Source organism: Streptomyces sp. WAC 06738, assembly GCF_003945505.1.
Lineage (GTDB): Bacteria > Actinomycetota > Actinomycetes > Streptomycetales > Streptomycetaceae > Streptomyces.
The window spans coordinates 8151103-8263452 of sequence record NZ_CP029618.1 but is presented as its reverse complement, the minus strand read 5'-3'; the positions used below and the strand labels follow the sequence as shown (position 1 = coordinate 8263452).

Below are 112350 nucleotides of genomic sequence, written 5' to 3'. Positions count from 1 at the left end.
GCTGCCGGCTGCCGCCGACGAGGCGGAAGGCTCGGCTCAGCTCAGGTCGACGTCGAGGTGGTCGATGTCGGTGACCGTCACCTCCAGGCCCGCCGCTCGGCGGCCGCGGTCCTGGAAGTACGCGTGCCCCAGGCCCGCACCGAGGAGGTCGCGCAGTTCGGCCTCGTCGGCGCCCGCGGCGTGCTGGGCGAGGAGCCGCGCGGTGATGTCCGGGGGGAGCAGCTCGGTGATGCGCCGCATGCGGGGATCGTCGGTGGAGCCGGGGGCGGCGGTGAAGCCGAACCGGGCGCGGGTCTCCACGATGGCGCCGCGCTGGGCGGCCTGCCGGATCGCGCGGGCCCGTACGCGGGGCTGCCAGCTCTTGCGGACCTCACGCTCCAGCGCCGCGGCCAGGCGCGGGGTGGGGCGCTTGGCCTGCCCGGCGAGGTAGCGCTCGACCTGGCGCCGGGAGCAGCCGAGGCGCTGCGCGGCGCGGCGGGTGGAGCCCCGCTCGGCGCGTACCAGGAACCGCATCCGGGCCTGCGGGCTCACCGGGATGGGGCGGGTCGCGGTGGCCTGAAGCGCCGCTTCGAGGGACTCGCCGATCGTCGCCACCGCTCACTCCTCCCCGTCGCGGGTGGGGTCGTCCTTGATGTGCCGGGCCGGGTTGTAGTGCTCTTCGATGACCTCGGCGGCCCACCACAGGTCCCGTACGCCTTCGAGCTTGGTCATGCCGGGGCTGACGCCCAGGCGGAAGACGCCGGGGGCCGGCCTGCCGTCGGGGGTACGGGGCAGCAGGTCCAGCGGCGACGGGGTGGGGGCGGGGTAGACGACGCAGTCGGAGAGGACCGCGACCGGGTAGCGGCCGTGGGCGGCCATCTTGAGCATCTTGCGGTGCATGTTGACCCGGGCGGTGGCGATGACCGCGGCCCGGATGTCCGGCCGCCAGGTCGGCCGTTCCAGGGCGGGCCACCGCTGGTTCGTACGGAACCTCGCCTTGCCCTGGGCGCGTTCGCGGAGCTTGCCGATGCCGCCCTTGACGGTCGCCTTGATCGCGGACAGGACCGCGGCGGCGGCCGGGTCGACGCTCTTGTGGCCGGCCATCGCGGCCAGGTAGGCGGCTTCGGTGAGGTCCTTGGTCACGCCGAGGTCGGCCATCGTGGCCAGGTACGCGTCGCGCAGCCGCTCGTACCACGGGTCCAGGTACGCGCCCGCCTCCGGGCGCAGCCACGCCTCCAGCGGCGCGACGTCGTGGCCGAGTTCGACGGCGTAGGCGACGGTGGGCGTGGCGTACCAGGCGGGGCCGGAGGGCCGGTCGCCGCCGGGGGAGAACGGCGACGGCAGGCGGGGGTCCAGCTCGACGTGGGAGAGGTCGACGTACCAGGCCCCGGGGACCTTCTTGTCGAAGCGGGGCCCGTCGGTGTGGACCGGGGCGCCCAGGCCAACCGTCAGCCGGTTCGCCGCCGCGGCGAACGCCATGTTGACGTCCAGGCCGAGCACGTACGGCAGCGCGCACTCGGCGTCGGTGAACCCGCCGGGGCGTACCCAGTCGTACGCCTCCTCGTCCAGCTCCTGCCCCGCGGGGCGGCCTTCGGCGACCGGATGCTCCTCCGGGGCCTCCGGCGGGGCGGGATCGACCGGGGCGGTGAGCGATCCTGGTACGGGTCCCGAGGTCCAGGCGGCACCGTCGCGGACGGGGCGGGTCGGCGGGCGCAGCGCGGTCATCAGCTCCAGACCGGTGACCGCGGTGGAGCCGCGGGGCGTGAGCACCCGGGCCGCGTACGTGCCGAGCATCCGCGCCAGCTCGCCGGGGGGCACCTGGCCTGCGCCGGGCCAGGCGCGGTCCTCCAGCGCGTCCCAGCCGAGGACGGCGAGTTGCACGCAGCGGCGGCGGCCGTGCTCGGCGGAGCGGTAGATCCGCGGCCAGGGGCCGAACCCGCGGCGGGTCAGCTTCCAGCCGGCGGCCAGGATCTCGCGCACCACCGGGTGGTCCTCCGCGAGGCGCATCCCGTCGTCGAAGGCGCGGTTCTCCAGCCGGGGCGGCAACCCGAGCCGCTCGGCGGCGGCTTCGGTGAGCACGACCAGGGGGTCGGCGTCCTGCCCGTGCCGGTGCAGGCGCTCGGCGCCGAGCCCGGCCCGCAGAGCCCAGTCGACCAGTTCCGCGACCGAGCCGGCGGGGCAGGGTGCCGTGCGGCCGTCGGCGAGGTGGGCGAGGCCGGCGCCGTCGAGCACCGCCAGCGGGCCGGCCGGGTAGCGCCCCTCCCCCGCCGGCGCGGCGCTGGGCGCGGGCTTCCGTACGGACGGCCGCGTCCGCGGCGCCGCAGCCGCGGAGTCCGCGGGCCGGGGAGGCGCCGGGACGGTCCGGCGTGCCGGGGGCGCGGCGGGAGACTCGGGTGCGGCCGGCACGTCGGGAGCGGGTGGCGGCGGGTACAGCTCGGTGAGCCGGTCCAGGAGCCGGGCGTAGGCGTCGCGTTCGGGCGGGCGCGGTTCCGTACGGCGGCCGGGATCATCGCTCTCCCAGGCGCCCACCGTCGCCCGCCGTACGCCCAGCGCGTCGGCGACCTCCTGCTGCGTCAGACCGTGCGCCATCCGCAGCCGGCGCCGCTCCCCCGGCGGTGGCAGCACCCGCGACCGCGCCACCAGCGCGTCCACCGCGTCGAAGCGGGCCTTGTCTCCCTCACTCACGCCCGGCAGCGTACGCCACATGTGCGGTTCGGCGAACGAACGCCGTCCCCCCGGCGGCCGATGCGGCGGACACCGGTGCGGCGCCCGTCAGGGGCGGCAGTGTTCGTACGCCCCGACCTGCTCCCGGACCGCGCGCAGGCCGCGCGTCCCGGCACTCGGCATGGGCGGACGGACGGCCTGACCGGCCGTCACGGGCCGGCCGGACTCCGGGGAGCCGCCGCCTCGCCGGCCGCCTGCGCGATGTCCTCCCTGGCGTGGCCCATCAGATCGGCTACGGGGCCGGTGAGCGACCGGCGCAGCCAGCCGGCGATGGCGAGAGCCAGCACCGCGGCGCGCTCCACCTTCCCGTCCGTGAGGGCCGCCTCGACCCGGTACCCCAGATCGGAGAGGGTCTCCGAGTCGGTCTGCGGCACGAGGACGTCGCGCAGACCTTCCGGATACGGCTCCCGGGTGCGGGCTGCCCGCAGGGCTTCGAGCACCTCCGGCGCGTCGCCGTACCGGTCCAGAAGGCCGAGGAAGACGTAGATGCGTGCCGTCAGGCGGGGACGGCCGGGGAAGGTGTCCAGCCATCTGATCAGGTCGGCTTCGCTGCCGAGGTGTGCGATGACGTCCTGGAGCGCCGCCTTCAGCTTGTAGGGCAGGTCCCAGCCGTGGGGCAGCAGCTCCGCCACTTCCCGGGCGAGTGCGGCCTCGTCGTGCGCGCCGAGTGTGCCTTCGCCGAGGCCGCGTACCTTCACCGGGTCGAGCACGAGTTCTTCCGGGCGCGCCGGGGCGGCTGCGGAGGGGCGGGCGTCGTGGCGATGGATGAGCCGGCCGCCTGCCCTGCGGAGCAGCTTCTCGTGCACGACATCTCCTCGCTGCCGGTGGCCGCGGGTACGGGTACCGGGACGGATGCTCCTTTCCATGATGCGTGCGCACCGTGTGATCGGCGACTCGGTCTCCCGGCGGGGCGCGGCCCCCGGCGCCGGGCGGGCGCCGGGGGCCGCTCGGTGGGAGGGGCTATCCGGCGGAGTGCCAGTCGCCGCTCTCGTCGTCGATGTCGTCCTCCGTCAGCGCGACGACCGACACCGAGCCGTCGTCGTGCATCCGCAGGTCCACGCCGTACGGCAGCTCGTCACCGCCCCTGCCCTCGGCGGCGGTCGTGGTCGCCGCGTACGCGGGGGCCTCGGCGGGCGCGGCCGAGGCCGCGGGGGCGGCGGCCAGCGCGGTGAAGCCGAGCAGCGCCGCCGACGACAGCGCGGCGGCGAGAGCACCAGTCCTGCGCATGAATCCTCCTGGATCCGGAGGGCGGCCCGGTGCCGCCCTGGCTGAATCAAGAAGAACAAGGGCCCGCGTTCAGCCGGATAAGCGTTCCGGCCGGGAAAGCGGATGCCCGCTTATTCCTCTGCAATCCGCTGTGAAGAGGCAGGTGAGAGGGCCGGATTCCGGCGCGGGACTTTCCTCGTGAGGCCGTTTTGGCGCCTCCCGCCCGCTTCGGTACCCTCACCCGGACCCGCGACCACGAAAGAGCGTCATGACCGACACCATCAGCAGCGCCGCCAACCCGCTCGCGAAGCGGGTGAAGCTGCTCGCGGGCCGTAAGCACCGGCGGCGTGAGGGGGCGTTCGTCGTCGAGGGGCTGCAGCCGGTGTGGTCCGCCGTCGAGGCGGGGTGGGAGGTCGAGACGCTGCTCGTCGCGCCCGGGTTGCTCACGCATCAGGCGGCGCTGCGCATGGTGGAGGAGCAGGAGCGGGCGGGTGTGGCCGTGGCCCGGCTGGACGCGGAGCTGTTCCGGCGGCTCGTCGACCGCGACGGGCCCAGCGGCATCGCCGCCGTCCTGCGCAGCCGGGACAGCGGGCTGGACAGCCTGAGCGCGCGGCCCGGGTCGGTCTTCGTCGCCCTGGACCGCATCGCCAACCCGGGCAACCTCGGCACGATCATCCGCACCGCGGACGCGGTGGGCGGGGCCGGGGTGATCCTGATCGGGGACACCGTGGACCCGTACGCTCCGGCGGCCGTCAAGGCCAGCATGGGATCGCTGTTCGCCGTCGACGTCGTGCACGCCCCCGACGCCGGGGAGTTCTTCTCCTGGGCCGAGGAGCAGGGTGTCGCCGTGGTGGCCACGTCGGGTTCCGCGGACGAGGACCACTGGAGCGCCGCGTACGATCCCCCGCTCGCGTTCCTGCTCGGCAGCGAGCGGGAGGGACTGCCGGAGGACCTGCTGGCCCGGGCGTCCCGGCGGGTGCGCATTCCCATGGTGGGCACGGTCGACTCGCTGAACATCGGGGTGGCCGCGTCGATCATGCTGTACGAGGCCCGCAGGTACGGCGGGAACGGGTGAGCGCGGACGCCGCGGGCCGGCCGCCGCCCGGGCCGGTGCGGCGTCCGCCTGCTCGAACTCGGCGATCCGGATCAGGCTGCCGGGGCCGGACATCGGTTCACGATGCGCCGGAGCTCTCCGGGTGCCCGTCACGTGTCAGTCCTCGACGTCCTCCGCCGACGTCGGGCCGAGCTGCGTGGCGTCCGCGTACTCCGGCATCTTCATGGGCTGGTCGAAGAGGAAGAACGACTGGTTCGTCCCGACCGTGAACTCCACGTACGCGCCCGTCGTCGCGTCGAAGCCGAAGTAGGCGTTGCACGCCGAGCCCGAGTCGTACGTGCCGTCCATGCCCGGCTGCGCCACCACGACCTTGCCGTTCGACGAGGAGTCCACCGCCTCGGTCGGCGTGAGCTTCTTGCAGCGGGGCACGGGCAGGCCCTTCATGACGAAGTACCCGTACTCGCCCTTGCCGTTCTGGATGTAGACGTACGACAGCTTGCCGCGCTTGCCCCAGGTCTTCACCCACTCGTTGATGGCCTCGCGGGTCGGCGAGTAGGTCATCTTCCCCGCCGGCTGATTCGCCACCAGGGCGTCGTAGTTGCTCTGCTTGGCGGCGTTCTCCTTGCCCCGGCTGGAGTCGTCCTCGCAGGCGGCGAGGCCGAGGACCGCGATGAGCGCCAGCACGGACGTCGTGGCGATACGGGCGATCGTCTTCATGGTGCCGTCCCTTCCTCGATGCCGACGTCGTCGGCGCAGGCCGCGGTGGAGGCGGCGTCCGGGTGAGCGGAAGGCCGTGGTCACGGAGAGCGGTGCGGGATGCCTGCGGTCCGGTCGCGTACGGGCGCCGCCAGGCGGCCTGCCGGCTCCTACTCTGCGGCCCCGCGCCCGGGAGGGGTCCCGCGGGCGGGCGGCTACGCCACGGGGAGTAGCCGCGGAGACGCCCGGCGGGGGACGCGGGCGGGCGCGGTGCGGCCGAGGCTGTGGGGCATGTCCTTACGTGCCCGTGTCACCTCGCTCTGTCTGGCCGTCGTCTCCGTGCTGTCCCCGGTCGCCGTTCCGGCCGCCGCCGCCGAAGCACTCGATCCCGCTCTGGTACGGGTGGACGGAGGGCTGCTGCGCGGCGTGCGCGACGGCGGCGTCCTGCGGTTCCGGGGCGTGCCGTACGCGCGGCCGCCGGTCGGCGAGCTGCGCTGGCGTGCGCCCCGGCCGCCGCGCCCGTGGTCCGGCGTCCGCGACGCCGGCGTGGCGGGGCAGCGGTGCGCGCAGCCCTCCGGCGGCGGGGAGGACTGCCTGTACGCCGACGTCACCGCGCCGCTGCGGCCGGAGCGGTCCGGGCCGCTGCCCGTGATCGTCTGGCTGCACGGCGGCGGCCTGACCACCGGCGCCGGATCCGACTACGACGCCGCCCGGCTCGCCGCCACCGGTGACGTGATCGTGGTGAGCGTCAACTACCGCCTCGGCGTGATGGGGTTCCTCTCCCATCCGGCGCTGGACGATCCGGGCGGTGTCTCGGGCAACCACGGGCTGATGGACCAGACCCGGGCGCTCGGCTGGGTCCGGGCCAACGCCGCGGCGTTCGGCGGCGATCCCGGGCGCGTCACGCTGGCCGGGCAGTCGGCCGGGGCCCGCAGCGTCTGCGCACACCTGGCCTCGCCCGCCTCCCGCGGCCTCTTCCAGCGGGCGGTCGTGCAGAGCGGTGCCTGCGCCAACCCGGTCCTCACCAAGGCCGCCGCCGACGCCAGGGGGGCGCGGGCGGCGCGTGACGCCGGCTGCGCCGGGGCCGCGGACGTCGCGGCATGCCTGCGCCGCGCGCCGGTCGCCGACCTGCTCAAGGTGCTGGGGGAGATGACGGCGCCGGTCACCGGGACGACCACCGACGACGCCTGGGGGCCGGTCGCCGGCACGCCGTTCCTGCCGGTGCAGCCGGGGACGGCGCTGCGGCGCGGCTCGGCGGCCGGAGTCCCGCTGCTCATCGGCAGCACCCGTGACGAGATGCGTTCCTTCGTCCCGGACGCGTACGACCTCGGCGGCCGCCCGCTCACCGCGCGCGGCTACGCCGACGTCGTCACCCGTACGTTCGGCGACGACGCCCCGGCCGTGCTGCGGCGCTACCCAGCCGCAGGCGACCCGAGCCCGGTGCTCGCGCTGTCGCGGCTGCTGACCGACCGGGGCGCCCGGATCGGTGCCTGCCCGACGCTGGCCACCGCCGCGTCCGCCGCCCGGCACGCGCCCGTGTACGCGTACGAACTGCTCCAGGAGAGCGGCACGGTGGTCGACGGCTTCCCCTACGGCGCGCACCACGGCTCCGATCTGCCCTACCTGTTCGGCCTGCCGTGGGCGGAGCCCGGCCCCGAGGACCTGACCGCCGCGATGACCGGCTACTGGGCCGCCTTCGCCCACCGCGGCGACCCCAACCGCGCCGGTCTGCCCCGGTGGCGTCCGGTACGGGCGCAGGGCAGGACCACGGTGCTCGGGCTGGCCGACGGCGCCATCGCGCCCACCCCGTTCGCGGCCGCCCACCGGTGCGGCTTCTGGAACGGCCGGTGACCTCCGCGGCCCGCGTGCTACGTCGATGCGGTGCCGGATGCCGGGGCGGGGATCGCCGTCACGCTGCGTACGACGGCGAAGAACCGCGGCTCGTTCCCGGCCAGGCCGGCCGCGGCCAGCGCCCGGTCGGCGTCGGCCAGCGGCCCGGCCAGCACCGCCGCGGCCGGCCCGGACCCGCCGGGCTCGGCCAGCGCCGCCTGCACGCTGCGCACCAGCCGGCGGTATGCCTGGGCCGCGGTCACCTCGGCGGTGTCGTCCGCCATCGTCGCCTCCGTTCGTCGGACGTGTCGTACGCCCTCATTCTGCCGAGGGGCACTGACATCGGCCGAACCGAACTCCCCTGCCGCCGGGGCCGGTTGGTCCCGGGGCAGGGCGGAGGCAGGCTTGTTACCGGGTCAGGTACGCGGCGAGCGCGTCGGCTTCGCGGCGCAGCCGGTCCGCGGCCTCGGCCCGGCCGGCGCCCTCGTAGACCCCGGCCTCGGCACGGCGCTCGGTGATCTGCGCCCGCAGCAGGGCGCGTACGTCGCCGGCGGAGAGCACCCGGCGGGCCGCCTCCGCCGAGCCGACGCCGGACCGGGCGCCGGCGACGTGCTCGCTCCCCTCGTCCGCCGGGGCGGCGGGGGCCTCGACCGCTTCTGCGTTGTCGATGGCGGCCAGCGCCGTGCGCAGCGCGGAGACGGTTTCGCGCCTGCGTGCCTTCATCGCGGCGCGGAGGTCCGCGCGCATGAGGGACCGCAGTGCCTGCGCGTCCTCGGTCGTCCCCGGGTCCGTGGGCGGTCCCGCCGCTGCCGCTGTCATGGGCCCAACGTACCGGTCCCGCCCCGCCGGCCGGCGGGCCTGCCCCGGATCGGCTCCCGGTCAGCGCTGGTGGGCCGGGCGCACGACGATCTCGTTGACGTCCACCTCCGGCGGCTGGGACAGGGCGTACGAGACGGCCGCGGCGATGGCGTCCGGGGCGATCGCGTGCGCGCGGTAGGTGCGCATGGCCTCGGCGGCGCCGGGGTCGGTGATGGTGCCGGCGAGCTCGGAGGTGACGACGCCGGGCGAGACGGTCGTCACCCGTACCGAGGGGTCGGCCTCCTGCCGCAGGCCCTCGGTGATCGCCCAGGCCGCGTGCTTGGTGGCGGAGTACACGGCGCTGGTGGGGACGACCTCGTGGGCGCCGACGCTGGCGACCGTGACGAAGTGCCCGGAGCCCTGGGCGCCGAACACGGGCAGCGCCGCGGCGATGCCGTGGAGCAGCCCGCGGACGTTCACGTCGATCATGCGGTCCCACTCGTCGACGAGGAGGGAGTCCAGCCGCGACAGCGGCATCACCCCGGCGTTGGCGACGAACACGTCGACGCGGCCGTGGCGTCCGCGGGCGCCGGAGACGAAGTCCTCGACGTCCGCCCGGTCCGTCACGTCGAGCCGTACGGGCTCCAGCGCACCGCCGGTACGTGCCGCGGCGGCGGCGGTGCGCTCCGCCAGGGCCTTCAGCCGGTCGGTGCGGCGGGCGCCGGCCACCACCCGGTGGCCCTCGGCGGCGAGCCGGGCGGCGACGGCCTCGCCGATGCCGCTGCTGGCGCCGGTGACGAGGACGGTCTTCGGGGCGGCGGGGGTCTGCTCTGCGTGCTGTGTGGTCATGGCGACGAGGCTGGGCCGGCCGCGGCGCCCGCGGGAGGGGCAGCGTCCTCCTGGGTGCGGCGCACCCAGGCACGCCGGCGGGCGCCGTGCCTAGCATGGCGGCATGGCACGTACCGAGCTGGGCGCCTTCCTCACCGCGCGCCGCGCCGGCGTCACCCCGGCCGCGGCGAACCTCCCGGTCACCGGGGAACGCCGGGTGCCGGGGCTGCGGCGCGAGGAGGTCGCCGTGCTGGCGGGGGTGAGCGCCGACTACTACGTACGGCTGGAGCAGGGCCGGGAGCGGTCGCCCTCCGCGCAGGTGCTCGACGCGCTCGCCGCCGCGCTGCGGCTGGACGAGGACGGCAGGCTGCACCTGTTCCGGCTGGCGGGGCTCGGGCCGCGGGCCCGCGCCGCGGCGGTGCCGGACCGGGTGGAGCCGAGCCTGCTCGCCCTCATGGACGCCTGGCCGCACAACCCGGCGGTCGTCCACAACCGCGCCTATGACGTGCTCGCCTCGAACGCCATCGCGGACGCGCTCTTCCTCGGCTGGTCCCACTCGCGCAACCTCATGGAGGTCGTGTTCACCGACCCCGCGGCCCGCTCCTTCTACCGCGACTGGCACGACGTGGCGCGCAACTCCGTCGCCGGCTTCCGCCTCGGGCACGGCGCGGCCCCCGGCGACCCGCGGGTGCGGCAGGTGCTCGCCGGACTGCTGGAGTCGAGCCCGGAGTTCGCGGAGTTGTGGGCGCGGCACGATGCCCGCGGCAAGGCGCTGGAGCAGAAGCGTTTCGCGCACCCCGCCGTGGGTCCGCTGACGCTGACGATGCAGACGTTCGGCGTACGCGCCGCCCCGGGGCAGGAGCTGGTCGTCTACCACGCGGAGCCCGGCTCGCCCGGCGCCGGGGCGCTCGCCCTCCTCGGCTCGCTCGCCGCCACCCCGGGCCCGGGACCCGGCCCCGGCTGAGCCGTCCGGTACCGGATCCGGGCTCAGCCGGGCAGGTGCAGCCGGTAGTCGTGGGTACGGCGGTACGGGCGGAAGCCGAGCTGCTCGCCGAGGGCGAGAACCGCGCCGTCGCCGTCGGCCGCCGCGGTCTCCACCTCGCCGATCTGCGGGTGCTCGGCGTGCAGCCGGCGCAGCAGCTCGGCGGTGATCCAGCGGGCCAGGCCGCGGCGGCGGTGGGCGGGCACGACCGCCAGGTGGCAGTGCTGGGCACGCGGGGCGGGGGCGGGCGGGATGAGCACTTCGGTGTAACCCGCGACGGCGCCGGTGCCGGTGTGCAGGGCGGCCACCGTCAGCAGCCGGCCGCTGCCGGGCTCCGGCACGCCGGAGCCGGTGCCGAAGGCGAAGCCGGGGACGGCCGCGGCGAGCCCCTCGGGGTCCTCGGCGGCGGCCGCCGCACCTCCGGTACGGGGCAGGGCGGGCGGGCCGGGCGCGGGGATGGCGGGGGCGTACCAGGTGGTGAGGCGGTAGCCCGGGTGGTCGGCGTAGACCAGTTCGGCCAGCCAGGCGCGGTGCACCTCGGCCAGCGGCAGCAGCAGATGGTGGACGACGCGCTCGCGGACGAAGCCGTGGCGCAGGCAGAAGACGTCGGCGGGCGTGCACGCAGGGGCGGCCGCCCGCAGGGCGGACCAGCCGCCCTCCCGGGCCGCGGCGGCGACGGCCGCCAGCATCAGGGTGCCGGTGCCGCGGCGGCGGGCGGCGGGGTGGACGTAGAGCTGGAGGTCCGCGGCCGTACGGGCCGGGCCGGGCGAGGCCGGCCGCACCCCCGCGACGGCCGTCACCTCGCCCTCCGCCCCCGTGGCCGCCCACGCCTGCGGCATCGCGCCGCCGGCGTGGGCGTCCCCCCGCAGTCCGGCGAGGACCTCTTCCCGTACCGGCGCGGGCACGCCGGGCAGGTCCGCCGCCCGCGCGGCGGCGACGACCGCGCGCCACGCGGCGGCGGCCGGCGCGGCGTCGCGTACGACGGCGATCTCCACCGGTGAACTCATGGCTCCAGCCTCGCCCCGCCCCGCCCCGCGAACAACGGCCGATCCGGGAACGTGCCATAACCGGACGGTTATCGATGGGGGCGGGGGATTCATAACCGACGGGTTATCCGTCGTTGCCGGATCGGCCGTTGTTCGCCGGGCGCGCCCGGCGGAGGCTGGTCCACGCAGACGAAGAGCAGGAGCACACGCAGCCATCGAAGGGGGCGCAAGGTCCATGACCGCCACCGCACGTACGGGCAGGGTCTGGTTCGTCACCACGGCAGGACACGGCGCGGGCCGGGCCGTCACCGCGGCCGCGCTGGCCCGCGGCGACCGCGTCGCCGCCGTCGTACCGGACGAGGCCGCCAGGGACCGGCTGCTGGCGCGGCACGAGGAGCACCGGCGCAGGCTGTTCGTACGGGCGCTGGACGTGGCCGACAACTGGTCGGTGAATGCCACGGTGTGCGCGGCGGCCGACCGGTTCGGGCGCCTCGATGCGATCGTCAACGACGCCCGCCCGCCGCGCCCCTCCCCCGGCGGCACCGCCGCCGGGGACCCGGCCGCGCCTGTCGGGTGGATACCCGAGCCGGCGGCGCGGGCGCGGATGGAGTCGGCGTTCTTCGGCCCGCTGTGGGTCGCGCAGGCCGTCCTCCCGCTGCTGTACGAGCAGCGCTCCGGCCATCTGCTGCAGCTCTGCGGCTCCGTCGCCCCGCCCGGTGCCCCGGGCACCGCGCTGGACCGCGCCGCCACCTGCGCGGTGGTGGCGCTGAGCCGGGCGGCGGCGGGCGAGGCGGCCCGCGCCGGCGTCGACATCAGCGTCGTCGGCGGCCGCCCGGACGCCGGGGCGCTGCTGCGGCTCGTCGACGGCGCCGCTGCCCGCCGCCGGGACGCCACCGCCCCCGCTCCCGGCCCCGCTTCCCCCTCCGCGTCCGCCTCCGCCGCAGGTCACGGCGCGGCGGCCTGAGGGTGACGGGGGCGGGCCAGGCGGGATACGCTCCGGTGACGGAGCCGGTTTCCGGCCACGGCCAGGCGATACGGGGGTGCGGGATGGAGCTGCGGGACATAGAGATATTCCTCGCGCTCGCCGAGGAACTGCACTTCGGCCGTACCGCGGAGCGGCTGCACGTCTCGCAGGCGCGCGTCAGCCAGTCGATCGCCAAGCAGGAGCGCCGCATCGGCGCCCCGCTCTTCGAGCGCACCAGCCGCCGGGTGGGGCTGACGGCCATCGGGGCACGGCTCCACGACGACCTGAAGGCGGGCTACCAGCGGATCCAGGACGGCATCGAATCCGCCGCCGCGGCGGCCCGCGGCACGACGGGGGTGCTGACGCTGGGGCTGATGTGCGCCCAGGCGTTCGACCAGGCGTCGATCCTCGCACGCTTCAAGGACCGCTACCCGGGGGTCGAGCTGCGCTTCCGCGAGGTGGTCTTCAGCGACCCGTTCGGGATGCTGCGGGCGGGCGACGTGGACCTGGAGGTCACCTGGCTCCCGGTGCGCGAGCCGGATCTGACGGTCGGCCCGGTGCTGGCCCGCGAGCCGCACGTGCTGATGGTCGCGGAGGGGCACCCCTTCGCCGCCCGCGGGTCCGTGAGCCTCGAAGACCTCGCGGACTGCTCGTTCCCGCAGCCGGTGAACCCGGTCCCGGCGTACTGGATGGAGGCCCTGATGCCGGCGCGTACGCCGTCGGGGCGGCCGATCCCCGCGGACGGGCCGAAGATCGCCACGTTCCAGGAGGCCCAGGCGGTCGTCGCGGCCGGGGACGCGGTGTGCGTGGTGCAGGGCGAGGCGGCGCGGCACTTCCCGCGCCCCGGCATCGCGTACGTGCCGATCACGGAGCAGCCGATGGGCGTCTGGGGCCTGATCTGGCGTACGGCGCACGAGACGCCGCTGGTACGGGCCTTCGTGCAGTCCGCCGTCGACACCCTCGCCGAGGCGGCGCAGGCGGCACCCGGCACGGGCGCACCTCAGGTGCCGCAGGTCCCGGAGCCGGCGCCCGCCGTTCCCCAGCCCGCGGCCGCCCGCGGCTGAGCACGTGCGGGCGGCTCAGAGCAGGGAGTTCCGCTTCAGCACCGTGACCGCGCCGACCGTACGGTAGCCGCGCCACTCCAGCGCCGCGGCCGGCGAGAACGAGCCGAAGTCGACCAGCCAGCCGCCGTCTTCCTGCTGTCCCGCGGCCAGCCGGCGCAGGTCGGCGTCGACGGCCTCCGGGGCGTACAGCGTGCGCGCGGGGCGGCCGGGCTCGGGAGCGACGTCGAGCGGCCGGATCGCCTCGCCTTCCGACCCGCCCGCGACGGGCAGCACCCCGTCGCCGGGGATGAGCGGGCGCAGCCGTTCCAGCAGGGCGGTGGCCCGGGGGCGGGTGTCGGCGGCGGCGTCGAGGAAGCGGATGGCGAAGGACAGCTCGATGGCGTGCGGCTGGTCGCCGATGTTCTCGATGGCGTCCAGGCAGTAGCGCGTGGCCCGCTCCAGCCAGGGGTGGGCGGCGACGGCGGGGTCGTGCGCGGCCAGCCTCAGCGCGGTGCCGGCGGCGAACGCGGTGCTCTGCAGGGCGGAGACCGCCGGGTCGGCCTGCGTCCAAAACGGCGCGCAGCCGGCCGGGTCCGCGACGGGCAGCGCGAAGGGCAGCCCGCCGTCGGGCAGCGTGACGGACAGCAGCCAGTCGCAGAGCCGCGCCGCGTGCGGGGTGGTGGCCGGGGCGGCGTCCACGAACGCCTCGAAGGCGTGCAGCGCGCCGCCGGGCTGGCTCTCCGGCGCCCGCAGGTCCGGCTCCAGACCCCAGCCGTAGCCGCCGTCGGGGTTGCGGTAGCCGTCGACGGCGGCGAGCACGGCGGCGGGGTCGGTCCCGCCGAGCAGCAGCTCGAAGCGGCGGCGGTCGAGGAGGCGCGCGTGGGCGGCCATGAAGGAGGCGGCGGCGGAGAGGTCTGCGGTCATACGCCCACGATGGCAGCGGTGCGGGCGGCGGTCTTGAAGGTTTCGGACGTGTCCTCCGGCGGGACCGGATCGGGGGACGGCCGCCGCGGCACCGGCGCCGTCCGGCGGCGGGTCGCGTCAGGCGCCCTCGCGGACCGTGAACGTCGTCGTGGCCAGCGCCGCCGCGTGCGCCGCGTTCCGGGCGCGGATGCGTACGGTGTGCCGCCCCGGCCGCAGCGTGAGCGACGCGGTGAGCCGGCCCGTGGCCGGGTCGAAGCGGTGCGGTACGGGGCGGCCGTCGACCTCGACCTCGGTGCCGCCCGCACCGACGCCCGACAGGCGGTCGGTCACCCGGGCACGCAGCCGGACCGCGGGGCCGGCGGGCTTCGCGCCGTCCTTCGGGGAGAGCCGGTCGACGCGCGGCGCCAGGGGGACGGCGCGGCCGGGGCGGCGGCGGGTCGCGTACTGGATGCGGGAGACGGACGGCGGGACCGGCTGCCCGTCGTGGTCCGGATCCTCGTCCGGGCCCGCCGCGAGGGCCGCCTCGAAGACCAGCGGATAATCGACGCCGCGCCTGACCCCCGGGCCGGCGGTGAGGGTGAACTCCACGCTCGCACGGTCCATCGGCCCGACCGCCACCTCCGTCGTGCCCGCGGGCACGACGGACCAGCCGCCGAAGGCGCGTCCGGTGACCGCGACGGTCCGGGGCACGTCGCCGAAGTTGTAGACGTCGACCGACATGCGCGTGGTGGCGGTCAGCCGGTAGCCCAGCGGCGGCGGGGCGTCTCCGTCCGCCTTGCCCGGCGCGGCGTTGGCGGCGGCGAAGCGCTGGCAGAGCACGATGTGCTCGGCCGCCGACAGCCGCGCCCGGCGGCCGCGGACGACGGCCGGGCGCGGCGCGGCGGCGTCCGGGGTCTCGCTGACCAGGTAGTACGGGTCGGGCGATGCCGGGACACGTACCGTACCGGCGGCGGAGCGGACGTGGGTGCCGCGGTGGGCGCCCATGATGTCGTAGCGCTCGGCCCGTCCGTCCGGGCCGGCGGGCACCGGCACGTCGGCGGGCCCGGGGCCCGGTGCGTACACGACGGTGACGGTCCGCGGCCCGTCGCGGAAGACGAAACCGGCCGCCGCGGGCAGCAGTTCGGTGAGCGTGCGGACGTAGTCCGCCGCGCCGAGCAGCGAGCTCATGGCCGCGTACGCGCTGTACGAGGGCCACGGCTGGAACTCCCGGCTGAGCAGCGCGAAGGAGACGCCGTCGTCGGTGCACGGCGGGGCGCAGAACCAGAAGTGCCGCGCGGTGCCCTCGGCGAGGCTCTCCACGGTGGAGAGCACGAGGTAGCGCGCCTGGACGACCTGCCGTGCGTGGGTGAGGTCGCGGCCGGGTTCCGCCGGGAGCATCGCGCCGCACTCCGTCATCCACAGCGGCAGCCCGGGCCCGTAGGTGTCGCGCAGCACGCGCTGTTCCCCGGCAGCGGCGGGGAACTCGGGGTCCGCGCCGGGCGCCGGATAGCCGTGGAAGCTCCAGGCGTCGGCGTAGCGGGTGACGTCGTTCTGCAGCATGAGGTCCTGGAAGGGCCCGGCGGTGGCGATGCCGGGGAGGACCACCGGCGGGTGGTGCGGGCGGCCGGCGATGCCGAGGGCGGCGGCCTTGACGTAGGCCGCGTGCTGGTCGCCGGTGCTGGCGGTGTCGTCGACGTCGGGCTCGTTGGACAGGTGCAGGGCGTCAGCGACGGTGGCGTTGCCGAGTCCGGCGAGGTGGGCGGCGTAGCGGTAGGCGTCGCGCAGGTCGGCGGGGAGCGGGACGGAGGTCTCGTTCATCGCCCAGGCGGGCGGCGGGGAGACGACCTCCAGCACCTGGAGGCCGTGGCGGCGGAAGGCGCGCACCGTGCGGCCGTAGACGCCGCTGTCGTAGGGACCGCCCGGCGCGCGCTGCGCGGCGGGCCAGGAGCTGCCGTCGCGTACCCAGCCGGCGCCCATCTCCCGCATCCCGGCGGCGAAGGCGTCGATCCTGGCGGGCGGCACGAGCGCGAAGGTCGCCACGTTGACGCCGAAGCGGCTTGCGCGCCCGGCGGCGGGCCGCCGCTCGGGCAGCCGGGCGAAGTGGCCGGTGACGGTGGCGCCGGGGGCGGTGTCCAGGGCCGCCCGGACGCGGTAGTTGCCGGGCGGCAGGTCCCGGGGCAGCGGTGCGGTGGCGCTCGCGGCGCCCGCGGGGACGGTCGCGGTGCCCGAAGTGACCGTGGCGGAGTGGTAGTCGAGGAGCGTGTACGTGACCGTACGCGCCTGCCGTGCCGTACCGCCGAGGCCGAAGTGCAGCTCGGCGGGCCCGTCGCCGCGCCAGTGGCCGAGGCCGGCGCCGGGGTCGCCGAGGTGGACGGTGCGCAGGGCGAGGCCGGCGGGGGTGAGGGTGAACTCGTCGAGGAGGAAGCGGTATCCGGTGAAGTCCTCCAGGATGGTGGGCTGGTCGACAGTGAACGTGAGGAGGTTGCGGCCGCGGCGCAGCTCGATGTCGCCGAGCGTGAGGCGGGCCAGGTCGCCCCAGGCGGGCGGGGATTCGTACCAGTGCGGCTGGGAGCCGGCGAGGGGCCTGCGCGGGGCGTCGCCCGCGGTGAGGTCGGCGTACGAGCCGGGCTCCGCGGCGTGCGGCTGCTCGACCGGGGCGGTCGCGACGGCGGTGAGCCGGTGGACCCCGGCGGCGGGGACGTCGACGGCGTACGTGGCGTACCAGCCGCGCGGGGGCGGGGGTTCGGCGGTGGCGAGGGCGAGGTAGGCGCCGCCCGCGGCTCTGGGGTCGCGGGCGACGGGGATGTTGGTGCGCAGCGGGCGCTCGCCGGGAACGGTGATCACGTCTGCCTCCGGGGCGGATCCCCCGGCGCGGGCGGGGCCGCCGCCGGCCGCGAGCGCCGAGCCGCCGGCGAGGGCGGCGGTCACGGCGAGACCGCCGCGTACGAGGGTGCGGCGGTCGGGCGTCGCCGCGCGGTGGCGGGCCGGGTCGTCGTGGGCCGCGGCTGCGGGCCTCTGGTCGTCGTCCGTCATAGGGCAAGCAGAACGCGGCGGCGGGGGCGGGCGCGTCGTGCCTGGGTACGCACCGGGGTCGGACAGCCGGCGGGGGGCGTCTCCGCCTCCGGGGGGAGACGGCGGCCGGCCAGGCGGCTCTACGCTGGCGGGATGGAGCGGACGGGGGGCCGGACGTGGCCGGTTGCCGCCGACGTCGCGGTGCCGGCGGCGCTGGCGGGTGGGCAGCCGGTGGTGTTCGCGGTGTGGGCTTCCGGTGGTACGGAGGCCGGCTGGGCGGGCGTGTGCGGGCTGCTGGCGGTCGTCGCGGCGGCGGGTGCGCTGGTGTGGCGGCGGCGGGCGCCCGCGGTGGTGCTGGCCGCCGTGCTGCTGCTCGACGGCGGCGGGGAGGCGCTGGGCCCGGAGGCGGCGGTGGTGCCGGCGCTGCCGGTGGCGGTGTGGGTGGCCCTCTTCTCCCTGGCCGTGCACGGCGGCGTACGGGGCACGTCGGCCGGTGCGGCGGCGGCGACGGCGGCGGTCGTGGGTGCGCCGGTGGCGGGTGCTTCGTCGGCGTGGGTGCTCCTCGACGGGCTGCTGGCCGGGGCGTCGGTGAACTTGCTGATCGTGCTCTGCGGGCGGCTGTGGCGGCACCGGGTGGCGCGGCGGGCGCGGGTCGCGGCGCGCCAGGCCGGGGTGGCGCGGGAGCGGGCCGCCGCCGCGGCGGCGGAACGGGAGCGGCTGACCCGCGAGTTGCACGACGCGGCCGGGCACCATCTGAGTGCGGTCGCGGTGCAGAGCGCCGCCGCGCTTCGGCTGGTGGAGAGCCGTCCGGAGCTGGCGGGCGAGGCGCTGGCGGGAGCGGCGGATACGGGCCGGGTGGCGCTGGCGACGCTGGCGCGGCTGGTGGACGCCGCGGGCGACGAGGTGGACGACGGCCCGCTCGACCGGCGGCTCGCGGCGCTCTGCGGCAGGCTGGCGGACCTGGGGTTCCCGGTGGCGCTGGCGGTGACGGGGCGGGCGACGGCGCTGCCGGAGGGGGTCGGGGCGGCCGCGTACGGGGTGGCGCAGGAGTCGCTGACGAACGCGATCCGGCACGCGGCGGGCGCCCCCGTGACCGTACGACTGCATTACGGGGCGGAGGAGTTGGTCCTCACGGTGGCCAACGGGCCCGCGGCGGCGGGTGACCGGGCTGCGGGGGTGCGTTCCGGCGGGCGCGGTCTGGCGGGGATGCGGCGGCGGGTCGGGGCGGCGGGCGGTCGGCTGACGGTGGGGCCGGGCGGTCCGGACGGGACGCCCGGGGGCGACGGCGACCCCGGAATCCGTACGGCGAGCAACGCGCGCCTCCCGGGTCGTGTGGTCGGCGGCCTGTATCCCACGGCGGGCGACCCGTCCGCCGGTGGCGGTGGTTGGTGCGTACGGGCCGTCCTTCCGGTACGGAACCGGGACCGGGCCGCGGCCCGCCCGGCCTGCCCGGTCCGCGCGGCGGAGGTGGCCGCGTTCGCCGGCTGTGCCGTCGTGCCGCTCGCGGTCGGCCCCGCGGCCGGGACCGCGCTGCTGCTGGTCCTGCACGCCGCCCCGCTGCTGTGGCTGCGCCGGGCGCCGGGGCGGGCGTTGGGCGCCATGGTGGCCGTCGCGCTCGGCTGGTCGGGGGCGTCGGCGGCCGGGCTGCCCGTCCCCGGCGCGCCGGCGCCCCTGACCGTCGCCGCGGCCGCCGAGCTGATCGCCCTCTACGCCGTCGCCGCCCGGCACCCGCCGCACCGCTCGTGGCCCGCGCCCGTCGCGCTCGGCGTGGCGGCCGGGTCCGTGCTCGGGCTGGCCCTCGCCGCGGATCCCGCGGAGCAGGCCGGTGCCGGTGCCGTCGTGCTCATGGCGGCGCTGGGCCTCACCGCCGCGCCGTGGCTGCTGCCGGTGTGGGCGCTGGGTTTGCTCACCCGGGCCCGCCGCGGCGAGGGCGGCCGGTGGGAGCGGCGGGCGCTGGACGCGGTGGCGGCCCGCGTCGGCGAGGCGGTGGCCGCGGAGCGGCACCGCGTGGCGGCCGGGCTGCGGGGTGCCGTGACCGAGCGCACCGCGCGGGTCGTCCGCGGCGCCGAGTCGGGGCTGGCGGGCCGCGTCGGGCACGCCGCCGCGCTGGCCGAGGTGACGGGCGAGGCGCGGCGGGCGCTGGCGGCGCTGCGCGAGCTGCTGGACATGATGGACGCCGCCGGCGCGAGCGCGCCCGCGGGCCCGGGGGCGGAGGTACGGGGATGAGCGTGCGGGTGCTGGTGGTGGACGACCAGGCGGTGGTACGGGCCGGATTCGCGGCGGTCATCGGCGCCGAGCCCGACCTGACGGTCGCCGGCGAGGCCGGCGACGGCGCGGAGGCGCTGCGACTGGCCCGTACGACCGCGCCGGACGTGGTGCTCATGGACATCCGGATGCCGGGCATGGACGGCCTGGCCGCCACCCGGGAGCTGACCGCGCTCGCCCCGCCGGCGCGGGTGCTGATCCTGACCACGTTCCGGCGCGACGACTACGTCTTCGAGGCACTGCGCGCGGGCGCGTCCGGCTTTCTGCTCAAGGACTGCTATCCGCAGGACCTGGTGGACGCCATCCGCACCGTCGCGGCCGGGGAGGCGCTGCTCGCCCCGGCGGTCGTGCGTGGGCTGATCGACGCCTTCGTGTCCGGCGCGGTCGTCCCGCGCGCGGCGCGGGACGACCGGCTGGACGCGCTGACGGGGCGGGAGGCCGAGGTGCTGCGGCAGGTGGCGAAGGGGCTGAGCAACCCGGAGATCGCCGCCGTCCTCGGCATCGGCAGGTCGACCGTGAAGACCCATGTGACGGCGGTCCTCGCGAAGCTGGGGCTGCGCGACCGTACCCAGGCCGTCATCTACGCGCACGAGACCGGGCTCGCCTCCCGCTAGGCCCCCCTATGTCTGCGAGTCCGCGAGGAGGCGCAGCGCCAGCTCCTTCAGCTCCGGGCTCGCCTCGGCCGCGTTGCCCGAGTCGTACGGGGGCTGCGGGTCGTACTCGACGGCGAGCTGGACCGCGCGCGCCGTCTGCTCGTCGGTGAGCAGCGCGGCCAGGTGGACGGACATGTCGATGCCCGCGGAGACGCCCGCGGCGGTGATCACCTTGCCGTCGCGGACGTAGCGTTCGGGCACGTAGGTGACGCCGAAGGTCGCCTCCAGGTAGTCCTTGGACGCCCAGTAGGTGGTGGCGCGGGTGCCGAGGAGGCCGGCGGCGCCGAGGACGAGGGAGCCGGTGCAGACCGAGGTGGTGAAGCGGGTGCGGCGGTGGGCCCGGCGCAGGAAGTCCAGGATCGCCGGGTTCTCCATGGCGGCGAGGGTGCCGCGGTTGCCCGCGCCCGGTACGAGGACCACGTCCAGCCCGCCGGTCTCGGCGAACGACCGGTCGGCGACGACCGCGGTGTGCCGGGTGTCGGTGCGGACGGGGCCGCGGCGTTCGGCGATCATCGTGACGTCGGCGCCGGGCAGCCGGGACAGCACCTCGACCGGGCCCGTCGGGTCGAGCAGGCTGAAGCCGTCGTAGAGCATGACCCCGATCCGCGGGCCGCCCCGCCCTCCGGTGCTCTCCTTCGTGCCGGCGTGGGCCGTGCCGGGCGGGAGTCCGGCCGCCAGGCCCGCCGCGGCGAGCGCCATCGCGCCGCCGAGGGCGGCCCTGCGCGTGGTCTTCCCGTCGGTCTCCGTGTGGCTGTTCGTCATGGTCCGGGAGTCTGCCGCTCGGCGCGGGGGCGGGCCCGCGGCATGTCCGGCATCCTGCGAATCGTGTCCCCGGTGGCCCCGTAGTGCTCCAGGAACGCCTGCCGCAGCGTCTCGGCGGAGCGGAACCCGCAGCGGCGCGCGATCGCGGCGAGCGTCAGCCCGCTGGAGCGGACGAGGTGGGCGGCCCCCTCGGTGCGGGCGGCGCGCACCGCGCGCGCCGGGGTGGTGCCGAGGTGGCGGGCGAACAGCCGGGTGAGGTGGCGGGTGCTGACGCCCGCGCGGGCGGCGAGCGCGCGCGGGCCGAGGTCGTCGGCGAGGTGTCCGGAGACGTACCCGAGGAGGTCGCGGACGAGGCGGTCGCCGCTGGGCGGGGCGGCGAGGAACATGCTGATCTGCGCCTGGTCGGCGGGGCGGTGCAGATACGTCACCAGCTCGCGGGCGACGGCGCGCGCGAGGGCCGGGCCGTGGTCGTCCTCGACGAGGGCGAGCGTCAGGTCCAGCGCGCTGGTCACCCCGGCGGAGGTGTAGACGTGCCCGTCGCGTACGTACAGCGGGGCCGGATCGACCGCGACGGCCGGGTGGCGGGCGGCGAGTTCGGCGCCGTAGCGCCAGTGGGTCGTCACCCGCCGCTGGTCCACCAGACCCGCGGCGGCCAGGACGAACACCCCGGTGCACACCGCCGCGACCCGGCGGGCGCCGGTGGCGAGCCTGCGTACCTGCCTGACCAACTCCCCGTCCACGGCGGCGCGCTCGTGCCCGATGCCGCCGACGACCATCAGGGTGTCCGGCCGCGCCGGCACGTCGGCGAGGCGCTGCCCGCCGCCGACGCCGATGCCGGCGGAGCTGAGCACGCCGCGTCCGGTGGCGGTGGCGAGCCCGATGGCGTACGGAGGTGCGGCGCCGAAGCGGTTGGCCGCGTCCAGGGCGCCGCTGGGGCAGGCGATGTCGAGTATCTGCGCGTCGTCGTAGGCGACGAGCACCACCCGGCGTACCGCGTCCGCCACCCGCACCCCGCCTCTCCGGCCCGCGGCGGCCCGTGCCGCTCCGGCCTCCGGCCTCCGGCAGGGTATCCGGCGGCCTAGCCTTGAGGGCATGGCCCTCTTCGAGGTGGAGCGTACGGTGCGGGCGCCGGCCGTGGCGGTCTGGGAGCGGCTGACGGACTGGCCGGCCCACGGCGGGCCGGTGCCGCTGACCCGGATCACGGGGGTGTCCGTACCCGCGGAGGGTGCCGGGGCGCGGTTCACGGCGCGTACCGGTGTGGGCCGGGTGGGCTTCGACGACCCGATGGAGGTCGTCGAGTGGTCCCCGCCGGAGGCGGGGCGGGCGGTGGGGCGGTGCCGGCTCGTCAAGCGGGGGCGGGTGGTGCTCGGTTGGGCGGAGATCGAGGTGTACGGGCCGGAGGCGGGCGGCGGAACCGCGGGGCCGGTGCGGGTGGTGTGGCGGGAGGAACTGGGGGTGCGGGGTGTGCCGCGGGCGCTGGATCCTCTGGTGGGGTGGACCGCGCGCCGGGTCTTCGGACGCGTCCTCGACGGACTGCTCCGCGCCCCTGACCCGGCCGGCTAGGCGCATACCACCAGCCGGGCGGGTGCCGTGGTGCGGTGGTGCAGCAGGGCGGTGACCGCCGGCGGTCGCCCAGTGCCAGAGCGCGGGGAGCAGGACGTGGCCGGGGTCGAGCCGCGACCTTGACGAGAACAAAGTCACAGCCAAGGCCGGCATCGCCTATCCCTTAGCCGACCTGGCTAGCATCCGACCATGACTGTCCTGCCCGATGACGGGCTCTCCCTGGCGGCCGAGTTCGCCGACGCGTCGCACGAGGAGTGGCAGCACCTGGTGGCCGGCGTGCTGCGCAAGTCCGGCAAGGAGGTCTCCGGCGCCGAGGCGGAGTCCCTGCTGTCCACCGCGGTGGAGGACGGGCTGCGCACCCCGCCGCTCTACACCGCGCGCGACCGCGCGCCCGATCCGGGCCTGCCCGGCTTCGCGCCCTTCGTCCGCGGCGGCCGGCCCGAGGGGAACGCCGCGGGCGGCTGGGACGTACGCCAGCGGCACGCCGTGCCCGACGCGGAGGCCGTGCTCGGCGACCTGGAGAACGGCGCCACCTCCCTGTGGCTCGCCGCCGGCGACGCCGGCGGCATCCCCGTGGCGGCGCTGGCGGACGTCCTGAAGGACGTCTACCTCGACCTCGCGCCCGTCGTCCTGGACGCCGGCGCCGAGACCGAGGCGGCCGCGCGGGAGCTGCTGCGGCTGTACGAGGAGCGCGGCGTCGCCGCCGGTGCCGCCCGGGGCGGCCTGGGCGCCGACCCGCTCGGCCACGAGGCCCGTACCGGACAGCCGGGGGACCCCGGGGCCATGGCCGCGCTCGCCCGGCTCTGCGCCGACCGCCACCCGGGCCTGCGGGCCGTCACCGTGGACGCCCTGCCGTACCACGAGGCCGGCGGCTCGGCGGCGCAGGAACTGGGCTGCTCCCTGGCCACCGCGGTCGCCTACCTGCGGGAGCTGACCGCGGCCGGGCTGAGCACCGCGCAGGCGTGTGCCCAACTGGAGTTCCGCTACGCGGCCACCGCCGACCAGTTCCTGACGGTCGCCAAGCTGCGGGCGGCGCGCCGGCTGTTCGCGCGGGTCGCGGAGGTCTGCGGGGCGCCCGCCGCGGGCGCGCAGCTCCAGCACGCGGTGACCTCGCCGGTGATGGCGACGCGCCGCGACCCGTGGGTGAACATGCTGCGCACCACGGTCGCCACCCTGGCCGCCGGGGTCGGCGGCGCGGACGCGGTGACGGTACTCCCCTTCGACCACGCGATCGGCCTGCCGGACGCGTTCTCCCGGCGCATCGCCCGCAACACCTCGGCCATCCTCGTCGAGGAGTCCCACCTGGCCCGGGTCATCGACCCGGCGGGCGGCTCCTGGTACGTGGAGGGACTCACCGGCGAACTCGCCCACGCCGGCTGGGCGTTCTTCCAGGAGATCGAGCGGGCCGGCGGCCAGGCGGCCGCGCTCCGCTCCGGGATGGTCGGCGAGCGGCTGGCACGGACCTGGGCGGAGCGCGGCAGGAGGCTCGCCACCCGCCGCGAGCCGGTGACCGGGGTGAGCGAGTTCCCCGACCTGGCGGAGAAGCCCGTCGTCCGCGAGCCCGCGCCCGAGCCGCCGTCCGGCGGGCTGCCGCGGGTGCGCAGGGACGAGGCGTTCGAAGCGCTGCGGGCGCGCTCCGACGCGCATCTGGCCGCCACCGGTGCCCGGCCGCGCGTCTTCCTCGCCGCCCTGGGCCCGGCCGCCGTGCACACGCCGAGGCTGACCTTCGCCGCGAACCTGTTCCAGGCCGGCGGCATCGAGCCCGTCACGGGCGGCACTTTCGCGGAGAGCGGGGCGTACGAGGCGTGCCTCTGCTCCGGCGACGCGGTCTACGCCGAGGAGGGCGCCGCCGCCGCGGCGGAGCTGCGGGCTGCGGGGGCGCGGCACATATACCTCGCCGGGCGCCCGGACGCGTACGACGGCGCCGACACCTACGTCCACGCCGGCTGCGACGCCGTGGCCGTGCTGACCGACGCACTCGACCGCATGGGAGTGGCGCGATGACCGTCCCCGACTTCTCGGACATCGAGCTGGGCACCCCGGCCCCCGCGGCGGGCGCCGACGAGTGGCGCGCCGCGGTCAAGCGCGGCGGCGACGGCGGCGACCTCGGCTGGGAGACGCCCGAGGGCATCGCCGTCCGGCCGCTGTACACCGGGCAGGACCTGGCGGACCTGGACTTCCTGGACACCTACCCGGGTATCGCGCCGTACCTGCGCGGCCCGTACCCGACGATGTACGTCAACCAGCCCTGGACGATCCGGCAGTACGCGGGCTTCTCCACCGCCGAGGAGTCCAACGCCTTCTACCGCCGCAACCTCGCGGCCGGGCAGAAGGGCCTGTCCGTCGCCTTCGACCTGCCCACCCACCGCGGCTACGACAGCGACCACCCGCGGGTGACGGGCGACGTCGGCATGGCGGGCGTGGCGATCGACTCGATCCTCGACATGCGCCGGCTCTTCGACGGCATCCCGCTGGACCGGATGACGGTGTCGATGACGATGAACGGCGCGGTGCTGCCGGTGCTGGCGCTGTACATCGTGGCGGCCGAGGAGCAGGGGGTGCCGCCGGAGAAGCTGGCGGGGACCATCCAGAACGACATCCTCAAGGAGTTCATGGTCCGCAACACCTACATCTACCCGCCGAAGCCGTCGATGCGGATCATCTCCGACATCTTCGCCTTCACCTCGCGGAAGATGCCGCGCTACAACTCGATCTCGATCTCCGGCTACCACATCCAGGAGGCGGGTGCGACGGCCGACCTGGAGCTGGCGTACACCCTCGCCGACGGGGTGGAGTACATCCGGGCGGGCCGGGAAGCGGGCCTGGACGTGGACGCGTTCGCGCCGCGGCTGTCGTTCTTCTGGGCGATCGGCATGAACTTCTTCATGGAGATCGCGAAGCTGCGCGCCGCGCGCCTGCTGTGGGCGAAGCTCGTCAGGCGCTTCGATCCGCGGAATCCCAAGTCGCTGTCGCTGCGCACCCACTCGCAGACCTCCGGCTGGTCGCTGACGGCGCAGGACGTCTACAACAACGTGACGCGCACGTGCGTCGAGGCGATGGCGGCCACCCAGGGCCACACGCAGTCGCTGCACACCAACGCCCTGGACGAGGCGCTGGCGCTGCCGACGGACTTCTCCGCGCGGATCGCCCGCAACACGCAGTTGCTGCTCCAGCAGGAGTCAGGCACGACCCGGGTGATCGACCCGTGGGGCGGCAGCGCGTACGTGGAGCGGCTGACGTACGACCTGGCGCGGCGGGCCTGGCAGCACATCGAGGAGGTCGAGCAGGCCGGCGGGATGGCGCAGGCGATCGACGCGGGCATCCCGAAGCTGCGGGTGGAGGAGGCGGCGGCGCGCACCCAGGCCCGTATCGACTCGGGTCGGCAGCCGGTGATCGGCGTGAACAAGTACCGGGTGGCCTCCGACGAGCAGATCGAGGTGCTGAAGGTCGACAACTCCGCGGTGCGGGCGCAGCAGATCGCGAAGCTGGAGCGGCTGCGCGCGGAGCGCGACGAGACCGCGTGCCGGGACGCGCTGGACGACCTCACGCGGGCGGCCGGCGGCGAGGGCAACCTGCTGGAGCTGGCGGTACGGGCCGCGCGCGCCCGGGCGACGGTGGGCGAGATCTCGTACGCGCTGGAGAAGACCTACGGGCGGCACGCCGGGCAGATCCGTACGATCTCCGGTGTGTACCGGAACGAGGCGGGCGAGTCGCCGTCGGTGGAGCGGACCAGGGCGCGGGTGGGCGCATTCGCGGAGGCCGAGGGGCGGCGGCCGCGCATCCTGGTCGCCAAGATGGGCCAGGACGGGCACGACCGCGGGCAGAAGGTGATCGCCACGGCCTTCGCCGACCTCGGCTTCGACGTGGACGTCGGCCCGCTCTTCCAGACCCCGGCGGAGGTGGCGCGGCAGGCCGTGGAGGCGGACGTGCACATCGTGGGGGTGTCGTCGCTGGCGGCCGGGCACCTGACGCTGGTGCCGGCGCTGCGTGAGGCGCTGGCGGAGGAGGGACGCGACGACATCATGGTCGTGGTCGGCGGGGTGATCCCACCGCAGGACGTGACGGCGCTGCTGGAGATGGGCGCCACGGCGGTGTTCCCGCCGGGCACGGTGATCCCGGACGCCGCGTACGACCTGGTGACGCAGTTGGCCGCCGGCCTCGGGCACGACGCCGCGTGAGCGGGTGAACCGGTGGCCATCGATCTCGACACGTACGTCAAGGGCGTCCTCGACGGCAAGCGCGCGCTCGTCGCCCGCGCGATCACGCTGGTGGAGTCCACCCGGCCGCAGCACCGGGCGCTGGCACAGGAGTTGCTGACCGAGCTGCTGCCGCACAGCGGGAAGGCCCGGCGCATCGGCGTCAGCGGGGTGCCGGGGGTGGGCAAGTCGACGTTCGTCGACGCCTTCGGCAGCATGCTGACGGGCCTGGGCCACCGGGTGGCGGTGCTGGCCGTCGACCCGTCGTCCAGCCGCACCGGCGGCTCGATCCTGGGCGACAAGACCCGCATGGAGCGGCTGGCCGTGGATCCGGCCGCGTTCGTGCGCCCCTCCCCCACCGCGGGCACGCTCGGCGGGGTCGCGAAGGCGACGCGCGAGTCGATCGTGGTGATGGAGGCCGCCGGCTACGACGTGGTGCTGGTGGAGACCGTCGGCGTCGGCCAGTCCGAGACGTCCGTGGCGAACATGGTCGACTCCTTCCTGCTGCTGACACTGGCCAGGACCGGGGACCAGTTGCAGGGCATCAAGAAGGGCGTCCTGGAGCTGGCGGACGTCATCGCCGTCAACAAGGCGGACGGGCCGCACGAGCGCGACGCCAAGGCGGCGGCGCGTGAACTGGCGGGCGCGCTGCGGCTGATGCACGGCAAGGGCGCGTTCTGGACGCCGCCAGTGCTGCACTGCAGCGCGCGCGAGGCGACGGGGCTCGACACGGTGTGGGACCGGCTGGAGCGCCACCGCGAACTGCTGGAGAGCACCGGGCGGCTGGCCGGCAGGCGGCGCGATCAGCAGGTGGACTGGACGTGGACGATGGTGCGCGACGAGCTGCTGGGCCGGCTGCGCGCCGACCCGGCGGTCGGCGCGCTGGCGCCCGCGCTGGAACAGCAGGTCAGGGACGGCGAGTTGACGGCGACGCGGGCGGCGGAGCGGATCCTGGACGCGTTCGGCGGCTGAGCGGCCCGCGGTCCGGCGGTACGGTGCGGCGGCGGCCCGGCGCGGCCGACCGCGGCGCGGGCGCGGTGTCAGCTCGCCGGCTCCCCGGTGCCCGAGCCGATCGGCGGGGCTCATGCGTCCATCGCTGGGGAACGCTCCATCAGGTCGGTCATCGCCTGCTGGAAGCCGCGGCGCTTCTCGTCGCTCCAGCCTGTGGTCAGCTCAGCGAAGACGTCCTCCTGCCAGCGATGCGCCTGCTCGAGCATGGACCGGCCCGCCGGTGTGAGCGATGCCTCACGCCGCCGGCCGTCGGCCGCGGACGCCGTCATCGTCAGGTAGCCGGCGGCTGCGACGCTCTTGATCAACCGTGAAGCACCGCTCTGGTCGATCCCGATCTCGTGCGCGACCGCGTTCACCGTTGCCGGGATGCCGCGCAGGGCGAGGGCATGGACCGCCTCGCAGACCACCACGAGTCGCCCCTGCTCGCCGACCATGTCAGCCGCGACGGGTCGGCGTGACCAGTACCGGACGAAATGGAACAGGACCTGTCCCGGACCTCGCTCCGTCATTCGGTTGCCGCCATCTCGCGGCAGATGTACGCCAGTTCGAGCGCAGCCTTGAGGTCCGGCAGCCTCAGCGCAGCCGTGATCTTCCCGCCGGCAGCGCGGAAGACTGTCGCCACCCGGGTGACCTGCGTGCTCTTGGGCCAGGTGGCGTCCTGCTCGACCACCATCAGACGCTCGCCGACCGGGTGCCAGGACCGGGGGACCAGCTTGATCCCCGAACGCTCCACCCACTCCGCGAACTGCGCAGGCGTGATCGGCCCCGCCCCTTTCGGGCCCAGGACAACGACCGGATCGCCGACCGCCCCCGCGGACCGTTGCAGGTCACCGGCGTTGACGCTCGCGTGCCACTCGTTGATCGCTTCTTCGAGGTGGGATTCCATGCCGGAAGTATATGCGATACGCATACATCCGATCAGCGAGCGCTGAATCGACGGCGCCGGGGACCCCGGGCCGGACCGGCAGCCCCGGGGAGGCGCGCGCCCGTCACCTCGGCCCCCACAGAGCCCCGACGCCTCCACACAACCGGGATCCGTCCCCGCCGCCCCGGTCGCGGCGGGGATGCCGCCTGCCGCCTTTCGCTGCACGACCCTTGAGCTGCGCGACCCGTCGATCTAGGCTTTTCGGAGAGTCCGATTGAAACGTTTCAATAGATCGGACACGCCATCCTCAACCAAGGGACGTGCGATGAGCCACGAGCGCGAGACGAACAACGGAAGTGCATGGAACCGGCGGGCCTTTCTGCGCACCTCCGCCGCCGCCGGCGCGACAGCCGGCGTCATCGGCCTCGGCCAGGGCGCCGTCCCCGCCGCCGCGGCCGGTCGGGGCGGCGACGAGGACGGCGGCGAGGAGGGGCTGCGCGTCGAGCGCACCACCGTCGAGTACGCGCCCTCCCTCCTCGGCACCGACATCGCCGCACCCCGGCTGAGCTGGGAGCTGTCCGCGCCGGGCAGCGGCGCGCGGCAGAGCGCGTACCAGGTCCGGGTGGCGCCGGACACCGAGGGCGACGCTCCCCTGGTGTGGGACTCGGGCCGGGTCGCCTCGGCGCAGACCGTCGGCGTCGCCTACGCCGGGCCCGCACTCGGGACCCGTACCCGCTACCACTGGCAGGTGCGGGTCTGGGACGGCCGGGGCCGGCCGTCCGCCTGGAGCAGATGGAGCTGGTGGGAGACCGCGCTGGCGGACGGCGACTGGCAGGGCCACTGGATCGGCGCCGACGCCGCGCCCGCGCCGCCCGGCTTCGCCGGGGCGTCGTGGATCTGGGCGCCCGGCGCCACCCCCCAGAACGCTCCCGCGGGACCGGTCTGGTTCCGCGCCGCGCTCGAACTGCCCGCCGGTGCCGAGGTGTCGGCGGCCCGGATCGTGGCGACCGCCGACGACGACTTCACCCTCTTCCTCGACGGCACCCAGGTGCTGCACGCCCCGCAGCAGACGGACGGCTGGCGCACCGGCCGGCAGGCCGACGTCACCGACGCGGTCCGCGCCGCGGACGGCCGGGTGGTCGTCGCCGTACGGGCCACCAACCGCGGCGGCGCCTCGGTCAACCCGGGCGGGCTGCTCGTACGCCTCATGGTGCACCGCGGCGACGACGTCACCGAGTTGGTCACCGGGCCTGGCTGGCGGTGCGCGGATCAGGAGCAGGACGGCTGGCAGCAGCCCGGCTTCGACGACGGCGCGTGGGCGGCGGCGACGGTGCTCGCGCCCTACGGCCAGGGCCCCTGGGGCAGCGGCGCGGCGGTGCCCGCCGAGGTGCGGCCCGCGCCGCTGCTGCGCCGCGAGTTCAGCGTCGGCCGGCCGGTGTTGCGCGCCCGGCTGTACCTCAGCGGGCTCGCCTACTACGACGCCGAGATCAACGGCCGCCGCGTCGGCCGCCAGGTCCTCGACCCGGGCTTCACCGACTACGACGAGACCGTGCTCTACGCCGTCCACGACGTCACCGACCTCGTCACGCGCGGGGCCAACGCCATCGGCGTCACCCTGGGCCGCGGCTTCTTCGGCATGACGACGCCCAACGTCTGGAACTGGCACACCCCGCCGTGGCACGGCGAGCCCCGGCTGCTGGCCCAGTTGGAGATCGAGCACCCGGGCGGCGCCCGTACCACCGTGGCCACCGACGGCAGTTGGCGCATCACCGAGGGCCCCACCCGCTCCGACTGCCTCTACGCCGGCGAGACCTACGACGCCCGCAAGCACCCGGCGGGCTGGACCCGGCCCGGCTTCGACGACTCCGGCTGGGCGCGCCCCGCCCGCCAGGACCCGCCCAAGGGGACCCTGCGCGCCCAGCCCCACGACGCGATCCAGGTCATCGACACCGTCCGGCCGGTCGCCGTCACCGCCCACGGCGACACCTGGATCGTCGACATGGGCCGCACCCTGGCCGGCTGGTCGCGGCTGTCGGTACGGGCCCCGGCGGGCACCGTCGTGCGGCTCGTGCACGGCGAGAAGCTGAAGGCCGACGGCAGCGTGCACGCCGAGACCGGGCACGTGCCGGGCCGCTTCCAGACCGACGAGTACGTCTGCGCGGGCGGCGGGTCCGCGGAGGTGTGGGAGCCCAAGTTCTCGTACAAGGGCTTCCGTTACGTGCAGATCAGCGGGCTGCCCGCCAAGCCCGGGCCCGGCGACGTCCTCGGCCGGGTCGTGCACACGCCGGTCGCCGACACCGGGACCTTCGGCTGCTCGGAGCCGTTCTACGAGCAGTTGGAACGCGCCATGCGCCGCACCGTGCAGAACAACCTGCACGGCATCCCCACCGACACCCCGATGTACGAGAAGAACGGCTGGACCGGCGACGCGCAGGTGGGCGCGCCCGTGATGATGTACGCGCTGGGCATGCAGCGGATGCTCGGCAAGTGGCTCGACGACATCCGCGACAGCCAGAACGCCGCGGGCCAGTTGCCGGTGATCGTGCCCAGCGGCGGCTGGGGCTACGGCGACCTCGGCCCCTCGCCGGAGTGGACGACGGTCTATCCGTTCCTGATCCGGGAGATGTACCGCGTGTACGGCGACGAGCGCGTCGTGCGCGACCATCTGCCGGCGCTCACGCGCTACCTGGACTGGGAGCTGGACCGGCTGGTGGACGGCCTGGCGGTCACCGCGCTCGGCGACTACCTGCCGCCCGGCTACGGCGGCAACCCGCCGGAGGACACCCGGCTCACCGCCACCTCGTATCTGCACCGCGCGCTCACCGACACCGCCGCGATGGCGGACCTGGCGGGCGAGTCCGGCACCCGGGACCGGTACCTGGCCGCCGCCGACGGCCTCAAGGAGGCGCTGAACGCGGCGTTCCTGGCGCCGGAGGGCCACTACCGCACGGCGAAGGACCCGGACTACCGGCAGACGAACAACTGCATACCGCTGGCCTTCGGCCTGGTGCCGGCCGGAGCGCGGGCGAGCGTCACCGCGTCGCTCCTCGCCGACATCGAAGAACGCGGCAACCACCTCAACACCGGTGCGCTGGGCACCAGCGTGCTACTGCGCGCGCTGACCGCCGAGGGGCACGCCGACGTCGCGCACGCCATCGCGACCCAGCGCACGTACCCGAGCTGGGGCTACTGGTTCGACAACGGCGCCGACACCATGTGGGAGATGTGGCAGCTCGACTCGCGCTCGCGGGACCACTACTTCCAGGGCACGGTGGTGCAGTGGCTGTACGAGAACGTGGCCGGGCTGCGGCCGGGCGACGCCGGCTACCGCACGTTCTCCGTGCGCCCGGACGCGCGCACCGGGGTCGACTGGGCGCGTACGGAGCTGCACACGGTGCGCGGTCCGGCGGCCGTGTCGTGGTCGCGGATCGACCGGACGGTGCGGCTGGCGGTGCGGGTCCCGGTGGGGTCGACGGCGGAGGTGCACGTGCCGAGTGGGTCGCGCGGGGACGTACGGGAGCCGGAGGGCGCGGAGTTCGTACGGACCGAGCCCGGCTTCGCGGTGTACCGGGTGCCGCACGGTTCGTGGACCTTCACCGGGAAGCCGTGACCGCGGCGGCGCCCGCGGCGTGAGGCGCGATTGAAACCATTCAGTAGGGCGGGGCGGCGGTGTGCGACGGGCCGCCGCCCCGGCAGCACCCGTCCCCGCGGGGGTCGTTGACACCTCAGGTGCGGCTCCTTACCGTGTCAGGCGATTACAACGATGTAATAGCGCGCGCAGCTCGCCTCACCGGGCGGCCGGCCCCGCGGCCGGCCGCCCGGAGTCCGCTACCGGAAGGAGCTTCCGTGTCCCCGCGCCCCTTCAGAGCCGTCACCGTCGCCGCGGCGGTGCTCGCCGCCCTCGCCGCCTTCGCGGCCCCCGGCTCGTCCGCCGCCGAGCCCTCCGCCGAGCCCGGTCCCGCACCCGCCGCCGCCCCCGGACCGCCGGTGCTCGACGTGAACTTCCCCGACCCCGACATCGTCAGGGCAGGCGGCACGTACCACGCCTACGCCACCAACGGCGCCGGCAAGAACATCCAGCACGCCACCTCCACCGACCTCGCCTCCTGGTCGCTGGACGCCGACGACGTGCTGCCCCGGCTCGGCGACTGGGCGGCGCCGGACCAGGGGCTGGTCTGGGCGCCCGAAGTCTTCGACAACGGCGCCGGGTTCACCATGCACTACACGGCGCGCGACCGCGCCAGCGACAAGCAGTGCATCGGCGTCGCCCTGGCCGCCACCCCGGAAGGGCCCTTCGAGCCCGCCGGCCGCGGCCCGCTGGTCTGCCCCGAGCGCCAGGGCGGCGCCATCGACGCCTCCAGCTACACCGAGGGCGGGCAGCGCTACATGCTCTGGAAGAACGACGGCAACTGCTGCAGCACGGACACCTGGCTGTACGTCCAGCCCATGAACGCGGACGGCACCGTCGTCAGGGGCCGGCCCACGCCGCTCATCCGCCAGGACCGCGCCTGGGAGGGCAACGTCATCGAGGCGCCGACGCTCGTCAAGCGCAACGGCAGGTACGTCCTGCTGTACTCCGCCTCCTTCTACGACGGCAACCGCTACAAGACGGGCTATGCCGTCGCCGACCGCCTCACCGGCCCGTACACCAAGGTGGCGGATCCGCTGCTGAGCACGGACACCTTCGGCGGCGCCGTGCGCGGCCCCGGCGGCCAGGACGTCGTCACCGGCCCGGACGGGCGCGACCGGATCCTCTTCCACGGCTGGAGCGCGGACCGCTCGCGGCGCGCGATGTACGCGACCGGTATCGGCTGGGCGGGCGGCCGCCCGGTGGTGGAGGGGAGCAAGGTCCTGTACCAGGCGGAGAACGCCGTCGTGAACAACGCGCGGATCCGCGACGCCGCCGGCGCGCACGACGGCGGTGCCGTCGGGCACATCGACTACGCGAACAGCTACGTGGAGTTCTCCGTCTTCGCCCCCGCCGCCGGCCACCGCACCCTCTCCGTCCGCTACGCCAACGGCTCCCTGGCCGGCTCCGCCCCCGTGACGTCGTCGCACCTTCTCACGGTCGGCGGCAAGGCGGCCGGAAGGGTGGACTACCCGTTCACCGGCTGGGAGAAGTGGGCCACGGTCGACCAGCGGGTGCGGCTCGACGCGGGCTGGAACACCGTCCGCCTCGCCCGCGGCACGTACTACGCCGAGCTCGACAGCATCGAGATCACCTGAGGCACGGCGCCGGCCGCGCATGACCGACACTGGTCCGATGGCAGATCAGGTGCGCAAGGTCATGACACTGGTCGACGACGTGCTGGGCCCCGAGGTCGCCGGCGCCTACCTGCACGGCTCCGCCGTCCTCGGCGGGCTGCGCCCCGCCAGCGACCTGGACGTCCTCGTCGTCGCCCGCCGCTCGCTCACCGACGGCGAGCGGCGGGCGCTCCTCGACGGGCTGCTGCGGGTGTCCGGCTTCACCGGCGGGCTGCGCCCGGTGGAGCTGACGGTGGTCGTGGAGTCCGGGATCCGGCCGTGGCGCTACCCGCCGACCGGCGACTTCCTCTACGGGGAGTGGCTGCGCGAGGAGTTCGAGACGGGCGGGCCGCCGCGGCCGGAGCCCATGCCGGACCTGGCGATCGTGCTCACGATGACGCGGGCCGGCGACCACGCGCTCGCGGGACCGCCGCCCGCGCGGCTGCTGGATCCCGTGCCGTACGAGGACGTGGCCCGGGCCGCGACGGCCGGCATCCCGGAGCTGCTGGCCGAGGCGGACGACGACACCCGCAACGTGCTGCTCACCCTGGCGCGGATCTGGAGCACGCTGGCCACCGGGGAGATCCGCCCCAAGGACGCCGCCGCTGCGTGGGCGCTGGACCGGCTGCCGCCGGAGCACCGGCCGGTGCTGGAGCACGCGCGGGAGTTGTACCTCGGCAGCCGGTACGCGGAGGAGAGCTGGACCGGGGAGCTGAGGGCCGCGGTGCGTCCGCACACGGAGTACGTGGTCGCCGAGATCGGGAAGCTGTCCGGCACCTGACCGGCCGCGGGCCGGCTCACCCCCGGCGGCTGCTGCCCGGGGTGGTGCCGTAGGCGCGGCGGTAGACGTCGATGAAGGCGCTCGCCGAGGACCAGCCGCAGCGGTGCGCGACCGTCGTCACCGGTACGTCGTCGGCGAGCAGCCGCAGCGCGTGGTAGAGGCGCACCTGCGTGCGCCACTGCGGGAACGTCATCCCCGTCTCGCGGCGGAAGAGGCGGCTGAGCGTCCACTCCCCCGCGCCGGCGGCCCGGCCCAGGACGGCCAGCGTGCGCTGGTCGGCGGGGTCGGCGTACAGCAGGTCGCAGACGGCGGCGAGCCGCGGGTCCGCGGGTGCGGGCAGCGGCACCGGCTGCCCGGCGGCGCCTGCCGCGGCGGCGGCGCGCAGTCGGTCCAGCAGGACGGTGTGCAGCCGCTGCCGCTCGTCCGTCTCGTCGTGCGGTTCGCGGGTGCAGGCGAGGATCAGCTCGCGCAGCAGCGGGCTGACGGCCAGGACGCAGGGCGCGTCGAGCCCGAGGGGGTCGGTGGCGGCGGGCACGCCCACGAGGTGCAGGTCGAGGTGGCCGTACGCCCGGTGGGCGTGGACGCAGCCCGCGGGCACCCACAGCGCGCGGGTGCCGGGCGCGAACCAGGTGCCCGCGTCGGTGGTGACGGCGAGCACCCCGGCGCCGGCGTAGACGAGTTGGTGGTCGTCGTGCCGGTGCGCGTCGATGCGCGCGCCCGCGGCCAGCGTCGTGGCCCGGGTGGGCGCCTCGGGGGTGTGGCGGATATCCGGCATCGATTGGCACTTTATCGGAAGTTCGCCAGGGGCGACTCGGTGACGATCGGGGGATGCCCGAGCCCCGCGCCGCCCGCTTCCGGCCGCTGACCCTGCTCTCCGTGGGCCACGCCTGCGTCGACGTGTACCAGGGGGCGGTGGCGGCGCTGGTGCCGTTCTTCGTCGCCGAGCGGGCGTACTCGTACGCCGCGGCCTCCGGTGTCGTGCTGGCGGCTTCGCTGCTGTCGTCGGTGGTGCAGCCGCTGTTCGGGGTCTTCACCGACCGGCGGCCGCTGCCGTGGCTGCTGCCGGTGAGCACGCTGGCGGCCGGCACGGGGGTGGCGCTGGCCGGGGTCTCCGGCTCGTACGCCGTGACGCTCGCGGTGGTCGCGCTGTCGGGCGTCGGGGTGGCCGCGTACCACCCGGAGGCCGCCCGGGTGGCGCGGCGGGCGAGCGCGGGCAGCCACACGGCGATGGGCTGGTTCTCCCTCGGCGGCAACCTCGGCTTCGCCACCGCTCCCCCGCTGGTGGCCGCCGTCGCCGCGGCCGGCGGGCTGCGGGCGTCACCGCTGCTGGTGTTCCCGGCGCTGGCGGGGGCGGCGCTGTGCGCCGCGGCGCTGCGCGGGCTGCGGCCGTACGCGCCGGAGCGGCCGGCGGACGGCACCCGCCCGGCGGGCGTACCCGCGGGCCGGGACGACTGGGCCTCGTTCGCGCGGCTGACCGGGGCGGTGGTGTGCCGTTCCGTGGTGTTCGTGGGGCTGAGCGCATTCGTCTCGCTGTACGTGTCCGGGCGCACGGCGGGCGGTACGGCGGCGGGCACGGCGGCGCTGCTCGTGCTCTATCTGGGCGGCGCGGTGGGCACGGTGGCGGGCGGGCGGCTGGCCTCGCGGTTCGGGCGGCTGCCGGTGGTGCGGTGGTCGTACGCGCTGTCCTGCCCCGCGGTCGCCGGGGTGGTGTTCGTGCCGGGGCCCGCGGTCTACGTCTTCGTGGCCCTCACCTCCGCCGGGCTGTACGTGCCGTTCTCGCTGCACATCACGCTCGGCCAGGACTACCTGCCCCGGCACGTCGGCACCGCGGGCGGCGTCACGCTGGGTCTCGCCGTGAGCGCGGGCGGGCTGGCGAGCCCGGCCATCGGCGTGCTCGCGGACGCGACGTCGTTCACCGCGGCGCTCAGCCAGCTGATCGCCCTGCCGGCGGTGGGGCTGCTGCTCCTGGGGCCGCTGCGCGAGCCGGAGACACCGCGCTGAACCGCCGCCGTCCGCCGGGCAGTCGGGCCGCGGGTACGTCCGGAGTGGGGGCCGGGCGACCGTCACGGGCCGGGCCGCTCCCCCGGCCCGTGACAGTTAGGTTAGCCTAACCTTCATGTTGATACGCGACAGCCGCTTCCGGCCACGCCCCGACGTCGCCCACCCCACCCGCCGCGGCCTGCTCGCCGCCGGCGGGGCGCTCGGCCTCGGCGCCGCGCTCGCCGCCTGCGGCGGCGACTCCGGCTCCGGCGGATCGGACTCCGGTGGCGCGGGCGGGACTTGGCGCTTCAAGGACGACCGCGGTGAGGTCGCGAAGGCGGACCGCACGCCCGAGCGCATCGTCGGCTACGTCGCGGCGGCCGCCGCGCTGCACGACTTCGGCATCGAGTGCACCGGCGTCTTCGGCCCCACCACGACGCCCGACGGCGACCGCGACCTCCAGGCCGGCGACCTCGACGTCGGCGCACTGACCGTCCTCGGCAACACCTACGGCCAGTTCAACGTCGAGAAGTACGCCTCGCTCCGCCCGGAGCTGCTGGTCACCAACATGCAGGAGCCGCCGGTGCTCTGGTACGTGCCGGAGGAGAGCACCGAGGAGATCACCTCCCTCGCCCCCGCCGTCGGCATCCGCACCTCCGGCACCTCCCTCAAGACCGCCATCGAGCGTTACGCGGAGCTGGCCGCGGCGCTCGGCGCCGATCTGGGGGCCGAGAAGGTCGTGCGCGCCAAGTCCCGCTTCGAGCAGGCGTCGCAGACGCTGGCCAAGACCGCGGAGGACCGCCGCGGGCTGAAGGTCCTCGCCGTCTCCGCAAGCCCCGAGATGCTCTACGCCGCCGTCGCCCGGGACTTCGGCGACCTGCGCTACTACGAGGAACTCGGCGTCGAGTTCGTCGCCCTGGACAACCCCGGCGAGCGCGGCTTCTGGGAGGAGTCGAGCTGGGAGACCGTCGACCGGTACCGCGCCGACGTCGTCATGGTCGACCGGCGCACCGGCAACCTCCAGCCGGACCAGCTCGCGGAGTCCAAGCCGACCTGGCGCCGGCTGCCCGCGGTCGCCGCCGGGCAGGTGATCGGGTGGCAGAGCGAGGCGCACCACAGCTATGCCGGCCACGCGCCGCTCATGGAGACGCTGGCCGACGCCCTGCGCGACGCGAAGCAGGTGGTCGGGTGAGCACCGCGACCGTCGCCCCGTTCCGTTTCTTCGACATCGTCGTGGCCGGCGTCGAGCGCCTGTCGCCCACCATGATCCGGGTCGCGTTCGCGGGCCCCGCGCTGGCCTCAATGGAGTCCGCGGGCCGCGACCAGCGCATCAAGCTCTTCTTCCCGCACCCCGGCCAGGACGCGCCGGTGATGCCGGACGACGACGGCGGCAACTGGTACCCGGCCTGGCAGGCGCTCGACCCCGCGGTGCGCGGCATCATGCGCACGTACACGACGCGCAGCCTCACCCGCGACCCCGACCGGCTCGTGGTCGACTTCGCCGTGCACGGCGAGACCGGCCCGGGATCCCGCTGGGCGCTGCACGCCGCGCCCGGCGACCGGCTCAGTGTGCTGGCCCCGATCGTCGCGGAGAACGTGGCGTACGACTTCCGCCCGCCGGCCGGCACCGACTGGCTGCTGGTCACCGCCGACGAGACCGCGCTGCCCGCGGTCGCCGGCATCTTCGCGGCGCTCCCCGCGGAGCTGCCCGTACGCGCCTGGATCGAGGTCGCCGACGCCGGCGACCGCCTGGAGCCGGCGACCGCGGCGGACGCGCAGGTGACCTGGCTCGTACGCGGCGAGGACGCGCCGGTGGCGGAGGCCGTACGGGCCGCGGAGCTGCCCGGGGGCGCGCCGTACGCCTGGGTCGCCGGGGAGTCGGCGACGGTCAGGGCGGTGCGCCGCCATCTGGTGCGCGAACGGGGCTTCGACCGCAGGGCGGTGACGTTCTCCGGCTACTGGCGCCGCGGGACCACGGAGGACCAGTTGCTGGCCGCGGCGGAGTCCGCCTGACGGCGGCGGGCCGCCGGGGCGTAATACGGTGGCGGCGCGCGGGGTGCTGAGGCAGGGTGCGTCCATGACCTCGGTGGTGCAGAACATCGCGATCGACTGTGCCGACGCCTACGGGCTGTCGCTCTTCTGGAGCAAGGTGACCGGCAGCCCGGTCCATCCGGAGGACGGACCGGGCTCGCCGGAGACGCAGGTGCTCCTGCCCGAGGGGCCGGTGCTGCACTTCAACCAGGTGCCGGAGCGGAAGACCGGCAAGAACCGGATCCATCTGTGCCTGCGCCCGGAGACGGGGCGCGAGGAGGAGGTCGAGCGGCTGCTCGGCCTCGGCGCGTCCTTCGTCGCCGACCACCGCAACCCGGACGGCACCGGCTGGGCCGTCCTCGCCGATCCGGAGGGCAACGAGTTCTGCGTCCTGCGCAGCGCCGCCGAGCGCGCGGCGACGCAGCCCTGACCCCGAGCCCCGATCCGCAGTCCTGACCCGCGGCCCTCTCCCCGGCCCTGCGGCTCAGCCGCCGTCGTCCTCCGTGCCGATCGGGCGGAGGTGCCGCAGCAGCACGGCGGCCAGCACCGCGAGGCCCGCGCAGACCAGGGCGGCGGCCACGGCGACGGCGGTCATCCCGGAGCCGAAGGCCGCGTGGGCGGCGTCGAGCAGTTCGCCGCGGAGGCGCCCGGGCAACTCGGCGGCCGCTGCCTCGGCGTCGGCGAGGGACTCCCCCGCCCGCTCCGGCGCCCCCGCCGGACCGTCGAACCCGGCGGTGTAGACGGCCGCGCCGAGGCTGCCGAAGACGGCGATGCCCAGCGAGATGCCCATCTCGCCGCTGCTCTCCGCGGTGGCCGAGGCGGAGCCGGCCTTCTCCCGGGGCGCGCTGCCCACGATGAGGTTCAGCCCCAGCGCGCCGACCGGCGCGGCGCCGAGGAAGCCCACCGTGAACCCGATCACCAGCGGTACGAGGTCGTCGCTGACGGCGACGGAGAGGAACCCGGCCGCGGAGAACGCCAGGCCCGCGCCGACCACGACCGCGGGCCGCACCGTCCGCGCCATCACCGGCGCCAGCAGGGAACCGGCGACCAGCGCCAGCGCGGGCGGCGCCATCCAGAACCCGGCCTTCAGCGGCGAGAAGCCCTCGATCAACTGGAGGTGCTGGCTGAAGAAGAAGTAGCTGCCGCCCTGTACGAGCATCGTGAACAGCAGCACCACCAGCGCCGCGGAGAACGAGCGGTTGCGGAAGAGCCGCAGGTCGAGCAGCGGTTCGGCCAGCCGGAGCTGGCGGCGGGCGAAGGCGTAGCCGAAGGCGAGCCCGGCGGCGATGGCCAGGGCCGCCCGCGCGTCCGGCTCGTCGGCCAGCTCCTTCAGCCCGTACACGAGCGGGATGACCGCCAGCAGCGACAGCCCGACGCTCGCCGGGTCGAGCCGCCCGCCGCCCTCGCCCCCCTCGCCGCCCGACTCCGGCAGCAGCGGCCTGGCCGTGAGCACCAGCAGCAGCGCCACCGGCAGGCCGAGCAGGAAGACCGAGCCCCACCAGAAGTTCTCCAGCATCACCCCGCCGACGACCGGGCCGAGCGCCGCGCCGCCCATGAAGCAGGCGGTGAACACGCCGATGGCCAGGGCGCGCTGGCGCGCGTCGGTGAACATGGTGCCGACCAGGGCCAGCGCCGAGGGCGCGAGCGCGGAGGCCGAGATGCCGAGGAGGATGCGGGCGGCGATGAGCATCTCCGCGCTCACCGCGTACGCGGTGAGCACCGACGCGGCGCCGAAGGCCGCCGCGCCGATGGTGAGCAGCCGGCGCCGGCCGATCCGGTCGCCGAGGGTGCCCATGGTGATGAGGAAGCCGGCCATCATGAACCCGTAGACGTCCATGATCCACAGGACTTGGGTGGGGGACGGCTCCAGATCCGCGGTCAGATGCGGCAGCGCGAGGTAGAGCACGCTGTTGTCGACCGAGGCGAGCAGCATGGGCAGGGCGAGGACGCTCAGGCCGAGCCATGCCCGGGGCCCGGCCTTCGTGGCGGTGGTCGTGGTCATGGGTTCACGGTCGCCGCACGGTGTTCGGGTTTGCTTATGGTGGTGTCATGCGCTTCGGAGTGCTCGGTCCCGTGCGGGTCTGGACCGACGACGGACGGCCGGTGCGGGTCCCGGAGCTGAAGGTACGCGTGCTGCTGGCCGCGCTGCTCGCCCGCGAGGGGCGGCCGGTGCCGCCGTGGCGACTGGTCGACGACCTGTGGGACGCCCATCCGCCGGGGAAGCCGACGGGCGCGCTCCGGGCGAAGGTCTCCCAGTTGCGCCGGGCGCTGGGCGACGCCGAGCCGGGCGGACGCGAACTGGTCGCCTCGGGCCCCTCGGGGTACGTGCTTCAGGCCGCCACCGACGCCGGGGACTTCGCGGAGCTGGTCCGGCGGGCCCGTACGGCGCCGGGTCCCGCGCGCGCCGCCGACCTGCTCACCGAGGCGCTGGCGCTGTGGCGCGGGCCCGCCTTCAGCCCGTACGAGGACGCGCCCTTCGCCCGCGCCACCGCCGCACGGCTGGAGGAGCAGCGGCTGACCGCACTGGAGGAGCTGGCGCGGGCCCGGCTGGAGCTGGGCGAACACGGGCCGCTGGTGGCCGAGTTGACGGACCTGGTGGGCGCCCATCCGGTGCGCGAGCGGCTGACCGGGCTGCTGATGCGGGCGCTGTACGGCTCCGGCCGGCAGAGCGAGGCGCTGGCCGCCTACCGCGCGCTGCGGGTGCGGCTGCGCGAGGAGGCGGGGCTCGACCCGGGGCCGGAGCTGGCCGGGTTGCAGCAGCGGATCCTGGCGGGCGACGAGGCGCTGGCCGCCGCGCGGCCCGCGGCGCCGCGGCTGCGCCCGCCGCGGCTGCCCGTGCCGCTGACGCCGCTGGTCGGCCGGGCGGCGGAGCTGGCGGAACTCGGGCCGCTGCTCGGCGGGGAGCGGCTGGTGACGCTCACCGGGCCCGGCGGCGTGGGCAAGACCCGGCTGGCGCTCGCCGTGCTGGGCGAGCGCCCCGAGCCGGGCTATGTCGCGGAACTGGCGGGCGCCGGTGGCGGGAGCGTCGCCGACGTGGTGGCGACGGCGTTCGGGGTGCCCGACGAGGACCGGATCGCCGCGGCGCTGGGCGACGCCCCCGCGGTGCTGCTGCTCGACAACGCGGAGCACGTCGTCGAGCAGGCGGCCAAGCTCGCCGACCGGCTGCTGCGCGCGGCGCCGGGCCTGCGGGTGCTGGCCACAGGCCGGGAGCCGCTGGGCGTCGCGGGCGAGGTGGTACGGGCGGTGGCGCCGCTCGCCGAGGCGGACGCGGTGCGGCTCTTCGCCGACCGTGCCGCCGCGTCCGCGCCGGGCTTCGCGCTCGGCGCCGGGAACGCGGCGGAGGTCGCCGAGGTGTGCCGCCGGCTCGACGGCATCCCGCTGGCGCTGGAGCTGGCCGCCTCCCGCGTCCGCGGCCTGGGCGTACGGGGCCTGGCCGCCGGGCTCGACGACCGCTTCCGGCTCCTGGACGAAGGACCGCGCGGCCTGCCGGAGCGGCAGCGCACCCTGCGGGCGGCCCTGGAGTGGAGCTGGCGGCTGCTGGACGACCGGGAGCGCGCGGCGCTGCGGCGGCTGGCGGTGCACGGCGCGGGCTGCACGCTGAGCGGGGCGATCTACGTGTGCGCGGACACCGGCGCGGGCCCGGACGGCGGGGTGTCCATCGAGGCCGGCGGCGAGCAGGCGCCGCCCGCGGGGCTGACGGCCGAGGAGGTGCCGGGGCTGCTGGCGCGGCTGGTCGACCGGTCGCTGGTCTCCCGGGACGGGGAGCGCTTCCGGCTGCTGGAGACGGTCGCCGCGTACGCCTGGGAGCGGCTGGAGGAGGCCGGTGAGACGGCGGAGGTGCTGCGGCGCCGCGACGACTACTACGTCCGGCTCGCGGAGTGCGCGGAGGCGGAGCGCGCGGGCCACGCGCGCCAGCGCTGGATCGGCCGGCTGGACGCGGAGATCGCCAACCTGCGCGAGGCCCTCGACGGCGCCACGCGCCGCCGCGAGACGGCCCTGGCCACCCGCATCAGCGGCTCGCTCGCCTGGTACGAGGCAGCCAGCGGCCGCCCGGCGCCGCGCTGACGCCGGCAGCGCTCCGGGTCACATCGCCCGGGGGCGCGAGCCGTCCGGCACGTCGGCGTCGGGTACGGCGTCCTTCGGCGTGGCGGCGTCCGGCGCGGCGGTGTCCAGCAGGCCGGCGAGCAGTCCCCGGGACCGGGCGAGGCGGTCGATGTCGGCGGTGATCCTGGCATGCTCCCGGCTCAGCCGGGCCACCACGCCGGGGCAGCCGGTCGTCGTCAGGCGGTACGGGGTGCCGTCGCCGGCGACGCAGTCCAGGATCCCCGCGATGACCCCGGTGCGCAGGCCCGCGTCGAGCAGCACGCGGATGTGCCGCACGGCGTCGACGTCGCCGTCGGTGTACTCGCGGTAGCCGTTGGGCAGCCGGACGGGGTGCAGCAGCCCCTGCTCCTCGTAGTAGCGCAGCAGTCGCCGGCTCACGCCGGAACGATGGGCCAGCTCGCCGATCCGCATGCCGTCCCCGTCCTCTCTCTTGACCTTCACACCGGTGGCACCCCTTAACGTCGCCGGAGCCGCGGATCATCCGCGGGGAGAGGAAGGAGAGGTCATGGCAGGAGCGGTGGTCATCGGCGCCGGACCCGGGATCGGCGCCGCGGTCGCCCGCCGGTTCGCCCGGGAGGGCCTGCCCGTCGCGCTGGTGGCGCGTTCCGAGCGCACGCTCGCGCATGTCGCCGAGGGGGTCGCCGCCGCGGGTACCGGCGCTGCGCCGGGGTCCGGGGTGCTGCCGCTGGTCGCCGACGTCGCCGACGAGGCGGTGCTGCGCTCCGCGCTCGATGCCGCGACCGGCAGGTTCGGGGTGCCCGACGCCGTCGTCTACAACGCGGCGCTCGTCCGCGCCGACGCGCTCGGCGAGCTGGCCCAGAGCGCCCTGCTGGACGCCTGGGCCGTCAACGTCGGCGGCGCGCTGACCGCGGCCGCGCACCTGGCGCCGGCGATGGCCCGGCGCGGCGGCGGCTCGTTCCTCCTCACCGGCGGCATGCCCGAGCCGAAGCCGGCGTACGTCAGCCTCTCGCTGGGCAAGGCCGGGGTGCGCACGCTGGCGCGACTGCTGGACCTGGAGTACGGGCCCGGCGGTGTGCACGTCGCGACGGTGACGGTCGACGGGGCGGTGGCGCCCGGCACGGACTTCGACCCGGACCTCATCGCGGAGCACTACTGGCGGCTGCACACCCAGCCGCGGTCGCGCTGGGAGCACGACGTCGCGTACACGGGCGCGAAGGCGACGGCTCCGCGCGCCTGACCGCGGCGGCGCCCGCTACGCGCCGGGCTCCCTGGTCACCGCGACCGCCGCCTTCAGATCCGCCCAGAACTCCGGGCGCGGCGCGATGCGGTGGCCGAGGCGGTAGACCGTCGTACGGGACCGGCCGCGCACCCGCAAGTGCACGTCGGACGGGCCGGGGTGGGCCTGGAGCACCGTCTTGAGGCGGGCCACGGACTCGGGCGTGACCTGGGCCTCGGTGATGTCGAGGCGGACGGGGGCGCGTTCGCCCGCGGTGCTGAGGTCGGGGACGGCGAGTTCCATGGCGACCAGCCGGGGCACGTCCTCGCGCTTGTCGAGCCGTCCCTTGACGAAGACGATGGCGTCCTCGACGAGTTGGGTGGAGACCAACTGGTACGTGGCCGGAAAGAACATGCAGTCGATGGAGCCGCCGAGGTCCTCGACGGTGGCGATGGCCCAGGCGTTGCCCTGCTTGGTCATCTTGCGCTGCAGTCCGGAGATGATGCCGCCGATCGTGACGATCGCCCCGTCGGCGTGATCACCGCCGTTGAGCGCGGCGATGGAGGCGTCGGCCCTGTCGTCCAGGACGTGCTCGATGCCGAAGAGCGGGTGGTCGGAGACGTAGAGCCCGAGCATCTCCCGCTCCTGGGCGAGCAGATAGGACTTCTCCCACTCCTCGTCGGTGAACTGCACGTCGAGCCCGAAGCCCGGCTCGTCCGCCGCGGCCTCGTCGCCCATGCCGCCGAAGAGGTCGAACTGCCCCTCCGCCTCCTTCCGCTTGACCTGGACGACGGCGTCGATCATCGGCTCGTACCGGGCGAGGAGACCTTTGCGGGTGTGTCCGAGGGCGTCGAAGGCGCCGGCCTTGATCAGCGATTCGGTGGTGCGCTTGTTGCAGACGACCGGTTCGGACTTGCCGAGGTAGTCGGGAAAGGAGACATAGGGGCCCTTGGACTGCCGGCCGCGCACGATGGAGTCCACGACGTTCTGCCCGACGTTGCGCACGGCGGTGAGGCCGAACACGATCGTGTCGTCGCCGCGGGGAGTGAAGTTCGCGTCGGACTCGTTGACATCCGGCGGGAGCACCTTGATGCCCATCTTCCGGCACTCGTTGAGGTAGACCGCGGACTTGTCCTTGTCGTCGCGCACGGATGTCAGCAGCGCGGCCATGTACTCGGCGGGGTAGTTCGCCTTGAGATACGCCGTCCAGTACGACACGAGCGCGTACGCCGCCGCGTGCGCCTTGTTGTACGCGTAGCCGGCGAAGGGCACCAGCACGTCCCAGACCGCCTGCACCGCCTCGTCCGTATAGCCGCGCTGCCGGCAGCCGTCGCGGAAGGGGACGAACTCCTTGTCGAGCACTTCCTGTTTCTTCTTGCCCATCGCCCGGCGCAGCAGGTCCGCCTGGCCCAGCGAATAGCCGGCGAGCACCTGCGCGGCCTTCTGCACCTGTTCCTGGTAGACGACGAGCCCGTAGGTGATGTCGAGGACTTCCTTCAGCGGCTCGGCGAGGTCCGGGTGGATCGGGGTGATCTCCTGGCGGCCGTTCTTGCGCAGCGCGTAGTTGATGTGCGAGTTCATGCCCATGGGACCCGGCCGGTAGAGGGCGGTGACGGCGGTGATGTCCTCGAAGTGGTCGGGGCGCATGAGCCGGAGCAGGGAGCGCATCGCGCTGCCGTCGAACTGGAAGACGCCGAGGGTGTCGCCGCGGCCCAGCAACTCGAAGGTCCTGGCGTCGCTCAGCGGCAGGGACAGCAGCTCGATGTCGGTTCCCTTGTTGGCGCGCACCATTTTCACGGCGTCGTCCATGATGGTGAGGTTGCGCAGGCCGAGGAAGTCCATCTTCAGCAGGCCGAGCGATTCGCAGGTCGGGTAGTCCCACTGCGTGATCGTCACCTGGTCGCTGTGGCGCACCCAGACCGGGACGTGGTCCACGATCGGCTCGCTGGACATGATCACGCCGGCCGCGTGCACGCCCATCTGGCGCACGAGTCCTTCCACTCCGCGCGCGGTGTCGATGACCTTCTTCACGTCCGGCTCGTTCTCGTACATCGACCGGACCTCGCCCGCCTCGGCGTGGCGGGGGTGCGCGGGGTCGGTGATGCCCGCGAGGTCGATGCCGTGGCCGCCGACGTCGGCGGGCATGGCCTTGGTGATCCGGTCGCCCATCGCGTACGGATAGCCCAGCACCCGCGCGGAGTCCTTGATCGCGTTCTTCGCCTTGATCGTGCCGTACGTACCGATCATCGCGACCTTGTCGGCGCCGTACTTCTCCGTGACGTAGCGGATCACCTCCGCCCGCCTGCGCTCGTCGAAGTCGATGTCGACATCCGGCATCGACACCCGCTCCGGATTGAGGAACCGCTCGAAGATCAGCCCGTGCTCGATCGGGTCCAGGTCCGTGATCCCCATCGCGTACGACACGAGCGATCCCGCCGCCGAGCCACGTCCCGGGCCCACCGCGATCCCGTTGTTCTTCGCCCACATGATGAAGTCCGCGACCACCAGGAAGTACCCCGGGAACCCCATCTGGACGATGACGTCCATCTCATACTCGGCCTGCTTGCGGTAGTTCTCGTCCCAGCCGTCCGGATAGCGGCGGCGCATGCCGTTCCACACTTCCTCGCGGAACCAGGTGACTTCGCTGTAGCCCTCGGGGACCTCGAAGCGGGGCATCAGGTCGCGCTTCTCGAACCACCCCGAGGTGTCGATCTGCTCCGCCACCAGCAGCGTGTTCGCACACCCCTCCTGCCACGCATCCGACGAATCGACCGCATACATCTCCTCGGTCGACTTCAGGTAATAACCCGTCCCATCGAACCTGAACCGATCCGGATCGGAAAGATTCTTCCCCGTCTGAATACACAACAACGCATCATGCGCCCCCGCCTCCTGCGCATACGTGTAATGCGAATCATTCGTCACCAGCGGCGGAATCCCCAGCTTCCGCCCGATCTCCAGCAGCCCGTCCCGCACCCGCCGCTCGATCTCGATCCCGTGATCCATCAGCTCCAGGAAATACCGCTGCTTCCCGAACACCTCCTGATACCACGCCGCCGCCGCCAGCGCCTCGTCGAACTGCCCCAGCCGCAACCGCGTCTGCACCTCACCCGAAGGACACCCCGTAGAAGCGATCAACCCCTCCGCATGCTCCGCGATCACCTCCTTGTCCATCCGCGGCCACTTCTGCAGCCACCCCTCCTTGTACGCATCAGACGACAACCGGAACAAATTATGCAAACCCGTACGCGAAGACGCCCAGATCGTCTTGTGCGTATACCCACCGGAACCCGACACGTCATCACGCTTCTGATGCGGCTGCCCCCACTGCACCTTCCGCTTGTTCCGCCGCGACTCCGGCGCCACATACGCCTCGATACCGATGATCGGCGTCACCCCCGCCGCCGACGCCTGCACAAAGAAGTCATACGCACCATGAAGATTCCCATGATCCGTCATCGCGATATGCGACATCCCCATCTCACGACACGCCGCGAACATATCCTTCAACCGCGCCGCCCCATCCAGCAGCGAATACTGCGTGTGCACATGCAGATGCGTAAAAGGCGGCTTGGCCACGACGGCTCCTCACACAACGGGGCGTTGTCAGGAGCGCCATCAAATCCCCAGGTCGCGGGCCGTTTCAAACAACGAACACGCCCGGTAGGACAACCTCGCGTTGTACCGGAGTGATTGCTTCAGCACGGGAGCACGTACCGGGCCGCGGGGCGGGGCGCCGCATGGAAGCCGGTCGTCCTACCCCGTCCGGACCCATGACGGCGGGGCCGCGTCTGCGGAACAATGGACGTTCGTTCGCGTCGCGACCTGCTCCGACCGTGGCCCGTTCGGATCCGGCCACGCCCGGCGGGAACCGCCGCCGCCGACCGCCCGGTTGCGGGGGTTTTGCCCCGGCCGTACGACGGCCGGGGCACCGGGCCCGGTGCCGGACAGGCAACGATTCGGCCGCATCGGTCCCGGATGGGCCGATCCTTGCCTAGCCTCACGGGAGTGGGGCCGGCCGCGACGGGGGCCGTATCTCCGCGCCGTCCGAGGTGCAGAGCCGACCAGCGGCTGGAGTAGCGAGTAGCGCATGACCGACCGGAAGTTGCCGCATCACCGCACGCTCAACGCGCTGCCGTACGCAGTCATGGGCTGCGTCGCGATCGTGGACGTCACCGCGGGACCCGACGTCGGGTTCCTCCCCCTGGTCTCGCTCGGGCCGGCCTTCGCCGGCCTGGTCGGCGGCTGGCAGCGCACGGTGTTCGTCGGCGGGATCGCGCTGGTGCTCTGCGTCCTGCTGGGCATCTCCGACGTGATGTTCGAGTCGCGGCGCGGCTACGTGGCCCTGCTGTCCGTCGTCGGCGTCACGGTGGCCGCCCTGCTCGCGGTGCGGATGCGACATCGCCGCGAGGAGGAACTCGCCAGCGTGCGGTCGATCGCCGAGGTGGCGCAGCGCGTGCTGCTGCGCCCGGTGCCCCGCAGCGCCGGGCGGCTGCGGGCGGCGGTCTCGTACACCTCGGCCGTGGCCGAGGCGCGGATCGGGGGCGACCTGTACGAGGTGGTGACCTCGCCGGCCGGCGTCCGGCTGATCGTCGGGGACGTACAGGGCAAGGGCCTGGAGGCCGTGGAGACCGCGGCGGTGGTGCTCAGCGCCTTCCGCGAGGCGGCGTACGACGAACCGGACCTGACGGCCGTCGGGGAGCGGCTGGAGCGGGCACTCGACCGGCAGCTCGACGGCGAGAAGTTCGTCACCGCCATCCTCGCCGAGGTGGGCTCCGGCCAGGAGGTGACGCTGCTCAACTTCGGGCACCCCGCGCCGCTGGCGGTGCGCCAGGACGGCGACGTCCGCTATCTCGCTCCGCCGCAGCGGGCTTTACCGCTCGGTCTCGGGGAGCACGGCGTCGCCCAGCCGCAGCCGCACACGGCGGGGTTCGCGCCCGGAGACCAACTGCTGTTCTACACCGACGGCGTCACCGAGGCCCGCGACCGTGCCGGGGCCTTCTACCCGCTGGAGCAGCGGGCCCGGCTGCTCAAGGACCCCGACCCGGAGGGGGCTCTGACCGCGCTGCGCCAGGACGTGATCGAGCACGTCCGGGCGCCGCTGCACGACGACGCGGCGATGCTGCTGCTGCGCTACCGGGACGGCTGACGGCCCGTCAGCCGAGGCGGCGGGCGATCCGCAGCTCGGTGAGGTAGCGCTTGACGATCCGGCCGCCGTGCCGCCCGTCGATCAGGCCGGCGAGGCAGGCGAGCAGCGCGTCCCTGGCCGGGGCGGGCAGCGCCCGGTGGCCGGAGTACGTGCGCAGCACGTCGAGGTACTCCGCGGTGGAGTACGGCAGCTCCCACTCGTACCGGTGGAAGACCGGCGCCGCGAAGCGCTCCTCGCCGCGCAGGTCGTCGCGGTCCTCGGGGACGGCATCCGCGGGCCGCAGCCGCAGGCCCGGCGGGGTCGCCGGGTCGAAGCGCTCGTAGCAGTCCTGTGCCGCGGCGAAGAACTCCTCGCTGCCGCCGGCCACATGGTGGGTGCGGATGGTCGCCAGCACCCCGCCGGGGCGCAGCGCGTCCGCCGACTTCGGTACCCGGACCGCGGGGTCGACCCAGGCGAACGCGGTGGCGGCGAGCACCACGTCGAACGGTTCGGGCGGCAGCGGCCACTCCTCGAACACCGCGTTCTCGACCCGCACGTCCGGGAACGCGGCGAGGTTGCGGCGCGCCACCCGCGCCATGCCCGCGCCCAGTTCCACCGCGGTCACCCGGCAGCCGCGCTCGGCGACCGGCACGGTGGCCTGCCCGGTGCCGCAGCCGATCTCCAGCACCCGGCAGCCGGGACCGAGGCCGCCGGGCACGGCGGCGTCGAGGTCGTCGTACATCTCCCCCGGGTAGCGGGGCCGGGCCCGGTCGTAGAGCTCCGGCGCCTCGGTGAAGGTCGCCCGCAGGCGCTCGCGTTCGTCGTCCGTCACCGGCCCACCTTATGATCGACTTCCTTGCCCGTGCACCGTCATTTCGCGGCATCCGCCACCGAGAGGAACGGCCCTTGATCCGACGCGAGAGCTACTGCGGCGGCCGGCTGGTGAAGGAGGTCGGGCGGGTGCGCGACGACCGCGCGCCCTCGGGCTTGGCGGCGCCGGGCGGTGACGCGCCCGCGCTGTGGCTGCTGGACGGTGAGCGCGTGGAGCCCGCTGAGGCGGAGGCGTTCTGGGTGGTGTGGACCTCGGTCCGGCGGCGGCATCCGCTGGGCGAGACGGCGCGGAGCTGGCCGGTGGTCACGATCGGGTGCGCCATCGTGCTGTGGCTGGTGACGATGGTGCTGACGCAGTTCGGGTGAGGGCGTACGGGCCCGGCGCCGGGCGCTCAGTCGTCCTCGTCGCCTTCGTCGTCCTCGCCGTGGCCGCCGTCGCTCGTGCCGTGGTCGCTCCCGGCGCCGTCGCCGAAGTGCTTCTCGCAGAAGCCGGCGACGGCCTCCTCGCCGCCGGCCTCGCGGACGAGCCGGTTCCAGGACCTGTTGTCGTTGACCGGACCCTCGCCGTCGCGTTCGGCGAGGAACTTCTCGCAATGCCGCCGCACCGCGTTGCCCGGCGCGCCCCGCTCCTCGCCCTGGCCAGAGCCGCCCTGGCCGGCGTCCTCGTCCCGCGTGCCGTCCGGCCCGGCGGCGGCGCCGCCGGGCGCGGTGCGGGTGTCCGGCTCGTCGCGTCTGCCCTCGGGTCTGTCGTCCAGCCGGCTGCCGCCCGCGGACGCGGCGCCCTCGTCGGCGTGGTCGCCACCGGTGGGGTCCGTTTCCGGGGTGGCCGTCGGCGAGACGGCGGGTCCCGTGGAGGGGCCGGGAGCGTCGGGCGGCGTACGCAGGATCGCGCCGGCCCCGAGCGCGACGCCGCCGAGCACGCAGCCGGCCGCGGTGACCGCGGCGGCGGTGCGCAGGCGCCGCAGCCGCCGGGGCGTACGGCGTACGGGGGCGGCCCCCGCGGACGACGGCGCGAGCCGCACCACCGGCTCGACGGGCACCCGCCGTCCCGGCACGCGGGCCTCGCAGCCGGGGCGGGAACCGTTGGCGGCCCGGCCGTTGACGGCCCGGCCGTTCACCTCCCGGCCGTTGGCGGCCTCCTCGCCGCGGGCCGATCCCGCCGGTCCCGCGGCATCCGCGGCGCGGGCGGCGCGGAACGCGGCCAGCGCCGCCTGCTCCCCCGGCAGTTCGGTGTCGAGCGCCGGGCGGGCGGCGCGGGCCGCGGTGTCCAGCAGCGCGGCCAGCCGCTCGGCGGTGTCCCGGTCGGCGGGCGGCAGCACGGGCCCGGCGTCCAACTGCTCGCCGGCGATCAGCCGCTCGGCGGCGCGCTGGTCGAGCCAGGTGTTCCGGTCGTCGTCGCCCATCAGATACCCCTGAGCATCCACGTGGCCGTGCAGGTCACGTCCTCTGCCGGTGCGCCGGCCGGACAGGCGCCGGCCGCGGCGTCGCCGAGCTGGTCCGCCAGCAGGCGCAGACCGCGCAGGGTGGCGGAGCGGGCCGCGGCGGGGCTCGTGCCGAGCACGTAGGCGGCTCGCTCGGCGTCCAGCCCCACGATCGCCCGCAGCGCGACGGCGTCGGCTTCCGCGCGCGGCAGCCAGGCGATCAGGGCAAGGCTACGCCCGCCCTCCGGCCGCCCCGGGACCCCCTGGGGGCTCGGGACGCCGCCGGAGCCCCGCGGACCGGGACCGGGGCCCGGGCGGTCGCGGAGGTGCGCGAGCGCGCGGGTGCGGGCGATGCGGGCGCACCAGGCGCGAAAGCTCAGGGCGTCACCGTCGAACGCGCGCAGATCGCGTGCGATGTCCTGCCAGGCTCCCGCGGTGACCTCCTCGGCGTCGCCGTCGCCCGCGGCATCGCCGACGAGGGTGCCGACGTAGCGGACGAGGCAGGGGTGCAGGGCTCTGTACAGGTGCACGAACGCGGTCTCGTCGCCGGCCCGTGCGGCGCGTATCGCCTCCGCGAGCGGTGCGTCAGCTTCCGCCATGCCCGGTCAGCCCGTCCGTGGCCCGCTGGCCGGGCGCACACAGAACGGATCCATTCGGTAAGCACCCCCCAGGTGCCGGTTGATCGGGAGGCCGACCACTTGCCTTCGCTGTCCGCCCGCGCGGAAGAGCACGCTACGGCCCGCCGTGCGATCGCGTCCAGTCCGCGGACACCCGGCCACCCCGCTGGGGACGTAAGGGAGTTCTTGCACCGAATAGGTCGGGTGCGGGACTGTCGCCCGGTTGATCACCGATCTTCGTCCGATCGCACGCGGTCGCCGCCGAGACCGTCGAGGAGCTGGCGTACGAGGGTGGCGGCGAGGTCCTCGGCGAGCGGGGCGTGGCCGAAGAGCAGCCGGTGGTAGACGGGCGCGAAAAGCTGGTCGAGGGCGGCCGCGACATCGGTGTCCGGCCGCAGTTCGCCGCGGGCCACGGCGTCGTGGAGCAGCCGGGCGCAGGCGGCGCGGCGCGGGCGCACCCATCGCTCGTCGAGCGCGGAACGGATACCCGGGTCGGCCTGCGCGGCGGCGGCGAGGTCGGCCACCAGGGGCCCGGCGGCGGTGTCGCGGAAGACCCGGACGAGCGCGCCGGCCTCGGCGGCGAGGGCGTCGGCGAGGCTCGCGCCGGCGGCCGGCCCGGCGGGCGGGTCCCCGGTGACGTGCGCCAGGCTGTCGAGCATCACGTGCCCGCGCGTGGGCCACCACTTGTAGACCGTCGACTTGCTGACCCGCGCCCTGGCGGCTATCGCCTCCATGGTGACCGCCTGCACCCCGCCGGCCACCAGCAGTTCCGTGGCGGCGGCGAGCACCGCGGCCCTGGCCCGCTCGCTGCGCGGCCGGCCCCGCGGCGCGCGCGGCCCGCCCGTTTCGCCCATGCCCGCCTCCGGCGTCCGCCTTATACTGAACGCACCGTACGATAAAGGGAAGGAGCACGTGTGACCAGCGTCCCGGTCCGCAGGCTCAACGACGGTACGAAGCTCCCCGCCCTCGGCCTCGGCACGTACCCGATGGACGACGCACAGGCCGAGCGGGCGGTCGCCACCGCCCTGGAGACCGGCTACCGGCTGGTCGACACCGCGCTCAACTACGGCAACGAGACGGGCACCGGGCGCGGCATCGCCCGCAGCGGCGTGCCCCGCCAGGACGTCGTGGTCACCACCAAGCTCCCCGGCCGCCACCACGGCTACGAGGAGACGCTCGCCTCCTTCGAGGAGTCCCGCAGGCGGCTGGGCGTGGGCTATGTCGACCTGTACCTGATCCACTGGCCGCTGCCGCGCGTGGACCTGTACACCGACTCCTGGCGCGCGATGATCAAGCTGCGCGAGGAGGACCTCGTACGCTCCATCGGCGTCTCCAACTTCACCGTCGCCCAACTCGACCGGCTGGAGCGGGAGACGGGCGTGCTGCCGGCGGTCAACCAGATCGAGCTGCACCCGCACTTCCCGCAGGAGGAGCTGCGCTCGTACCACGCCCGGAAGGGCATCGTCACCCAGAGCTGGAGCCCGCTGGGCCGCGGCACCGACGTGCTGCGCGACGCGTCGATCGCCCGGGTGGCCGAGGCGCACGGCGTGACGCCCGCCCAGGCGGTGCTGCGCTGGCATACGCAGCTCGACGCCGTGCCCATCCCGAAGTCCGCGGATCCGGTACGGCAGCGGGAGAACCTCGACGTCTTCGGCTTCGAGCTGTCGGCCGCCGAGATGGCCGCGGTCGCCGGGCGGCCGCAGCGGCGCGTGGGCGGCGACCCGGACGAACACGAGGAGTGGTGACCCGCCGTCCGTCCGGGACGGCGCCGCGCAGGCCGAGCAACGACAGAGGAGTCCGCAAGGTGAAAGCTGCAGTGCTGGGAACGGGCGTGATGGGCGCCGGCATGGCGCGCTCGCTGCTCCGCGGCGGCGTCGAGGTGACCGTCTGGAACCGCACGCCGGAGCGCGCACGGCCGCTCGCCGCCGACGGCGCGCGGGTCGCGCCGAGCGCGGCGGAGGCGGTGCGCGACGCCGACGCGGTACTGATCGCGCTCTACGACGCGGACGCCGTGCTCGCCGTCCTGGGGGACGCGCTGGCGGCGTCGCCCGAGGACACCGTGTGGGTGCAGACGGCCACCGTCGGCCCCGAGGGGACCCGTATGGCCGCCGAGCTGGCCGCGGGGGCGGGGCGCACGCTGGTGGAGGCCATGCTTCTGGGCACCAGGCAGCCCGCGGAGACCGGCCGGCTGACGCTGCTGACGGCGGGCGACCCGGCCGTCTTCGCCCGGATCGAGCCGCTGACGGCGGCCATCTCGGTGAAGACCGTGTGGGCCGGTCCCGAGGTCGGCGCGGGTACGGCGCTGAAGCTCGCGTGCAACGCCTGGATCGCCTCGATCACGGCGGCGGCGGCCCAGTCGCTCGCCCTGGCCGGTGCCCTCGGGCTGGACCCGAAGCTGTTCCTCACGGCCATCGAGGGCGCGCCCGCGGACTGCGGGTACGCGCACGCGAAGGGCGAGGGGATGCTCGCGGGCTCGTACGAGCCGCAGTTCGCGCTCGACGCCGCGCTGAAGGACGTCGACCTGATCGACGGCGCGGCCCGCGGCGCGGGGGTCGACACGACGCTGCTGGCGGCGCTGCGCGGGCTGTACGGGCAGGCGTCGGCGGCGGGGCACGGCCGCGAGGACCTGGCGGCGGTGTACACGAGCTTCGGCGGGCCGGGCGGCACGGGAAGCTGAGCGGCGCCCCGGGCCGGAGCGGGCCCGGGCGGCGGCGGTACGGGCCCGGCGTGGCCGCCGTACGGGGCCGGTCCCCGGGCGGCACGGCGCCGCTGCCCGTCCGGCGGCCGGGGGCCAGCCCCGTACCGCCGGGCGGGCGTGGCGGTGGCCGGTGCTCAGCCGCCGTAGACGGTGGCCTCCTTCGCGGTGGCCGCGATGCCGTCCTGGCCCTGGAAGAAGCGCCGCCCCCAGTCGGTCAGCGCGGCCGGGTCGAAGTTCCGCACCATGTCGAGGTATTCGACGCCGCCGCCGTTGCCGCTGTACGACCAGCCCAGATAGCCGAGGCCCAGTTCCCGGGTGAGGCGCATGATGGCGTCCTCGTCGGGATTGCCGTCGGAGTGGTCGTGCCCGAACTCGCCGACGGCGATGGGCAGTCCGGCCTCGGTGAACGACATCAGGTAGTCCTCGATCTCCGCGGCGGTGTCGTAGACGCCGTACATGTGGATCGAGAAGAGCGTGTCGCCCTGCGGGTCGGAGTCGGCGACGGCGCGCGCGTTGGCGCGCATGGTGTTCGTCCAGTCCTGGCCCCAGTTGGGGGCGTCGGCCATCAGAGTGTGCCGCAGTCCTGCGGCGCGCAGCTTGGCGATGGCGCCCCGGGTGTCGGCGGTCCAGCGCTCGTAGCCCTGGTTGCCGTGCGGCTCGTTGCCGAGGTTGACGATGACGTAGTCCTCCTCGCCGACGAGGGCGTCGCGGACGCTGATCCAGTAGTCGGCGGCGCGGTCGAGGGAGACGGCGGCGCCCTCCTCGCCGTAGCCGGTGGTGTCGTGGACCTCCAGCACGCAGATCAGGCGGTTCGCCTTGCACTGGGAGACAACGTTGTCGACGTCGGCGGTGTCGCTGCGCGGCCAGCGGTCGCCGGTGGCCAGGACCACGCGCACGCTGTTCGCGCCCAGTTGCTTGATCTCGCGCAGCGAGTCCAGCTCGCCGGTGTACCAGGCGTGCGGGTGGTTCACGCCGCGCAGCACGAAGTCGTTGCCGTTGCCCTCCAGCAGCCGTCCGCCCTCGGTGTGCAGCCCTGCGGCCGCGCCGGCGGGCTCGGCCTGCGCGCCGGGGCCGAACCCGGCGACGGCGGCGGCCAGGCCGAGCAGGGCGGCGAGCAGGGCGCGTCCGGTACGGGTCCCGCCGCGCCGGCGGCGTCCGCGAGCGGTGGGGGGTGTGGTTCTCGGTGCGCTCATGTGCGGCTCCTCGCAAGTCGGTTGACGCGGATTCTGGGAGCGCTCCCATACACCCACTCGGAGCAGCGGGCGTCAAGGCCCGCGGCAGCGGGCGCCGCCCGCGGCCGTCCGCGTACGGACGGAACGCGCCGCGCGCCGCCGGTCGCGGCCGGTAGCGTTCCCGAAGAGATCCCCGGGCCGATCGAGGAGCCGAGCATGGCGCAGCCGGAGCACACCGCCGACCCCGGGCCTGGCGCGGAGCCCGCCGGCCTCGTGATCGAGGGCTGCACCGCGCTGGTCCACGGACCCCTCGGCGAGGTGGACTTCGCCGAGGACGCGGGGATCGTGATCAGGGACGGCGCCATCGCGGCGGTGACGACGGCGGCCGAGGCCGCGCGGGTGCCGGCGGCCGAGCGCATCGACGCCCGCGGCCAGGTCGCCATGCCGGGGCTGGTCAACTGCCATACGCACGCGCCGATGGTCTTCCTGCGCGGGTTCGCCGAGGACGTGCCGGTCGAGGAGTGGTTCGACGACTGGATCTGGCCGGTGGAGAGCAACCTCACCGACCGGGACGTGGAGCTGGGCGCGCTGCTGGCCTGCGCCGAGATGATCCGCGGCGGCGTGACGACGTTCGCCGACCACTACTTCGCCATGGACCGGGTCGCCGACGCCGTCACGGCCACCGGGCTGCGCGCGGTGCTGGGCCTGGCGTACTTCTCCTCCCAGGGCGCCGAAGGCCGCGAGCGGTCGCTGGACTTCGCGCTGCGCCGCGCCGGCGGCGCGGACGGGCGGATCACCACGTGCCTGGCGCCGCACGCGCCGTACACCGTGACGGACGACGACCTGGCGGCCACCGCCCGGCTGGCGCGGGAGCACGGGCTGCTGGTCCATCTGCACGCCGCGGAGAACCGGGAGCAGACCGAGGCCAGCCTCGCCCGGCACGGCCGTACGCCGATCGAGGTGCTCCGGCGCTGCGGACTCCTCGACACCGACGTGCTGATCGCGCACGGCACGGGGCTCACGGACGCCGACATCGAGCTGCTGGGCCGGGCGCCGGCCGCCGGGGTGGCCACCGCGCCGCGCGGCTATCTGAAGTTCGGCTGGGACACCACGCCCGTGCGCGCGCTGCGGGCGGCCGGCGTGCCGGTGGGGCTGGCGACCGACGGGGCCGCGTCCAACAACACGCTCGACGTCTGGGAGAGCATGGCCCTCACCGCGCTGGTGCAGAAGTCCGCCGAGCGGGACGCCACCTGGGCGACCGCGCGCCAGGTGCTGCACCACGCGACGACCCAGAGCGCGCGGGTCGTCGGTCTCGGCGACCGGGTGGGTTCGCTGGCGCCCGGCCGCCGGGCCGACGTGATCCTGGTCGATCTGACGGGGCCCCACACGCAGCCCGTGCACGACCTCGCCGCCACCCTGGTGCACAGTGCCCGCGCCGCCGACGTGCGCACGACGATCGTCGACGGCCGGGTCCTCATGCGCGACCGGCGGTTGCTCACCGTCGACGTGCCGGAGGTCGCGGCCGAGCTCGCGCCGCGCCTCGCGGCGCTGACCGAACGCGGCCACGGCCGCCGGATCCAGAGCTACCGTACGTAGGCCCGCGGGGCTACCGCGCGGCGCCGGGCGTGGTGACGCGGACGTAGTCCACGACGAGCTGCTGCGGGAAGGACGTGCTGCCGTCCGGGTCCCCCGGCCAGTAGCCGCCGACCGCGAGGTTGAGTATGAGGAAGAACGGCTTGTCGAAGACCCACCGCTTGCCGCCGAGGTCGGCGGGTGTGCGCGTCTGGTAGACGGTGCCGTCGACGGACCAGGTGATCTCGTTCGGCGACCAGTCGACGGCGAAGGTGTGGAACCCGTCGGCGAACGCCTCGCCGCCCGGCAGTGAGTAGCCGGCCCCGATGCCGCCGGAGCCGGAGTAGTCGGGACCGTGGATCGTGCCGTGGACGGTGCCGGGCTCGAAGCCGACGTTCTCCATCACGTCGATCTCGCCGCTGGCCGGCCAGCCGACCTGGCCGATGTCGTCGCCGAGCATCCAGAACGCCGGCCACATGCCCTGCCCGCGCGGCAGCTTCATCCGCGCCTCGACGTGGCCGTACGTGGTGGTGAAGCGGCCGGAGGTGTTGAGCCGGGCGGAGGTGTACTCGCACCGGCCGTACCAGCACTGGTAGTCGCCGGGGTTCTCCTTGCGCGCGGTGATGACCAGGTTCCCCTGGCCGTCCAGCGCGGCGTTGGCGTTGCCCGCGGTGTAGAACTGCCGCTCGTGATTGTTGACGTTGTCGCCGGTCTCGGTCAGCCACTTGCCGCCGTCGACGGCGGAACCCGCGGGTCCGTCGAAGTCGTCTTCGAAGGTCACAGCCCGGGCGCCGTCCGGTGCGGCGCCGGCAGAGCCGGGTGTCCAGCTCAGCCCGGCGCAGACGGCCGCGAGCAGCAGGACGGCGGGCGTACGGCGACGCCGTTTGCTCCGTGATGTCATGAAGGTGCGCCTCGATCCTCTGGTGGGGGGTTGCCGACCGGGGGAACGCCGCGGGTGCCGGGCGTCCCGACTGGTCAGCCGGGTATCGAGCTTGGTCCAGACCTGTTTCGGTGCGAAAGTGAACTCCTTCGCGCGGGCGCCGTCAATGGATCCGGCGGATCCCGCCGCGTTCACCTCCCGAAGCGAACGGGGCCCGAACCCACGCCCGTTGCCCAACCGGGCAGCGAACGGGCACGCGTCCCGGCCGGGGCGGGCACGCCCGGCGCGCGCCGGAAGCGGCCGACTGCCGCCTCCCAGCGGCGATACGGCGGCGAAAGCGGGCACAGTCGGTCACGACGTGCGCTGCAGGAAGCCTGGCCGGTGGGTTCCGCCGCCGGTAGAAATGCCTTCGGAAGCCCGAACGGGCAGGGCTTCACCACTCCGAAACAACACCCCCCACAGCCAAACCGCGAAGGCAGGTGGTCGTCGTGGACGGAGAAGAACGCAGACGGGTCATCCTGGAGACCGCTCGGCGCACCGGGAAGGTGGACGTCGCCAAGCTCGCCGCCGACCTGGGTGTCTCCCGGGAGACCGTGCGGCGTGACCTGACGCTCCTGGAGGACCACGGGCTCGTCCGGCGCACGCACGGCGGCGCGTATCCGGTGGAGAGCGCGGGGTTCGAGACCACGCTCGCGTACCGCACGACCATGCACGTGCCGGAGAAGTCGCGCATCGCCGCCGCGGCGGCGGAGCTTCTCGGCGACGCCGAGACGGTCTTCATCGACGAGGGCTTCAACCCCCAGCTCATCGCCGAGGCGCTGCCGCGGCCCCGCCCGCTGACCATCGTCACGGCCTCGCTCGCCACCGCGAGCGCCCTGGCCGGGGACGACCGGGTCACGGTGTTACTGCTCGGCGGCCGGGTGCGCGGCAGCACGCTGGCCACCGTGGACCACTGGACGACCAGGATGCTCGCCGGCTTCGTCATCGACCTGGCGTACGTCGGCGCCAACGGCATCTCCCGCGCCTACGGGCTGACCACCCCGGACCCGGCGGTCAGCGAGGTCAAGGCGCAGGCCATGCGGGTGGCCCGGCGGAAGGTCTTCGCCGGGATCCACACCAAGTTCGGCGCGGTGAGCTTCTGCCGCTTCGCCGAGGTCTCGGAGTTCGACGTGATCATCACCGACACCGGGCTGCCCGCCGCGGAGGCCCACCGGTATTCGCTGCTCGGCCCGCAGGTCATCAGGACCTGACGGGACCGGCACCCGTTCCGCACGTCCGCTCACCACATCCCATACCCGTGTACGCCCCGCCTTCCCGGACGAGTACCAAGCCGGGTGGCCCGGCTCCGTACGCCCCGATTCCCGCCCCCGACCCTCTTTGGGAGCATGCGATGCTCACTCCGACCCGCAGCAAGCGCACCATCCGCACCCTCGTGCCCGTGGCCACCGCCGCGGCCCTGCTCGCCGCGTGCAGCGGCGCGGGGGGCGGCGGCAGCTCCGGGGGCGACGATTCCGTCAACGTCGTCATGGTCAACAACCCGCAGATGGTCGAGCTGCAGAAGCTGACGGCCAAGCACTTCACGAAGAAGACCGGCATCGAGGTGAACTTCACCGTGCTGCCGGAGAACGAGGTCCGTGACAAGATCAGCCAGGACTTCGCCAACCAGGCGGGCCAGTACGACGTGGCCACCATCAGCAACTTCGAGGTGCCCTTCTTCGCCGAGAACGGCTGGCTGCTGCCGCTGGACGAGTACGCCGCGGACGACGCGAAGTTCGACCAGGAGGACGTCCTCGCGCCGATGCGCGAGTCGCTGACGGCCGAGGACGGCAAGCTGTACGCCGAACCCTTCTACGGCGAGTCGTCGTTCCTCATGTACCGCAAGGACGTCTTCGCCGAGAACGGCCTGAAGATGCCCGACAAGCCCACCTGGCAGCAGGTCGCCGACCTCGCCGCCGAGGCGGACGGTGCCGAGCCCGGCATGAAGGGCATCTGCCTGCGCGGCCTGCCCGGCTGGGGCGAGGTCATCGCGCCGCTGACGACGGTGGTCAACACCATGGGCGGCACCTGGTTCGACGAGAACTGGGAGGCGCAGCTCACCTCGCCCGAGTTCACCAAGGCGGCGAAGTTCTACGTCGACCTCGTCCGCGAGCACGGCGAGGCCGGCGCGGCCCAGTCCGGGTACGCCGAGTGCCTGAACAACCTCACCCAGGGCAAGACCGCCATGTGGTACGACGCCACCGCGGCCACCGGCTCGCTGGAGGCCGAGGACTCCCCCGTCCGCGGCAAGATCGGCTATGCGCCGGCGCCCGTCGACAAGACCGAGTCCTCCGGCTGGCTCTACACCTGGGCGTGGGGCGTGCAGAAGGCGTCCGAACGGCCGGAGAGCGCCTGGAAGTTCATCTCCTGGGCGTCGAGCAAGGAGTACGAGGAGCTGGTCGGCAAGGAGCTGGGCTGGGCCAACGCGCCCGCGGGCAAGCGCGCGTCGACGTACTCCAACCCGGACTACCTGAAGGCCGCGGGATCCTTCGCCGACATCACCCGCGAGGCGATCGAGGGCGCCGACCCGCGCGACCCGGGCACCCAGCCGCGGCCCGCGCCCGGCATCCAGTTCGTCGGCATCCCGGAGTTCTCCGATCTGGGCACCAAGGTCTCCCAGGAGATCAGCTCGGCCATCGCGGGCAAGCAGTCCGTGGAGGACGCGCTGGAGAACTCCCAGGAACTGGCCGAGGAGGTCGGCGGGGAGTACCGGGACCGATGAGTACCCCGACCGCCGTACGCACCGAGCGCCCGGCGCCGCGCGCGGGCCGGCCGGCACCCCGCCGGCCGGGCCGCGGGGCCCGGGCCTGGGCCACCCGCGCGCCGCTGCTGCCGGCGCTGGTGTTCCTCATCGCCGTCACGCAACTGCCGTTCGTGGCGACACTGGTGATCTCCCTCTTCGACTGGAACTCGCTCCGCCCCGACGACCGCAGCTTCACCGGGCTCGACAACTACAGCCAGGTGGCGAGCGACGAGGGCCTGCGCGAGTCGGTGGTGACCACGGCGGTGCTGACCGCCGCGGTCGTGCTGGTCAGCGTGGTGCTCGGGCTGCTCATCGCGCTGCTGCTCGACCGGACGTTCCCCGGCCGCGGGGTGGTGCGCACGCTGCTCATCGCGCCGTTCCTGCTGGTGCCGGTCGCGGCCGCGCTGCTGTGGAAGCACGCGCTCTACAACCCCGAGTACGGCCTCTTCAACGGCGCCATCACCTGGGTCGCGGAGCTGTTCGGCGACGACACGCCACCGCAGCCGGACTGGGTGTCGGACATGCCGCTGATCGCCGTCGAGGCCGCGCTGATCTGGCAGTGGACGCCGTTCATGATGCTGATCCTGCTGGCCGGGCTGCAGAGCCGGCCGACGGAGATGGTCGAGGCCGCCAGGCTCGACGGCGCCACCAGCTTCCAGATCTTCCGCTACCTCACGCTGCCGCATCTGCGCCGCTATCTCGAACTGGGCGTGCTGCTGGGCTCGGTGTACATCGTGCAGAACTTCGACGCGGTGTTCACCATCACCTCGGGCGGGCTGGGCACCGCCAACCTGCCGTACACGATCTACCAGACCTTCTACCAGGCGCACGAGTACGGGCTGGCCTCGGCCGCCGGCGTGCTCGTCGTCATCGGCTCCATCGTCATCGCGACCTTCGCGCTGCGCGTCGTGTCGTCCCTGTTCCGGGAGGAGGTGTCCCGCGCATGACCACGACCGTAGCGACGGCGGAGAAGCCGGCCCGCACCGGCCGCGCCGCACTGCCGCCCGCCCTGCGCAAGGCGCGGCGCCGCAGCGCCGGGCTCGGGCTGCTGGCCTGGCTCGTCGGCATCGCGTTCTTCCTGCCGGTGGCGTGGATGGTGCTCACCTCGCTGCACGCGGAGACCGACGCCGCCGCCAACCCGCCGGCGGTCGCCGCGTCGCTCACGCTCGACGGCTACCGCACGTTCTTCGGCTCCGGCGGCGGCCCCAGCCCGTGGCCGGCGCTGATCAACTCGCTGATGGCGAGCGTCTTCTCGACCGTGCTGGTGCTCGCGCTGGCGCTGCCGGCCGCGTACGCGCTCTCCATCCGGCGCGTGAAGCGCTGGACCGACGTGCTGTTCTTCTTCCTCTCCACCAAGATGCTGCCGGTGGTCGCCGGGCTGCTCCCGATCTACCTGTTCGCCAAGAACACCGGGATGCTCGACAACATCTGGCTGCTCGTCCTGCTGTACACGTCGATGAACCTGCCGATCGCGGTGTGGATGCTGCAGTCGTTCCTCGCGGACATCCCCGTCTCGATCGTGGAGGCCGCGCAGATCGACGGGGCGAAGCTCACCACCGTGCTCACCCGGGTGATCGCCCCGGTCGCCGGGCCCGGCATCGCCGCCACCTCGCTCATCTGCTTCATCTTCAGCTGGAACGAGATGCTGTTCGCGCGGGTGCTCACGGGGGTGACGGCGGAGACCGCCCCCGTCTTCCTCACCCGCTTCATCACCAGTCAGGGGCTCTTCCTCGCCCAGGTCTGCGCCGCCTCCGTCGTCATCTCCCTCCCGGTGCTCGCCGCCGGGTTCGCCGCCCAGGACAAGCTGGTCCAGGGCCTGTCCCTAGGAGCCGTCAAATGAGGGCCGCCGTCATCGAAGCCCCCGGCACGGTCACCGTGACCGACGTCCCCGACCCCTCCCCCGGCCCGCGCGAGGTCGTGGTGGACGTGGCGGCGTGCGGGCTGTGCGGAACCGATCTGCACATCCTGCAGGGCGAGTTCGCGCCCACGCTGCCGGTGGTGCCGGGGCACGAGTTCGCGGGCGAGGTCGTCGGCATCGGCCGCGACGTCACCGAGGTCGCGGTCGGCGACCGGGTCGCCGTCGACCCGTCGCTGTACTGCCACGAGTGCCGCAAGTGCCGTACGGGCCACGGCAACCTGTGCGAGCGGTGGGGGGCCATCGGCGTCACCGTCGCCGGCGGGGCGGCGGAGTACGCGGTCGCGCCGGTCGCCAACTGCGTCCGGCTGCCCGACCACGTACGCACCCAGGACGCGGCGCTGATCGAGCCCCTGTCGTGCGCGGTCCGCGGCTACGACGTGCTCAACAGCAAGCTCGCCGCCCATGTGCTGATCTACGGCACGGGCACGATGGGCCTGATGATGCTGGAGCTGGCCAAGCGGACCGGCGCCGCGGCGGTCGACGTGGTCGACCTCAACCCCGAACGGCTCGCCACCGCGCAGAAGGTGGGATGCAGCCGGGCGGCGGCCACGCCGGAGGAGTTCGGGCAGCCGGAGGGGTGGGACGTCGTCATCGACGCCACCGGCAACGCGGCGGCGATCCAGGACGGCCTGGGCCGGGTCGGGAAGGCCGGCACGTTCCTGCAGTTCGGGGTGGCGGACTACGCGACGAAGGCGACCATCGAGCCGTACCGCATCTACAACCAGGAGATCACCATCACCGGTTCGATGGCCGTGCTGCACAGCTACGAGCGCGCGGCGGAGCTCTTCGCCGCGGACGTGCTCGACCCCGAGCTGCTCATCAGCGACCGGCTGCCGCTGGAGCAGTACCCGGCCGCCCTGGAGCAGTTCGCGTCGGGGAAGGGCCGGAAGATCGTGGTGGTGCCGTAACCGCGGGGACGGGTGTGGGCGCCGTGTGAGACGAGTCTCAGGCGGCGCTCATATATGCTGATTCAGTACGCTACGGCCGCAGTTGCCCGCTGGCAGACTGAGGATTCGTCGGCAGACCCCTCCACGCCACGGAAGGACGGCGAGGTCAGGTGGCCATGATGGACTGTCCGGCCTGCGGCAGGTGGCACGACGCGGGCGGCGCGCCCTGGTGCGCCGCCGCCGGCCGGGTCCCGGGCGCCCCGGCGGACGGCGGGCCCCTCCCGCTCCAGGAGCCGGGCCCCGCGGTGCCGGGGCCGGATCCGCGGGACCTGGAGCTGTTCGCCGAGGGCCGCGCGGCGTACCCGGACACTTCCTCCCCGTACGCGCAGGCGCCACCGGACGACGGCACGCTGGAGCACCCCGTCGTCCCCGGCCGTGCCCGGCACGGCCGGGGACGGCGCCGGCGCCCGCCCCGCGCGCGGCTCGCGGCGCTCGCGGCGGCCGGGGTGGCGGCGCTCTCCGGCGGGCTGGTCGCGGCGAACGTGCTCGGCGGTGACGGCAGGCCCGACGCCGACCGCGCCGACGAGCGCCCCGACGCCCCGTTCGGACCGCTGCCGACGAACTCCGCCGGTACGCCCGACGCCGGCACCCCGACGGCGGCGAGCCCGCCCGCCGCGCGGGCCGGCGCGCCGGACCGCGCGCAGCGCTCCCGGCCCTCCACGGCCCCGCCGCCCGCTCCGACGGCGGACCCGGCGACACCCGGGCCCAGCCCCGGCGGCAGCTCCACGGAGCCCGCCGGCCCCTCGTCGACCGCCTCCTCGCGGGCGACGGTGTCGGCGCCGAGCGGCACCCCGTCGGGCTCGCCGTCCTCCTCCCCCTCCGGCTCGCCCACCCCGACGCCCACCGGCAGCGAGAGCGAGGAGGGCGAAGAGGAGCGCGGCCGGACGGACGGGCAGGGCGACCGGCACCCGAACGGGTGAGCCCCGAGCCCCCGCGCGCGGTGCCCGCGGGGGTGTGCGGATGCGCGATCCCCGCGCGGAGGCGAGATTGGGGGCATGGCCGGTGCCCATCCGAGTGCGCCCCGCGACGCGCAGCTCGACGCGCTGCTGCTCGGCGCCCTCTTCGACCGGGCGCGCTCCGCGCTGCTGGTCTTCGACTCCGAGCTGCGGCTGCTGCGCGCCAACGCCTCCGCGCGCCTGCTCCCCGGAGTGCCCGAGGAGCCGGCGGCGGAGGACGGGGACCGCACGGAGCGCAGCGCACCGGCCGCGCGGGACGTGGGGGCGGTCGCCGACGGGGCCGAGCTGCAGCAACTGCTCCGGCACGTGCTCGCGTCCGGCGACCCGGTGCGCGGGGTGCGGATGGCCGGCGACGGCGACCGGGTGCTGTCGGTCTCCGCCTACCCGATGGGGGGCGACGACGGCGACGGCGGCCTCGTGGCCGTGCTCGCCCATGTCCGCGACATCACCGAGCGCCGCCGGGCCCGGTCCCGGCTGGAGCTGCTGTACGCGGCGGAGGCACGCATCGGCGCGCTGCTCGACGTCGGCCGGGTGGCGCAGGAGCTGGCCGCGGTCGTCGTGCCCGCCCTGGCGGACGCGGTGGTGGTCGACATCGCCGACTCGGTGTGGCGGGGCGAGCAGTCGGCGCCCGCACAGGGCGTGGAGCAACTGGCCCTGCGGCGGGCGGCGGTGGCGCCGTCGGCGTACCGGGAGGAGGACGGCGTCGGCGCGCAGGTGCGCTACCCGTACGCCTCGCCGCAGTCCAGCGCGCTGACGGACCTGCGCCCGCGGCTCATCCAGCACCCGGCGCACCCCGAGCCGGCGGTCGGCGGCAGCGGGGACCGGGGGCACCTCGTACCGGAGCCGGATCCCGCGAGCGGGCCCCCGGGCGGGCAGGGCGCGCCCGTGACCCTGCCCGACGCCGCGGACGAGGCGCACTCGCTCATCCTCGTGCCGCTGACCGCGCGCGGCGCACTCCTCGGCCTGGTGACCCTCTACCGCTCCGAGCGCCCCACCCCCTTCGACGACGCCGACCTGCGACTGGCCACCGAGGTCGCCGAACTGGCGGCGGTGAGCGTCGACAACGCCCGCCGCCAGACCCGCACCCACACCACCGCCTCCGCCCTCCAGCGCAGCCTGCTGCCCGCGCACCTGCCGGAGAACAGCGCGATCGAGGCGGGCCTGGCGTACGTGCCGGGCACCTTCCCCGGCACCGGCGGCGCGGGCGGCGACTGGTTCGACGTCATCGGGCTGTCCGGCGCCCGGGTGGCGCTGGTGGTGGGGGACGTCACCGGCACCGGGCTGCACGCCGCGGCGACCATGGGCCGGCTGCGCTCGGCGATCGACACCATGGCCGGCCTCGACCTGCCGCCGGACGAGCTGCTGACCCATCTGGACGGGCTGGTGTCCCGGCTGATGCAGGAGCCGCCCGACCCGTTCGCCGACCCGCAGCGCAACCGGCCGGCGCCCGCGGCGACGTGCGTCTACGCCGTGCACGACCCCATCGCCATGCGGGTGACGCTGGCGCTCGCCGGGCATCCGCCGCCGGTCGTCGTCCGGACGGACGGCAGCAGCGAGATCGTCGAGGCGGCGACCGGCCCGGCGCTGGGCAGCGGCTCCGGCACGTTCGGCTGCGCGGAACTCGACCTGCCCGAGGGCAGTCTGCTCGCGCTCTACACGAACGGCCTGCTGCCCGAGCGGCCCGAGGAGTCGCTGGCCCGGCTGCGCCGTACGCTCGCCCTCCCGGGGCGCCCGGTGCAGGACCTGTGCGACGCGGCCGTACGCGACCTGCTGCCCTCCCGGCCGAGCGACGACGCCGTGCTGCTGGCGGCCCGGCTCCGGGCACTGCCGCCGGACCGCGTGGTCTCCGTACGGCTGCCGGTGGACCACTCCGCCCTCTCCGACGCCCGCGACCTGGTGCGCAGGCGGCTCACGGACTGGGGGCTGCGGGAGCTGACCCTGCCCACCGAACTCATCGTCAGCGAACTCCTCGCCAACGCGGTCCGGCACGCGCCCGGCCCCATCGGGCTCAAGCTCATCCTGCAGTCGGTGCTCACCTGCGAGGTCTCCGACACCAGTCACGTCTCGCCGCATCTGCGGCACGCGACGAGCTACGACGAGGGCGGGCGCGGGCTGTTCCTCGTCGCCCAGCTCGCGAACCGCTGGGGTGTGCGGTACTCGCCCCGGGGCAAGGTCGTCTGGACTGAGCAGGAGATTCCGGGTAGTTGAGCATCGCTGTGATGTGGCTCACACCTTCTCGTTTCATGTCACATTCGGCCGCCTGTTCCTGTCCTTTAGGTGGGAGTGCACCAGGGAGGCAGGAGCAACCGCATGTCCGTAACCCAGACGGAAGACTCATCGCAGGGCGCGATGGGCACCCGTCCGCCCACCCGGGCGAAGTCCGGCGAGCGCCTCGCGGACTGGGCCGATGGCCGGCTCGGGATACATGGCGCCGGGCGTAAGTACGCGAGAAAGGTCTTCCCTGACCACTGGTCGTTCCTCCTTGGTGAGATCTGCCTCTACAGCTTCATCGTCATCCTCCTGACGGGCGTCTACCTGACGCTGTTCTTCAACCCCTCGATGACCGAGGTCGTGTACGACGGCTCGTACGCTCCCCTGAACGGCGTGCGGATGTCCGAGGCGTACGCCTCCACGCTGGACATCTCGTTCGACGTGCGCGGCGGTCTGCTGGTGCGTCAGATCCACCACTGGGCCGCGCTCATCTTCGTCGTCGCCATGCTCGTCCACATGATGCGGCACTTCTTCACCGGCTCGTTCCGCAAGCCGCGTGAGATCAACTGGGTGTTCGGCTGGACGATGCTCTTCATCGGCCTCTTCGAGGGCCTGCTCGGGTACTCGCTCCCCGACGACCTGCTCTCCGGTACGGGCCTGCGGTTCGTGGAGGGCGCGACGATCTCCACGCCGGTGATCGGAACGTACCTCTCGTTCTTCCTCTTCGGCGGCGAGTTCCCGGGCCACGACATCATCCCGCGCTTCTACGCGCTCCATATCCTGGTGCTGCCAGGGCTGATGCTCGCCCTGCTGGTGGCGCACCTGATCCTGGTCTTCTACCACAAGCACACGCAGTGGGGCGGTCCCGGGAAGACCGAGAAGAACGTCGTCGGCGCCCCGTTCATGCCGGTGTACGTGGCCAAGGCGGGCGGGTTCTTCTTCCTGGTCTTCGGCCTCGTCAGCATCATCGCGGCCGTGGCGTCCATCAACCCGATCTGGAACGTGGGACCCTACCGGCCGGACCAAGTGTCGACAGGGGCCCAACCGGACTGGTACCTGGGCTTCGCCGAAGGCATGGTGCGCATCATGCCCGGCTGGGAGATCAACGCCTGGGGCCACACGCTCTCGCTCGGGGTGTTCATCCCGATCGCCCTCTTCCCGCTCATGCTGGTCGTCATCGGCGCGTACCCGTTCATCGAGGCGTGGGTCACCGGAGACAAGCGGGAGCACCACCTGCTCCAGCGGCCGCGCAACGTGCCCGTGCGGACGGCGCTCGGCGCCTCGTGGCTGTCGCTGTACGCCCTGTTCCTCATCGGCGGCGGCAACGACATCTTCGCCACGCACTTCCACGTCTCGGTGAACAACGTCACCTGGGCGCTGCGGATCGCGGTGTTCGTGGTGCCCGTGCTCACCTTCATCCTCACCAAGCGCATCTGCCTGGCGCTGCAGCGGCGCGACCGCGACAAGGTGCTGCACGGCCGCGAGACCGGCATGATCAAGCGGCTGCCGCACGGCGAGTACATCGAGGTGCACGAGCCGCTGTCGCAGGCGGAGCTCCACAAGCTCACCTCGCACGAGCAGCCGCAGCCGTACGAACTCGGCCCGGAGACCGACGCCAACGGCGTCCGCCGGCCGCCGGCCGGCATCACCAACCGGGTGCGGGCCAAGCTGGCGCACGCCATGTTCGGCCCCCACACGCACATACCGAAGCCGACCATCGAGGAATACCGCGCGGTCGCACACGACCACGAGCACGCGGAGCTGCCGGCCGGCAGCGGGTCCCGCGAGCTCGCATCCGCGGACGAGAGCCCGGGCGGCCCCTCGTCCGGATGAGGTACGGCCCCCCGACGGCCCTCATCCGAGACTGAGGCAGCCCCCCGACCGGGTGGGGCGCGGACCCCCGACCGCGCCCCACCCGACTTCTTTGGTTAGGCTGCCCTAAGTTTCTTCGAGCGAGGGGTGGCGACGGCGTTGGGCATCGAGGTGTACCGCGACTCCTGGGGCATCCCCCACATCCGCGCCGCCGGCCACCGCGAACTCGCCTACGCCCAGGGGCACAACGCCGCCTTCGACCGCGGCTGGCAACTGGAGGTCGAACGCCACCGCGCCGCCGGTACCTCCGCGGCCTTCCTGGGCGAGGCGGCCCGCGAATGGGACGTCTTCGCCCGCCGGGTCCGGCTGGACGACACCGCGCGCCGCTGCTTCCGCCGCCTGGCCAAGGAGGACCGCGAGACGGCCGGCTGGGTGTCGTCGTACGTCGACGGGGTCAACGCCGGGCTCGCCGAAGGCGCCGCACGGGCCCCGGAGTTCGCGGCCACGGGCCTCGCGCCCGGCCGCTGGTCGCCGTGGACGCCGCTGGCCGTGTGGCTCTCCACCCACATCCTTTTCGCCGGCTTCCCCGCCAAGCTGTGGCGCCTGATGGTCGCCGGGCACCTGGGCGCCGGGGCGGTGGACCTCTTCGCCACGGACGGCCCCGGCACCGCGGGCAGCAACGGCTGGCTGGTCTCCGGCGAGCGCACCGCGGACGGCGGCGCGCTGATCGCCGGGGACCCGCACCGGTTCATCGAGAACCCCGGCGTCTACCAGCAGATCCATCTGGCCTGCCCGGAGTACGACGTCGTCGGCTTCGCCGTCCCCGGCGTCCCCGGGCTGCCGCACTTCGGCCACGCCGGCGGCGTCGCCTGGGCCATCACCAACGCGATGGCCGACTACCAGGACCTCTACCGCGAGCGGCTGCGCCGCCGCGCGGGCCGGATCGAGGCGCTGGGCCCCGACGGCTGGCGGCCCACCGCGGCGCACACCGAGACCGTCGAGGTCGCGGGCGCGGCGGCCACCGGCGTCGAGGTGGTCGAGACCGGCCGCGGCCCGGTGATCGCCGAGGTGCCGGGGAGCGCGGCGGACGGCGAGTGGGAGGCACTGAGCCTGCGGTACCCGCCGCGGGTCTACGGTGAGCTGGGCTTCACCGCGCTGCCCGCGCTGCTCAGGGCCCGCGAGGTCGGCGACGTGGACGCGGCGCTGGACCGCTGGGTCGAGCCGGTCAACGTGGTGCTGGCCGCCGACACCGCGGGCGGGCTGCTGCACCGGGTCGCCGGGACGGTGCCGGTACGCGACGAGGCCAACCTGCGCGGCGTCGTACCGGCGTGGGAGGCGGCGTACGCGTGGCGCGGGCGGCACGGGCCGATGCCGTCGGTGCCGGTGGCCGGCGGGATCGCGGTGATGGCCAACGAGCGCGGCGCGGCCGCCCCGTTCGGCGCCGAGTTCGCCCCGCCGTACCGCGCGGAGCGCATCCGCGAACTGCTCGCCGGCGGCGCGTCCTGGCGCGCCGGGGACATGGCCGCCGTCCACACCGACACCCTCAACGCCGCGGCCCGGCCGCTGCTGGACCTGCTCGCCGGGCTCGATGGACTCGGCCCCGCCGCCGCCCAGTTGCGCGACCGGCTGCTCCGCTGGGATCTGCGGATGGCGGCGGAGAGCACCGACGCGCTTGCGTACGCGCGGCTGCGCTCCGCCGTCGTCCGGGCCCTGGCCGCGCACCCCGCGCTGGCGCCGCTGGCCGACCCGCCCCCGTACCCCGCATTGCTGCGGCCCTGGCTGGACCTGCGCACCCGGATCGGGTACGCGCTGGGCAGCCTGCTCACCACCGACCGGCTGCCGGAGATCGACCGGCCCGCCCTGGTGCGGGCCGCCGCGGAGGAGGCCGCCGCGCAGCTCGCCGCGGCGCCGGACGCCCCCGCGACCTGGGGCGAGGCGCACCGTCTTGCGCCCTGGCAGGCGCTGCCCGGCGGCACGGGCGCCTCCGGGGACCCCGGCGGCCCCGGCGAGCCGTGGCCCGGGCTGGCCGGCGACCACGACTGCGTGCTGGCCACCGCCGCCGTCCCCGGCGTCACCGACCTGTGCGCCCGCGGCCCCGCCGCCCGCTACGTCTGGGACGTCGCCCGCCGCGAGGAGAGCCGCTGGGTGGTGCCGTTCGGCGCCTGCGGCGTCCCCGGCGCCCCGCACCACCTCGACCAGCTCGCGCCCTGGCGGCGCGGCGAGCTGATCCCCGTACTCACCGACTGGCAGGCCCTCAAGGAGTCCCATGGCGACCGCTGATCCCGCGCCCCGCGACCGGACGCCGCGCCACGAGCAGCGGGTGGACGGCTTCGGCACGGTGCGCGTCGTGCCGGTCGTCCCGGACGCGGACGCGGCCCTGCTGCACGGCTGGGTCACCGCGGAGCGGGCCCGCTTCTGGGGCATGGCCGGGCTGTCCCGCACCCAGGTCCGCGACGTCTACGCGCACATGGACACCCTCCCCACCCACCACGCCCACCTGCTGCTGCGCGACGGCGCGCCGGTCGCGCTGGTGCAGACGTACGAACCGGCCGCCGACCGGGTCTCGGAGTGCTACCCCGCCGAGCCCGGCGACCTCGGCATCCACCTGCTGATCGGCCCCGCGGCCGGCGCGGCGGAGCGCGGTTTCACGGCCGCGCTGATGCGGGTGATCACCGGCTGGGCCGCGGCGGCGGGCGCGCGGCGGCTGGTGGCCGAGCCGGACGCGGGCAACGGGCCCGCGATCGACCGGCTGCGCCGCGAGGGCTTCGCGCTGGGACCGGAGGTCACGCTCCCCGAAGTGGACCTGCCGGAGGTGTACTTGCCGCCGAAGCGCGCCCGGCCGGCGTTCCTCCCGCTGACCGGGGACTGACCTTCCCGGTCATCCGGCCCCGGCGCCGTCGTCCGCGCCGTCGTCCGGGGGCAGGCTGCTGCGGTACGGGGGCATGAAGCGCATCCGCGGCATCTGGTCGGCGAGCACCCCGCCGTCGACGACGATCCTGGCGCCGGTGAGGTACGCCCCGGCGTCCGAGGCGAGCAGCAGCAGCGCGCCGACGCACTCCTCGGGCCGGGCGTAGCGGCCGAGCGGGATCCGCTCGCGGTACGCGGCCTCGAACCCCTCGCGCTCCAGCGGGAACTCGCCGTCGATGGGCGTGTCGACCATGCCGGGTGCCAGCGTGTTGGCGGTGATGCCGTGCGGCGCCAGCTCCACCGCCAGCGTCTCGGTGAGCAGTTGGGCGGCGGCCTTGGCGGCGTTGTAGTGGGCCAGTCCCGCCTCGGCGACGAGCGCGTTCTTCGAGGTGACGGTGATGATCCGGCCGGGCACCCGGTCGGCGGCCATGTGCTCGGCGAGCCGCTGGGAGAGGAAGAACACCGCGTCGGCGTTCACCCGCATGACGTGCGACCAGCTCTCCGGGGTGATCTCGTTGAAGCGCTCCAGGGCCGCGGTGCCCGCGTTGTTGACCAGGATGTCCACCGGGCCGGCCGCCGCGCGGATCCGGTCGGCGAGCCCGGCCAGCTCGCCGGTGCGCGCGAGATCCTGCCCGTACGTCCGCACCCGCCGGCCGTGGGCCCGTACCGCCGCGGCCGTCTCCGCCAGCCCGGGGGCGTCCGGCAGGTCGACGAGCACCAGGTCGGCGCCCGCCTCGGCGAGCCCGGTGGCGAAGGCGCGGCCGAGGCCGCGGGCGGCGCCGGTGACGACGGCCGTGCGCCCGGTGAGGTCGAACCGGCCGGAGGCCCGGTCCCCCGCCCCGGGCCGCCGCTCCCCCGCCCCGGTCACGAGAGCCCCAGCAGGTCGAGGGCCGGCCGGTGGATCAGCTTCTCCACCTCGTCCCGGTCCAGTGGCGGCAGCCCGGGGATCCCCGGGATCCGGGCGATCTCCCGCAGTCCGGCGACCGAGGCGTCGACCGTGGTGAAGGGGTAGTCGCTGCCGAAGAGCAGCTTGTGCCAGACGCCGTAGTCCTGTGCGAGGCGCAGGCTGTGCCAGAGCTGGAACGGCCGGTAGTGCAGGGCGCTGACGTCCGCGTAGACGTGCGGGTGTTTGCGGATGACTGCCAGGCACTCGCCCTCGAAGGGGTGGCCGAGGTGGGCGAGGACCATGCGCAGCCCGGGGTGGCGGATGGCGACGGCGTCGAGGTGCCGGGGCATCGCGTACTCCAGCGGGGCGGCCGAGACGAACGTCGTGCCGGTGTGGACCAGCAGCGGCAGGCCGTGGCGTTCGGCGTAGCCGAAGAGGTCGTCGTACTCCTCGGCGGCGGGGTCGAAGCCCGCGTACATGGGCATCAGTTTGATGCCGCGCAGCCCCAGCTCCTGGTGGCCGTGGCGCAGTTCGTCCCGCCAGCCGGGCTGGGTGGGGTCGAGGGAGAGGTAGCCGACGAGCCGGCCGGGGTGCGCCGCGGTGTACGCGGCCACCGCGGCGTCGTCGACCCACAGCCCGCTGCGCCGGGCCTTGCCCCCGACGACGATGGTGCGGGTGTCGTCGGGGGCGGCGGCCGCGTACTCCTCCCAGCGCACCGTGAGGTCCACCTCCCCGGCGTGGGCGCGGGCGGCCTCGGTGCGGAACCCGTCGTCGAAGTCCGTGCCGGGCCGGAAGAGATGGGAGTGGACGTCGGTGATCATGCCGATGCGCTCCTGTCCCGCTTCTCCCAGCCGTCCTCGAACATGTTCCAGAAGCGGTGGGTGGGCGGGTGCTCGGCGAAGACCTCGTCGGCCAGCTCGACGCCGAGGCCGGGTGCCGTGGGCAGGCCGATACGGCCGCCCGCGATGGGCAGCGTGCCGCGCAGGGCCTCGAAGACGTAGGGCTCCAGCAGGCCGTCGAAGGTCTCCAGCACCTTGAGGTTGGGGATGCCGAGCGCCGCATGTACGGAGACGGTGGTGCACAGCGGCGAGTTGGAGTTGTGCGGGGCGACGAGCATGCCGTGTGCGTCGGCGATGGCCGCGATCTTGCGCACCTCGGTGAGGCCGCCGGCCATGGACAGGTCGGGCTGCACGATGTCGACGGCGTGGGTGGCGAAGAGCTGCTTGTACTCGTAGCGGTCGTGGAAGTGCTCGCCGCCGGCGAGGGGGAAGGACGCCCGCTGCCGCAGCTCGGCGTAGCGCTCGATGTGCGTCCAGGGCAGCGGCTCCTCCAGCCAGCCGATGCCGTAGGGCTCCAGCTCGTGCAGCAGCCGCACCGCGGTGGGCATGGCGAAGCGGGCATGGCCCTCGATGAAGAGCTCGACGTCGGGTCCTATCGCCTCGCGGACGGCGGCGACGAGGCCGACGGAGCGGCGCAGTTCCGCGGGGCTCAGGTCGTGCAGCCCGGAGCCGAAGGGGTCGAACTTCAGCGCGCCGTAGCCCTTGGCGACGGTCGCGCGGGCCTTGGCGGCGAAGACCTCGGGGTCGCGTTCGCCGTCGTACCAGCCGTTGGCGTAGACGGGGACGCCGTCGCGGCAGGCGCCGCCGGTGAGGCGGTAGGCGGGCACGCCGAGGGCCTTGCCCATGAGGTCGTAGAGCGCCTGGTCGAGGCCGGACAGGACGATGCCGCCGACGTCGCCGCCGCGCAGGAAGTCGCCCTGGTGCAGCCGGAGCCAGATCTCCTCGACGTCGAACGGATCGGCGCCCAGCAGATGGCGGCGGGACATCGCCTCGGCGAGCGCGCAGACCTCGCGGCCGCGGTACGGGTGGGTGATCTCGCCGACGCCGGACAGGCCCTCGTCGGTGTGCACGCGGACGTAGCCGAAGTCGCGCCAGGCGGTGCCGAGCATCAGCGTCTCGACGCGGCTGATCCGGCCGGCGGGTCCGGTGGGGCGGGTGGTGTCGACGGTGAGCATCAGCGGCCCGCCTCTTCCCGCCGCCCGGCGGCGGCCGGGGCGGTGCCGCCCATGGTGGAGGCGTGCTCCAGGTCGCGGGCGCCGCCGTCGGCGAGCGCGGCGGTGACGGCGGCCTCGGTGGCCTCCAGCAGCCGGTCGACGTCGGCGTCGGTGTGCGCGTAGGAGAGGTGGCTGCGCTTGAGGTTCAGCGGCAGCTCGAAGATCCCGTGCTCCAGCAGCCGGCGCCGGTAGCCGACGAAGAGTGCCGCGTCGTTGGCGAGCAGATCGCTGTACGTCCGCGGGGCGGGGACCTCGGCGCCGGCGGTGCCGCCGTCGTAGCCCGGCATGAAGTACGTGACGAAGACGGAGCCGTAGCCGGTGACGGCGACGGGCACGCCGAGGCGCGCGTAGACGGTGCGCAGCCCGGTGCGTACCCGCTCGCCCAGCCGGAAGACGTGGTCGTGGACCGGCTCTTCGCGCAGCTTCTTCAGCGTGGCGAGTGCGGCGGCGACGACGGAGGGGTGCCCGTTGTACGTGCCGGCGAAGAACGCGGGGGCGCCGGGGCGGGTGGAGAAGAGCTCCATGAGGTCGGCCCGGCCGCCGATGGCCCCGGCGGGGGCGCCGTTGGCGATGGCCTTGCCGAGGGTGGTGAGGTCGGGGGTGACGCCGGAGATCCGCTGCCAGCCGCCGAGATCGTGGCGGACGCCGGTGATGACCTCGTCGAAGACGAGCACGCTGCCCGCCCTGGCGGTCTCCTCACGCAGCGTGGTGAGGAACTCCCGGTGCGGCAGGAGCGCGCCGACGTTGTGCGGTACGGGCTCGACGATGACGGCGGCGATGTCGGCGCCGTGCTCGGCGAAGCAGCGGCGCACTGCGGCGCTGTCGTTGAAGGGCAGCACCAGGGTGGCGTCGAGGACCTCGGGCAGGATGCCGGCCGAGATCGGGTCGTGGCCGCCGACGCGGTCGGGAGCGGAGATCACGTTGAGGCTGACCGCGTCGTGCCAGCCGTGGTAGCAGCCCTGGAACTTCACCACCAGCCGGCGTCCGGTGGCGGCCCTGGCGACGCGCAGCGCGTGGAACGTCGCCTCGCTGCCCGTGCTGGTGAGCAGCACCTTCTCCAGCGAGGGCACCAGCGCGCAGAGCTCCTCGGCGAGTTCGATCTCGCCCTCGGTCACCCCGACGCCCATGTGGCCGAGCGCGGCGCCGGCCTCGGCGGCGGCGCGGGCCACGTCGGGGTCGTTGTGGCCGAGGAGCGGCGGGCCGAAGGCCGCGTGGTAGTCGGTGAACTCGGCCCCGTCCGCGGTGCGGAAGCGGGCGCCGCCGGTGCCGGCGACGACGAGTCCGGGCAGGCCCGGGATGCTGCGCTGGCCGCTGTTCACCCCGCCGGGCACGACCCGCTGGGCGCGCTCGGCGAGGGCTGCTCCGGCTCCGGCGGTGGTGACGTCCGGGCCTGGGCTCATGGTGCGTGCTCCTTGCGTCGAGTGTCTCGGTTCCACGGGCCCTGCCCGGCCCGTGAACCCTGGCGCCATCCGCCCGGCAGTCGTCGCAGGAAGGTCGTACGAACGGTGAGTCCCGAACGGCGAGTTGAGTATTTTCCGAACACCGTTCTGTCTTACCGAACAGGGCCAGACTCTACGGCCGAAAAATGCGCCGGTCAACCCCTTGGACTCGACGGAACCCCGACCTCACCCCCTAAGCTGTTCGGTCATGACGAACAGAACGGATGCCGACCAGCCGAAGTACTGGGTGAAGAGCGTGGGGCGGGCGGCCGAGATCCTGGAGGCCCTGGCGAGCCCGCCGCCCGGCGACGGGCTGAGCGTCACGGAGGTCGCCCAGCGGTGCGGCGTCTCCAAGAGCACGGCGTTCGGCACCCTGCAGACGCTGCGCGCCTTCGGCCTGGTCTCGGACGACGGCGAGGGCATGAGCCGGCGCTACCGGCTCGGCATGGGGCTGGCCCGGCTCGGCGACCGCGCCAGGTCCCAGGTCTCGCTCCGCCGGCTGGCCCACCCGGTGCTGCGCGACCTCAGCGCCCGTACCGGCATGGCCTCCCGCGTCGCCGTGCCCGAAGGCGGCCTCGCCGTCGTCGTGGACCAGGTCGAGGTCGACCACCGCGTCCGGCTCGACCTGCGCATGGGCGAACGCGAACTCCCCCACTGCACGGGCCTGGGCAAGGCCCTGCTGTCGGCGATGCCCGAGGCGGAGGCGGCGGCCGTGATCGAGCGGCACGGCCTGCCGCGGCGCACCGGCAGGACGATCACCGACCCGGACACGTTCCTGGCCCATCTGCGCGACATCGCCCGCGTCGGCTACGCGCTGGACGACGAGGAGGACGCGGAGGGCATCATCTGCATCGGCGCGCCGGTACGGGACGACCGCGGCGCCTGCGCCGGTGCGGTCAGCATCACCGGCCTCAAGCTCGGCCTCCCGGCCTGGCGCTACCAGGAGTTGGGCGGCGAGGTACGGGACGCGGCCCACCGGATCAGCCGCGAGCTGGGCTGGCCGGGAGAGGACGGCGACGCACCCGGCGCGGCACCCCGGGCGGCCGTCCGCTAGCGCACCCGCCCGGCCATCCGGAGGCCGGCCCGCGGAAATCGGCCCTTGACCGATCGGCGGGGGCGGCCGTACCTTTCCAGCCAACCGCCGCGACCTCACGGTCACCGGCGCGACATGCACTGGACCCGTCCCCGGCGCCTGCCCTTCACGCCCGGGACCGGCCACCGGCCCCGCCGGCGGCCCGCGGTCCGCAAGGCCATCCGCCGTCACGGCAGTCACCGCAGGAACGCTTCTCACGATCCGGACCTTCTCGGAAGGCGAAGTCCGCCATGAGCGTTCCGCAGCACCCGAGCACCGCCCGCCGCAGCATGCTGCGCGTCACCGGTCTGGCCGGCCTGGCCGCCGCCGGTGCCGCCGCGGCCTCCGCCGGCACCGCCCAGGCCGCCCCCGCGCGCGGCGCCGACGGCAGCAACGGCCGCCGCCCGGGCGGTGTCGCGGACTTCCGCGACTACGGCCACTCCGGCCCCGGCCGCCCGGCCGACGACGCGCTGGACACGATGCTCGCCGACAAGAGCATCCACCGCATCGAGGCCCATACCGACCTGCTCTTCACCCGCCGCCACACCACGGACCGCTCGGACATCGAGCTGGACTTCGGCGGCAACCGGATGCTCACCGAGGGCATCGAGGAGAACGGCCACGACAACCCCTTCGGCGCGGTGCTCTTCTTCCGCGGCAAGGTCACGGACACCGTCCACGAACACCGGCTCGGGGCCGGACTGCCCGAGCTGTCCGATGTGTACGAGGTCGGCGACTCCGGCGCGTTCGGCGTCGGCCAGTGGTGGGCGGTGGAATCCGACGCCGCCGGGTCCGGGAAGTACGAGAAGGAGATCCAGCGGCTCGTCCAGGTCACCGGGATCGTCGACGGCACGCACATCCGCGTCGGCTACCAGACCGGCTGGCCGCTGGCCGCCGGGCGCACGCTGACCTGGACCCGGGTCGAGCCCGTGCAGCGGGCGCACGTGCGCAACCTCGTCTTCGAGGGCGCAGGCGACGACCAGTACACCGGTTCGCACCCGGTGGCGTACGAGTACGCCGTCGGCTGCGACGTCTCCGGCATCGAGGCGACCGGCACCTTCTGGCCCGTCGTCATGCGCCGCTGGTGCACCCGGTTCCGTACCGAGAACTGCACCCTGGCCAACCCGAGGTCCGTCACCTACGGCGGCGCGGGCTACCTCACCCAGCAGATCTACTGCCTCTACGGGCACGTCACGGACTGCCGCACCTCCAACGCCCGCCACCTCAACGACTTCACCGCCTCCGCCTACTGCTACGTCACCAACTGCCACGGCGACGGCGACGACCAGGGCCCGTTCGTCACCCACGGCCAGTTCGAGCACGACCTCGTCTACACCGGCAACTCCGGCCTGATGACGTTCGCCAACTCCGGTGCCGCCTGGGGCGGCGCGGCCAAGCGGATCACCGTCCGCCGGCACGTGTGCTCCTGGTTCGTCGCCCGCGTCAAGGTCACCGACCTGACGCTGGAGGACGTCACCGTCATCGGCAAGGAGTCCCTGGACGGCTCGGGGATGCTGTGGGTGAACGCCGACGGCGTGCAGATGCGCGGCTGTACGGCCAGCGGCCCGCTGATCGTCTCCCAGGCGTCCGACCGTTCCGCCCGGCCGAACGTCATCGCCGACTCCGCGTTCTCCTTCGCGCCCGGCGCCGAGATCACCGCCCCCGGGGTGAAGGCCGCGCTGACGCTGGAGCGCGTCGTGCTCGACGGCGCCGGGGGCGCGGCGTTCCGCGGCACCGGACCGCTGGTCCTCGACCACTGCCGGGTCACCGGCGCCCCCGGCGCGGAGCCCGTCTCGTACGCGCACGCCGACATCGCCGTCGAGGGCGGGGTGTTCACCGACACCGGGATCAGGCTGACCGGCGCGGGCGGGCAGCGGCTGCGCCTGGACGGCGCGCGGCTCTCGGGCACCAACAAGGCGGGCGCGCTCCTCTCGCGCGGCGGCGGGGACCACACCGTGACCTGGCAGTTGACGGGCGTCGACGCCACCGCGGCGGACGGCACCGCGCACATCGCGCTCGACGGCGGCGTCAACCGCTACCGGGCGCAGGGCTGCACCTTCACCGGCGGCCGGCTGGAACTGGCGCCCGCCGCCTTCGCGGACGCCGGCGCGCACCTGCTGCACGCCGGCTGCGTCGAGGACGGCGTGACGCGGACGGCGCTGCCGGACGAGGGCGACCGCGTCGTCCACACCGCGGGCAACCTGCGGCTCTGACCTCTCCCCCGCACCCCCGACCGCCCGTACCCAGCACAGGAGTCGCCGTGTCCACGCATCCCCCGATCACCGCCAGGCCCGTCCGCGTCGCCGTCGCCGGCGCCGGGAACCGCGGGCGCACATACGCCGACTGGGTGCGGGCGCACCCGGAGCGGGCCGAGCTGGTCGCGGTCGCCGACCCGGACCCGGCCGCCCGGGCGGCGGTGGGCGCGCCGCGCGAGTTCGCCGACTGGCGCGCGCTCGCCGCGGCCGGGGTGGAGGCCGACGCGGTCGTGGTCGCCACCCAGGACCGCGACCACGTCGACCCGGTGCTCGCCTTCGCCGGGGCCGGCTATGCGGTCCTGGCGGAGAAGCCCCTCGCGCCCACCGAGGAGGAGACCCGGCGCATCGTCGAGGGCGTCGAGCGGGCGGGCGTGCTCTTCGCGGTCTGCCACGTCATGCGCTACATGCCGTACACCGACCTGGTGAAGGAGGTCGTCGACTCCGGCGTGCTCGGCGAGCTGGTCTCGCTGGACCATCTGGAGCCGGTCGGCTGGTGGCACTACGCGCACAGCTACGTGCGCGGCCCGTGGCGCAAGGAGGAGCTGTCCTCGCCGATGCTGCTGGCCAAGTCCTGCCACGACCTGGACTGGATCGCGTACGTCACCGGCGCCCGCATCGAGCAGGTCACCGGTTTCGGCGGGCTCAAGCACTTCCGTCCCGAGAACGCCCCGGCCGGTGCCGGGGAGCGCTGCACGGACTGCGCCGCCGAGGCGGACTGCCCGTACAGCGCGCAGAAGCTCTACCTGCCGGTGCTGCGCGAGAAGGGCGCGGTCTGGCCGGTCACCCACGTCACCGGCGCGACGGGCCCCACCGACGAGGCCGGGCTGCTCCAGGCGCTGCGCACGGGCCCGTACGGGGTGTGCGCCTACCGCGCGGACAACGACGTCGTCGACCACCAGGTCCTCGCGATGCTGCTGTCCGGCGGGGTCACCGCCACCTTCCAGATGGTCGCCTTCACCGAGCAGACGCACCGCCAGACCCGCGTCTTCGGCTCCCACGGCTGGCTGCGCGGCGACGGCGAGAGCGTCACCGTGCAGGACTTCCGCACCGGCGAGACCACCGTGCGCACCGTCGGCGCCGCCGGCTCCAACGCGGCCGACGGCCACGGCGGCGGCGACGCCGGCCTGATGGACGCCTTCGTACGGGCCGTCGCCACCGGCGATTCGGGCGTGCTGCGCTCCGGCACCGCCGCGTCGCTCGGCAGCCATCTCGCCGCGTTCGCCGCGGAGCGCGCCCGGCACACCGGCACCGTCCAGGCGGTGCCGGCCCGCTGACATCCGCACCGCCCCCACGAACCCCTTTGTCCCGCCCCATCCCCGGAGGAAGTGCCATGACCCTGATCCACCACCGGCGTTCACGGACCAGAGCCGTCGCCGTACCGCTGCTCGCCACCGCGCTGGCCGGCGTCGCGCTCGCCGGCTGCGGCGGCAGCGACGGCGCGGGCGGCGGGAAGGGCTCCGTCACCATGTGGACGTACCCCGTGATCTTCGACGAGGCGAAGAACAAGGCGTACTGGGACGGCATGGTCGAGAAGTTCGAGAAGGAGAACAAGGACATCTCGGTGAAGGTGGAGACCTACCCGTGGGCCGACCGCGACACCGCGCTCGGCACCGCCATCGCCTCCGGCAAGGGTCCCGACGTGGTCTACCTGGTGCCGGACCAGTTGCCGAAGTACGCGCCGAACATCGTGCCGGCCGCCGACTACATGCCCGCCGACGCCGAGTCCGACTACACCGACTTCGCGCTGAAGTCCGTGACCGTGGGCGAGGACGTGCTCGGCACCCCGATCCTCACCAGCGCCAACCCGCTCATATGCGACAAGCGGGTCTTCGACGCGGTCGGCGAGGACTCCTACCCGGAGACCTGGGACGACCTGAAGGCGCTCGGGCCGAAGATGAAGGACGAGGGCTACTACGCCCTCAGCTACACCGGTGACACCGCGCAGACGCTCAACATGACGTTCTACCCGCTGCTCTGGCAGGCCGGCGGCGAGGTGTTCGCCGAGGACGGCGAGTCGGTGGCGTTCGACGACGCGGCGGGCGTCGAGGCGCTGACGTATCTGACGGAGTTCGTCGAGGAGGGCTGGACGCCGAAGGACCTCATCACCACCACGCCGAACCTGGAGCAGACCCCGGTCGCCAAGGGCAAGGTCGCCTGTACGTGGACCAACGTCCCGGCCGACGTCGAGCCGTTCTGGGGCCGTGAGAACATCGTCGTCCAGCCGCCGCTGACCGGCGAGGAGTCGGTGGGCTACGGCACGGTCGGCGCGCTGTCGATGCTGAAGGGCGCCGACACCGAGGCCGCCGGCAAGTGGATCAACTTCGTCGCGCGGCCGGAGAACGCCGCGGACCTGGAGAAGGGCGCCGGCTACTTCCCGGCCCGTACCTCGGCCGACGACCTCTACCCGGACGACGAGTTGCAGCAGGCGGTCGCCGACACGCTGCCCGCGATGAACGCGGGTCCGCTGGAGGAGAAGGCGCGCGAGGTGATGGGCGTGCTCGCGCCCGAGCTGCAGGCCGCGCTGCTGGGCAAGAAGAGCCCCGAGGACGCGCTGAAGTCGGCGGCCGAGGCGGCCGACGCCCAGATCGCCCGCTGACCCCGCGGGGCCGCGGCCCCTTCCCCTCCCGTAGCCCCGCGCGGCCCGGAGCACCGAGCGCTCCGGGCCGGCCGCGGGCCCCACGGACCGCGTTGCCCGGCCGGCGGCGCCGAACCCCTGCCGCCGGCCGGGCCGCGCATCCACCCGCACCACCCCCGTACCGCAAGGAGACCCACCGTGGCAGTCGTCGCGGAACCCACCCGGAACAGGCGAAGGCGCCGCAGCGGGCCGCACGCGCGCCGCGAGGCCCGGATCGGCCTGCTGTTCGTCCTGCCGTGCTTCCTGCTCTTCCTCGCCTTCCGGTTCGGCCCCGCGGTCGCCGGGGTGCTGATGAGCTTCACCGACTACACCCTCACCGGGGGCGGCAGCTTCATCGGCGCCGACAACTTCACCCGGCTCAAGGACGACCCGCTGTTCTGGGACGCGCTGAAGGTCACCGTGCTCTACACGGTGCTGGCCGTGCCCGGCACCATCGCGGTCTCGGTGGGGCTCGCGCTGCTCACCCGGCGGGCGTTCCGCGGCTCGAAGGTCTTCCGCTCGGTCTTCTTCCTGCCGGTCGTCACCTCGCTGGTGCTGGCCGCCACCGTCTTCGTGTGGATCTTCTCCACCGGCGGCCCCTGGTCCACGGCGATGGGCTGGATCGGGCTGCCGGAGGAGTCGTGGCTCTCCCACGACACGCTGGTGGTGCCCGCGCTGGCGCTGGTGGGGATCTGGTCGCGGTTCGGCTACGGCATGCTCATCCTGCTGGCCCGGATGCAGGACATCCCGCGGGAGCTGGAGGAGGCCGCGCTCACCGACGGGGCCGGCCCGTGGCAGCGGTTCCGGCACATCGTGCTGCCGCAGTTGCGCCCGGCGCTCTTCTTCCTCGCGGTGATCGAGACGACGGCCTCGTTCCAGGTCTTCGACGCGGTCTACACGATGACCGGCGGCGGCCCCGCCAACTCCAGCTACACGCTGGTCTTCCAGCTCTACGACGCCGGCTTCAAGTACTTCGACCTGGGCTACGCGGCGGCGATCGGCGTGGCGCTCTTCGCGCTGACGCTGGTGGTGGCGCTCATCCAGCGGCTGACGATCGGGAAGGACGACTGACCATGACCTCGGCCCCCGCGAAGACCCCGCACGAGGAGATGCCGGCGGGACCGGCTCCGGCGCCCGGGCCCGGCAAGGGCCGCGCGCCGGGACTCGCCGCCCGGCGCGCCGAGCGCCGGCTGCGGCGCGCCGCGAACCGCGACTCCGTACCGCACGCGATGCGCGGCAGCACCGGCGGCAGGATAGGCCGCGGCCTGCTGCTGGCCCTGGCCGCCGTCGTCACCGTCTTCCCCTTCTACGCCATGGTGGTGCTGTCGCTGAAGCCCGCCGCGGCGGTGGAGTTCCCCGGCAGCCTGGTGCCCTGGCCGCTGGGCGGCGAGGCGTACGAAAGCGTCATGAACTCCCAGGACGTGCCGCGCTGGCTTCTCAACACGCTGCTCTACTCGCTGGTGTCGGTGGTGGGCGTGCTGCTGCTGTCGTCGCTCGCGGGCTACGCCTTCGCCAAGAAGCGCTTCCCCGGGCGGGAGGCGATGTTCTGGTCGTTCCTCTCGATGGTGATGGTCCCGTACCACGTCACGATGATCCCGACGTTCGCGATGATCGCGAAGCTCGGCGGCGTGGACACGTACTGGGGCCTGATCGTGCCGACCCTCGCCAACGCCCAGGCGGTCTTCCTCATGCGGCAGTTCATCCAGGGGCTGCCGGACGAGCTCTTCGAGGCGGCGCGCCTGGACGGCTGCGGCGAGCTGCAGATCTTCGGCCGCATCGTGCTGCCGCTGCTCAAACCCATCCTGGCCACCCTCGGCGTCTTCGTCTTCCTGTGGCACTGGAACGACTTCCTGTGGCCGCTGGTCATCGGGCAGTCCACGGACATGCGCACGCTCACCGTCGGCATCGCGTCCCTGCAGCAGCAGAACGTGCCGCTGAACGTCGTGCTGTCCGGCTCCGTCATCGCGTTCGTGCCCATCTTCGCCGCGTATCTGGTGGGCCAGCGCTACTTCACCGAGGGCGTCACGGCGTCCGGGATCAAGGGGTGAGAACCGATCGTGTTCGCTGACGAGAAGGCGCTCGAGGAGCGCCTGGCCACCCCCTCGCCGGGGCTGACCGGGGACATGGCCAAGCTGGAGGGCGACCTGCTGGTGCTCGGCGCCGGCGGCAAGATGGGCCCGAGCCTCTGCCGGCTGGCGCGGCGGGCGCTGGACGCCGCGGGGCGTACGGACGTGGCGGTGCACGCGGTGTCCCGCTGGTCGGACCCGGCCGCGGCCGAGCGGCTGCGGGCCGCGGGGGTACGCACCGTGGCCGCGGACCTGATGGACCCGGACGCCGGACTGGCCGCGCTGCCGGACGCCGGGAACGTCGTCTTCATGGTCGGCGCCAAGTTCGGCTCCGCCGGGGCGCCTTCGCACGCCTGGGCGATGAACGCGGGGCTGCCGGAGCGCGTCGCCCGCCGCTGGGCGGACGCCCGCGTCGCCGCGTTCTCCACCGGCAACGTCTATCCGCTGGTGTCCGTGGGCACCGGCGGCTCGGCCGAGCCGGACCCGGTGGGTCCCGTGGGCGAGTACGCCATGTCGTGCCTGGGCCGCGAACGGCTCTTCGCGCACGCGGCGCTCACCCGCGGCACGAAGGTCGCGCTGCTGCGCCTCAACTACGCGGTGGACCTGCGCTACGGCGTCCTCGCCGACATCGCCCAGCGGGTGCACGCCGGCGCGCCCGTGGACGTCACCACCGGGCACGTCAACGTCGTCTGGCAGGGGTACGCCAACGAAGTCGCCCTGCGCGCACTGCCGTACGCCCGCGACGGGGAGCCGTTCACCCTCAACGTCACGGGGCCCGAGACCGCCGCCGTGCGCCGGCTGGCGCACCGGTTCGGCGCCGAGTTCGGCACCGAGCCGGTCTTCGAGGGAACCGAGGCCCCCACGGCCCTCCTCTCCGACGCGGCGGCCTGCCACGCTCTCTTCGGCTACCCGGACGTGCCGCTGGGCACCCTCGTCGGCTGGCAGGCCGACTGGCTGCGCCGCGGGCTCCCGCTGTCCGGCAAGCCCACCAAGTTCCAGGTACGCGACGGAAGGTTCTGAGCCGCCCCATGCCCACCGAGCGCCCCACCCCGCTGGACGTCCTCGCCGACGGCGCCGTCATCCCCGCCCACCCGCTCGCCCTGACCGCGGACCGGCGCCTGGACGAGCGCCGCCAGCGCGCCCTGACCCGCTACTACCTCGCCGCCGGCGCCGGCGGCATCGCCGTCGCCGTGCACACCACCCAGTTCGCGATCCGCGAGCCGCAGGTCGGCCTCCTGCGCCCGGTGCTCGAACTCGCCGCGGAGACCGCGGCGGAGAGCGCCGCCGCCTCGGGCCGGCCGGCGGTGAGGATAGCCGGCGCCTGCGGCTACACCGCGCAGGCCGTCGCCGAGGCGGAGCTGGCCGCCTCCCTCGGCTACGACGCCGTGCTGCTCAGCCCCGCGGTGCCGGGCGCCAACGAGGAGGGGCTGCTGGACCGGGCCCGCGCCGTGGGCGAGGTGCTGCCGGTCATCGGCTTCTATCTGCAAGAGGCCGTCGGCGGACGGTACTTGTCCCCGGCGTTCTGGGCGGCGCTCGCGGACCAGCCCTCGACGGCGGCCATCAAGATCGCGCCGTTCGACCGCTACCGCACCGCGGACGTGGTGCGCGCGGTCGCCGGCGCCGACCGCGGCCCGGAGGTCGCCCTCTACACCGGCAACGACGACGACATCGCCGGCGACCTCCTCACCCCGTACGACACCGCCGGGGGCCGGCGCTGGTTCGCCGGCGGGCTCCTCGGCCAGTGGGCGGTGTGGACCCGGCCGGCGGCCGGGCTCCTGGCCGACGTGCGCCGGGCCCGCGCGGGCGACCACGAGGCGCTGCTGCGCTGCCTGACGCGCCGGCCGCAGCTCACCGACGCCAACAGCGCGGTCTTCGACGTACGCGGCGGGTTCCGCGGCTGCATCGCCGGGGTACACGAGGTGCTGCGGCGGCAGGGGCTGCTCGCGGGCACCTGGTGCCTCGACCCCGGCGAGGTGCTTTCGCCGGGGCAGGCCGACGAGCTCACCCGCGTGGCGGCCGCGTACCCGTGGCTGACCGACGACGACTTCGTGAAGGAGCACCTGGATGACTGGCTCCGCTGACCGCGGCGCCGGCCGGGACCGGGTGGTGGTGTGCGTACCGCCGGAGCTGCGCGCGCAGTTCTTCACCGACGCGGTGTGGCGGCGGCTGGCGGACGCCGCGGAGCTGACGGTGCTCGACGAGCACCGCGACCGCACGGCGCTCGCCGCCGCCCTGCCCGGGGCCCGGGCGCTGGTCACCGCGTGGGGCGCGCCGCGGCTGGACGCCGGGCTGCTCGCGGTGGCCGACCGCCTCGAACTCCTCGCGCACACCGGCTCCGCCGTCGCCCCGTACGTCACGGAGGACGCCTTCCAGCGCGGCGTACGGGTCACGCAGGCGGGCGACGCGATGGCGCGGCCGGTGGCCGAGGTCGCGCTCGCGTTCACCCTCGCGCTGCTGCACCGGATCCACCGCTTCGACCACGCGATGCGCCGCGGCGCGGACTGGGAGAGCGCCGGCCAGGCGCCGCCGCGGCACGAGTTGGGCGCGAGCGCGGTGGGCGTCATCGGCGCCTCCCGTACCGGCCGCGCGTACATCGAGCTGGTCCGCGCCTTCGGCGCGCGGGTGTCGGTGACCGACCCGTTCCTGTCCGAGGCGGACGCGGCGGAGCTGGGCGTACGCGTCCTGCCGCTGGACGAGTTGCTGCGCACCAGCCGCGTCGTGGCGGTGCACGCCCCGGCCACCGAGGCGACCCGGCGGATGCTGGGCGCGCCGCAGCTCGCGCTGCTGCCGGACGGAGCGGGTCTGGTGAACACGGCGCGCTCGTGGCTGGTGGACGAGGACGCGCTGCTCGCGGAGGTGCGCGGCGGCCGTATCGACGCGGCCCTCGACGTCTTCGACGCCGAGCCGCTGCCCGCGGGGCACCCGTTCCGGCAGTTGCCGAACGTGCTGCTCACTCCGCACCAGGCGGCGGGCACGGCCGAATGCCGCGAGCGGCTGGGCGAGTCGGCGGTCACCGAGGTGCTGCGGCTGCTGGCGGGCGAGGAGCCGCTGCACCCGGTGGACGCCACGGCGCTCACCCGCCTCTTCTGATCGAGCCGGCCCGCGGGGGCCGTAACCGGTTGGCCGCGCACCGCCCGCGGATGGCACGATCCGGCCATGGAACCGCAGGTGAACCCCGCGGAGCCGGACCTCCCCCGGCTCGGCCCGCCCCTCGACGCCCGGCCGCTGTTCGCCCCCGAGCAGCGCGCGCTCATGTCGACGCTGCACGCGCTGCGGCCGGACGACTGGCGGCGCGAGGCGGTCCCCGGCTGGACGGTGCACGACGTGGCCGCGCACCTCCTCGGCGACTTCTACGGCCGCCTCGCCCGCGAGCGCGACGGGCACACCGGCGGCCCGGCACCCGCACCCGGCGAGCCGCTGGAGACGTTCATCCACCGCATCAACCAGGAGTGGGTCGACGCCCACGCCCGGGTCAGCCCCGCGTCGCTCACCGGCGCGCTCGACGCGGCCGGCGCCGGTGTCGCCGCCCACTTCGCGGGCGACGCGCTGCGCGGCCCGTCGCTGGGCGTGTCCTGGGCGGGCGCCGAGCCGGCGCCGCGCTGGCTGGACGTGGCGCGGGACTTCACCGAGTTCTGGACGCACCGGCAGCAGATCCGGCACGCCGCGGGTCTGCCCACCGACCCGGAGGCCGGCCCGCTGGCCGCGGTGCTCGACACCTTCATGCGGGCGCTGCCGCACACCCTGCGCGACACCGCCGCGCCGCCCGGGACCCGGGTCGCGATGGTGGTGCCGGGACCGGCCGGCGGCGCCTGGACGGCGACGGCCACCGGGCCCGGCCCTGCGGGCGGCACCCGCTGGTCGCTGGCCGCACCGCCCGGGGACGGCGAGCCGGACGCGCTGGTGCGGCTGGACGCGGAGACCGCCTGGCGGCTGTGCGTACGGGGCGTGGAGCCCGAGGCGGCGCTCGCCCGCGCCGGGGTCGCCGGTGACCGGGCCCTCGCGGAGGCCGCCTGCCGCATCGTGTCGATCATCCGCTGACCAGCCGCGTACGGGGCATCACGCTGGATCCGGATAAATGCCCCAGGCGCCCACTTTCTCATCGAATGTTCATCTGATTCCCAGTCGTTTCCGCACTCGGGTGGCCTAGCCTCCGGCAGCGTGTCGAGAAATCTCCCCACGCTGCGCTCGGCGGCGGTCGCCGCGGGCACGTTCGCGGTGATCGCCGCCACCGCGTCGTCCTCCGCCCCCCTCGTGGGGGACGGCGCGGAGGCCGCGGGCACGTCCCGCACGCGCTACGTCCAGTACGCGCCGGCGACCGGGAAGGCTCCGGCCCCCGCTCCCCCGGCGGACAAGGCCGTGACGGAGGCGCTCAAGGCGCTGCCGAAGCCGGCCGGGGCGTACGACCTCGCGGTGGCGGACCTCGACTCGGGCGCCCGGGCCGCGTACGCCTCGGGCAAGGGCTCTTTCGACACCGCGAGCATCGTCAAGGTCGACATCCTCGCCGCCCTGCTGCTCCAGGCCCAGGACGACGGCGGCACGCTGACCGGCGCGCAGAAGAAGCTGGCCGCGGAGATGATACGCAGCAGCGACAACGACGCCACCGACGCGCTCTGGTCGGACATCGGCGGCGGCTCCGGCCTCGCGGACGCCAACCGCCGCCTCGGCCTCACCGAGACCGAGCCCGGCGACGGCGGCACCTGGGGGCTGACGCAGACCACCGCGTCCGACCAGCTCGCGCTCCTCGAAGCGGTGTACGGCGACGGCCGCTCGCCGCTGAACGGCGACTCCCGCCACTACGTCGAGAAGCTGATGGCCTCGGTGGTCGACGACCAGCGCTGGGGCGTGTCCGCGGCGGCGGACGACGCCGGGGAGGCGGCGCTGAAGAACGGCTGGCTGCCGCGCTCGGCGACCGGGCTGTGGGACATCAACAGCATCGGCCGCGTCGAACACCGCGGCCACACCATGCTCGTCGCCGTCCTCTCCGACGGGCACGACTCCCACAAGGCGGGGGTCGACGCCGTGGAGACCTACACGACGACGGCGGCGAACGCGCTGCGTGACTGACCGGGCGCCGGACGCGTCCCCCGGTCCACCCCGCCGGGACCGGTGCGGCCCGTATGCCCGACTTGCCGGGGGACGTGCACCTGTCCTTGCGGATGAAAGTGCATCTGTACTTGCATCCGGAGGTCCATATCACTCACCATTGAACAACCAGCACGTTCCAAGGCGACAGCATCGATCGGGGAATCGGCATGGCGGCAGCTTTCGGCGAGCGGGCCGGGGCATCGGCGTTCGCTGCCTGCGCCCTCGATGCCCACCCGCGGTCGATAGCCGAAGCCCGGCGCACGGTCCGCGCGACGCTGCGTGACTGGGATCTCGCCGAGCTGACCGACAGCGTCGAGTGCGTCGTCTCCGAGCTGGTGACCAACGCCGTACGCCACGGTGTGCCCGGCTGCCCGCCGTTGCCCGTCGCCGAGCCGCAGCCGGTGACCCTCACCCTCGTCCGCCGCGGCGGCGAGGTCGTCTGCGCGGTCTTCGACCCGGGCGAGGGCGTGCCGGCGCCCTGCGAGGCCGACGAGGTCGCCGAGTCCGGGCGGGGGCTGCAGATAGTGGCGACGCTCAGCGACGCGTGGGGATGGAGTGCCCCGGGGCCGTTCGGCAAGGCCGTGTGGTCCCGGTTCACCGCGCCCGCCGGGACCGGCGGCCCGGCGGACGTGGGCGCCGGCGGGGACTGCGACCGGGACCGCGAGTGGCAGTCCTTCGCCCGCTGCCTGGCCCTGCTGGAGTCGCTCGTGCCCGGGCGCGCCGACCCCGCCCCGGCCGTCGCCTGACCGCCTCCGGTACGAACCGGTGCGCCCCACGGAACCTCCCGGCGGGTCCGCGCGTTCCCCCGCAGTGGCGCCCGGCCACCGGGACGAGGAGGCGACGATGGCGGAACTGCGGCTCGGGCCGCTGCTGCGGTACGCCGACGACACCCGCGCCACCGTCTGGGTGGAGACCGGCGGCCCGTGCGAGGCGCAGGTCCGCTGCGCGGACGGCGCCGGCGGCAGCTCCCGCACCTGGCAGGTCGGCGGCCACCACTACGCGCTGATCACCGTGACCGGGCTGACGCCGGGCGTCCCCACCCCGTACCGCGTGCTCCTCGACGGCCACGAGGTCTGGCCGCTGCCCGGCGCCCCGGCGAGCACCATCCGGACCCCGCGCCCCGGCGCCGCGCTGCGCGTCGCGTTCGGCTCCTGCCGCTGGGCCGCCAAGCCCGGCGGCGGCCACGACCCCGTCGGGCCCGACGCCCTCGACACCCTGTCGCGCCGGCTGGACACGGACCCGGACGCCGAGCGGCCCGACATCCTGCTCCTCCTCGGCGACCAGGTGTACGCGGACGAGACCTCCGCCGCCACCCGCGAGTACCTCGCGGGACGCCGCGACCCCGGCGTGCCGCCGGGCGACCAGATCGCGGACTACGAGGAGTACACCCACCTCTACGACGAGTCCTGGCTCGACCCCGAGGTGCGCCGGCTGCTGGCCTCCGTGCCCTCCTGCATGATCTTCGACGACCACGACGTGATCGACGACTGGAACACCTCCGCCTCCTGGCTGGCGGAGATCCGCGCCGAGCCCTGGTGGCGCGAGCGGATCCTCGGCGGGCTGATGTCGTACTGGGTCTACCAGCACCTCGGGAACCTCTCCCCCGACGAGCTGGCGGCCGACCCGCTCTACGCGGCCGTGCGCGAGGCCGCCGACGGCACGGAGCCGCTGCGGGAGTTCGCCGAGCGCGCCGATGCCGACCCGGCCGCCGTCCGCTGGAGCTACCGCCGCGACCTCGGGCGCACCCGGCTGCTGATGGTCGACTCGCGCGCCGCGCGGGTGCTGGAGGAGAAGAGCCGCGCGCTGGTCGACCCGGACGAGATGGACTGGGTGCGGCGGCAGGTGCTGGCCGACCCGGGCGCGTACGACCACCTCCTGATCGGTACGTCGCTGCCGTGGCTGCTGCCGCCCGCGGTGCACGACGCCGAGGGGTGGAACGCGGCGCTGTGCGCCGGTGAGCGGGGTGCGCGCTGGGCGCGGCTGGGCGAGAAGCTGCGGCGGCGCGCGGACCTGGAGCACTGGGCGGCGTTCCCGCGGTCCTTCACCGACCTGGCGGACCTCATCGCCGAGGTCGGCCGTGACGACCGCGCGCCGGCCTCGGTGCTCGTCCTCTCCGGCGACGTCCACCACGCCTACGTGGCCGAGCCGCGGTGGCCGGAGGCGGCCGGTCCCGGCGGCGCGCGGCCGGTGGTCGCGCAGCTCACCTGCTCGCCGATGCACAACAGCGTCCCCGCCCCCATCAGGGCCGGCTTCCGCTTCGGCTGGAGCCGCGCGGGACGGCTCCTCGGCCGGGTCCTGGCCCGGCACGGCCGGCTCGCCGCCCCGCCGATCGAGTGGCGCAAGACGGGCGGCCCGTGGTTCGGCAACCAGTTGATGACCCTCACCCTCGGCGGCCGCGAGACCGCCCGGCTGCGGCTGGAGCAGGCCCGCGAGGAGGACGGCCGCGGCACCCGGCTCGTCTTGGCGGACGAGCGGGATCTGCTCTGACCGCCCCCGTACGGGCGGCCGCGGGCCCGTTCCGGCGGATTCGCCTGCCGGCCCGCGTATCGCGCTGCGCAAGGCGTTCCCAGCCCGGGTGAACTTCGCTATCTTTCGGGGCCCGTAATCCAACTGTGCACCTCTACCGCATCCTTGTCGCCGAAATACGGAACAAAACACCATGTCACGTGCGATATCACTGGACGGCGTCACCAAGGTCTACGAGCGCGGCATCAGGGCCGTCGACCGGTTCTCGCTCGATATCGAGCCCGGCGAGTTCGTCGTCCTGCTCGGCCCCTCCGGATGCGGCAAGTCCACGGTGCTGCGCATGATCGCAGGACTGGAGTCCGTCACCGAGGGGCAGTTGCTGCTCGACGGCGAGGACGCCGCCGAACTGGCGCCCGGGCAGCGCGGGATGGCGATGGTGTTCCAGAACTTCGCGCTCTACCCGCGGATGACCAACCGCGACAACATCGGCTTCCCGCTGAAGCTGGAGGCCCGCGGCGACGTCGGCCCGCGGGTGGACGCCACCGCCCGGCTGCTCGGCATCGAGGACCTGCTCGACCGCTACCCCGCGCAGCTCTCCGGCGGCGAGCGGCAGCGCGTCGCGATCGGCCGGGCGATCTCGCGGGAGCCCACCGCGTTCCTCATGGACGAGCCGCTGTCCAACATCGACGCCAAGCTGCGCAACCACCTGCGTGCGGAAGTCGCCCGGCTCAACCGCGAGTTGGCGGTCACCACGGTCTACGTGACGCACGACCAGGCCGAGGCGATGTCGCTGGGCGACCGGATCGCCGTGATGCGCGACGGCGTGCTCCAGCAGGTGGGCTCGCCGCGGGAGGCGTACGCGCTGCCGAAGAACATCTTCGTCGCCGCGTTCATCGGCACCCCGCGGATCAACCTCCTCGAAGCCGTCGTGCACGCCCCGCTGCCCGGCCGCATGACGATCGACCTCGGCCGGCAGAGCCTGGTGCTGCCCGAACCCCTCTCCCCCGACCACCAGATGCTCCGCATCCAGCAGGGCCGGCCGGTGATCGTCGGCCTGCGCTCCGAGGCGGTGCGCATCGCCCGGCCGTCGCTGGCGCGTGCCGGCGAGTGCGCGATGAGCGGCATCGTGGAGCACGTGGAGTACCTGGGCCACGAGGCGCTGCTGCATCTGAACACCGGCTCGCGCGCGGCCCTCGTACCGGCGCTCGAAGGCCCGCGTACGGACACGGCGCCCGGCGGCCACCGCAAGAACAAGGAGGGCACCGTCCTCGGGCGGCTGCGCGACAGGGCGGTGGCCCATCTCCACGCCCGCGGCCAGGACGACCGGGGCGAGGGGGCGGTGGGCGTGCTGGAGGAGCCCCGGGTGCCCGCCGCGCCGCCGCAGAGCGCCGAGCGCGCCGCGATCGCCGGGGGCGACCTCGTCGTACGGACCGGGCCCGACGTCCAGGTCCGGGCAGGCACGCATGTGCCGCTGCTGATCGACCTGGAACACCTGTACGTCTTCGACCAGCAGGGCCGCCGCGTCTGCCCCGCGCCCGCGCACCAGCCGCGGCTGGACGAGTGACGCGGCCCGCGCGGGAGGGCGCGGCCCGCCGCCGCAGCACGGCCGGCGCGGGGCGGCGACCGCTCCCCGGCCACTCGGGTGAGCGCGGGGCAAATCACCCAATTGCCGCTTTTCTTCGGTAAATCTCACTGCCAGGCTGGCAAACGACCTCTGACGGCTCCGTCGCCCCTGGAGATTTCCGTGATTCTGTCGATCTCAGGCGTTGTCCTGCTGGGAGTGATCGTCTTCCTGTTCTTCCGCAAGGACGGGCTGAAGCCGTCACATGCCATCGTCTGCGCCCTCTTCGGGTTCTACTTGGCGGGCACCGCGATCGCGCCCAGCATCAAGGCCGGCGGCCAGAGCCTGGCCAGCCTCCTGGGCGGCATCAAGCTCTAGGGCGCCCCCGCCGGCGTCCCGCCCCCATCCAGGACTCGGAGACCCGACGCATGCGACGACCGTTGGCCCGGCCGCCCGGCCGCGAGACGCCCCCGGCGGCCCGCGGCCGCGAGGCGGCCAGGAGGGCGGCGGACGGCGCCGCGGACGTGCTGCGTCCCGTGGTGGTCGTGACCCGCGGCACGGGCCGGCTCGCGGCCGCCGCCCGGCGGCGCTGGAGCGCGACCCCGAAGGAGCGGCGCGGGCCGGCGGCCTTCCTCGCCGGCGCCTGCCTGCTGCTGGTGTACCTCATGCCGTACGGGCCGCTCGCCGCCGCCGTGGCGCTGCTGGCTGCGGCGGTGTGGGCCGGCCGCGACCGGGGCGGGAAGGACCCGGCGGCGGACGCGGACGCGGCGGCCCGGCGGCAGGAGCGGCTCGCGGCGCTGTACGAGGCGCTGGTGCCGTACTTCTCCTCCCCCGACGACCCGCACCCCCTCTACGCCCACGAGGGCGACATGGAGCAGGTCTTCGGCGACGCCGAGTTCGACGGCGACGACCGGCTGACCGCGCTGCGGCTGCGCTACCCGCCGTACTTCCGCGACGGCGAGCCCGAGTCCCGGGCGCGCATCGAGCAACTGCTGTACGCCAAGTGCGGACGCGGGCGCGAGTACCTCTTCGACTGGCACGAGGACGACAACCGCCTCGACCTCGCCGTCCTCGACCCGCTGCCCACCGACATCGGCGCGCAGCGCTACGTCACGGCGCACGGCGAGTCGGTGCTCGGCTTCACCGACGCCGAGGGCGTGCGGCGGACGCTGCCGGTGCGCACGGAGGCCGGCGACCGGGACGAGCCGCCGGTGCTGTGGCGTACCGGACCGCGCTCCACCGAGCCCCATCTGCTCGCCCTCGGCCAGCCCGGCACCGGCACGACGACGCTGCTGCGGTCGCTGGCGCTCCAGGCGCTGCCGCACGGCGAGGTGCTGGTGGTCGACGGCGGCTGCGCGGGCGAGTTCGCCTTCCTGGCGGACCGTCCCGGGGTGCTCGGGGTGGAGTCCACGGTGGCCGGCGCGCTGGCGCTGCTGCGCTGGGCGGCGGAGGAGACGGAACGCCGGCTGCAGCGCCCGGCCGCCGCCGTCGGCGACGCGGCGGACGGGGGCCGGGCGGCGGGGCCGCGGCCGTTGTGGATCGTCGTGGACCGGCCCGCGGCGCTGAGCCATCTGGCCGCCGCGGCCGGGCGGGAGGATCCGCAGGCGCTGCTGGAGGTGCCGCTGCGGCACGGCCGGGCGGCGAACGTCACGGTGGTGGTGGCGGACCAGTTCGACTGCGCCGCCTCCCTGGGTCCCGCGGTACGGGACCACACCCGCGCCCGCGTCGTGCTGGGCCCCGCCTCGGCGGCGCAGGTCGCCTCCGTCCTCGGCGCCCCGCCGCACACCACGCCGGTGTACGAGGTCCCGCCGGGGCGGGGCTACGTACGCCTCGGCCAGGGTGAGGTGCACCGGCTGCAGGTACCCGCGACGCCCGACCCGCACCACCGCGAGACGCCGGAGACGCTGCGCCGTGCGGTGCTGGAGCTGCTGCCGGAACCGCCGGCCGACGGCTCCGCGGCCGGCACGGCGGCGGCGCGGACAGGCGGCTGACGCCGGCGGGCGGACGGCCCCGGCCGGCACGGCCGGTCAGGCGATGAACGCCCCCGCCGGCTCCGCCGCCACGGGCCCGCCGCCCTCCGACACGGCGCGGGCCGCCGCCGCGAGCCGGCCGACCGCCTCCTCCGCGACGGCCCCGGTGACGGTGAACGGCAGCCGCACGTACCCCTCGAAGGCACCGCCGACCCCGAACCGCGGGCCCGACGGTATCCGTACGCCCACCCGCTCGCCCGCCTCGGCGATGCGCGAGCCGGACAGACCGCCCGTGCGCACCCACAGGGTCAGCCCGCCGTGCGGCACCGTGTACTCCCAGTCGGGCAGGTGGCGCCGCAGGGCGGCGACGATCGCGTCGCGGTTGGCGCGGGCCTGGGAGCGGCGCAGGCCGGTGGCCGCGGCCCAGCCGCCGCCCTCCAGCAGCCAGGTGGTGGCCAGTTGCTCCACCACGGGCGAGCCGAGGTCGGCGTACGCGCGGGCGGAGACCAGGCTGCGGATCACCTCGGGCGCGGCGCGCACCCAGCCGATGCGCAGGCCCGCCCAGAACGCCTTGCTGGCCGAGCCGACGGTGACGACGGTGGAGCCCGCCGGGTCGTACGCGGCGACGGGACGGGGGCGTTCGCCGGTGTCGTCCAGGCGCAGTTCGCTCATCGTCTCGTCGGCGACGACGACGGTGCCGGCGCGGCGGGCGGCGTCGACGAGCGCGCGGCGCTGGTCGTCGTCGGCCAGGGCGCCGGTGGGGTTGTGGTAGTCGGGGATGACGTACGCCAGCCGCGGGGCGGCGTCGCGGAGGGTCTGCCGCCAGGTCTCGACGTCCCAGCCGGTCAGGCCCTCGCCCATGGCCACGGGGACGAGCCGGGCGCCGTCCTCGCGCATGAGCTGCAGGATGTTGGCGTAGCTCGGCGAGTCCACCGCGATGCGCTCGCCGCGGCCGGCGAAGAGCCGGCACAGGGCGATCATCGCGCCCATCGCGCCGGTCGTGATCATGATCTGCTCGGGCATGGTCGGCACCCCGCGGGCGGTGTACCGCTCGGCGATGGCCGCGCGCAGGCCCGGCAGCCCGGCGGGGTAGTCGCCGTGGGTGTGGGCGTAGAGCGGGAGTTGCTCCAGGGCGCCGTGCATCGCGCGGGTGAGCCAGGGCTCGGGGGCGGGCAGCGCGGCGCAGCCGAGGTCGATCATCGAGCCGGTGGCGTCCGGCGGCAGCGGCTCCAGGCCGCGGGTGGGCAGCGGGTGCCCGGCCGGCACGGAGGTCCAGCTTCCGGCGCCGCGGCGGGATTCGAGGAAACCGGCCGCGCGCAGGTGTTCGTACGCCGCGGCGATGGTGGTGCGGCTGACGCCGAGGGCGGCGGCCAGCTCGCGCTCGGCGGGCAGCCGGGTGGCCACAGGGATGCGTCCTTCGAGCACCAGCAGGCGCACGCCGTCGGCAAGGGCGCGGTACGCGGGCACGCGGCGGCCCGGCCGGTCGAGGGCCACGGCGCCCGCGCTCTCCTGCGACCGCAGCAGGCGCGCGAGCTGAACAGCACCGACGGCCGACGTCCATTCCGCCATGAAGACCAGGCCACCTTTCCCCGATTGGCCATATCACCTGCACAAGCCCAGTCCACATAGTGGCATGCAGCCATCCAACAGGACCAGAGGGGAGCCAGTCTTGTCGCGCTGGAGGGGATCTCGTACGGCCCGCAGGCTCGTGCATCTGTACGTCGGCCTGGCGCTGTACGGGCTGAGTTGCGCGCTGATGGTGCGCGCCGGGATCGGGCTCGATCCGTGGGACACCTTCCACCAGGGGCTCGGCAGGCAGACCGGGTGGACGATGGGCGTCGCGACGATCGTGGTGGGCGCCGCGGTGCTGCTGCTGTGGATACCGATCCGGCAGCGCCCGGGGCTCGGCACGGTGTCGAACGTGGTGGTGATCGGCGTCGCCATGGACGCCTCGCTCGCGCTGCTGCCCGACGTGCACGGCCTGGCCCTGCAGATCCCGCAGATGCTCGGCGGCGTCGCCCTCAACGGCGTGGCCACCGGCCTGTACATCTCCGCCCGCTACGGCCCCGGCCCGCGCGACGGCCTCATGACCGGGCTGCACCGGCGCACCGGGCTCTCCGTCCGGCTGGTCCGCACCCTGATCGAGATCACCGTGCTGGCCTCGGGCTGGGCGCTCGGCGGCGCGGTGGGCGCCGGCACCGTCGTCTACGCCCTCGCGATCGGCCCGCTGGCCCAGTACTTCCTGCGCTTCTTCGCGATCCCGGAACCGGCACCGGCCGGGCCCGAGGAGGTCCTGCGGGGCGGAGCGCGACGCGACACCCGCGAGGTGAATTATGTGCCTCCTGGCGCGGAGCGGTAGTGTACGCCTCCGGCTCGGCAGGCGGACCGTTACAGCATGCAGTGAGATGAAATCAGTCGGTGACATCTCCGTCACACGTGACAAAGCGGACGCCTGTGGGTAGAAGCAATGGGGCGGCACGACGGGCGACGCATGTCCCGGAACGGGAATCTTCATCGCCGACCGGACGTTGACCGGATGACGACGACAGCGACACCTGTCCTGTGGGCGACAAGCCCGGGAGGCAACGATTCATGAGTGAGCGAGCTCTTCGCGGCACGCGACTCGTGGTGACCAGCTACGAGACGGACCGCGGCATCGACCTGGCCCCGCGCCAGGCGGTGGAGTACGCATGCCAGAACGGCCATCGGTTCGAGATGCCGTTCTCGGTCGAGGCGGAGATCCCGCCGGAGTGGGAGTGCAAGACGTGCGGCGCCCAGGCGCTGCTCGTCGACGGCGAGGGACCGGAGGAGAAGAAGGTCAAGCCCGCCCGGACGCACTGGGACATGCTCATGGAGCGGCGCACCCGCGACGAGCTGGAAGAGGTCCTGGCCGAGCGGCTCGCGGTACTGCGCTCAGGCGCGATGAACATCGCCGTACATCCGCGCGACAGCCGCAAGTCGGCCTGAGGCGCGGCGCCGCTTCCGGAACAACGGCATCGGCAAGGGCCCGTCCCGCAGTGGGACGGGCCCTTCCGGGTGCCCGAAAACGGTGGCGGGCGCACGGTGGCCTCCGGGACCGTTCGCCGTGCGGGCGGCCGGGTCGGGGGTGACGGGACGGACCCGGCCGCCCGCGCGGCGAGGACCGGGGGCCGGGGCTCAGCGCTCCGGCGGCCGGTCCTCGTCCTCGTCCCGTAGCACCTCGCCCTGGACGACCTTGCCGTCCGGGCGGTGGATGCGCGCCTGCGTATACGCCTGGCCCAGGTCGCTCCCGGAGGCCGAGCGCTCGATCGCGCGGGTCAGGCTCCTGCGCACCAGCGCGCGTACCGGCGGCAGCAGCAGGAGCAGCCCCGCCGCGTCCGTGACCAGGCCCGGGACCATCAGCAGGAGCCCGGCGAGCATCGTCAGCCCGTTGCCCGAGCCGCGTGCGCGGTCCGGCTCCGGCGCCTCCCCGCGCTGTTGCCGCTGAAGCTGCTCGGCGAGCGAGCGCCAGGCCCGCCGGCCCGCCCGCTTGATGACGACCGAGCCCAGGATGAGCCCGCCCACCAGCACCGCGAAGACGCCCAGGACACCGATCCGGGAGCCGAGCATGATCAGCAGCCACAGCTCCAGCAGCGCCCAGGCGGCGACGCCCAGCGGGGCCAGGGTGCGGGCGAGCGAGCGGCGCCTGCGCGGCGGGCGGCCGCGGCCGTCACCGGGCCCGCGGCGGCGGCCCCGGCCGCCGGGGCCCGCCCCCCGGTCGTCGGAGCCTGCCGGGTCCTCGTACGGCTGCGGAATGCGATCGCTCATGACTCAAGTGTGCCTGCGGCCGAGAATCCGCCCCAGCCGGGACCGTACGCCCCAGGCGGGCACCCGCCAGGCCGCCTCGGCGAAGATGTCCTTGCTCATCTTGGAGTCGCCGCGCTCGCGCTCGACGAAGGTGATCGGGACCTCCACGACGTGGTAGCCGCCGTCGGCCACCCGCCGGGCCAGATCCACCTGGAAGCAGTACCCCTGCGAGGCGATGTTCGCCAGCCCGATGCCCTCCAGGGTCTCCCGGCGGAACGCGCGGTAGCCCCCGGTGACGTCCCGGATGCGCAGCCCGAGCCAGAGCCGCGAGTAGGCGCTGCCGCCGCGGGAGATGAACTCCCGGGACTTGGGCCAGTTGACGACCCGGCCGCCGGGCACCCACCGGGAACCGAGCACCATGTCGGCGCCCTTGAGCGCGGTGAGCAGCCGGGGCAGTTCCTCCGGCCGGTGCGAGCCGTCGGCGTCCATCTCCACCAGCACGCCGTAGTCCCGCTCCAGGCCCCAGCCGAAGCCGGCCAGGTACGCCGCGCCCAGGCCCTCCTTGCCCGCCCGGTGCAGCACGTGGACGTGCGCGTCGTCGGCGCTCAGCTCGTCGGCGAGCTTCCCGGTGCCGTCCGGGCTGTTGTCGTCGACGACCAGGACGTCGGCGTCCGGCACCGCGGCCCGCACCCTGGAGACGATCGACTCGAGGTTCAGGGCCTCGTTGTACGTGGGGATGATCACCAGGATCCCGCCCAGCGGGCCGTAGCGCCCCTGAACCCCGTCTGTCACTGCCGTCCCTTCCGCAATTCCCGTTCGAGCCGTCCACGCGCGCACACGGCCGCGCGGGACGGACGCCCACCATAGCCAGAGTCCGGCGGAGTCCGGCACCGAGGCGGTGCGCAACGGTACCGCGGGACGGTCCGGGGAGATGACCGGGACGGCCGCGGAGCCGCGGAGGAAGGGGAATCGGGAGCGGCGGCCGGTGGTTCGCGGGGCCGTGCCCGCCCGGCCGTCGCCGCTGCGGATCGGGCCCGGCGCCCTTCGGTCCGACCTGGGACCCGCTGGCTGCGGATCGACCGAGGGCCGTTGTCTACTGAGCGTCCGGGCCCCACCCGGGGTCACACCAGCCCGACGGATGCCATCCTCCCTCGCCCCCGTGCCGGAGTCCTGGACCTGGCTGCCTGCGATGGGGCGCCGGTGCGGCACACCATCCGTGGCCCAGAGCGTTCCACGACTGCGCGGAGGTGATCCAGCCGGACGTCCTGTGGTGGACTCGGCCGAAACTACCCGCCGTTGCCCGTTGCGTGTCAACAGCCGTGTCACCTGTGGCGTTTTGCCGAAGCGGCTGGTCAGTCCCGAAATCAGGCCGTGGTCCCACGCCCGGGACGGCCTTCGTTCGGCCTATCGAAGATCGTTAACTCACCCGATCGGCCCCGGGTGGACGGTGTTTCCGGCCACGACGGTGCGCAGGCACACGGGCAGTTCCGCGCCGGGCGTGAGGTCGGGCAGGCCCGGGGTGCCGGAGCGCGGATCGGTCGACCAGTTCGCGACCCGCTCGTCGGGCACCTGTACGACGAGGTCGCCGGCCGCCCAGACGGCGTAGTCCGCGGGCGCGCCGGGCACGAGCACCCCGGCGTCGTCGCGGCCGACGGCCCGCCAGCCGCCGCGGGTGTGGGCGGTGAAGGCGGCGCGGGCGGAGATGCGGTGCTCGGGCGTGTGGTGGAACGCGGCGGCCTGGACGGTGCGCCAGGGGTCGAGCGGGGTCACCGGGGCGTCGGAGCCGAGGGCGAGCGGCACACCGGCGCGCAGGAGCGCCGCGTACGGGTTGAGGGCCCGCGCCCGCTCCGCTCCCAGCCGGCGGGCGTACATGCCCTCCTCGCCGCCCCAGGCGGCGTCGAACGCCGGCTGCACGGACGCCGTGAGTGCCAGCTCCGCGAACCCGGCGACGGTCTCGGCGGTGAGCATCTCCGCGTGCTCCACGCGGTGCCGCAGCGCACGTACGCGGTCCAGGCCGACCCGCTCGGCCGCGGTCCGTACGCCGGCGACCACGGCGGCCACGGCGGCGTCCCCGATGGCGTGGAACCCCGCCTGGAGCCCCGCCTCGGTGCAGGCGGCGACGTGGGCGGCGACGGCGGCGGCGTCCAGGTAGCCGTTCCCGCGGTGCCCGGGGCGGTCGGCGTACGGGTGCGTCAGGTGGGCGGTACGGGAGCCGAGGGAGCCGTCGGCGCAGAAGTCGCCGGCCGCGCCGAAGGCGCCGAGTTCGCGGAGGCGCCGGGCGTCCGCGGGGCCGGTGACGGCCTCGCCCCAGTAGCCGGTCACCCGTGGCCCCGGCCGCTCGGCGGCGAGCGCGAGCAGCGCCGCGAAGTCGTCCTCGCCGCTGATGTCGGGGCCCGCGCACTCGTGCACGGAGCCGATGCCGACGGCCGCGGCCCGGTCGAGCGCGGCGCCTTGCGCGGCGGCGCGCTGTGCGGGCGACATGGCGGCGTACGCGGCGCGGCGTACGGCGTGGTGGGCGTCGCGGGTCAGCGGCGCGTCGGCGGCGTAGCCGTCGCGGCCGGCGACGCCGGGCACCAGGTCGAGCAGGGCGGTGCTGACGGCGGCGGAGTGGACGTCGACGCGGGTGAGGTAGAGCGGGCGGCCGCCGGCGGCCTCGTCGAGTTCCGCGCGGGTCGGGGGGCGGCCCTCGGGCCAGCCGGTCTCGTCGTATCCCTGGCCGATGAGCACCCGGTCCGCGGGACGTTCGGCGGCGTGCGCGCGGATCCGGGCCAGCGCGTCGGCCAGCCCGGTGGCGCCGGAGAGGTCGAGCCCGGTCAGCGCCAGCCCGGTGGCGGTCAGATGCACGTGCGCGTCGGTGAACGCCGGGGTGACGAGGGCGCCTTCGAGGTGGACGACCTCGTCCGCGGCGCCGGCGAAGCCGTCCGCCGCGCCCTCGGAGCCGACCCAGGCGACGCGGTCGCCCTCGACGACCATGGCGGTGGCGAACGGGTCGGCCGGGCTGTGGACGGTGCCGCCGCGCAGCAGCACGGTGCGGCGGGCGGAACCGGCGCGGGAGGGCGCGGAGTTCGCGGCTTCCGCGGGTCGGGCGGCGGGGCTGTCGGCGGTCACGGCTGCGGTGCCTCGGATTCGGATCGGGGGCGCCGCGCCGTCAGATGCGCGGCGGCCTGGCTTCGTACGGCGTGGAGAGCACGACGGTCGTGCGGGTGGAGACGCCGGCGAGCGAGCGGATGCGGGCGAGCAGGTCCTCCAGCTCCGCCGGGGCGGCGACGCGCACCTTGAGGATGTAGTTCTCCTCCCCCGCCACGCTGTGGCACGCCTCGATCTCGGGGACTTCGGCGAGCCGGTCCGCGATGTCGTCGGGGGCGCTGGGGTCGAAGGGCTTGACCGAGATGAACGCGGTCATCGGCAGGCCGATGGCCTCCGGGTCGACGATGGCGCCGTAGCCGCGGATCACGCCGCGCTGCTCCAGCCGCCGCACCCGCTGGTGCACGGCGGAGGTGGACAGGCCGGTGGCCTTGCCCAGGTCCGTATAGCTCATCCGCCCGTCTCTGACGAGCAGCTCCACGATGTGCCTGTCCAACTCCTCCACAACGCATCAACCTACTTCGTTTGCCGCGGTCAGGTACATCCGGGGCCGCCGGGCGGCCGGGGAGGGCGCCTTCGGGGGCGCACGGGGCGCACACGGCGGCGTGTGACGAAGGCCACAGTCCATCGGGGAGCGAGGGGGACCCTGCGGACGATTATTCGGATGACAGCGAGGGAAATCCTTGCTGTGGTCGAGACCACCACGTGACCGTCCAGGTGGCCCAACCTGAGGGGGAGCAGCATGCGCCGTTCCGAGCATGTCGAGCTCGTCGATCCCGACGCCGTCGACGACGAGGAGGGCGGCAGTTACGCCGAGACCTCGCTGATCTTCCGGGTGCTCTGCCCGGACTGCGTCCAGCCCATCGCCCTGCTGGAGGGCGAGGACGTGCTTCCCGAGCACGCCCGCGTCACCCCGGCGAACCCGTTCGGCCTGACCGTGTGCACCGGCTCCGGCAGCCCGCTGTCGGCCGCCGTGCCCGAGGACGCGCGGCTGGACGCGCGCGCCGAGGACACGGCCGTACTGCTCACGCTCCCCGAGGGCCTCGACTGGCGCCGCCAGCCCTTCTCGCACGTCGGCGGCACGGGGCACGAGCCGGTGCGGCGGCGGCTGCCGGGGATGCGCCGGCGCAAGTAACGCCCGCGCACCGCCCCGCGGCTCCCGGCCGGCCCCGGCACCGCCCGCCGCTTCCGACGCGCTACGGACCGGCTCGCCGCACCCGGTTATCCCCGGTCCGTCTCGGCACCCAGCAGGTGCCGCGCGACGACCACGCGCTGGATCTGGTTGGTGCCCTCCACGATCTGCAGCACCTTCGCCTCGCGCATGTAGCGCTCCGCGGGGAAGTCCGCCGTGTAGCCGTAGCCGCCGAGCACCTGCACGGCGTCGGTCGTCACCCGCATCGCCGCGTCCGTGCAGAACAGCTTGGCCATCGCGGCGTCCTGCGCGAAGGGCAGGCCGGCGTCGCGCCGCCGCGCGGCGGCGAGGTACATCGCGCGCCCGGCCGCGATCTGCGTCGCCATGTCGGCGAGGAGGAAGCGCAGCCCCTGGAAGTCGGCGACGGGCCGGCCGAACTGCTGCCGCTCCAGCGCGTATCCGTGCGCCGTGTCGAGCGCCCCCTGCGCCACCCCGATCGCGCACGCCGCGATCCCGAGCCGGCCGGAGTCGAGGGCGTCGAGCGCGATGGCGAAGCCCTGCCCCTCCTCGCCGATGCGGCGCGCGTCGGGGATCCGTACCCCGTCGAAGTGCAGCAGGCCGGTGGGCGAGCCCTTCATGCCCATCTTCTTCTCCGGCGGCGCGGCCGTCAGGCCGGGGGCGTCGCCGGGCACGAGGAAGGCCGTGATGCCGCCGGCGCCGGGGCCGCCGCTGCGGGCGAGGACGGTGTAGAAGTCGGCGACCCCGGCGTGGGTGATCCACGCCTTGGTGCCGTCCAGGGTCCAGGTGTCGCCGTCGCGTACGGCCCGAGTGGTCAGGGCGGCCGCGTCGGAGCCGGAGGCGGGCTCGGAGAGGCAGTAGGCGCCGAGCAGGCCGCCGCCGAGGATGGCCGGAAGGAACTCCTTGCGCTGCTCCTCGGTGCCGTAGCCGGCGACCGCGTGGGTGGCGAGGGTGTGCACGGAGGTGCCGAGGCCGACGGTGAGCCGGGCTGCGGCGAACTCCTCCAGCACCTGCAGGTAGACCGTGTACGGCTGCTCCCCGCCGCCGTACTCCGCCGCGTAGGGCAGCGCGAGCAGTCCCGACTCCGACAGGGTGGTGAACAACTCCCGGGGGAAGCGGCCCGCTTCCTCTTCTTCTGCGGCCACGGGAGCGATCTCCCGCCGGACCAGCTCGCGGACGAGGGCCAGCAGGTCGCGTGACTCCTCGGTGGGCAGCTCGCGTTCTACGGGCAGCGGACCACGTACGGCCATGCGGTGCACTCCTCTTCGCCGGGCGCGCGTACGGCGCTGTCGACGGCGGCCCCGGCCGGGATGTGGCGGCGCCGCCCGTTGTGTTCGTGCAGCCCGATGCTGCCCCGCCGGATTGCGGCGGGCCGGCATGTAAGGCTGCGGTGAAGGGGAGTATGCCCGATCGGCGGTACGCCGGGACAGACGGGGTACGTACCGAACCGGCCACTGATCGGGGCGGGTTCCGAGGTCAGGGGGCGGCGGCACCGCCGTCGGCCGCGAGGCCCGCGAGCAGGTCGTCGTAGCCGGCCTTGACGCGGGCGACGCTCATGCCGCCGGTGCGGCGCTGGTAGCCGTAGAGGTTGGCGGCCAGCGGGGCGAGCAGGGCGTCGGCGAGCCAGCGCACGTCGGCCTCCGGCCGGATCAGGCCGAGGAGCAGCGCGAGGTGCTGCCGGTACAGCTCGTACGAGCCCTCGGTGAACCGGGCGTCGGCGGAGTCCATCTCGGCCACGAGCAGCAGCCCGAGCTGGTCCTCGGTGCGGTCGACGAGGGCGTGCAGGAAGGCGCGGATGCGCTCCGGCGCGCCCGCGCCGGGACCGAGCGGCGGCGGGCCCTGGAGGAACGCGGCCTGGAACTGCACCTCGCGGTCGTCGATGACCGCGTACGCCAGCCCCGCCCGGTCGCCGAAGCGGCGGTAGACGGTGCCGACGCCGACCCCCGCGGCCTTGGCCACCTCGTCCATGGACAGCGCCTCGGGGCCGCGCTCGGCGACCATCGCGGCGGCGGCGGCGAGGATCCTGCGGCGGTTCTGCGCGGCGTCCGCGCGTTCCGCAGGCGGCCCGCCGGCCAGGGGCAGCTCGGCGCCGGCCGGGCGCCGCCGGCTGGCCACGTCGTCGTGTGTCACCTGCGCTCCTTCCTCTCCGGAGGATAGCGAACAGGAGACTTCTCCGGTTCTCGCTGGCATCCGGAGAGTTCTCCGGTTACTCTTCGAAGGTGTCAACCGGAGAGCTCTCCGGATACCGAAGGGAACGGACATGACGCAGCTTGCGGGCCGGACGGCCCTGGTCACCGGCGGCAGCCGCGGCATCGGCGCCGCGATCGCGCGGCGGCTGGCCGAGGAGGGCGCCGACGTGGCGCTCACGTACCACCGCTCGCCCGAACGGGCCGCGGAGGTCGTACGCGCCGTGGAGAAGACCGGCCGCCGGGGACTGGCCATCGCGGCCGACGCCGCGGACCCCGACGCCGTCGTCGCCGCGGTCGACCGCGCCGCCGCCGAACTCGGCCGGCTGGACGTGCTGGTGAACAATGCGGGCATCGCGCCGTACGGGCCGCTGGCCGAGGTGCGCCGCGAGGACGTGGACGCGGTGCTCGCCATCCACGTCCGCGCGGTCTTCCTCGCCTCCCAGGCGGCCGCCCGCCACCTCGGCCCCGGCGGCCGGATCATCAGCATCGGCAGCAGCTTCGCCGAGCGGGTGCCGATACCGGGCTGGACCCTCTACGCCGCCAGCAAGTCCGCGCTGACGGGGCTCACCCGCGGGCTCGCCCGCGACCTGGGCCCGCAGGGCATCGCCGTCACCGTCGTCCACCCCGGCGACACCGACACCGAGATGAACCCCGCCGACTCCCCCGACGCCGACGCCGCCCGCGCCCTCAGTGCGCTGGGCCGCTACGGCAGCCCCGAGGACGTCGCCGCCGCCGTGGCGCACCTCGCGGGTCCCGGTGGCGCGCAGATCACCGGTGCGGCGATCGCCGTCGACGGCGGCTTCGCCGCGTAGCGCGGCCGCCCGCCGTCCCGCACACCCCTCCGCGTACCACCCGAACGACCGACCCGGGAGACACCGTGCCCTGGATATTCCTGCTGATCGCCGCCGGCCTCGAACTCGTCTGGGCCGGCGCCCTGAAGCAGTCCGACGGCCTCACCCGCCTCTGGCCCTCGACGATCGGTCTGGTGATGGCCATGGCGAGCGTCGTCGTGCTGACGATGGCGCTGCGCAGCCTGCCCGTCGGCACGGCGTACGCCGTGTGGGTCGGGCTCGGCTCGCTGGGGGTGGCCGCCGTGGGCATCCTCGCGCTGGGCGAGAGCGCGTCACCGGCCCGGCTGGCGTGCCTGGGGCTGATCCTCGCCGGCGTGATCGGGCTGAAGTTCGTCGAGGGCTGACCGTGCGGAACCCCGCGGGCACACCGGGAGTTGCCCCCTACATGGGTGACGTCGTGCCGTATCTGGCCGTGGGCGGCTGCCTCCTCGCGGTGATGGGCTTCCTCACCTGGCTCAAGAGGGTCGTACGCCGCCGCGGGCTCGCCGGCTCGGCGATGCGGGGCGCGCTCGCCGCGTACGAGGAGGCGATGCGCGTCACCGCGCACGACTCCCACCACGAGGTCCGCGCGGCGGCGGAGCGCCAGGCGCCGGCCGGGGCGTCCGGCGATCCGCGCCGGCGCCTCCGGTTCCGGCGCTGGACGCCCGCCGCCGCGCGCATTTCAGGTCCAGACCTTTCCGGACAGTGGATCGATCACGCCCACGCCACATGCGCCCAGCGCGGGAACCGATGACGACCCCTGAATGCATTCAATATCGATCAATTTCCTGACCAATTTGGTCACTTATGCAGCATCAGGCGGAGATTTACCGTCAACCCTTATGAACCACAAGGGAAACAAGAGGCAAATAGATGCCCAACACACGGAAAAGAGTGCTATAGGCACGGGGCGCCGCTCCTTACTCCGCGCGGCCCTCGCCGGCGGCGCCGCCGTCGGGACCGGGATCGGCCTGGGCACGGGAGCCGCGACCGCGACACCACGTGCTCCGCACCCGCCGGGCACACGCAACTGGCCCTGGCCGCCGCTGACTCCCGCGCAGGCGGAGACGAAGCTGTGGGACGGCAACGCGGCCTGGAAGATCCAGGGACAGGCCAACCCCCGCCAGTACGAAACCGAACGCACGCAGTTGGTCGCGAACCAGACGCCGTGGGCGATGATCGTGAGCTGCATCGACTCCCGCGTCCCGCCGGAGCTCATCTTCGACCAGGGGCTGGGCGACCTCTTCGTGGCCCGTACGGCGGGGCAGGTGCTCGACGGGGCCGTCTACGGCAGCGCCCTGTACGGGGTCCAGGAGAAGGACATTCCGCTCATCGTCGTGCTGGGCCACCAGAAGTGCGGCGCCGTGAGGCTCGCCATGCACGTCGTGGACGGCGACCCGCTGCCCCCGGACACCTCGCCCCGGCTGCTGTGGCTGGCCGAGAAGATCAGGCCCTCCATCGACCCCGACAAGAACTCGCCGGACCGGGAGAACCGGGCCATCAACGCGAACGTCCGCCGCATCCGGGACGAGATCCTGCTCGAGCAGCCGGTGGCCGACAAGGTGGCCCAGGGCCGGCTCCGGGTGATCGGGGCCCGCTACGAACTCGACACCTGGGGCGTCACCAAGCTCTGACCCGGAACGGGTACCGGGGCAAGGGCCCGATCGCGGATTTCCCTGGATTCTCCCTGGATTCTCCCCGCACGCACCGGCCGTCCTCGGCGGGGCCCCTCCGCAGAGCTGCGGAGGGGCCCCGCCCAGACGGTTCAGCGGATGCCGACCGCGGCCAGTGCGGCCTGCTGAGCACCGGTGATCTCGCTGCCCCACAGCACGTAGCAGATGCCGCCGGTGCCGGAGCGGACCTTGCCGGCGGCGTCGTAGCGCTTCGTGCGGAGCCAGATGTTCTCCCACTGGCGGCGCTTGTAGACGTGCCGCACCGCAGGGTTGTTCGGCGAGGCCGGGTCGTTGGCGACGACGTCGCCGTCCTTGGTGAAGCCGACGACGGTCATCAGGTGGCCCGACGTGCCGTAGCCCGCACCGTCCAGCTCCGCCTCGATGAAGGACTGGGACGTTATCAGCGGGATGCCGGCGGCCACGAGGAGTTCGGCGTCGGCGAGCGAGCCGAGCCGGGTGACGACACCGTGCATGTCGCGGTACGTGCTCGCGTAGGCGGTGTTGAAGGGCCAGTTGCCGCAGCCCTCGTACTGGTAGTCGTAGGTGAAGCGGGCGGCGTGGCAGACCTGCGGGTCGTCGTAGTCGGGGTTGACCCACTCCAGGTCCCCGGCGGTGGGCTTGCGGCCCCAGTACTCGATGATCATCTGCGCGGACGTGGGGCTGCACCACGCCTCGCCGCCGTTGTCGTACTCCGGGTAGCGGCCGGCGTGGATGTTCTGCGAGTAGCGCGGCACGATCAGCTCGCGCGACAGCCGCGGCGTGCTCGCGGGCACCTCGAAGCGGTCCGGCACGTCCGAGCCCATCGCGCCGACCCGCCACACCTGCGGCGTCGCGTCGCTGCCGGGCTTGCGGTAGAGCGTCACCCGCAACTGGTAGTCGACGAGCCGCAGTCCGCTCGCCGCGTCGTCGACCGCGAAGGTGTCGGTCCAGATGCTGCTCTTGCCGTCCGACTGGTCGTCGACCGTGGTGCGGCGGATGTCCCCGTCGCCCGCGGCCCAGCGGCCCATCACGTACCAGGGCGTGCGGCCGCCGTCGTTGTACGTGCCGCGCAGCTCGACCATCAGCCAGGTGCCGGCCGGGGTGGCGGCGTTCCAGGAGGCGACCACCTCGGTCGCGGCCGGGACGAGCCGGTGGACCGGGGACGTCCAGGTGGCGTACTCCCATGAGGCGGTGGTCCCCGTGTGCGGGTCGGCGTACTCCGTACGGCCCGCGGGGCGGCCGATCACGATGCCGGGGCGGCCGCCGGGGACGACCTTCGTGCCGCGGGCACTGCCGCGGCGCCAGGCCGGCGCGGAGGCCCAGCCGTGGTAGTCGACGAGGGAGCTGCCGAGCGGCGGCCGGCCGGCCGTGCCGCCCGGGGCGACGGGAGCGCTGAGCGCGGCGGCGGACGCGGCCGGGGCGGCTCCGGCCGCTGCGGCTGCCAGGGCGGCAGCCAGCACGGCGCGCCGTGACGCACTTCGGGGCATGGCGGACTCTCCAGACGATAGCGGCGCATGCTGGGGGGCAGGCCACAACTATTCACCCTCGCTCTGCCGTTAGGAAGTCAATCCGTGCTATGAGATGGGTGAACATTGGTTCATACCACTGGTGTGACCTGGGGCGGAGAACGGGCCCGCCGGGCGGTCGCCGTAGCCTTGCGGCGATGAGCGCACCCGACCCCCCGGCATCCGGCTCCGCGCCGGCCGCCCTGGCCCGCGAGCTGCGGGGCCTCGAACCGTCCTGCGGACCCGTGCGGCTGGTGGCCGTCGACGGGCACGCCGGGTCCGGCAAGACGACGTTCGCCGGCCGGCTCGCCGCGGCGCTGGGCGGGGCGCCCGTACTCCGGCTGGACGACATCGCGACACACCGCGAGTTCTTCGGCTGGACCGGACGGCTGCGCCGGCAGGTGCTCGACCCGCTGGCCGCGGGGCGCCCGGCGGTCTACGACGCGTACGACTGGGACGCCCGCGCCTTCACCGCGCGCCGCACCCTGCCGCCGGCGCCCGTGGTGCTCGTCGAGGGCGTCGGCGCGGGCCGCCGGGAGCTGCGCCCGTACCTCGCCCGGCTGTTGTGGATGGAGGTGCCGGCCGCGGTGGCGTGGGCCCGCGGGCGGGAGCGCGACGGGCCGGGGCTCGCGGGGTTCTGGGACGACTGGGAGCGGGCCGAGCGTGCGCACTTCTCGGCCGACCCGTCCCGCCCGTACGCCGGTCTTCTGGTGGTGCGCCGGGGGGACGCGTACCGGCTGGTCCCGGGCCCTGCGAGCGCCCGCTGAACCCGGTGGGCGCACACCCTGCGTAGCCGGTCAGAGGCCCGGCCGGAATCGGCCCCTCCAGGCCCCAACTCCGCTTGACCCGGGGGCAGTACAGGACTTACGTTCTCAGTGAGCGGGCCCCACCGGCACCGCCTCACGCGCGAAGCCCCCGATTGTTCCCCCGTGATCGGGGGCTTCGTTCTGTCCTCAAGAGGGAACAATGGGATGACTTACGTACCGGCCGCCCCTCACCCACGGTCACCGCGGCGGGCGGCCGGGTCCCCCGCGCGCGCGTCCGATACGTGCCGTCGGCCCGCATCGCCGCCGCGGGTACCATGCGAGCAGGCCGTCTTTGCTGCAACTCCCCTGTTCTGCAAGGGAGTTGGCGGGAGACGGCCGACCAGCGACCCGAGGAGATCCACGGGGGAACGGTTGGTGGCTACGTGATGGACAACGGCGCGCGCGGGCCCGAGGCCCCCGCGGAGCTCGCCTGGCTGCGGGGCGTCGACGCCTACACCATGGGCGCGTACACCCGGGCCGAGGAGGAGTTCAGGTCCGCCGTGCGGCTGGACCCGCAGATGGCCGACGCCTGGCTGGGCCTGCACGCGCTGCGGGCGGACACCGCCACGGCGCTGCTGGAGATGTACCGGCACCGCGACCGCTTCGGGGAGCAGCGCGCCCGGCACCGCCGCCCCCTCAACTCCTGGTACTGGCTGGGCTGGTGGGTGCAGCCCGTGCTCGACTCCGGCCGCGACCTGCTGCTCGCGCACGCCTCCCACTGGCTGGACGGCCGGCACGTCGCCGAGCTGGAGCAGGCGCTCGCCGCCTGTCCCCCGGCCGAGGCCGACCCGCAGGTGCGCTTCCTGCACGCCTGCCGCGCGTACCTGGTCAAGGACTGGGAGCAGCTCGTCCGGCTGACCGTGCCGCTCACCGACGACCCGCTGCTGGGCATCGAGGCGGGGCTCTTCGCCGGCATGGCGCGGGTCCGGCTGGAGATGTACGGGCAGGCCGTGCCGATGCTCTCCGCCGCGCTGATGCGCTGCCGCAGCGAGCAGCCGCAGCGCAAGGAGCTGCGCTACTGGCTGGCCCGCGCTCAGGAGGGCTCCGGCCGCAGCGCCGCCGCGCTGCCGCTGTACCGCGCGGTGCACCGGATCGACCCCTCCTTCATGGACACCGCGGCCCGGATCGCCGCCATCGACGGCCTCGACGACTTCGACGGCCTGGACCCGGTGCCGGGCCTGGCCTCGGTCTCCCTCGGCGGCGCCGAGCAGGAGACCGCACCGGGCGACCCCGCTCCCCCGGCGCCCGACGGGCGGGAGCTGGTGCCCGCCGACGAGGTGCTCCGCCCGCCGCCCCCGGCCGGCGGCTCCGGCGTCCTGCGCGAGCGCGCCTCGCTGCACGCGGGCTCCGCGCACCAGCCGGCCGCCGCCGATCCCGGGATGCTCGCCGAGGCGCTGGCCGACCTCGACCGGATGGTGGGCCTCGACCCCGTCAAGCGGCAGGTGCGGGCGCTGTCGGCGCAGCTCAACATGGCGCGGCTGCGGGCCGGCGAGGGGCTGCCGGTGCAGCCGCCGAAGCGGCACTTCGTCTTCTCCGGCCCCTCCGGTACGGGCAAGACCACCGTGGCGCGCATCCTGGGCCGGGTCTTCTACGCCCTCGGGCTGCTCGCCAGCGACCGGCTGGTGGAGGCCGGACGGGCCGATCTCGTGGGCGAGTTCCTGGGCCAGACCGCGGTGAAGGCCAACGACCTCATCGACTCCGCGCTCGGCGGCGTGCTCTTCATCGACGAGGCGTACAGCCTCGCCGGCGTCGGCTACTCCCGCGGCGACGCGTACGGCGACGAGGCCCTCCAGGTGCTGCTCAAGCGCGCCGAGGACAACCGCGACCGGCTCGTCGTCATCCTCGCCGGCTACCCCAAGGGCATGGACCGCCTGCTCTCCAGCAACCCGGGCCTCACGTCCCGCTTCACGACGCGCGTCGACTTCCCCAGCTACCGCCCGCTGGAGCTGACCGCGATCGGCGAGGTGCTGGCCGCGCAGAACGGCGACAAGTGGGACGAGGAGTCGGTCGAGGAGCTGCGCAGCATCTGCGGGCACGTCGTCGACCAGGGGTGGATCGACGAGCTGGGCAACGGCCGCTTCCTGCGCACGCTCTACGAGAAGAGCTGCGCCTACCGCGACCTGCGGCTGTCGGCCTACCCGGGGCCGCCGGGCCGCGAGGACCTCGCGACGCTGCGGCTGCCGGACCTGATGCAGGCGTACGGCGAGATACTCTCCGGCCGCGAGCCGAAGGCCGAGCCGGACGCCGGCTGACCGGCCGCGCCCGGCCCGGGTCTGGTCTGGTCCGGTTCGGCTCCGGCCGGGCCGGAGCCGAACCGCCTCCGGTCAGCCGACCGAGGTGGGCACGTACTCCGCGGCCGTCCCGTCCGCCGTGCGCTGCCGCACCGTCAGCCGGTGGGCGGGGTCACGTACCTCGC

General features: G+C 74.6%; 98 protein-coding genes (1 of these 98 only partly in view). 60 read left to right on the top strand and 38 right to left on the bottom strand.

The genetic code is table 11. From position 1 onward, the window contains the following. Positions 1-36: 36 nt before the first annotated feature. The 4 genes from DMB38_RS35760 to DMB38_RS35745 all read right to left on the bottom strand — a co-directional run bounded on the left by DMB38_RS35760 (position 37) and on the right by DMB38_RS35745 (position 3930). Positions 37-594 carry a helix-turn-helix domain-containing protein gene (locus DMB38_RS35760; protein WP_125938681.1) on the bottom strand — a complete coding sequence of 186 codons (558 nt, stop codon included), beginning with the start codon at positions 592-594 and terminating at the stop codon, positions 37-39. A gap of 3 nt (positions 595-597) precedes the next feature. After that, a complete protein-coding gene (locus DMB38_RS35755; RefSeq protein ID WP_125938680.1) occupies positions 598-2685 on the bottom strand; it encodes a helix-turn-helix transcriptional regulator in 2088 nt (695 codons plus the stop codon). A gap of 167 nt (positions 2686-2852) precedes the next feature. Continuing rightward, positions 2853-3509, bottom strand: coding sequence for a hypothetical protein (locus DMB38_RS35750; protein WP_125938679.1), 657 nt, complete (start codon positions 3507-3509; stop codon positions 2853-2855). A gap of 154 nt (positions 3510-3663) precedes the next feature. Continuing rightward, positions 3664-3930 carry a hypothetical protein gene (locus DMB38_RS35745; RefSeq protein WP_125938678.1) on the bottom strand — a complete coding sequence of 89 codons (267 nt, stop codon included), beginning with the start codon at positions 3928-3930 and terminating at the stop codon, positions 3664-3666. A gap of 247 nt (positions 3931-4177) precedes the next feature. Between DMB38_RS35745 and DMB38_RS35740 the strand changes: the two genes are divergently transcribed. Further along, the gene (locus DMB38_RS35740) at positions 4178-4984 is read left to right on the top strand and encodes an RNA methyltransferase (RefSeq protein WP_125938677.1); all 807 of its coding nucleotides are present in this window, start codon (positions 4178-4180) and stop codon (positions 4982-4984) included. A 135-nt stretch (positions 4985-5119) separates the two neighbouring features. Here DMB38_RS35740 and DMB38_RS35735 read toward each other — a convergent pair whose 3' ends face one another. Then, the gene (locus tag DMB38_RS35735; protein ID WP_125938676.1) at positions 5120-5680 is read right to left on the bottom strand and encodes a hypothetical protein; all 561 of its coding nucleotides are present in this window, start codon (positions 5678-5680) and stop codon (positions 5120-5122) included. Between the two features lie 270 nt (positions 5681-5950). On the opposite strand from DMB38_RS35735, the gene DMB38_RS35730 reads away from it, so the two are divergent. After that, positions 5951-7510 carry a carboxylesterase family protein gene (locus DMB38_RS35730; protein ID WP_240662651.1) on the top strand — a complete coding sequence of 520 codons (1560 nt, stop codon included), beginning with the start codon at positions 5951-5953 and terminating at the stop codon, positions 7508-7510. 17 nt (positions 7511-7527) lie between these two features. Here the strand turns inward: DMB38_RS35730 and DMB38_RS35725 are convergent, their stop codons facing one another. From DMB38_RS35725 to DMB38_RS35715, 3 genes are all read right to left on the bottom strand, one after another. Beyond that, the gene (locus DMB38_RS35725) at positions 7528-7773 is read right to left on the bottom strand and encodes a hypothetical protein (protein ID WP_125938675.1); all 246 of its coding nucleotides are present in this window, start codon (positions 7771-7773) and stop codon (positions 7528-7530) included. A gap of 124 nt (positions 7774-7897) precedes the next feature. Then, positions 7898-8308: a hypothetical protein gene (locus tag DMB38_RS35720; protein ID WP_125938674.1), complete on the bottom strand. Its 411-nt coding sequence runs from the start codon at positions 8306-8308 to the stop codon at positions 7898-7900. 60 nt (positions 8309-8368) lie between these two features. Beyond that, positions 8369-9136 (bottom strand): SDR family oxidoreductase, encoded by a 768-nt coding sequence (locus DMB38_RS35715; RefSeq protein ID WP_125938673.1) that lies wholly within the window; start codon positions 9134-9136, stop codon positions 8369-8371. A gap of 103 nt (positions 9137-9239) precedes the next feature. Between DMB38_RS35715 and DMB38_RS35710 the strand changes: the two genes are divergently transcribed. Continuing rightward, a complete protein-coding gene (locus DMB38_RS35710; RefSeq protein WP_125938672.1) occupies positions 9240-10079 on the top strand; it encodes a helix-turn-helix transcriptional regulator in 840 nt (279 codons plus the stop codon). 23 nt (positions 10080-10102) lie between these two features. Here DMB38_RS35710 and DMB38_RS35705 read toward each other — a convergent pair whose 3' ends face one another. Next, the gene (locus DMB38_RS35705) at positions 10103-11104 is read right to left on the bottom strand and encodes a GNAT family N-acetyltransferase (RefSeq protein ID WP_240662650.1); all 1002 of its coding nucleotides are present in this window, start codon (positions 11102-11104) and stop codon (positions 10103-10105) included. A 214-nt stretch (positions 11105-11318) separates the two neighbouring features. Between DMB38_RS35705 and DMB38_RS35700 the strand changes: the two genes are divergently transcribed. Together DMB38_RS35700 and DMB38_RS35695 are read left to right on the top strand one after the other, a co-directional pair. Continuing rightward, entirely contained in the window at positions 11319-12047 is a 729-nt protein-coding gene (locus DMB38_RS35700; protein WP_125938671.1) for an SDR family NAD(P)-dependent oxidoreductase, read from the top strand. 83 nt (positions 12048-12130) lie between these two features. Then, complete coding sequence (locus DMB38_RS35695) at positions 12131-13111, top strand: LysR family transcriptional regulator (RefSeq protein WP_125939488.1); 981 nt, start codon at positions 12131-12133, stop codon at positions 13109-13111. A gap of 15 nt (positions 13112-13126) precedes the next feature. Here DMB38_RS35695 and DMB38_RS35690 read toward each other — a convergent pair whose 3' ends face one another. Together DMB38_RS35690 and DMB38_RS35685 are read right to left on the bottom strand one after the other, a co-directional pair. Beyond that, positions 13127-14014, bottom strand: a complete 888-nt coding sequence (locus tag DMB38_RS35690) for a hypothetical protein (RefSeq protein ID WP_125938670.1) — start codon at positions 14012-14014, stop codon at positions 13127-13129. 117 nt (positions 14015-14131) lie between these two features. Further along, positions 14132-17026: a hypothetical protein gene (locus tag DMB38_RS35685; protein WP_125938669.1), complete on the bottom strand. Its 2895-nt coding sequence runs from the start codon at positions 17024-17026 to the stop codon at positions 14132-14134. Between the two features lie 132 nt (positions 17027-17158). On the opposite strand from DMB38_RS35685, the gene DMB38_RS35680 reads away from it, so the two are divergent. Together DMB38_RS35680 and DMB38_RS35675 are read left to right on the top strand one after the other, a co-directional pair. After that, a complete protein-coding gene (locus tag DMB38_RS35680; protein ID WP_125938668.1) occupies positions 17159-19231 on the top strand; it encodes a histidine kinase in 2073 nt (690 codons plus the stop codon). Next, positions 19228-19884 (top strand): response regulator transcription factor, encoded by a 657-nt coding sequence (locus DMB38_RS35675; RefSeq protein ID WP_125938667.1) that lies wholly within the window; start codon positions 19228-19230, stop codon positions 19882-19884. The genes DMB38_RS35680 and DMB38_RS35675 overlap by 4 nt, the downstream gene beginning before the upstream one ends. Positions 19885-19890: 6 nt before the next feature. On the opposite strand, the gene DMB38_RS35670 is transcribed toward DMB38_RS35675, so the two are convergent. Beyond that, positions 19891-20685, bottom strand: coding sequence for a DJ-1/PfpI family protein (locus DMB38_RS35670; protein ID WP_125938666.1), 795 nt, complete (start codon positions 20683-20685; stop codon positions 19891-19893). Next, the gene (locus tag DMB38_RS35665; protein ID WP_125938665.1) at positions 20682-21695 is read right to left on the bottom strand and encodes a DJ-1/PfpI family protein; all 1014 of its coding nucleotides are present in this window, start codon (positions 21693-21695) and stop codon (positions 20682-20684) included. The genes DMB38_RS35670 and DMB38_RS35665 overlap by 4 nt, the downstream gene beginning before the upstream one ends. Positions 21696-21777: 82 nt before the next feature. Between DMB38_RS35665 and DMB38_RS35660 the strand changes: the two genes are divergently transcribed. The 4 genes from DMB38_RS35660 to meaB all read left to right on the top strand — a co-directional run bounded on the left by DMB38_RS35660 (position 21778) and on the right by meaB (position 27416). Beyond that, a complete protein-coding gene (locus DMB38_RS35660) occupies positions 21778-22248 on the top strand; it encodes an SRPBCC family protein (protein WP_125938664.1) in 471 nt (156 codons plus the stop codon). Positions 22249-22437: 189 nt separating this feature from the next. Beyond that, positions 22438-24252, top strand: a complete 1815-nt coding sequence (locus DMB38_RS35655; protein WP_125938663.1) for a methylmalonyl-CoA mutase family protein — start codon at positions 22438-22440, stop codon at positions 24250-24252. Continuing rightward, positions 24249-26426, top strand: coding sequence for a methylmalonyl-CoA mutase (scpA, locus tag DMB38_RS35650; protein WP_125938662.1), 2178 nt, complete (start codon positions 24249-24251; stop codon positions 26424-26426). The genes DMB38_RS35655 and scpA overlap by 4 nt, the downstream gene beginning before the upstream one ends. Positions 26427-26438: 12 nt before the next feature. After that, the gene (gene meaB, locus DMB38_RS35645) at positions 26439-27416 is read left to right on the top strand and encodes a methylmalonyl Co-A mutase-associated GTPase MeaB (protein ID WP_125938661.1); all 978 of its coding nucleotides are present in this window, start codon (positions 26439-26441) and stop codon (positions 27414-27416) included. 110 nt (positions 27417-27526) lie between these two features. On the opposite strand, the gene DMB38_RS35640 is transcribed toward meaB, so the two are convergent. Further along, the gene (locus DMB38_RS35640) at positions 27527-27889 is read right to left on the bottom strand and encodes a MarR family winged helix-turn-helix transcriptional regulator (protein WP_240662648.1); all 363 of its coding nucleotides are present in this window, start codon (positions 27887-27889) and stop codon (positions 27527-27529) included. Between the two features lie 71 nt (positions 27890-27960). Further along, positions 27961-28341 carry a hypothetical protein gene (locus tag DMB38_RS35635; protein WP_125938659.1) on the bottom strand — a complete coding sequence of 127 codons (381 nt, stop codon included), beginning with the start codon at positions 28339-28341 and terminating at the stop codon, positions 27961-27963. 304 nt (positions 28342-28645) lie between these two features. On the opposite strand from DMB38_RS35635, the gene DMB38_RS35630 reads away from it, so the two are divergent. From DMB38_RS35630 to DMB38_RS35620, 3 genes are all read left to right on the top strand, one after another. After that, complete coding sequence (locus tag DMB38_RS35630; protein WP_125938658.1) at positions 28646-31930, top strand: family 78 glycoside hydrolase catalytic domain; 3285 nt, start codon at positions 28646-28648, stop codon at positions 31928-31930. Between the two features lie 236 nt (positions 31931-32166). Next, the gene (locus DMB38_RS35625) at positions 32167-33546 is read left to right on the top strand and encodes a family 43 glycosylhydrolase (RefSeq protein WP_240662647.1); all 1380 of its coding nucleotides are present in this window, start codon (positions 32167-32169) and stop codon (positions 33544-33546) included. A 37-nt stretch (positions 33547-33583) separates the two neighbouring features. Further along, on the top strand, positions 33584-34345 hold the full coding sequence (locus tag DMB38_RS35620; RefSeq protein WP_125938657.1) for an aminoglycoside adenylyltransferase family protein: 762 nt from the start codon (positions 33584-33586) through the stop codon (positions 34343-34345). Between the two features lie 16 nt (positions 34346-34361). Here the strand turns inward: DMB38_RS35620 and DMB38_RS35615 are convergent, their stop codons facing one another. Then, the gene (locus DMB38_RS35615; RefSeq protein WP_125938656.1) at positions 34362-35120 is read right to left on the bottom strand and encodes a helix-turn-helix transcriptional regulator; all 759 of its coding nucleotides are present in this window, start codon (positions 35118-35120) and stop codon (positions 34362-34364) included. Between the two features lie 53 nt (positions 35121-35173). Between DMB38_RS35615 and DMB38_RS35610 the strand changes: the two genes are divergently transcribed. From DMB38_RS35610 to DMB38_RS35595, 4 genes are all read left to right on the top strand, one after another. Next, positions 35174-36346 (top strand): MFS transporter, encoded by a 1173-nt coding sequence (locus DMB38_RS35610; RefSeq protein WP_125938655.1) that lies wholly within the window; start codon positions 35174-35176, stop codon positions 36344-36346. A gap of 115 nt (positions 36347-36461) precedes the next feature. Further along, positions 36462-37517: an ABC transporter substrate-binding protein gene (locus DMB38_RS35605; RefSeq protein WP_125938654.1), complete on the top strand. Its 1056-nt coding sequence runs from the start codon at positions 36462-36464 to the stop codon at positions 37515-37517. Further along, positions 37514-38338 (top strand): siderophore-interacting protein, encoded by an 825-nt coding sequence (locus DMB38_RS35600; protein WP_125938653.1) that lies wholly within the window; start codon positions 37514-37516, stop codon positions 38336-38338. Before DMB38_RS35605 ends, DMB38_RS35600 begins: the two co-directional genes overlap by 4 nt. Before the next feature lie 64 nt (positions 38339-38402). Further along, positions 38403-38786 carry a VOC family protein gene (locus tag DMB38_RS35595; protein WP_125938652.1) on the top strand — a complete coding sequence of 128 codons (384 nt, stop codon included), beginning with the start codon at positions 38403-38405 and terminating at the stop codon, positions 38784-38786. A gap of 54 nt (positions 38787-38840) precedes the next feature. Here the strand turns inward: DMB38_RS35595 and DMB38_RS35590 are convergent, their stop codons facing one another. Further along, positions 38841-40358 (bottom strand): MFS transporter, encoded by a 1518-nt coding sequence (locus DMB38_RS35590; protein ID WP_125938651.1) that lies wholly within the window; start codon positions 40356-40358, stop codon positions 38841-38843. A 47-nt stretch (positions 40359-40405) separates the two neighbouring features. Between DMB38_RS35590 and DMB38_RS35585 the strand changes: the two genes are divergently transcribed. After that, complete coding sequence (locus tag DMB38_RS35585; RefSeq protein ID WP_125938650.1) at positions 40406-42421, top strand: BTAD domain-containing putative transcriptional regulator; 2016 nt, start codon at positions 40406-40408, stop codon at positions 42419-42421. Between the two features lie 18 nt (positions 42422-42439). On the opposite strand, the gene DMB38_RS35580 is transcribed toward DMB38_RS35585, so the two are convergent. Continuing rightward, entirely contained in the window at positions 42440-42871 is a 432-nt protein-coding gene (locus tag DMB38_RS35580; RefSeq protein ID WP_125939486.1) for a MerR family transcriptional regulator, read from the bottom strand. 94 nt (positions 42872-42965) lie between these two features. On the opposite strand from DMB38_RS35580, the gene DMB38_RS35575 reads away from it, so the two are divergent. After that, a complete protein-coding gene (locus tag DMB38_RS35575) occupies positions 42966-43658 on the top strand; it encodes an SDR family NAD(P)-dependent oxidoreductase (RefSeq protein ID WP_240662646.1) in 693 nt (230 codons plus the stop codon). A 15-nt stretch (positions 43659-43673) separates the two neighbouring features. On the opposite strand, the gene dnaE is transcribed toward DMB38_RS35575, so the two are convergent. Beyond that, positions 43674-47216 (bottom strand): DNA polymerase III subunit alpha, encoded by a 3543-nt coding sequence (gene dnaE, locus DMB38_RS35570; protein ID WP_125938649.1) that lies wholly within the window; start codon positions 47214-47216, stop codon positions 43674-43676. A gap of 511 nt (positions 47217-47727) precedes the next feature. On the opposite strand from dnaE, the gene DMB38_RS35565 reads away from it, so the two are divergent. Next, complete coding sequence (locus DMB38_RS35565; protein WP_125938648.1) at positions 47728-48786, top strand: PP2C family protein-serine/threonine phosphatase; 1059 nt, start codon at positions 47728-47730, stop codon at positions 48784-48786. A gap of 7 nt (positions 48787-48793) precedes the next feature. Here DMB38_RS35565 and DMB38_RS35560 read toward each other — a convergent pair whose 3' ends face one another. Further along, positions 48794-49597, bottom strand: a complete 804-nt coding sequence (locus DMB38_RS35560) for a class I SAM-dependent methyltransferase (protein ID WP_125938647.1) — start codon at positions 49595-49597, stop codon at positions 48794-48796. Positions 49598-49671: 74 nt separating this feature from the next. Between DMB38_RS35560 and DMB38_RS35555 the strand changes: the two genes are divergently transcribed. Continuing rightward, complete coding sequence (locus tag DMB38_RS35555) at positions 49672-49962, top strand: hypothetical protein (protein WP_125938646.1); 291 nt, start codon at positions 49672-49674, stop codon at positions 49960-49962. Between the two features lie 26 nt (positions 49963-49988). Here the strand turns inward: DMB38_RS35555 and DMB38_RS35550 are convergent, their stop codons facing one another. From DMB38_RS35550 to DMB38_RS35540, 3 genes are all read right to left on the bottom strand, one after another. Further along, positions 49989-50999 (bottom strand): hypothetical protein, encoded by a 1011-nt coding sequence (locus DMB38_RS35550; RefSeq protein ID WP_125938645.1) that lies wholly within the window; start codon positions 50997-50999, stop codon positions 49989-49991. Further along, on the bottom strand, positions 50999-51616 hold the full coding sequence (locus tag DMB38_RS35545) for a sigma-70 family RNA polymerase sigma factor (RefSeq protein ID WP_125938644.1): 618 nt from the start codon (positions 51614-51616) through the stop codon (positions 50999-51001). The genes DMB38_RS35550 and DMB38_RS35545 overlap by 1 nt, the downstream gene beginning before the upstream one ends. A 245-nt stretch (positions 51617-51861) precedes the next feature. After that, positions 51862-52488, bottom strand: a complete 627-nt coding sequence (locus tag DMB38_RS35540; protein WP_125938643.1) for a TetR/AcrR family transcriptional regulator — start codon at positions 52486-52488, stop codon at positions 51862-51864. A gap of 60 nt (positions 52489-52548) precedes the next feature. Between DMB38_RS35540 and DMB38_RS35535 the strand changes: the two genes are divergently transcribed. Next, positions 52549-53379 (top strand): aldo/keto reductase, encoded by an 831-nt coding sequence (locus DMB38_RS35535; RefSeq protein WP_125938642.1) that lies wholly within the window; start codon positions 52549-52551, stop codon positions 53377-53379. 59 nt (positions 53380-53438) lie between these two features. Next, complete coding sequence (locus DMB38_RS35530; RefSeq protein ID WP_125938641.1) at positions 53439-54311, top strand: NAD(P)-dependent oxidoreductase; 873 nt, start codon at positions 53439-53441, stop codon at positions 54309-54311. Between the two features lie 155 nt (positions 54312-54466). Here DMB38_RS35530 and DMB38_RS35525 read toward each other — a convergent pair whose 3' ends face one another. Next, positions 54467-55525, bottom strand: coding sequence for a glycoside hydrolase family 5 protein (locus tag DMB38_RS35525; RefSeq protein ID WP_125938640.1), 1059 nt, complete (start codon positions 55523-55525; stop codon positions 54467-54469). Between the two features lie 195 nt (positions 55526-55720). Between DMB38_RS35525 and DMB38_RS35520 the strand changes: the two genes are divergently transcribed. Next, positions 55721-57100, top strand: a complete 1380-nt coding sequence (locus DMB38_RS35520; RefSeq protein WP_125938639.1) for an amidohydrolase — start codon at positions 55721-55723, stop codon at positions 57098-57100. A 10-nt stretch (positions 57101-57110) separates the two neighbouring features. Here the strand turns inward: DMB38_RS35520 and DMB38_RS35515 are convergent, their stop codons facing one another. After that, complete coding sequence (locus DMB38_RS35515) at positions 57111-57977, bottom strand: glycoside hydrolase family 16 protein (protein WP_240662645.1); 867 nt, start codon at positions 57975-57977, stop codon at positions 57111-57113. Positions 57978-58444: 467 nt separating this feature from the next. On the opposite strand from DMB38_RS35515, the gene DMB38_RS35510 reads away from it, so the two are divergent. From DMB38_RS35510 to DMB38_RS35465, 10 genes are all read left to right on the top strand, one after another. After that, on the top strand, positions 58445-59206 hold the full coding sequence (locus DMB38_RS35510; protein WP_173534911.1) for a DeoR/GlpR family DNA-binding transcription regulator: 762 nt from the start codon (positions 58445-58447) through the stop codon (positions 59204-59206). A 140-nt stretch (positions 59207-59346) separates the two neighbouring features. Then, positions 59347-60714, top strand: a complete 1368-nt coding sequence (locus DMB38_RS35505; protein ID WP_125938638.1) for a sugar ABC transporter substrate-binding protein — start codon at positions 59347-59349, stop codon at positions 60712-60714. Then, positions 60711-61682: a sugar ABC transporter permease gene (locus DMB38_RS35500; protein WP_125938637.1), complete on the top strand. Its 972-nt coding sequence runs from the start codon at positions 60711-60713 to the stop codon at positions 61680-61682. The genes DMB38_RS35505 and DMB38_RS35500 overlap by 4 nt, the downstream gene beginning before the upstream one ends. Beyond that, on the top strand, positions 61679-62575 hold the full coding sequence (locus tag DMB38_RS35495) for a carbohydrate ABC transporter permease (protein ID WP_125938636.1): 897 nt from the start codon (positions 61679-61681) through the stop codon (positions 62573-62575). The genes DMB38_RS35500 and DMB38_RS35495 overlap by 4 nt, the downstream gene beginning before the upstream one ends. Beyond that, entirely contained in the window at positions 62572-63561 is a 990-nt protein-coding gene (locus tag DMB38_RS35490; RefSeq protein WP_125938635.1) for a zinc-dependent alcohol dehydrogenase family protein, read from the top strand. The genes DMB38_RS35495 and DMB38_RS35490 overlap by 4 nt, the downstream gene beginning before the upstream one ends. Positions 63562-63716: 155 nt before the next feature. Next, a complete protein-coding gene (locus tag DMB38_RS35485) occupies positions 63717-64520 on the top strand; it encodes a hypothetical protein (RefSeq protein ID WP_240662806.1) in 804 nt (267 codons plus the stop codon). A gap of 75 nt (positions 64521-64595) precedes the next feature. After that, the gene (locus DMB38_RS35480; RefSeq protein ID WP_125938633.1) at positions 64596-66764 is read left to right on the top strand and encodes a SpoIIE family protein phosphatase; all 2169 of its coding nucleotides are present in this window, start codon (positions 64596-64598) and stop codon (positions 66762-66764) included. A gap of 141 nt (positions 66765-66905) precedes the next feature. Beyond that, positions 66906-68600 (top strand): ubiquinol-cytochrome c reductase cytochrome b subunit, encoded by a 1695-nt coding sequence (locus tag DMB38_RS35475; protein WP_125939483.1) that lies wholly within the window; start codon positions 66906-66908, stop codon positions 68598-68600. Positions 68601-68738: 138 nt separating this feature from the next. Continuing rightward, positions 68739-70859, top strand: a complete 2121-nt coding sequence (locus tag DMB38_RS35470; protein ID WP_125939482.1) for a penicillin acylase family protein — start codon at positions 68739-68741, stop codon at positions 70857-70859. Then, positions 70846-71448: a GNAT family N-acetyltransferase gene (locus tag DMB38_RS35465; protein WP_125938632.1), complete on the top strand. Its 603-nt coding sequence runs from the start codon at positions 70846-70848 to the stop codon at positions 71446-71448. The genes DMB38_RS35470 and DMB38_RS35465 overlap by 14 nt, the downstream gene beginning before the upstream one ends. A 9-nt stretch (positions 71449-71457) precedes the next feature. Here the strand turns inward: DMB38_RS35465 and DMB38_RS35460 are convergent, their stop codons facing one another. The 4 genes from DMB38_RS35460 to DMB38_RS35445 are packed head-to-tail and all read right to left on the bottom strand — an operon-like array spanning position 71458 to position 75825. Next, on the bottom strand, positions 71458-72354 hold the full coding sequence (locus DMB38_RS35460) for an SDR family oxidoreductase (RefSeq protein ID WP_125938631.1): 897 nt from the start codon (positions 72352-72354) through the stop codon (positions 71458-71460). Continuing rightward, complete coding sequence (locus DMB38_RS35455; RefSeq protein ID WP_125938630.1) at positions 72351-73193, bottom strand: amidohydrolase family protein; 843 nt, start codon at positions 73191-73193, stop codon at positions 72351-72353. Before DMB38_RS35455 ends, DMB38_RS35460 begins: the two co-directional genes overlap by 4 nt. Further along, positions 73190-74386 (bottom strand): mandelate racemase/muconate lactonizing enzyme family protein, encoded by a 1197-nt coding sequence (locus DMB38_RS35450; protein WP_125938629.1) that lies wholly within the window; start codon positions 74384-74386, stop codon positions 73190-73192. The genes DMB38_RS35455 and DMB38_RS35450 overlap by 4 nt, the downstream gene beginning before the upstream one ends. Then, positions 74386-75825, bottom strand: a complete 1440-nt coding sequence (locus tag DMB38_RS35445) for an aspartate aminotransferase family protein (protein WP_125938628.1) — start codon at positions 75823-75825, stop codon at positions 74386-74388. Before DMB38_RS35445 ends, DMB38_RS35450 begins: the two co-directional genes overlap by 1 nt. Positions 75826-76072: 247 nt before the next feature. Here DMB38_RS35445 and DMB38_RS35440 point away from each other — a divergent pair, with 247 nt between their 5' ends. The 16 genes from DMB38_RS35440 to DMB38_RS35365 all read left to right on the top strand — a co-directional run bounded on the left by DMB38_RS35440 (position 76073) and on the right by DMB38_RS35365 (position 94974). Beyond that, positions 76073-76918, top strand: coding sequence for an IclR family transcriptional regulator (locus DMB38_RS35440; RefSeq protein WP_125938627.1), 846 nt, complete (start codon positions 76073-76075; stop codon positions 76916-76918). Between the two features lie 308 nt (positions 76919-77226). Then, the gene (locus DMB38_RS35435; protein ID WP_125939481.1) at positions 77227-79149 is read left to right on the top strand and encodes a peptidase C14; all 1923 of its coding nucleotides are present in this window, start codon (positions 77227-77229) and stop codon (positions 79147-79149) included. Positions 79150-79196: 47 nt separating this feature from the next. Beyond that, on the top strand, positions 79197-80465 hold the full coding sequence (locus tag DMB38_RS35430; protein ID WP_125938626.1) for a Gfo/Idh/MocA family oxidoreductase: 1269 nt from the start codon (positions 79197-79199) through the stop codon (positions 80463-80465). Positions 80466-80521: 56 nt separating this feature from the next. Beyond that, positions 80522-81787 (top strand): extracellular solute-binding protein, encoded by a 1266-nt coding sequence (locus DMB38_RS35425; RefSeq protein ID WP_125938625.1) that lies wholly within the window; start codon positions 80522-80524, stop codon positions 81785-81787. Between the two features lie 177 nt (positions 81788-81964). Further along, positions 81965-82876 (top strand): sugar ABC transporter permease, encoded by a 912-nt coding sequence (locus tag DMB38_RS35420; protein ID WP_125938624.1) that lies wholly within the window; start codon positions 81965-81967, stop codon positions 82874-82876. A 2-nt stretch (positions 82877-82878) separates the two neighbouring features. Next, positions 82879-83853, top strand: a complete 975-nt coding sequence (locus tag DMB38_RS35415; protein ID WP_125938623.1) for a carbohydrate ABC transporter permease — start codon at positions 82879-82881, stop codon at positions 83851-83853. 9 nt (positions 83854-83862) lie between these two features. Continuing rightward, on the top strand, positions 83863-84891 hold the full coding sequence (locus DMB38_RS35410; RefSeq protein ID WP_125938622.1) for an NAD(P)-dependent oxidoreductase: 1029 nt from the start codon (positions 83863-83865) through the stop codon (positions 84889-84891). Between the two features lie 8 nt (positions 84892-84899). Beyond that, on the top strand, positions 84900-85952 hold the full coding sequence (locus DMB38_RS35405; RefSeq protein ID WP_125938621.1) for a dihydrodipicolinate synthase family protein: 1053 nt from the start codon (positions 84900-84902) through the stop codon (positions 85950-85952). Then, entirely contained in the window at positions 85936-86961 is a 1026-nt protein-coding gene (locus DMB38_RS35400; protein ID WP_125938620.1) for a hydroxyacid dehydrogenase, read from the top strand. Before DMB38_RS35405 ends, DMB38_RS35400 begins: the two co-directional genes overlap by 17 nt. A gap of 66 nt (positions 86962-87027) precedes the next feature. Further along, positions 87028-87909, top strand: a complete 882-nt coding sequence (locus DMB38_RS35395) for a maleylpyruvate isomerase family mycothiol-dependent enzyme (RefSeq protein ID WP_125938619.1) — start codon at positions 87028-87030, stop codon at positions 87907-87909. Between the two features lie 120 nt (positions 87910-88029). After that, complete coding sequence (locus tag DMB38_RS35390; protein WP_125938618.1) at positions 88030-88935, top strand: serine hydrolase; 906 nt, start codon at positions 88030-88032, stop codon at positions 88933-88935. 188 nt (positions 88936-89123) lie between these two features. Continuing rightward, the gene (locus DMB38_RS35385; protein ID WP_125938617.1) at positions 89124-89702 is read left to right on the top strand and encodes an ATP-binding protein; all 579 of its coding nucleotides are present in this window, start codon (positions 89124-89126) and stop codon (positions 89700-89702) included. A 97-nt stretch (positions 89703-89799) separates the two neighbouring features. Next, entirely contained in the window at positions 89800-91443 is a 1644-nt protein-coding gene (locus DMB38_RS35380; RefSeq protein ID WP_125938616.1) for an alkaline phosphatase D family protein, read from the top strand. A gap of 172 nt (positions 91444-91615) precedes the next feature. Next, on the top strand, positions 91616-92986 hold the full coding sequence (locus DMB38_RS35375; protein WP_125938615.1) for an ABC transporter ATP-binding protein: 1371 nt from the start codon (positions 91616-91618) through the stop codon (positions 92984-92986). A gap of 180 nt (positions 92987-93166) precedes the next feature. Then, complete coding sequence (locus DMB38_RS35370; protein ID WP_018835487.1) at positions 93167-93361, top strand: hypothetical protein; 195 nt, start codon at positions 93167-93169, stop codon at positions 93359-93361. Between the two features lie 50 nt (positions 93362-93411). Continuing rightward, positions 93412-94974 (top strand): hypothetical protein, encoded by a 1563-nt coding sequence (locus DMB38_RS35365; protein ID WP_125938614.1) that lies wholly within the window; start codon positions 93412-93414, stop codon positions 94972-94974. 36 nt (positions 94975-95010) lie between these two features. Here DMB38_RS35365 and DMB38_RS35360 read toward each other — a convergent pair whose 3' ends face one another. Then, a complete protein-coding gene (locus DMB38_RS35360) occupies positions 95011-96522 on the bottom strand; it encodes a PLP-dependent aminotransferase family protein (protein ID WP_047019546.1) in 1512 nt (503 codons plus the stop codon). Positions 96523-96586: 64 nt separating this feature from the next. On the opposite strand from DMB38_RS35360, the gene DMB38_RS35355 reads away from it, so the two are divergent. After that, positions 96587-97312, top strand: a complete 726-nt coding sequence (locus DMB38_RS35355) for a hypothetical protein (RefSeq protein WP_240662644.1) — start codon at positions 96587-96589, stop codon at positions 97310-97312. A gap of 233 nt (positions 97313-97545) precedes the next feature. Further along, on the top strand, positions 97546-97920 hold the full coding sequence (locus tag DMB38_RS35350) for an RNA polymerase-binding protein RbpA (protein WP_026276152.1): 375 nt from the start codon (positions 97546-97548) through the stop codon (positions 97918-97920). A 189-nt stretch (positions 97921-98109) separates the two neighbouring features. Here the strand turns inward: DMB38_RS35350 and fxsA are convergent, their stop codons facing one another. The 4 genes from fxsA to DMB38_RS35330 form a co-directional block, all read right to left on the bottom strand. Further along, positions 98110-98739, bottom strand: a complete 630-nt coding sequence (fxsA, locus tag DMB38_RS35345; protein WP_125938613.1) for an FxsA family membrane protein — start codon at positions 98737-98739, stop codon at positions 98110-98112. Positions 98740-98742: 3 nt separating this feature from the next. Continuing rightward, the gene (locus DMB38_RS35340) at positions 98743-99510 is read right to left on the bottom strand and encodes a polyprenol monophosphomannose synthase (RefSeq protein ID WP_125938612.1); all 768 of its coding nucleotides are present in this window, start codon (positions 99508-99510) and stop codon (positions 98743-98745) included. Positions 99511-100140: 630 nt separating this feature from the next. Continuing rightward, positions 100141-101826, bottom strand: a complete 1686-nt coding sequence (locus DMB38_RS35335) for an amidohydrolase (RefSeq protein ID WP_125938611.1) — start codon at positions 101824-101826, stop codon at positions 100141-100143. Between the two features lie 40 nt (positions 101827-101866). Further along, positions 101867-102307: an Lrp/AsnC family transcriptional regulator gene (locus tag DMB38_RS35330; RefSeq protein ID WP_018835479.1), complete on the bottom strand. Its 441-nt coding sequence runs from the start codon at positions 102305-102307 to the stop codon at positions 101867-101869. A 237-nt stretch (positions 102308-102544) separates the two neighbouring features. On the opposite strand from DMB38_RS35330, the gene DMB38_RS35325 reads away from it, so the two are divergent. Further along, entirely contained in the window at positions 102545-102937 is a 393-nt protein-coding gene (locus tag DMB38_RS35325; RefSeq protein WP_125938610.1) for a hypothetical protein, read from the top strand. 86 nt (positions 102938-103023) lie between these two features. Here DMB38_RS35325 and DMB38_RS35320 read toward each other — a convergent pair whose 3' ends face one another. Further along, complete coding sequence (locus DMB38_RS35320; protein WP_125938609.1) at positions 103024-104202, bottom strand: acyl-CoA dehydrogenase family protein; 1179 nt, start codon at positions 104200-104202, stop codon at positions 103024-103026. Between the two features lie 226 nt (positions 104203-104428). Next, positions 104429-105082: a TetR/AcrR family transcriptional regulator gene (locus tag DMB38_RS35315; RefSeq protein WP_125938608.1), complete on the bottom strand. Its 654-nt coding sequence runs from the start codon at positions 105080-105082 to the stop codon at positions 104429-104431. A 130-nt stretch (positions 105083-105212) separates the two neighbouring features. Here DMB38_RS35315 and DMB38_RS35310 point away from each other — a divergent pair, with 130 nt between their 5' ends. The 4 genes from DMB38_RS35310 (at position 105213) to DMB38_RS35295 (ending at position 107605) form a co-directional block, all read left to right on the top strand. Then, positions 105213-105953, top strand: coding sequence for an SDR family oxidoreductase (locus DMB38_RS35310; protein ID WP_125938607.1), 741 nt, complete (start codon positions 105213-105215; stop codon positions 105951-105953). A 65-nt stretch (positions 105954-106018) separates the two neighbouring features. Beyond that, complete coding sequence (locus tag DMB38_RS35305) at positions 106019-106336, top strand: multidrug efflux SMR transporter (protein ID WP_125938606.1); 318 nt, start codon at positions 106019-106021, stop codon at positions 106334-106336. 41 nt (positions 106337-106377) lie between these two features. Continuing rightward, a complete protein-coding gene (locus DMB38_RS36515) occupies positions 106378-106725 on the top strand; it encodes a hypothetical protein (protein WP_206337789.1) in 348 nt (115 codons plus the stop codon). An 88-nt stretch (positions 106726-106813) separates the two neighbouring features. Continuing rightward, the gene (locus tag DMB38_RS35295) at positions 106814-107605 is read left to right on the top strand and encodes a carbonic anhydrase (protein WP_125938605.1); all 792 of its coding nucleotides are present in this window, start codon (positions 106814-106816) and stop codon (positions 107603-107605) included. Between the two features lie 131 nt (positions 107606-107736). On the opposite strand, the gene DMB38_RS35290 is transcribed toward DMB38_RS35295, so the two are convergent. Continuing rightward, positions 107737-109110, bottom strand: a complete 1374-nt coding sequence (locus tag DMB38_RS35290) for a peptidase C39 family protein (protein WP_164716172.1) — start codon at positions 109108-109110, stop codon at positions 107737-107739. 176 nt (positions 109111-109286) lie between these two features. Here DMB38_RS35290 and DMB38_RS35285 point away from each other — a divergent pair, with 176 nt between their 5' ends. Continuing rightward, positions 109287-109895: a hypothetical protein gene (locus DMB38_RS35285; protein WP_125938604.1), complete on the top strand. Its 609-nt coding sequence runs from the start codon at positions 109287-109289 to the stop codon at positions 109893-109895. Positions 109896-110320: 425 nt separating this feature from the next. After that, positions 110321-112186 carry an AAA family ATPase gene (locus DMB38_RS35280; protein ID WP_125938603.1) on the top strand — a complete coding sequence of 622 codons (1866 nt, stop codon included), beginning with the start codon at positions 110321-110323 and terminating at the stop codon, positions 112184-112186. 72 nt (positions 112187-112258) lie between these two features. On the opposite strand, the gene DMB38_RS35275 is transcribed toward DMB38_RS35280, so the two are convergent. After that, on the bottom strand, positions 112259-112350 hold the 3' end of the coding sequence (locus DMB38_RS35275; protein WP_125938602.1) for a hemolysin family protein. 1024 nt of this gene lie beyond the right edge of the window; 92 of the gene's 1116 nt are visible here — the last part of the coding sequence; its start codon lies off the right edge, out of view; the stop codon is at positions 112259-112261.

What these genes read in the sequence shown, in the direction of transcription:
- DMB38_RS35725 (WP_125938675.1), bottom strand. Translation starts at nt 7,773, where the DNA reads ATGGCGGACGACACCGCCGAGGTGACCGCGGCCCAGGCATACCGCCGG.
- DMB38_RS35575 (WP_240662646.1), top strand. Translation starts at nt 42,966, where the DNA reads ATGGCAGGAGCGGTGGTCATCGGCGCCGGACCCGGGATCGGCGCCGCG.
- DMB38_RS35360 (WP_047019546.1), bottom strand. Translation starts at nt 96,522, where the DNA reads ATGGCGGAATGGACGTCGGCCGTCGGTGCTGTTCAGCTCGCGCGCCTG.
- DMB38_RS35480 (WP_125938633.1), top strand. Translation starts at nt 64,596, where the DNA reads ATGGCCGGTGCCCATCCGAGTGCGCCCCGCGACGCGCAGCTCGACGCG.
- DMB38_RS35605 (WP_125938654.1), top strand. Translation starts at nt 36,462, where the DNA reads ATGTTGATACGCGACAGCCGCTTCCGGCCACGCCCCGACGTCGCCCAC.
- DMB38_RS35670 (WP_125938666.1), bottom strand. Translation starts at nt 20,685, where the DNA reads ATGACGAACAGCCACACGGAGACCGACGGGAAGACCACGCGCAGGGCC.
- DMB38_RS35660 (WP_125938664.1), top strand. Translation starts at nt 21,778, where the DNA reads ATGGCCCTCTTCGAGGTGGAGCGTACGGTGCGGGCGCCGGCCGTGGCG.
- DMB38_RS35630 (WP_125938658.1), top strand. Translation starts at nt 28,646, where the DNA reads ATGAGCCACGAGCGCGAGACGAACAACGGAAGTGCATGGAACCGGCGG.
- DMB38_RS35720 (WP_125938674.1), bottom strand. Translation starts at nt 8,308, where the DNA reads ATGACAGCGGCAGCGGCGGGACCGCCCACGGACCCGGGGACGACCGAG.
- DMB38_RS35405 (WP_125938621.1), top strand. Translation starts at nt 84,900, where the DNA reads ATGCCCACCGAGCGCCCCACCCCGCTGGACGTCCTCGCCGACGGCGCC.
- DMB38_RS35435 (WP_125939481.1), top strand. Translation starts at nt 77,227, where the DNA reads ATGCTGCGCGTCACCGGTCTGGCCGGCCTGGCCGCCGCCGGTGCCGCC.
- DMB38_RS35520 (WP_125938639.1), top strand. Translation starts at nt 55,721, where the DNA reads ATGGCGCAGCCGGAGCACACCGCCGACCCCGGGCCTGGCGCGGAGCCC.
- DMB38_RS35380 (WP_125938616.1), top strand. Translation starts at nt 89,800, where the DNA reads ATGGCGGAACTGCGGCTCGGGCCGCTGCTGCGGTACGCCGACGACACC.
- DMB38_RS35280 (WP_125938603.1), top strand. Translation starts at nt 110,321, where the DNA reads ATGGACAACGGCGCGCGCGGGCCCGAGGCCCCCGCGGAGCTCGCCTGG.
- scpA (WP_125938662.1), top strand. Translation starts at nt 24,249, where the DNA reads ATGACCGTCCCCGACTTCTCGGACATCGAGCTGGGCACCCCGGCCCCC.
- DMB38_RS35695 (WP_125939488.1), top strand. Translation starts at nt 12,131, where the DNA reads ATGGAGCTGCGGGACATAGAGATATTCCTCGCGCTCGCCGAGGAACTG.
- DMB38_RS35325 (WP_125938610.1), top strand. Translation starts at nt 102,545, where the DNA reads ATGCGCCGTTCCGAGCATGTCGAGCTCGTCGATCCCGACGCCGTCGAC.
- DMB38_RS35415 (WP_125938623.1), top strand. Translation starts at nt 82,879, where the DNA reads ATGACCTCGGCCCCCGCGAAGACCCCGCACGAGGAGATGCCGGCGGGA.
- DMB38_RS35320 (WP_125938609.1), bottom strand. Translation starts at nt 104,202, where the DNA reads ATGGCCGTACGTGGTCCGCTGCCCGTAGAACGCGAGCTGCCCACCGAG.
- DMB38_RS35590 (WP_125938651.1), bottom strand. Translation starts at nt 40,358, where the DNA reads ATGACCACGACCACCGCCACGAAGGCCGGGCCCCGGGCATGGCTCGGC.
- DMB38_RS35355 (WP_240662644.1), top strand. Translation starts at nt 96,587, where the DNA reads ATGCAGCCATCCAACAGGACCAGAGGGGAGCCAGTCTTGTCGCGCTGG.
- DMB38_RS35550 (WP_125938645.1), bottom strand. Translation starts at nt 50,999, where the DNA reads ATGGGCGACGACGACCGGAACACCTGGCTCGACCAGCGCGCCGCCGAG.
- DMB38_RS35740 (WP_125938677.1), top strand. Translation starts at nt 4,178, where the DNA reads ATGACCGACACCATCAGCAGCGCCGCCAACCCGCTCGCGAAGCGGGTG.
- DMB38_RS35595 (WP_125938652.1), top strand. Translation starts at nt 38,403, where the DNA reads ATGACCTCGGTGGTGCAGAACATCGCGATCGACTGTGCCGACGCCTAC.
- DMB38_RS35715 (WP_125938673.1), bottom strand. Translation starts at nt 9,136, where the DNA reads ATGACCACACAGCACGCAGAGCAGACCCCCGCCGCCCCGAAGACCGTC.
- DMB38_RS35310 (WP_125938607.1), top strand. Translation starts at nt 105,213, where the DNA reads ATGACGCAGCTTGCGGGCCGGACGGCCCTGGTCACCGGCGGCAGCCGC.
- DMB38_RS35565 (WP_125938648.1), top strand. Translation starts at nt 47,728, where the DNA reads ATGACCGACCGGAAGTTGCCGCATCACCGCACGCTCAACGCGCTGCCG.
- DMB38_RS35290 (WP_164716172.1), bottom strand. Translation starts at nt 109,110, where the DNA reads ATGCCCCGAAGTGCGTCACGGCGCGCCGTGCTGGCTGCCGCCCTGGCA.
- DMB38_RS35285 (WP_125938604.1), top strand. Translation starts at nt 109,287, where the DNA reads ATGAGCGCACCCGACCCCCCGGCATCCGGCTCCGCGCCGGCCGCCCTG.
- DMB38_RS35500 (WP_125938637.1), top strand. Translation starts at nt 60,711, where the DNA reads ATGAGTACCCCGACCGCCGTACGCACCGAGCGCCCGGCGCCGCGCGCG.
- DMB38_RS35580 (WP_125939486.1), bottom strand. Translation starts at nt 42,871, where the DNA reads ATGCGGATCGGCGAGCTGGCCCATCGTTCCGGCGTGAGCCGGCGACTG.
- DMB38_RS35680 (WP_125938668.1), top strand. Translation starts at nt 17,159, where the DNA reads ATGGAGCGGACGGGGGGCCGGACGTGGCCGGTTGCCGCCGACGTCGCG.
- DMB38_RS35730 (WP_240662651.1), top strand. Translation starts at nt 5,951, where the DNA reads ATGTCCTTACGTGCCCGTGTCACCTCGCTCTGTCTGGCCGTCGTCTCC.
- DMB38_RS35655 (WP_125938663.1), top strand. Translation starts at nt 22,438, where the DNA reads ATGACTGTCCTGCCCGATGACGGGCTCTCCCTGGCGGCCGAGTTCGCC.
- DMB38_RS35585 (WP_125938650.1), top strand. Translation starts at nt 40,406, where the DNA reads ATGCGCTTCGGAGTGCTCGGTCCCGTGCGGGTCTGGACCGACGACGGA.
- DMB38_RS35495 (WP_125938636.1), top strand. Translation starts at nt 61,679, where the DNA reads ATGACCACGACCGTAGCGACGGCGGAGAAGCCGGCCCGCACCGGCCGC.
- DMB38_RS36515 (WP_206337789.1), top strand. Translation starts at nt 106,378, where the DNA reads ATGGGTGACGTCGTGCCGTATCTGGCCGTGGGCGGCTGCCTCCTCGCG.
- DMB38_RS35485 (WP_240662806.1), top strand. Translation starts at nt 63,717, where the DNA reads ATGATGGACTGTCCGGCCTGCGGCAGGTGGCACGACGCGGGCGGCGCG.
- DMB38_RS35755 (WP_125938680.1), bottom strand. Translation starts at nt 2,685, where the DNA reads ATGTGGCGTACGCTGCCGGGCGTGAGTGAGGGAGACAAGGCCCGCTTC.
- DMB38_RS35710 (WP_125938672.1), top strand. Translation starts at nt 9,240, where the DNA reads ATGGCACGTACCGAGCTGGGCGCCTTCCTCACCGCGCGCCGCGCCGGC.
- DMB38_RS35620 (WP_125938657.1), top strand. Translation starts at nt 33,584, where the DNA reads ATGGCAGATCAGGTGCGCAAGGTCATGACACTGGTCGACGACGTGCTG.
- DMB38_RS35505 (WP_125938638.1), top strand. Translation starts at nt 59,347, where the DNA reads ATGCTCACTCCGACCCGCAGCAAGCGCACCATCCGCACCCTCGTGCCC.
- DMB38_RS35690 (WP_125938670.1), bottom strand. Translation starts at nt 14,014, where the DNA reads ATGACCGCAGACCTCTCCGCCGCCGCCTCCTTCATGGCCGCCCACGCG.
- DMB38_RS35635 (WP_125938659.1), bottom strand. Translation starts at nt 28,341, where the DNA reads ATGGAATCCCACCTCGAAGAAGCGATCAACGAGTGGCACGCGAGCGTC.
- DMB38_RS35425 (WP_125938625.1), top strand. Translation starts at nt 80,522, where the DNA reads ATGACCCTGATCCACCACCGGCGTTCACGGACCAGAGCCGTCGCCGTA.
- DMB38_RS35490 (WP_125938635.1), top strand. Translation starts at nt 62,572, where the DNA reads ATGAGGGCCGCCGTCATCGAAGCCCCCGGCACGGTCACCGTGACCGAC.
- DMB38_RS35545 (WP_125938644.1), bottom strand. Translation starts at nt 51,616, where the DNA reads ATGGCGGAAGCTGACGCACCGCTCGCGGAGGCGATACGCGCCGCACGG.
- fxsA (WP_125938613.1), bottom strand. Translation starts at nt 98,739, where the DNA reads ATGAGCGATCGCATTCCGCAGCCGTACGAGGACCCGGCAGGCTCCGAC.
- DMB38_RS35375 (WP_125938615.1), top strand. Translation starts at nt 91,616, where the DNA reads ATGTCACGTGCGATATCACTGGACGGCGTCACCAAGGTCTACGAGCGC.
- DMB38_RS35540 (WP_125938643.1), bottom strand. Translation starts at nt 52,488, where the DNA reads ATGGGCGAAACGGGCGGGCCGCGCGCGCCGCGGGGCCGGCCGCGCAGC.
- DMB38_RS35515 (WP_240662645.1), bottom strand. Translation starts at nt 57,977, where the DNA reads ATGACATCACGGAGCAAACGGCGTCGCCGTACGCCCGCCGTCCTGCTG.
- DMB38_RS35455 (WP_125938630.1), bottom strand. Translation starts at nt 73,193, where the DNA reads ATGATCACCGACGTCCACTCCCATCTCTTCCGGCCCGGCACGGACTTC.
- DMB38_RS35440 (WP_125938627.1), top strand. Translation starts at nt 76,073, where the DNA reads ATGACGAACAGAACGGATGCCGACCAGCCGAAGTACTGGGTGAAGAGC.
- DMB38_RS35395 (WP_125938619.1), top strand. Translation starts at nt 87,028, where the DNA reads ATGGAACCGCAGGTGAACCCCGCGGAGCCGGACCTCCCCCGGCTCGGC.
- DMB38_RS35615 (WP_125938656.1), bottom strand. Translation starts at nt 35,120, where the DNA reads ATGCCGGATATCCGCCACACCCCCGAGGCGCCCACCCGGGCCACGACG.
- DMB38_RS35735 (WP_125938676.1), bottom strand. Translation starts at nt 5,680, where the DNA reads ATGAAGACGATCGCCCGTATCGCCACGACGTCCGTGCTGGCGCTCATC.
- DMB38_RS35610 (WP_125938655.1), top strand. Translation starts at nt 35,174, where the DNA reads ATGCCCGAGCCCCGCGCCGCCCGCTTCCGGCCGCTGACCCTGCTCTCC.
- DMB38_RS35675 (WP_125938667.1), top strand. Translation starts at nt 19,228, where the DNA reads ATGAGCGTGCGGGTGCTGGTGGTGGACGACCAGGCGGTGGTACGGGCC.
- DMB38_RS35450 (WP_125938629.1), bottom strand. Translation starts at nt 74,386, where the DNA reads ATGCTCACCGTCGACACCACCCGCCCCACCGGACCCGCCGGCCGGATC.
- DMB38_RS35465 (WP_125938632.1), top strand. Translation starts at nt 70,846, where the DNA reads ATGGCGACCGCTGATCCCGCGCCCCGCGACCGGACGCCGCGCCACGAG.
- DMB38_RS35525 (WP_125938640.1), bottom strand. Translation starts at nt 55,525, where the DNA reads ATGAGCGCACCGAGAACCACACCCCCCACCGCTCGCGGACGCCGCCGG.
- DMB38_RS35445 (WP_125938628.1), bottom strand. Translation starts at nt 75,825, where the DNA reads ATGAGCCCAGGCCCGGACGTCACCACCGCCGGAGCCGGAGCAGCCCTC.
- DMB38_RS35350 (WP_026276152.1), top strand. Translation starts at nt 97,546, where the DNA reads ATGAGTGAGCGAGCTCTTCGCGGCACGCGACTCGTGGTGACCAGCTAC.
- DMB38_RS35700 (WP_125938671.1), top strand. Translation starts at nt 11,319, where the DNA reads ATGACCGCCACCGCACGTACGGGCAGGGTCTGGTTCGTCACCACGGCA.
- DMB38_RS35705 (WP_240662650.1), bottom strand. Translation starts at nt 11,104, where the DNA reads ATGAGTTCACCGGTGGAGATCGCCGTCGTACGCGACGCCGCGCCGGCC.
- DMB38_RS35745 (WP_125938678.1), bottom strand. Translation starts at nt 3,930, where the DNA reads ATGCGCAGGACTGGTGCTCTCGCCGCCGCGCTGTCGTCGGCGGCGCTG.
- DMB38_RS35365 (WP_125938614.1), top strand. Translation starts at nt 93,412, where the DNA reads ATGCGACGACCGTTGGCCCGGCCGCCCGGCCGCGAGACGCCCCCGGCG.
- DMB38_RS35295 (WP_125938605.1), top strand. Translation starts at nt 106,814, where the DNA reads ATGAACCACAAGGGAAACAAGAGGCAAATAGATGCCCAACACACGGAA.
- DMB38_RS35385 (WP_125938617.1), top strand. Translation starts at nt 89,124, where the DNA reads ATGGCGGCAGCTTTCGGCGAGCGGGCCGGGGCATCGGCGTTCGCTGCC.
- DMB38_RS35685 (WP_125938669.1), bottom strand. Translation starts at nt 17,026, where the DNA reads ATGACGGACGACGACCAGAGGCCCGCAGCCGCGGCCCACGACGACCCG.
- DMB38_RS35475 (WP_125939483.1), top strand. Translation starts at nt 66,906, where the DNA reads ATGGGCACCCGTCCGCCCACCCGGGCGAAGTCCGGCGAGCGCCTCGCG.
- DMB38_RS35640 (WP_240662648.1), bottom strand. Translation starts at nt 27,889, where the DNA reads ATGGTCGGCGAGCAGGGGCGACTCGTGGTGGTCTGCGAGGCGGTCCAT.
- DMB38_RS35400 (WP_125938620.1), top strand. Translation starts at nt 85,936, where the DNA reads ATGACTGGCTCCGCTGACCGCGGCGCCGGCCGGGACCGGGTGGTGGTG.